The following is a 115,343-nucleotide window of genomic DNA, read 5'->3' as shown; positions in this document are numbered from 1 at the left end:
GGTGGTGATTTCCTGCCAGTCTGCCATGGCGCTCGGCACCTTGTTCGGCGGCTGGCGCATTGTGCATACGATGGGTTCGAAGATCACGCGGCTCAACCCGATGCAGGGTTTCTGCGCTGAAACCGGCGGCGCATTGACGCTGTTCGGCGCCACTTGGCTCGGCATCCCGGTCTCCACCACGCACACCATCACCGGCGCCATCGTCGGCGTCGGGGCCGCACGCCGCGTCTCCGCGGTGCGTTGGGGACTGGCCGGCAACATCGTCATCGCCTGGATCGTGACCATGCCGGCAGCGGCACTGATTTCCGCTTCCGTTTACTGGCTGACATCGCTGTTGGGCTGACACTCCCCTGCCCCATCGGCCCCTCCCGGAACAAAAACCACACCGTGGCTGTTTGATCCGGGAGATCAACAGGCAAGCGGATCGCGAAAAATGGCACGTCAGGTTTTCTGGAAGGGTTATCTGAAGCTGTCGCTGGTGACGGCGTCCGTATCGCTGACACCTGCAACGACAGAAGGCAACAAGTACCGCTTCCACGTTCTCAATCGCAAGACCGGCAATCGCGTCGAAAGCCGTTATGTCGACAGCGTCACCCACCGCCCCGTTGCGGCGAAAAACCAGGTGAAGGGTTTTCCCCGTGGCGAGGACGATTATGTGCTGCTCGAGGATGACGAGATCGATGCGGTGGCGCTCGAAAGTACGCGCACGATCGATATCAAGACCTTTGTGCCAAAAGGCTCCATAGACTGGATCTGGTACGACCGACCGCACTTTCTTCGCCCGGAAGACAAGATCGGCGCCGAAGCCTTCAGCGTCATTCGCGAGGCCATGACGGCAAACGGCGTTTTCGGCATTGCCCGGCTTGTGCTCTACCGGCGGGAACGGGCCGTGCTGCTGGAACCTTCCGGCAAGGGTATCATCCTGTGGACATTGCACTACGGCGAGGAGGTGCGCGAAAGCATTGACGCTCTCGATCCGAAGATGAAACTTGAAAAGCCGCTGCTGCAGGCCATGGAAAAACGCATTTCCAGCCAGATGACGGAGTGGAAACCAACGTTGGTTCAGGACCCGATCCAGAAAAAGATCAGGTCGCTGCTCAAGAGCAAAGGCAATGAGGCGCCCGCCTCGAACAAGAAGGCCGGCACCAAGGCCCGAATCGGCGGCAACGTCATCAACATCATGGACGCCTTGAAGAAAAGCATCGCGGCCGAAAAGAAGCGCTGAGACGCGGTCTTAGCGTGCCTTTTTCGGCAAAGCCTCCGCGGCGGCAAAAAAGCCCTCCCAGGGATCTTTCTTCAATGCGGAAAGACGTGCCCCGATATTGTTGACCGTGAAGTGGGCAGGACCGATATCGGCCGTGAGTTCGGACCATTCGAGGGGGGCGGAGACCGCCGCACCCGGCCGCGCCCGGGTCGAATAAGGCGCCACCGCGGTATTGCCGCGACCGTTGCGCAGATAGTCGATGAAAATGCGGCCTTTGCGTTTTGCCTTGGTTGCTACCGAGAGATACCTGTCCGGCTCGGCCTTCGACATGTCTGCGGCCATGGCTTTGGCAAATGCCTTGACTGCCGTCCAGCCCGCCTGCGGCTTCAGCGGGGCAACCACATGAAGCCCCTTGCCGCCTGATGTCTTGACGAAAGCTGCCAGACCCGCCGCTTCAAAACGTTGCTTCAGTTCGAGCGCCGCCTCTATCACATCCTCCCAGGAGACATCCTCGGCGGGATCGATATCCATGGTGATCATATCCGGCTTTTCCCAGCTCGCAGTGGTCGCTCCCCATGGGTGGATTTCAAGCGCCGCAGACTGCACGAGCGCCATCATGCCGTCAAAATCGGTGATGCGGATCAGTGGTTCGCCGGCCTTGTCCTTGGGATCCCTGATCTGTTCGATGGCCTTGTTGATGCCGCGCCAGGCGTGTTTCTGGAAAAACCGCTGCCCTTCTATACCCTCCGGGCAGCGCAGCAGCGCCAGCGGCCTGTTTACCACGAAGGGCGCCATCTGCTTCCAGACCTGGGCATAATAATCGGCAAGACCTTCCTTCGTCACGCCGTCATCCGGCCAGTAAAGGCGGTCCGGGTGAGTGAATTGGATGGCAGACTGCGGCGGTCTGGTGTCGTTCACGGCCTTCTCCTCGCGTTCGATTTCTTGAGCAGGCTTATCCTCGCGCAGTCCTCGGAATGATGCGTGCCGCAGATTGCCGTCGCCCGACCACGCCCGGAATTCTACCTCCGCCACGAGGTCCGGTTTGACGTAGTGGAGGTCGCGACGTGCAAGCGCGGTCAGCTTTTCTCCGAAGGGGCTTTCCTTTTGCACGAGCGACTTCAGGCGTCCGAGCAGCATCTCAGCCACCTCGCCGGTGTAACCCGTACCGACGCGGCCCACATGGCGCAGCTTGCCCTTTTCATACACGCCGAGGGCTAGTGAACCGATGGCATGATCCGAAGTGGAAGAAACCGTATAACCACCGATGACGAATTCCTGCCGCATCGAACATTTCGATTTCACCCATTCACCCTTGCGGCCGGAGGCATATTTGCTGTCCTTGACCTTGGAGATCACCCCTTCGAGGCTGAGACGACAGGCGTGGTCCAGGACCAGCGCGCCGCTCTCCTCGAAATGTTCGCTGTAACGCAGCTGGGGATTGCCCGCCGGAAGGAGTTTTTCGAGGAGAGACTTGCATTCGGTGAGCGCTGCGCCGCGCAGGTCGGACCCATCGAGATACAGGAGATCGAAGGCATAGAAGACGAAACGGTCGCTGCGCCCTTCGCTTAAATCCAGTTGCAGGGCTGAAAAGTCGGATGCGCCGCTGTCCCGTTCCACGACGATTTCACCGTCGATCAGGGCTGTTTCGGCGGGCAAGGCCTTTAACGCGCGGGCCACCGCATCCCCAAATTTCTCTGTCCAGTTCAGGCCACTACGGGTCAGAAGCTGGAGTTTGCCGTGGTCGAGCCGGACCTGCAGTCGGTATCCGTCGAACTTGATTTCGTGCAGCCAGCGATCGCCGCCAGGCGGTTTCGGCTTCAGCGTGGCAAGCGCCGGCGGCACGAAGGACGGAAGCGCCTGTTTACGCGCACCCCTGGGCAAGTCATGCGCCTGCTTCCGGCCTGAAGAGGATGCCGTGGCCTTTTTCGACACGGGTTTGGAATTCCACGTGTCCTTGGGTTTTGAAGCGACATCTTCGACGCTGCGACCGGTTTTCACCGATTCCGGCCGCTCTTCCAGAATATCGGCACCGCCGTCGTGCCGCGCCTCGTCATCATCGCCCTTGATCAGCAGCCAGTTTTCCCGCTTTTCGCCGGGCTGTCCGTGCATACGCACGAGATGCCAGCGGCCTCTCAGCTTCTCGCCTTCCAGCTCGAATTCGAGATGGCCTTTTCGATAGCCCTTTCTGGCGTCGCCGATCGGCCGCCAGACGCCGCGATCCCAAACGATGACGGTTCCGCCACCATATTGTCCCTTTGGGATGACACCCTCGAAATCGCCATAGCTGAGCGGATGGTCTTCCACGTGCACGGCAAGGCGCTTTTCTTCCGGATCAAGGCTTGGGCCTCGCGTGACCGCCCAGCTCTTCAGCACCCCATCCATTTCTAGACGAAAATCGTAATGCAGCCTGCGGGCATCATGTTTCTGGATGACGAAGCTCGAGCCTTCGACGTCGGCCTTCGTCCCTTTGGGCTCAGGGGTCTTGTCGAAGCTGCGTTTGGCGTTATAGGTCTGCAATCCCATGGATCAGCTCGCTTTCCGCGACGTCTTGCGGCCTGACGGCTTCGCTTTTTTTCCGGTGTCTTCCCTTGCGCTGCGACGAAGCGCCTCCTTGAGATCAATCACATTGTCCTGTTTCTGCGGTGCCCGCTTGCGGATTTCCCGGCCCTCAATCTTGGCTTTCACCAGCTCCGCAAGGGCATCGTTGTAACGGTCGCTATAATCGGAGGGATCGAAGGTGCCGGCCCGCGTTTCGATGATATGACCGGCAAGTTCCAGCATTTCGTCATCGAACTCGATGTCCGGGATGGATTTGAAGACGGTGTTCTCTGCCCGAACCTCGTAACCGAAGTTGAGCGTGGTTGCGACGAGCGCCCTGCCGCTCGGGCGGATGAGGACCACGCGGTTGCGCCGGAACAGCACGGCCTCTCCGAGGGCAGCAACATTTTCGTCTTCCATCGCTCTGGCGAGAAGCGTCAGCGCCTCCTCGCCACCTTCCTGTGTGGGCGCTAGATAATAGGACCTGTCGAAATAAAGCTTGTCTATGTCGTCGCACTGGAGGAAATGCCGGATACGGATGACCTTGTCATTTTCCGGCATCAGCTTTGAGATTTCGTCACCCTCGATGACGATGTAATCGCCATTGTCGCGTTCGTAGCCCTTGACCTGCTCGTCCCGTTCGACCGCCTCGCCGGTATCGCTATCCACATATTGCCGTTCCACGCGGTGACCCGTCTTGCGGTTGACGATGTTGAACGAGATTTTCTCCGACGAGGTCAAAGCGGAATAAAGACCGATTTCACAGTTCAGATCACCAAAGACCAGATGGCCTTTCCAGCTCGCCCTCCTGTTCATGACGCCCGCCCGTGATTGTCGTTACGCGACGAGCGGCCGCCATTCCGGTCTGCGGCAAGAATGCGCTCGATGGCGGGAACGTCCGCTTCCGCAAGAACCGGCACAGGGTCGGAGGCCATGGCCTCCAGCACTTCAGGGGAAAGGCCGCCATTGCGAATGACCCATTCCATGGCCTCCCTCGTCTGCCTTTCCGCCTTCAGCTGCGCGTAGAGGGCCAGTATCAGCCGGTCGCGCACATCGAAGGGTTTTGCATCCGTTTGTGAACGTCGTTCGTGCCTTTTCATGTCCGCTCCTCGAACAGCCAGCTGGCGCCTGAGTCATTGTCTCAGGCAATACCCTTGCCGCCGGTCACGCCGTAAACCTCGCCATTGATAAAACTGCCGTCCTGCGATGCGAGCAGGACATAGACCGGTGCAAGCTCCACCGGCTGGCCGGGGCGGCCAAAATCGCTATCCTTGCCAAAATTGCGCACCTTTTCGGTGGGCTGGCCGCCGCTCGGTTGCAGCGCCGTCCAGAACGGGCCCGGTGCGACAGCGTTGGCGCGCACCCCCTTGTCTATCAGCTGCTTCGCGAGCGCTTTGGTGTAGGCCACGATGCCCGCTTTTGTGGTCGCATAATCCAAGAGGATTGCAGAAGGCTCGTAGGCCTGTATCGAGGCCGTGGTGATAACGGAAGCGCCTGGCTTGAGATGGGGAACGGCGGCCTGCGCAATCCAGTGAAGAGCATAGAGATTGGTCTTCATCGTGCGGTCGAAATCTTCGGTCGACAGTTCCTCGATGCCCTCGCGATATTGCTGTCTTGCGGCATTGATTACCAGAATATCCAGGCCGTTTAGATCGCCAGCCGCTTTTTCGACCAGCTCGCGACACCAGCCTTCATCAGTAATGTCGCCGGGTAACGCCACCGCCAGACGGCCTTCCGCCTCGATGAGCGCGACCACCTCCTCGGCGTCGGATTCCTCTTCAGGAAGGTAGGAGATCGCGACATCGGCTCCTTCTCGTGCGAAAGCGATCGCCACCGCACGGCCGATGCCGGAATCGCCGCCCGTAATCAGCGCCTTGCGACCGGCAAGCTTGCCCGAGCCCCTGTAGGTCTTCTCTCCATGATCCGGAAGGGGCGTCATGTTTGTCACGAGACCAGGCATCTCCTGCTCCGGCGTCGAAAAAGGCGGGCGCGGATACTGGCTGCGCGGATCCTGGGGCTCGAGGCGGTCTGTCATTGCGGGCTCTCCCAATAAAAGGTGTCCATTCGTTGCGCGCGGCCTGGGAAAAGCTGATCCGACAGCTTTGTCCAAGCGGTTGTCCGGCGCCGGCACCGACACGGACAACAGGGCGCGCCACACGCAATCCTAACGATCTGCGCAGGCTCTCGTTCCATGAAATCAGGCTGGGAGGATGAATGGCCGAGCGTGGATGGCCGACCTAGAGATGGACGGCAGCGCGCCCACGCGCTGCCGCGCCTTCCTCAAACGGTATATTTCTTCCGGGTGGTTGTGCCCGCGGCCTGTGCCGGCGCCACATCCGGCTTGCCAAAGAGATAGCCCTGGGCCTGAGCGCATCCTTCGTCGACGACCATGCGATATTGCGCATCGGTTTCGATTCCTTCCGCCGTTACCGGCAGATCGAGGCTGCGGCCAAGGCCGATAACCGCGCGCACGATGGCGCGGGCATTGTCGTCATCGCTCATGGCGGCAATGAAGCTGCGGTCGATCTTGATCTTGTCGAAAGGGAAGCTCTGCAGGTTGCTGAGCGAAGAATAACCCGTACCGAAATCATCCATGACAATGGCAACGCCAAGCGCCTTGAGCTGGGTCAGAATTGTCAGCGTCGCCTTGCGGTCTTTCAGCAGAGCAGCTTCGGTGATCTCCAGTTCCAGCCGGTTCGGCGAAAGGCCGGTTTGCATCAGGATCGTACAGACGACATGGCCCAGATTGGCAAGGGAAAATTGCAGCGGCGAGACATTGACCGCGATTTTCAGATGCGGCGCCCAGGTGTTCGCCTGACGGCAGGCCTCGCGCAGCACCCATTCGCCGAGCGAGATGATGATCCCACTTTCCTCGGCGATCGGGATGAACACGTCTGGAGGCACCACGCCTCTAGTGGGATGCTGCCAGCGTACCAGCGCCTCATAACCGACGACCTCACCGCATTCGACGGAAAGGACCGGCTGGTAATTCAGCACGAGCTCATCACGATTGATTGCCAGCCTCAAATCCGTCTCGAGCTGGCGACGCTCGCGCGCCTCCTGATCCATCAGTGGGTCATAAAAGGCCAATATGCCACGGCCGCCCATCTTGGCGCGATAAAGCGCGAGATCTGCGGCATGCAGGATACTCTCGTCATCCTTTCCGTCGCGCGGAAAGACGGCAATACCGATGCTGACACCGACGGCGGTCGGATCGTTGGCGGCATTCATTTTGAGGGCGAACATGGCGAGGATCGTCTCGGCAAGCAGGCGCGCTTCTTCCGCCTTGGTATGCCGCGCGGTCAGAATGACGAATTCATCACCCCCGAGCCGGGCGACCACATCGCCAGATCTCGCACATTCATCGAGAATCGCCGCGACTTTCTTGAGTACCCTGTCGCCTTCGGCGTGGCCGAATATATCGTTGACCGCCTTGAAGCGGTCGAGATCGAGCGCGAGCAGCGCAAATTCGTCGCCCTCGCCGCAATGTTCGATCTGCTGGCGCAGCCGCGTCTGGAACATGGTGCGATTGGAAAGGCCGGTCAGCACATCGTGGCGGGCAAGATATTCGATCTCCCGCTGCGCCTCACGCTTCTCCGTCAGGTCGCGAATGGCCATGACCTCGCAGGGACGACCTCGATATTCGATGGTGCGCACGGCGAGTTCGAACACCTGCGCGCGGTCGGCGCGCTCACGTATGGCCTCTACGGGCGCATTACGGGGTACATAGACGGGTTGTCCATCCGTGGCCCGGAAAAGTTCATCGGGATTCTTTCCGACCAGCGACGTTTCATCGCGCCCCAGCAGGCCTGCGAAACGCGTATTCAGCTCGACGATGCGGCCATCGCGCACGACCGCAAGGCCGTCCAGTGTCGCGTCGACGAGACCCTTGAGGTCGACGAGATACCGGTCCACGAGCGCCGCAGTCGCCGTTGCGGAAAGGATCAGGAATGTCACGCCGGAAACCGCGCCGATCATGATCAGCCGGCCAAGATTGTCGGAGTCTGGTCCGGAGATGGACGGGTCGGGCGAAAGAACGGTGGCCGACACGGCAGTGAAATGCAGCGCGCAGATTGCAAGGATCGACGCGGCGGCGGGAAAAACGATGCGCTTCCAGGAGCCGAGGCGGTGAAACAGCCAGAAGGAGAGAAGAAAAAACGCCCAGGCGACGGCAAAACCGCCAAGAACAGCCCCCCAATCGTAGCTGACCGTGGCGGCGACATCTATTCCCGCCATTCCGACGAAATGCATGACGGCAACCGAGAGCGTCAGCAGGGTGGCAGAAATCACCGGGCGGTAGATTGCCTGCGTGCGGGCATTGAGCGCCAGCCAGAAGCCGAGTACGGCAAGAACGGCCGAGAGAGCGGTGAAGGAAAAATCGAAACCGATGGGAACAGTGCCTTTATAGGCGAGCATGGCCACGAAATGAGTGGCCCAGACGCTTAGCCCCGCCGCAAAGGCGGCAACCAGGACCCAATAGGGCTTTCTCCCGGAGGGACTTTCCTCAGCGCGCAACAAGAGGTGAAAAAAGGCGAGCATTCCCAGCAGACAGATCAATGCCGCAAGAAGCACGATCTCCCGATCGTGTTGGACGGCAACGCATTCCAGCACCGTGAACATGATGCACTCTCCCAGCCTCTGAAGAACCGCTCACGATGGCACTATGAAAGTGGTTTATTTATAAATCTCTAATGCAACTATTGATATCTGCCTCTACTCAACAAGAATCCTGAGTAGAGTCCGGGCCGGTGTGCCAGGCTGTAACGCTTTTGGCAAACCGACCCGACTGCACAAAGGAAAACCCTTTATTTCCAGCTTTGATAATCCGCGGCGGCGCAGCCAAACGGAGCCCGGCCGTCAGAGAAGCGTTCTTGCAGGCGGGCGCAGCCCCACTCGTTGAGTGCCGCCGGCAGCATGTTGTTGATGTCCATGCCGGGGGAATTGAATTGCGACGGAGCGCTTGTGACATACCACAGCCAGTAGCCCATCACCGCCACGATGATGACGGCGAGGATGGCGACGAAAGTCCCGAGCCTGCGCAGGAGACCGGGCCCCTTGTTCATCGACGCGGCCTGGGCGGCGGCAGCCTCCTGTGTCTCATGCGCGACCATCGGGGCGAGCGATGCGAGAGCTTCCGCTCGCTCCTGTTCCGTCAGGTCGATCCGCTCCAGCTGATCGTCAAGCAGAACAGGCAAGGCGCCGTTACCATGCAGGACTGCAAGCGCCACATCCTGTTTGCCGGTATTGCCGATGACAACGGGAATGCGGCCCCGTTCCAGATGCGTGAAGGATTGCCGCTTGGTTTTATCGTCTCTGACCGTATCGGCATAGGTCACGAAAAGACGGCTGCGTTTTTCGGCAACGGCCGTCAGCGCCACCGGAATAACGGTCAAGGGCGCCGGCTTGCGTAGCTGCAGGCGGACCCGCAGCATGCGAAGAAGTGTGAACAGCATGGCGAGACTGCCGAAACCAAGCAGAAAGACGAACACGCCGAGTGTGATGATGCGGTTCCAGAGCATGTCCAGACCCAGCGAAATCGTTGCGAGTTCCGGGTTCTTCGCGGAGATGACCAGCCCGGTTTCGTAATCGCCGGAATGGAGATCGACGAACATGACCTCGACATCCTTCTTGTAGCTCACGCCCGCATGGTCGTAGGAAAGATCGGCCTTGCAGGTCGTGAAGATCGCCTTGCGTGTCTTGCAGCTGCCGCTGATATCGCCGTTTTCAATCTCCAGCGGATCCTGGCTGATCTTGTAGTCACGCACGACACCCGGGCCTTCGGCTACCAGCATGACAATCGTGATTACGAGAAGCACGGGAACGGAGAAATAATAGGCTGCCGGCACCGAAATGACGCCACGTTTGAGGCTGAGTGGCCGAGACGGAAGTTTTATCTGTGCAAGGTTCATAGTCGTCAACGCATTCTTCGGGAGGTAGGTGAGCGGAGTTCGCGACTCTCGCCCGACGGAAGGAAAAGTTGCCGCACGGTCTAAACCGATGAAGTCGTTGAGAAAACCCCCTGAAATTACGGGATGGTGCGCGACTATTTCCCGTATAGGCGCTGTATTCCTGGTCAATGTGCGGGAGAAGACTCTGGCGCATGGGCCCAGTCACGCATAAAAACGGGCGGTAAAACCGCCCGTCACCTGTTTCGCAAATTATGCTTTGCCGTCAGTCCTTCGTGACCTTTTCAAGCCGGGTCGTCTGGCTGGGGTGGCCCACATAATCCTTGACGCGTGCATTCAGCACGATCGGCTCGAATCTCTCGAACATCGGCAGCACCGCCGGCTTCTGCGCGACGAACATTTCCTGCATCTGGGTGTAGATTTCCCCGCGCTTCTTGGCATCAGGCTCGAGCGACGCCTTTGCCGTGAGCGCGGTCAGTTCCGGAATATCCCAGGCCGAGCGCCAGACGAAATTGCCGGCGTTGTTGGCGGCAAGCGAGTTGTCCGGGTTGCTGGAGAACTGTTCCATCGAGCCCAGAACATTCGGCATGTAGGCTCCGGTCTGCGGAATGAGCAGATCAAAATCCCGCGCGCGGTGCGCGGCAATCACGTCCGAGCCGTTACCCTGCTGGATATTGACCTTGATACCAATCTGGCTGAGCGTGGCCTGAATGGCAGTGGCGAGGTCGATGCGCGGCGTCTGCGCGATCGTCTTCAGATTGAGCGTGAAACCGTTCTCGTAGCCGGCCTCCTTGAGGAGCGCTTTTCCCTTCTCCACGTCGAGCTTCCAATCCGGGCTCGGAATGGCATATTCGAAGTTTTCCGGCACGGGCACCGTGCGCGCCCGGCCGTAGGGACCCATGATGGTTTTTTCCATGCCCTTGTAGTCGATGCCGTAGGCGATCGCTTCGCGGACCTTGGGGTTGGACAGGGGCTCCTTGCCGGCATTCATGGACAGGACGTAAAAACCGCCCGTCGGCACACGCTGAATCTGGAAACCGTCCTTGTTGTTGAAGGTCGCGAGATCCGCAGCCGTCAGCGCGCTGGCGATGTCGATATCGCCGCGCTCCAGCATCAGACGCTCAACCTGGCTTTCCGGCACATGCCGCACGATGACGCGGCGCATTTTGGGGCTGCCGGCCACATAGTCCTTATTCGCCTCCAGAATGATGATCTCATTCGGCGACCAGCGGTTGAGGGTGAACGGGCCGGAGCCGGCCGAATTTGTTCTCAGCCATGCATTCCCCCAGTCATCATTGACCTCGTGGGACTTCAGCTCCTTGCTGTCGACCACGCTGGCAATGACCATGGCGAGGCGATAGAGCAGCAATTCCGAAGTCGTTTCACCCGAAAGATCGACGCGAACCGTTTTTTCATCCGGAGCACTTACCAGCTTGTCGATGTTGTCGGCATTGTAGCCCACGCGCTTGAGGTTCGCTGCGGCCGCCTGGTTCATCTTCAGAAGGCGGCTGAGCGAATAAACCACATCGGCCGAGGTCACCGGGTTACCGGAGGCGAAATTCGCCTCGCGAAGATGAAAGGTGATGCCTTTCTCATCCGTTTCCCAGCGCTCGGCGAGCTGCGGCGAAACCTTGCCGGAACCATCCACCGAGATCAGGCGATCATAAAGATTGGCCATGATTTCGTTGGCTTTTGCCTCGGTGGCCTGATGGGGGTCGAGTGACAGCACCTGGGCCAGCGACGTGCCGATAACCAGCTGGTCGTTGGGGGTTTTGGCCGCGACGGGCGATCCCTGCACGAGCATAGCGCCAAGAACGGTGGTGAATGCGAGACGGATCAATGTTTTTTTCATACCTGCTCCTCCTACAGATCGGTAATTGATGTTCGGGAAAAACCGCGACGCAGCGGGGCGTCGCGGGCCAAACCGGTCAAAGATGTTTGTTATCAAGTGCTTCGATCAAGGCTGCGATGTAGCCGTAGCAGAAGGCGAAAGCGACGCCGACGGGATCGCGTCCGGCAATCGTCGGCACATGGTCCGGCATGATCATGTAGCGATAACCGAGTTCGTGATAGAGTTTCAGCGAGCGCACCATGTCCATGTCCCCCTCATCGGGAAAAGTCTCCATGAAGGACAATTTCCCGCCGCTGATGTTGCGGAAGTGGACGTTGAAAATCTTGTCGCGGCTGCCGAACCAGCGGATGATGTCGTCGATCTCCTCGCGCGGATCATCAAGCATCTCGCCGATTGACCCCTGGCAGAAATTCAGGCCGTGATAGGGGCTCTCGCGCATCTGCACGAACTTCTTCAGCCCATCGACTGTTCCGAGCACACGGGTGACGCCCCTGTAGCCTGGCGGTGTATAGGGATCATGGGGGTGGCAGGCGAGACGCACCCTGTTGCTTTCAGCAACCGGCACGACGCGTTCGAGGAAGTAGTCGATGCGTTCCCAGTTCTCGTCTTCGGACAGAACGCCGGCGAGGCCAGGTGCGGCATCGTGGTCCGCCTTGTCCCAGCGCCATGCCTCGTTGAGCGAACCGCCACGGCCGCGCTCCATCTCCGTGCGCGGAATACCAATGAGGTTGAGATTGTATTTCGCGGCAGGAATTCCAGCCCTCGCGATGTTTTCGATCATCGTGCAGACGGCATCGATCTGCCGGTCGCGATCCGGGCCGGCAAGCAGGATATCGGGATATGACGCCTGCTCGATGGGCCGGGACGGCAACGGCAGTTGCACCATATCAAGGACAAGCCCAAAGCTTTCGACCTTGTCACGGTGGCGCTCGAAATCCTCGAAAGTCCAGCTCGCGGGTGCTCCGGGCGGATCCGCGCTGATGTTTTTGACGCCGAGCTGCGCCCAGACCTTGTAATCCTCGTCATCGCGCGCAGCAACCTGGGTGCCGACATACATCGATTCTCTCCTCTCTCCATGCAAGTCATCATATGACATCGCATGAAATAAGATGAGTGTCGAGATGCTATTGCGCCTCCGAGAGCAGCCTGTATCGCCGCTGGCTTGCCAGCATGTGTTCACGCATGGCTTTTCGGGCCGCATCGGGATCCTGCTCGACGATGGCGCGCAGGATTGCCTCGTGTTCGGCCTGCACTTTGCGAAGATAATTCGCGTCGCCGGTTTCAGGCAGCGTTGGGAACTGCCCACGCGGTATCGAACGTGAACCGAACTGGCGCAATGCCTCCAGATAGAAGCGGTTATTGGTTGCGGTCGCGATGGCCGAATGGAATTCGTAATCCGCATCGACAGTCGATTCGCCCGCGTCGATGGCACGGGCCATTTTCCGGTGCGCCGCCGAGATTGCCGCTTCCTGCTGGGCCGTCCGGCGATAGGCTGCGATCGCCGCCGCCTCCCCTTCCGTTGCCAGGCGGAACTCCAGCATTTCCAGCGTCTCGGCAATGGTGCCAACTTCAGACTGCGTCAGTTTCACGCCGGCCCATTCACTGTCGCTACTGACAAAAACCCCCTTGCCCTGGATAGGGACGACGTAACCGGCAGAACGCAAATCGGCAATCGCTTCGCGGACCACCGTCCGGCTCACGCCATAAGCGCGTTCCAATTGCGGCTCCGTGGGAAGCTGGTCGCCATTTTTCAGTTTTCCACTGCGAATTTCTGCGCTGAGATTATCGATGATCTGTTGCGCCCGCCTCTCCCGCGGCCTCGCTTTGTCGCCAATCATGCCAGTCTTCCCTCTTGCAGAATACGAATCCCTTCGTTACTCATATGATGACGTGGCGGCACGTCATATGTTTTCATGTTAACTCAGGGAGGGGTTGGGATGAAGTACCATCAAGAGTTTTTACAAAAGAGAATTGCGCGTCTGCGGCGAGCAGCGGGCAAAGGGCCGGCCGCCCACGGATTTCTCTCAAGGAAGTGCGGCCAGCAATGACGGAGATTTCACTGCGCGGGCTTGGACATCGTTTTCTGCAACTGATCGTCAGCCTCTTCATCCTGCTCTGCATCACCTTCATCATAGGCCGTGTGATGCCGACCGATCCGGTCGGAGCAATCGTCGGCGAGCTTGCCGATCCAAAAGCCTACGAGGCCATGAGGGCGCGGCTTGGCCTTGATCTGCCACTTTATCAGCAGTTCTTCATTTACTTGCGTGGTCTGCTGCATGGGGATTTCGGTATCGCGATCCTGACGGGCAATCCCGTGACGCGCGATCTGGCGCAGGCCTTCCCCGCAACCTTCGAACTCGCGACCCTGGCGATCATCATCTCGACGATCATCGGCGTTCCCCTCGGTCTTGCCGCAGCCCTGTTTCGCGATACGTTCATCGACAAGTTCGCGCGTGTCTTTGCGCTGGTTGGACATTCGATACCTGTCTTCTGGTTCGGCATTGTCGGACTCGTCATTTTTTATGCCAGTCTCAATCTGGTCGGAGGGCCTGGCCGGGTGGACGTGTTCTACGAGGGTCTTGTGGAACCCAGAACCGGCCTGATGCTGGTCGACAGCCTGCTTGCGGGCGAGACGGAAATCTTCTGGAACGCGCTCGGACACATCATCCTGCCGGCCGTAATCCTTGCCTATATGGCCATGGCCTATATCACCCGTATGACGAGGGCCTTCACCCTCGAACAGCTGAGCCAGGACTACGTCATCGCGGCGCGGGCCAAAGGTGTCAGTCCCGCACGCACCATAACCCGCCATGTACTGCCCAACATCGCCGTGCAGCTCATAACTGTACTGGCAATTTCCTACGGCAATCTGCTGGAAGGCGCCGTGGTGACCGAGATCGTCTTTTCCTGGCCGGGCATCGGCCAATATATGACCAATGCGCTGCTCATCGGCGACATGAATGCGATCCTCGCCGCCACGATCGTCATCGGCTTCATATTCATGTTGCTCAACTTCCTCGCCGATCTGGCCTACACCACGCTTGATCCCCGTACACGGGAGGCCGCACGATGACCGATATCGCGCAAAACAATACCGTCGATCGCCCCGGCGTCCTGTCGCGCCTGTCGACCACAACTGTGCGGACACTTAGGAAACTCGCAGACGAGCCACTTGGGATGTTCGGCTTCGCCATTCTGGCGGTCCTGGTTCTGGTCGCCATTTTCGCTCCGCTCATTGCGCCTTACGATCCTGCCCGCCAAGCGCTCGAAAACGCGCTTCAGCCGCCAAGCTGGGCGCATCTGGCCGGAACCGACGAATTTGGCCGCGATATTTTCAGCCGGCTCGTCTACGGCACTCGCATCACCATCCAGACCGTCCTGTCGGTCTCGGTCATCGTTGGTCCGATCGGCCTTGCGATTGGCGTCATGGCGGGTTTCTTCGGCGGGCGCACCGATGCCATTTTAATGCGTGCGACCGATATCGTCCTCTCCTTCCCCTCGCTCGTGCTCGCACTTGCCTTTGCGGCAGCGATGGGAGCCGGTCTCGGAACAGCGATCATCGCGATCTCGCTGACGGCGTGGCCACCGATTGCGCGTCTCGCCCGCGCGGAAGCACTGGTGGTGCGAAACACCGATTATGTGGCCGCCGCCCGCCTCTACGGTGCCTCGCCGCTGCGCATCCTGTTTCTCTATATCGCGCCGATGTGCATCCCTTCGGTCATCGTTCGCCTCACGCTGAACATGGCGGGCATCATCCTGACGGCTGCTTCGCTCGGCTTTCTCGGCCTTGGGGCGCAGCCGCCGCTGCCTGAATGGGGTGCGATGATCTCCAGCGGCCGCAAATTCATGCTCGATTACTGGTGGGTCGCCGTCATGCCCGGCATCGCCATCCTGCTGACGAGCCTTGCCTTCAACATCGCCGGCGATACGCTGCGCGACCTTCTGGATCCGCGTCATGCCCGTTCCTGACAGCACTCCCATACTCTCGGTACGCGACCTCAATGTCCGTTTTGGGCGCAATGCCATTTCCGCCGTTTCCAACGTCAATTTCGACGTCGGCCGCGAAAGGGTCGGTATTGTCGGTGAGTCCGGTTCCGGCAAATCCACCACCGGCCGGGCCGCCATGCGCCTTTTGCCAAAGAGCGCGACAGTGACGGCGGAGAAAATGGATTTTCTCGGCGAAGCGCTGCTCACAAAAACCGAACGGCAGATGGGCGCGATCCGCGGAAGCGAGATGGCGCTGATCATGCAGGACCCGCGTTATTCGCTGAACCCGGTGCTGCCCATCGGCAAACAGGTGGCGGAAGCCGCCGAACTGCATCTGGCGCTTACCGGCCAGGCGGCAAGGGCTGCTGCGCGCGACATGCTGCTGCGCGTACGTATCAACGATCCCGACCGCGTCATGGCGCTTTATCCACACCAGATATCGGGTGGCATGGGGCAACGGGTGATGATCGCCATGATGCTGCTCGCCAAGCCGAAGCTTGTCATCGCCGACGAACCGACCTCGGCCCTCGATGTCAGCGTGCGCAAGGATGTACTTCTGCTTCTGGACGAGATGGTGCGCGAGAACAATTCCGGCCTGATCCTCATCAGCCACGACATCCGCATGGTGTCGGCCTTCTGCGAACGCGTACTGGTCATGTATGGCGGGCGCGTGGTGGAAACGCTGACGAAGCTTGAAGATGCGCAGCATCCCTATACGCGCGGCCTGATCGCGGCCATGCCCGATCCCCGCAATCCGGTCAGGCGTCTCAAGGTGTTGGATCGCCAGGCAATCGATGCGGAGGGGATGCGATGATCACGGTAGACAAGCTCGACGTCGTCTACGGCGCCAAGGAAAAACGTAACCACGTCGTACGCGGCGTCAGCCTTACGGTCAACAAAGGCGAAACCCTCGGAATTGTCGGCGAAAGCGGCTGCGGCAAATCGACCTTGCTGCGCTCGCTGGCAGGTCTGGAGGGTGGCTGGACCGGCTCGATAAGCTTTAATGGAAAACCGGTCGGCAAGACCCGCAGCCGCGACGAACTGAAACTGGCCCAGATGGTGTTTCAGGATCCCTACGGTTCGCTGCATCCTCGCCACCGCATCGGTCGGGCTCTGGCCGAGCCCATCCGCGCCATGGGGCTTGGCGGCGGCTGGTCGAAGGTTCCTGCCGCCCTGCAACAGGTTGGCCTGCCTGCGCATTTTGCCGAGCGGTTCCCGCATGAACTTTCCGGCGGTCAGCGCCAGCGCGTGGCAATCGCCCGCGCGCTGATCCTCGAACCACCGATCCTGCTGCTCGATGAACCGACATCCGCGCTCGACGTTTCCATCCAGGCTGAAATCCTCAACCTTCTTGCCGACCAGCGCGAAGAACGCGATCTGACCTTTGTTCTCGTCAGCCATGATCTGGCTGTCATCGCCCATATGTGCGATCGCGTGCTGGTGATGCAGAGCGGCGTTTTTGTGGATGAGCTGACCAAGGCCGACCTTGAAGCAGGCGTTACCCATGCCGCCTATTCAGGCGAGCTGTTCGAAAGCAGCTTTCTTTGAGATGATCGGTCGCGGAGATGGCTGAAGCGCGGCCGGACCTTTCTGGACGCGCGCCGGGGCTCAGTTCAGCCGATTGCCGTTCTCGTCCGAAAACAGATGAATGCCGTCCAAAGACGGGGATATCCTTATCTCCTCGCCGACTGCCTGGACTATGCGTTCGCGAAAAACGCCGAGCACCCGCGAACCACCCAGTGTCATGGTGACCTGCGTTTCCGATCCCAGCGGTTCGACGAGCAGGATCTCGGCCGGTACGCCCGAGGGATCAACGGCGAGGTGCTCGGGCCGGATGCCATAAGTCGCCCCTTTTCGCGCAAGAGCGGCGGCAGCGGCCGGCAATGGCAAGACCACACCGCCGGTTTCAAAACCGGCTTTCGATATCACGCCGGGCAGAAAATTCATGGAAGGTGAGCCTATGAAGCCGGCAACGAACTGGTTTGCCGGACGGTCGTAAAGTTCGAGCGGCGTGCCGACCTGCTCGACACGGCCGCCGTTCAGCACGACGACCCTGTCAGCCATCGTCATCGCCTCCACCTGGTCATGCGTCACATAGATGGTGGTGGTCCTGAGTTTCTGATGCAAAGCCTTGATCTCGCCACGCATCACGACGCGCAGTTTGGCATCAAGGTTTGAGAGGGGTTCGTCGAACAGGAACACCTGCGGATTGCGAACGATTGCGCGACCCATTGCAACGCGCTGGCGCTGACCGCCGGAGAGCTGGCGAGGATAACGGTCGAGCAATGCGGTAAGACCAAGGATCTCCGCCGCCCAGTTCACCTTCTCGGCGATTTCCTGTTTGCTTGAGCCGCGATGCTCCAGCGAAAAGCCCATATTGGTTGCGACCGTCATATGCGGATAAAGAGCGTATGACTGGAACACCATGGCGATGTCGCGGTCCTTGGGATCGAGATCGTTGACGATCCGCTCGCCGATCTTGAGTTCACCACCCGTGATCGTTTCGAGACCGGCGACCATCCGCAGCAGGGTCGACTTGCCGCAGCCGGAGGGTCCGACGAGGACGACAAATTCGCCATCCCTGATATCGAGATCGACGCCGTGAATGGTTTTTACCGCGCCATAGCTTTTGCGGATGTCGGACAGGGTTACGTTAGCCATCGATTAAATCCGGTTCTTCAGCCCTTGAGGCCGGTATGGGCGAGGCCTTCGACGAACTGCTTCTGGGCAATCACGAAGACGATGAGCACGGGCAGCGCCGTCAGCGTCGCTGCGGCAAGCTGGATATTCCACATCGGTCCGCCATAGGCGTCGGTATATTGGGTCAGCGCCTGCGGCAGCGTGAACATCTCTGCGCTGGAGAGAAAGACGATGGGCTCAAGGAACAGGTTCCAGGAGTGCAGGAAGGTGAAGATCGCAACCGAGGCCAGCGCTGGTTTTGCCAGCGGCAGCGCGATCTTGCGGAATATCTTGAAGCGCCCGAGACCATCGACACGCGCCGCCTCTTCGAGCTCGGCGGGCAGCGTCACGAAGAACTGCCGCATGACGAAAGTGGCAAAAACACTGGGCGCACCGAAGATCGGCACAAGAATGAGCGGCCAGTGTGTGTTGACCATGCCCGCCTTCAGAAACATCTGAAACAGCGGCACGATCGTGACTTCCGACGGAATGAGCAGGCCAAGCAGCACGACCATGAAAATGAGATTTGCGCCCGGAAACCGGATCCGCGCAAAAGCATAGCCTGCCATGGACGATATGATCATCGTTCCTGCCGTCACCACAGCGGCAATATAGGCGGAATTCCAGTATTGCCGCACGAACGGCTGCAACTCGAAGACCTTGGAATAGCTCGTCCAGTCCTGGTTTTGCGGGAAGAATTGCGGCGGGAATGCGAAGATATCACTGATCGGCTTGATCGATGACGTCACCATCCACCAGGTCGGAAAGACGAACGGGATCAGGAGCACGCACAACAACCCGTAAAGAGCGACCTGCATGCGTGGGGAAAGGTCAGCTTTCATAAAAGACGATCCTCTTGCGCATCTGCCACTGGGCGAAGGTCAGTACGGCGACGATCACAAACAGCAGGATGGACAGCGTCGAGCCGTAGCCGAAGAAATGAAACTGGAAGGCCTGCTGATAGAGGTAATAGACCAGCACCGTGGTCGAGAGACCCGGCCCCCCCTGGGTCAGAACTGCGATCTGCGCAAAAACCTGCAGCGAGCCAACAATCGTAATGATCGAGGTTAACAGGATCGTCGGGCTGATCAGCGGCAGGGTAATGCGACGAAACTGCTTGAAGGCGGGCGCACCGTCGATGCGGGCCGCCTCGTAGAGTTCTTTCGGCACACCCTGAAGTGCTGCCAGAAACAGGATCATGTTAAGCCCGACATTCTTGAAGACCTGCACGACGACGACTGAAATCATCGCGGTCGTTTCCTCGCGCAGCCAGTTGGGGCCTTCGATGCCGGCCATCAGCAACATGCCGTTGATGCCGCCATTTTTCTGCAACAGGAACCCCCAGACGATCGTCCAGGCAACCAGCGAGACGACGACCGGCGAGAAGAACAGCGTCCTGAATATCGCGATGCCAGCCAGTTTCTGGTTGAGCAACACGGCCAGAAGCAACGCCAGTGACAGGTTGAACACGACGAGCCCGGCCGAAAAAATCGCCGTCGCGCCAAGGACGTCGCGAAGATTGCTGTCCTCGACCAACATCCGGTAGTTCTGCGCACCCGTATAGGTGAAGGTGTTGGCGAGCACATTCCATTCATGCAGCGAATACCAGAACACCAGCCCGAGCGGGATCAGAACGAAGATGACGATGCCGATCAGCTGCGGGGCGATGAACAGGAATCCCGCAAGGCTGTCGCGCCGCGCGATGGTCCAGAACGCCGGGGCCGGACGATCCTGAGTACGGGCAATATCCTGCGCGACAGCCATGGTTTTCTCCTCAGCGCTTCAAGAGCGGCCCGATCTGGCCGCAGATTTTTTGAAGCGCGCCGGCCACATCGGCCTGCGGCCGCCAGACGGCGTCGAGGTTCGAACGCACGATCTGCTGGATCTGGGCAAAACCGGTATGGCCGGGCATGACCTTGCCGGTCGAGATGCCGGAGATGACAACCTTTTCGATCTGCTCCTCGCTGAGCAGCGGGTTCGTCTTTTTCAGCACCTGCGCATTCAGCAAAGACTTGCGCGCTGAAGGGAAGAACTGGCTGAGTTTGGCGGAATTTTCCGGATTGGTCATGTAAGCCACGAATTGCGCCGCGGTCTCGGCATTCTTGCCTGATTGCATGACGCCTATACCCGCCTGGCCGATCAGCGCATAATCGCCCGCAGGGCCCTTCGGAAGAGGCACGAGGTCCCAGCCAAATGGCTTTTCCTTTGGCAGAAGCGAGGCACGGCTGATCTGCGTAATCGTCATCGCCGCATTGCCAGCAAAGAAATCGACCGTCTCGCCGGGGCCGGGGATGGCCTTCTTGTCGAAGATGGCGTCGTGGATGAACGAAATGGCATCCGCCATCGGCTTTTCCGCCATGGTGCAGGTGGCGCCGTCAGCGCTCCAGGGTGAGGCCCCCCAGCCATTCCAGACGGAGGTGAGGTATTGCCAGCTCTGGTAATTGAAATCGCGGACGACAAGCCCGCCCTTTCCGATCTTGGCGACAGCCGACGCCGTGGCGATGGCGTTGTCCCACGTCCATTCGCCGGCAGCGATCATGTCGGCAGGGGTCTTGGCACCGGCAGCCTTGATAAGATCGTTATTGACGAAGACGGCGAAGGGCGAAGTCGAAAACGGATAGGCGTAAAGCGTACCGTCCTGCGACCAGCGTTCCGTGGCGCCGGCACCGACCTCGTCAAGATTGTATCCCGGCGCAGCCTTCAGTGTGTCCGTCAGCGGGTAGAGCGCCCCGGACTTGACGAAATCATAAGCCGACGTCTCGAAAATCCAGGCCATGTCAGGTGCGTTGCCGCCCGCGATCTGTGTGGTGAGTGCAGTCGTGTAGGTATCGAAAGGCAGGGACTCATAAGTCACGCTGACATTTGGATGATCCTTCTTGAAACCGGCTGCGATCTCGTTGAAGAGCTTGAGATGCGCCTCGTTGGCGCTCCAGATCGTCATGCGCAGATTAACCGCATCCTGCGCAATCGCTCCGCCCGCAAACGCAAGCGAGCCAATCAGGGCAAGCGCACAGGCCGTGGATTTCAGTTTAAAATGATTGTTCATTCCCGGTCCTCCTCCAAAGATGGGTTCGATGAGACGGCAAACCGCCGTCCTAATAGGCCGCGATATCAGGCCAGCGTATTTCGATGCCCTGACGGGTCAGCTGCGTCTGGAAGGCTTCCAGGCGGTCATCGTCTTCCTGCACCTGATGCGGCGTGAGGGCATTTTCCAGGCAGTGCGCCGCAAGCATCCCGGCCACTTCGCCGATGTTCCATTCGACCGGATGCAGGCGGTAGCAACCATTGGTAATATGCGTCGTGCCGATGTTCTTGCCGGCCGGGATGAGATTTTTCACCCGCTGCGGGATCAGCGCACCGAGCGGTATTTCAAACGGACAGGATGGCACGTCGATGTAGTTGTCGCCGCCGGTGGATGGATGCAGGTCGATGCGGTACATGCCGATACCGATGCTGTCGCGATAGCGGACCGCGCCCCTTTCGCCGCGAACCGTGTAGGAAAGATCCTGCTCAACGATGCGCGTCACCGGCTTGATACGGCGGCTCTCGCGAATGTAGGGCGCCATGGCGAGCCCATGGTCGGTGCCGGTGATATCGCCACGCAGCCGAAGCCCGCGGAACCCCTGCCCGCCATCAAGACGCGGCGCTTCCGTCTGCAGCCAGTAAAAGACCGAATAAGAAAGATCTGCCGCCGCCTTGAGGTGGCGCGCCTTTTCTTCCTCGGTCACATCGATGATCGTGCCATCCATGTAATCGATCATCGGCCAATTCACGAGGCAGATATCCGATTGGTAGAAGCCGGGCGCAAAGTTTTTCCGTGCCGCGATGCGCCGGAAAATCCAGAGATTCTCATCACCGCCGCCCTTGCGCTGGTCGGCATCGACCAGCAGGGGATTATCATCGGGATTTGGCGTGAAGGAGCGGGTGGTATGCTCCAGCGTGCGCGGATGGGGCGCGGTGAAGCCGAGGAGCGGACCACCCCAGAAATGCGGCTGGTAAGAGCGCCAATAGTCATAGTTCTCAGGCTTGTCGATCGTCTGGTCGCCATCGACATGGTCAATGGCAAAGCAGATTGAGACAGCCTGCACATTGTCCGGTTGAGCGTGCTCTGGCGCGCTCGGTTCTTCCGTGTCCGACTGCGCCTCAAAACCCTTGGCATATTCCGTGCCGGTCATCGGCAGCAGATCGCCAAGTTCGGTGGCGTCGAGTACGTAATCGGCCGATATGACGACTTCAGCGCCGCTGTCGCGATGGCGGACGGTCACGGAGCGAACCCGGTCGCCGTCCACATCGGCCGCGACGGGACGCCAGGGCTTGAGTATCGTCAGGCGACCCGCGCCAATATAGGGCATCAGCATGCTTTCCATGACCGCGAGGCTGACACGCGGCTCGGCGCAGATGCGGCTCACCCATCCGCCGCCCGGATTAAGGTCGCCCCACGCGCGCGCGCCTTCCGTCAGCGGATAATGGTCTCGATAATATTGCCGCACACCGTTGCGCAGCGCCCGGTAGGACCGGGTGATGCCGAACTGTTCAACCCATGTATGCTCGTCCGAGGGAACGGCCTGACTGGTCAATTGGCCGCCGATCCAGTCGTATTCTTCGGTCATGATCACGCGTTTGCCCGCTCGTGCGGCCGCCAGTGCCGCCGCTACGCCGCCGAGGCCGCCACCGACCACGAGAATATCTGCTTTCATGTCTTTCACGACGTCACATCCGTTTTGTTGACTGAGGACTTGTTTGCCGAGCCGGTCGGGGCCGGCCCCAACGTCTCTCCCTTGACGGGCTCACATTTGAGAAGGATCTGCCCACCGGCGCTGCCGGTCTCGATGCGGTTGACCAGCATGGCGGTTGCCTGCCGCCCCATCTCCTCGCGCGGAATTTCATAGGAGGTGAAACGCACGGGACTGCGTGCGGCCCTGATATGGCTGCCAAGCACGATCATCGAAAATGCGTCCGGCACGACAAGCCCCCTCGCCCGCGCCAGCGCCTCGACGCGCACGGCATCGGCCAATTCTATGAAGAAGGCGGCTGTGGCCCCGCTCTCAATGATGGCATCGAGTATTTTGTCGGCCGGGCGGTTGACCGCCTTGATATGCAGGGCAATCGTGGCCGCATCTGCGAGCGCCGCGCTGAAACCTTGCCAGCGATCGGCAATCGATTCTGCCGGACCATGCGGGCCGATATAGGCAAGCTTGGTGTGTCCCAGCGCGATGGCGTCTTCGACGAGCTGACGCGTGCCCGCAGCGTAGTCGCCGCCGACATAGGGAACCGGACCACCGGCATCTTCACGCCGGCCGATCGCGACGAAGGGATAGTCTTCCGAAACCAGCCGGGCGAGTTCCTTGCGATCGAACTCGCGGCCGAGAACCAGACAGCCGTCCGCAATCCGAAGCCTGTTGCCTTCCGAGAAAATCTTGCGGTTATCGCCGACACCGGCGCTCGTCAGCAGCAGAAGATCATAAGCCTGCTGCTGCGCCTCTTCTTCGATGCCCAGCAGGAAGGGCGTGAAGAAGTCAGCCTGGGCGCTCGGGAATGCTGGCTCATAGGTGAAAACGCCGAGGATCCGGTTCAGCCCCTTGGCCATGCGCCGCGCAATCGGATCGGCAACATAACCGGTCTGGCGAATGACGGCCTGCACCCTTTCCCGGGTTTCGTCCGGGATGCGCGCGACCGCTGCCGGCGCGCCGTTCAGAACAAGCGACACCGTTGCCTGGCTGACGCCGGCAAGCTTGGCGATATCGTTCTGCGTGAGACGTCTGTGACTGGACACGCCATGCCCTCCTCCGGCATTCGTTCCGTGCTAATACGTATTAGCAGCTAATGCGTATTAGCACCATCTCCGCGTAGGGAGTCAAGCGATAAAGTGCATTCGCTGAAAGGGTCGCAGATTATCGCAAGCCTGCGCTGCAATGGCAAAACGCGGCAGAAACGGCAATGTCAGCTGTAAAAAGCAGCGGTCTGCCCGTATTTACGGACCCGAGGGTGCTTTTTTGCCCGCAAGCTTCTGCTCAAGCAACCAAGTCCACATCGCCTCGTCGTTCAGCACTTTTCCCTCGACCGCCTGATGGTCCGTGTCCTCAAGCACGGTGAGCCGAACATTGCGCTTCAGCTCCTTAAGACGTTGCACGAGAACCACTGTATCGGATAGCGGGATGACCTCGTCATTTGCACCATGAAAGGCCCAGAAAGCCGCCTTCTCGTTCGTTCGATTGAGGTAGTGCCGAATGCCGCCGCCGGCAATCGGAACCACCGCGGCGAAAGTTTGAGGAAACTGCTCTGCCATGGACCATGCGCCGAACCCTCCCCGGCTATAGCCGATCAGATAGATGCGTTCCCGATCCACCCGGTGGTTGGCCACCACCGCCTCAAGAACGCTTGCAACACGCTCGATCGGGTAAAGTAGTTCCTCGCTCGGATTTTGCGGTGAAAACACCAGGAAGGGAAACTCACGTCCCTCCTCAATCATTTTCGGTAAGCCGCTCGACCGTAGCTTTTCGACGTCGCTGCCGCCCTGATCGCCGCCATGCAGCCAGACGACAAGAGGATAGGTCTTGTTTGAGCCGGCGTAATCCTTGGGCGTATAAAGCAGGTAGTTGAGGTCAGAAGCGATGGTGACATCGGATTTCATCGCTTTCTGTTCGGCCTGTGCAAATGTCGAGGCAGCGATTGCGGCCAGAGCGATCAGGCAGAATTTAAGTCGTCTCATGATTTTTTCCTCCCAGTGAATAAGCATCTTCCGGGGTAATGACCGTTAAACCCGATAGCGTTCAACGCTCCCGGAAAAAGCAGGAAAAGCGCCTCGGAAAACATGAAATATCTCTTTATTTCAAACCAATGAGACAACTGCCTCATCTGATTTCCGGCGATGCGCCGACAGCATATCCGCTTCCGCTCCTGAGGCAACATTCGAGGAAGAGACTTCAGAAATCGAGCTGTCAGGTGATGGCTCCAACCGGACTTGTGCAGCAAGGCCTTTACGTTCAGCATTTGTTCTGGCTTGCTGTTTGAGTCTTTGCTAATCATTGCGGCACGAAGGCCACATGGCGGCGCAGGCTCAGTCGCCCGCCGTTTTCGGGCAGGCAACTTCGCCTGGGGCAAATATCGAGGATTGGTGCAGGATGGCGGTTGCCTATCTGGAAAAACTGAACGAGCAGCAACGCAAGGCCGTGGAACATGGTGTTGGACTGGTGGATGGACATGTCGCCGGTCCGCTTCTGATCATCGCCGGCGCCGGCTCGGGAAAGACCAACACGCTGGCTCACCGTGTTGCGCATCTGATCGTGAATGGCGCCGATCCCCGCCGCATCCTGCTGATGACGTTCTCACGGCGCGCAGCTTCCGAGATGGCGCGCCGTGTCGAACGGATATGCAAGCAGGTCCTCGGGGCAAATTCGGCAATCATGACAGATGCATTGGCCTGGTCCGGCACGTTTCACGGCATTGGTGCACGGCTGTTGCGCATCTACGCCGAGCAGATCGGCCTCAACATCGATTTCACCATCCACGACAGAGAAGACAGCGCCGACCTGATGAACCTTGCCCGGCACGAATTGGGTTTTTCCAAAACCGAAAGCCGCTTTCCGACGAAGGGCACCTGTCTTGCGATCTATTCGCGCGTCGTGAATTCCCAGACACCACTCAAGGACATCCTGCGCCAGCACTATCCCTGGGTTGCCAACTGGGAAAGCGAACTCAGGGAACTGTTCGCGGCCTATGTCGAGGCCAAGCAGGTCCAGAACGTGCTCGATTACGACGATCTTCTGCTCTACTGGGCCCAGATGGTCAGCGACCCCGTTCTGGCTGACGATATAGGCAACCGCTTCGACCATGTGATGGTCGATGAATATCAGGATACCAACCGGCTGCAGGCTTCGGTGCTGATGGCGCTGAAGCCCGGTGGCCGCGGCTTGACCGTGGTGGGTGACGATGCGCAGTCGATCTATTCCTTCCGGGCGGCGACAGTGCGCAACATCCTCGATTTCCCGGCTTCCTTCAGCCCGGCGGCCGATATCATCACGCTGGATCGCAACTATCGCTCGACGCAGCCGATCCTTGCAGCCGCCAACGGGGTCATCGATCTCGCGCGCGAGCGCTTCACCAAGAACCTCTGGACCGAACGGGTATCGCTCGAGCGCCCAAGGCTCGTAACGGTCAAGGATGAAACCGAGCAGGCGAACTTCATCATCGACCAGATCCTCGCCAATCGCGAGAGCGGCATGACGCTGAAACAGCAGGCCGTGCTGTTCCGCACCTCCAGCCATAGCGGCCCGCTCGAGGTGGAACTGACCCGCCGCAACATCCCCTTCGTCAAATTCGGCGGCCTGAAATTCCTGGACAGCGCCCATGTGAAAGACATGCTGGCCGTGCTGCGCTTCGCACAGAACCCGCGCGACCGCGTCGCCGGTTTCCGGCTGCTGCAGATGCTGCCAGGCATCGGACCAAAAAAGGCTGGCAATATTCTCGAGACAATCGCGAGGGATCCCGAACCCTTGCTTGCCCTCGCCGAAATTCCGACGCCGCCGAAAACTGGCGATGACTGGACAGCCTTCACGCAAATGCTGGTGGGCCTGCGACACGCGCCGAATGACTGGCCGGGCCAGATCGGGCAGGCGCGGCTGTGGTACGAACCGCATCTGGAACGCCTGCATGAGGATGCGGACACCCGCAAGGCCGATCTGCTGCAGCTAGAGCAGATCGCCGGCGGCTACCCATCGCGCGAGCGCTTTCTGACCGAGCTGACGCTCGATCCGCCGGACGCCACCAGCGATCAGGCCGGCGTGCCGCTGCTTGACGAGGATTATCTCAGCCTCTCGACCATCCATTCCGCCAAAGGCCAAGAGTGGCGCGCCGTCTTCATCCTCAATGTGGTCGACGGCTGCATCCCCTCCGACCTCGGCGTCGGCACCACCCAGGAACTGGAGGAGGAACGCCGGCTGCTCTACGTCGCCATGACGCGCGCCAAGGACAGCCTGTCGCTGATCACGCCCCAACGCTTCTTCACAGGCGGGCAGAGTCAGCAGGGTGACCGGCATGTTTACGCCGCCAGAACCCGCTTCATCCCGGCGACGCTATTGCAATTTTTCGAAACGATGAGCTGGCCACTGGTATCGGCTGCCGCTTCGGAGCGTAGCGCACAGCAAATCCGGATCGATGTCGGTGCGCGGATGAGGGCCATGTGGAAATAGGAGTGGGTTTTTCCGGCAATATTTACCTCCACGCAGCACCGATAGACGAGACGGCTATTGAGCAAGTATCCGCTTCCTCTCGGCCGTCGGCCTTGATAGCACCCTTGGGACGCTGAAACAGCTGACGAAGCCGAGGAGCGTTCATGCCGCATCCGCGGATCTAGCTTCGGCGAACTTCTGCTGACAGCAGATCACTCGCTATACGTGAAACACACGCCACGACCCAACAGGCTGTCTTCGTGTTGTTTGTCGGAGATTCCGTCGCTCTTGTGGGGGCGATCAATAAAGCGTTATTGACTGTCCCTGCCGATAAAGCCATATCACCTTGAGAGGCTGACCAGACAGGATCCGCATAGTGCAACTAGAAGCATTCACGATACCAGGCTTGAAAAAGATAACCCCGGCTCGTTTCGGCGACAACAGGGGTTACTTCAGCGAGGTTTTCAAGAGGGATTGGTTTCGCGACAATGTGGCTGATGTGAAGTTTGTGCAGGATAATGAATCCCTGTCCGCACAGGCCGGGACCGTACGAGGACTTCATTTTCAGACAGAGCCTTTTGCACAGGGCAAGCTCGTTCGCTGTATTCGTGGGCGGCTGCTGGATGTTGCGGTGGATATCAGGACAGGATCCCCCACCTTTGGGCAATGGGCTGCTGTCGAGCTCTCACCCGAAAATGGCGAGCAGCTGTGGATTCCGGCGGGATTTGCCCACGGTTTTATGACGCTCGTTGACGACACGGTCATCTCATACAAGGTGACTGCGCCCTATAGTGCCGCCAATGACCGCGGCGTCAAATGGGATGACCCGGCCATCGGCATCAATTGGCCGAAGCTCGAGGGCTACGTCCTCTCCGAGAAGGACGGCAAGCAACCGCTTCTGTCGGAATTGCCTGAATATTTTACTTACCAAAACACTGGAAACTGATGATGCGCGTTCTAGTTACCGGCGGCGCCGGATTTATCGGCTCGGCCCTCGTACGTTATCTCGTGAGCGAGATCAGCGCGGATGTCCTCACCGTCGACAAACTGACATATGCAGGAAATCTGGCGTCCCTCGAGCCGATCGAAAATGCACCCAATCACCGCTTCCTTCAGGCCGACATATGTGACCGGGTTGCGATGAATGACGCCTTCGCGACATTCCAGCCGGATTACGTGATGCATCTCGCAGCCGAGAGCCACGTCGATCGCTCCATCACAGGCGCCGCTGATTTCATTCAGACCAACATCAACGGCACTTTCACGATGCTGGAGGCGGCGCGGCAATATTGGAGTGGTCTTGAGGGCGACGCCAAGGCGGAATTCCGCATGCTTCATGTGTCAACCGATGAGGTTTATGGCTCGCTCGGGGACCAGGGTCTTTTCGAGGAAACAACCCCTTACGACCCGTCCTCGCCATACTCCGCCTCGAAAGCCGCAAGCGATCATCTCGCCACAGCCTGGCAGCGCACCTATGGCCTTCCGGTCGTCATTTCCAACTGCTCCAATAATTACGGCCCGTTCCACTTCCCGGAAAAGCTCATTCCGCTGATCATTCTCAACGCGTTGGATGGCAAACCGCTGCCGGTTTATGGCAACGGTACAAACATTCGAGACTGGCTTTATGTGGAAGACCATGCCCGCGCCCTGTGGCTCATCGTTCAAAAGGGTCTTGTCGGCGAGAAGTACAATGTCGGCGGCAGAAACGAGCAGAAGAATATCGATGTGGTGAACTGCATCTGCTCTATTCTCGACGAACTGCGCCCTCAATCCAAACCCTATGCCGAGCTTATCAAATACGTTACCGATCGCCCTGGTCACGATGCGCGCTACGCCATTGATGCAACGAAGCTCGAAACCGAGCTCGGCTGGAAAGCACAGGAAAATTTTGCAACTGGCATCCGCAAGACCGTGCAATGGTATCTCGACAATGAATGGTGGTGGCAACCGCTTCGCGAGGGTGTTTATGCCGGAGAACGCCTTGGCGTTCTGACGAAGGGCTGAACGAATGCGGCTGGCAGTTACGGGCAAAAATGGTCAGGTCGTCACCGCCCTTCAGGCACTGGCGAGCGCCGAGCTGGAGATCGTGGCTATTGGTCGGCCGGAACTCGACCTAGCCCAGCCTGAAACTGTTTTGAAGGCGCTACGAGAGGTAAAGCCCGATGCTGTGGTATCGGCTGCTGCCTACACCGCTGTCGACAAGGCAGAAAGCGAGCCGGAAATCGCTTTTGCCGTTAATCGGGACGGAGCAAGGGCCGTCGCGCAGGCGGCAAATGACCTCGGTATTCCCGTCATTCATCTCTCTACGGATTATGTTTTCGACGGCACCAAGGACACCGCTTATGTCGAAAGTGATCCGACAGGCCCCACTTCCGTCTACGGCCGCTCGAAGCTCGAAGGCGAACGCGCCGTTTCGGAGGCCACCGACAATTATGTGGTTCTGCGGACCGCATGGGTCTATTCGGAATATGGCAACAACTTCGTGAAGACAATGCTCCGGCTCGGCGAGAACCGCGACCAAATCAATGTCGTTGCGGACCAGTTCGGATGCCCTACTTCGGCCAACGATATCGCTGCCGCTATAGTAGCAATCGCAAGAAAACTCCTGGATGATTCCTCGATCAGTCTCCGTGGAGTTTTTCATCTTTCCGGAACCGGGGAAACGAACTGGGCGAATTTCGCGAAACAGATATTCGCATTTTCTGAAGAAAACGGCGGAAAGTCGATGATCGTCAACGACATCACGACTGCACAGTACCCTACACCAGCTCGGCGTCCGGCAAACTCGCGGCTTGATTGTAGCAAGCTGGAAGCGGTTTACGGCGTAACACAGCCGGACTGGCAAACGTCAACGCGCGCGGTCGTTACCGCTCTTGCGCAGAGCAAAAAGGAAACGCCATGAAAGGCATTATTCTGGCCGGAGGCAGCGGTACGCGCCTTCACCCCATGACATTGGCTGTCTCCAAGCAGATCCTGCCGGTGTACGATAAGCCGATGATCTATTATCCGCTGACGACGCTGATGCTTGCCGGCATTCGTGAGATTCTCGTCATCTCGACCCCCCATGACATGCCGCTGTTCCAATCACTTCTGGGCGACGGTTCGAAATGGGGGCTTTCAATCGAGTATGCGGTTCAACCCAGTCCGGACGGGCTCGCGCAGGCCTATATGATCGGTGCGGACTTCGTGGCCGGTTCGCCATCTTGCCTCATTTTGGGTGACAACATCTATTATGGTCATGGATTGCCGGAGCTTCTACAGGCTGGCACGAGTGTCAACGATGGAGCGACGGTTTTCGCTTATCAAGTAAACGATCCCGAGCGTTATGGCGTCGTCGATTTCGATGACAATATGCGAGCACTTTCAATCGAGGAAAAACCGCTACAGCCGAAGTCGAATTGGGCTGTTACCGGGCTATATTTCTATGACGCCGATGTGGTGGACATCGTCGCCGATCTCATGCCCTCGGCACGCGGCGAATATGAGATCACCGATGTCAATCGGATCTATCTTGAGCGAGGCAAATTGAAGGTGTCAATCATGGGCCGCGGCTACGCTTGGCTTGACACGGGCACACCGGAAAGCCTCCTCGAAGCTGGCGAATTTGTGCGCACCCTGGAGAAACGGCAAGGCTTCAAAATCGCATGTCCGGAAGAGATTGCCTTGACAAAGGGCTTCATCACGAAATTCGAATTCTCAGTACTCGCAGACAAAGCTGGTAAAAGCGATTATGGTGTTTACTTGAGAAGGCTCGCAGCATACTCCTAAACGCGTCCGCTATTCGTAATTCTTTGCGAAATCCGATCGGTTCGTTTAAGCTCAATTCGTTCGACGGCGGCGTCGCGAAAATAAAGGCAGATACGAGCCATCTTCCCAAGTAATGAATGTGAAATGGCAAAATTCCCGCTCTCAGCCGTGACGATTGTTTCCGTTTGCTACAAAAGCGATGCGCTACTACCCGATCTGATCGCTTCGATACCTGACGAAACACCGATTGTGCTGGTAGACAGTGGAAGAACTAACAGTTTCGCGAATCTTCCCATCGGAAGACGAATAGACGTCGTCTCGCTTGATGAGAATTTGGGGTTTGGCCGTGGTTGCAACGCAGGGGCCGAAGCCGTTCGGACGCCATGGATCATGTTTTTAAACCCAGATGCGAGGTTAGAACCTGGCGCGCTGGAAGCACTGCTTGAGGCGGTCGAGAAATATCCTTCTGCTTTCGCTTTCAATCCGCGGATCGCGAACTCGGACGGGAGCGAGTATTTCAAACGGCGCTCATGGCTCTTACCGCGCACCCGCTACATGAAAAGAGGATGGCCTAAGACCGACACCACCGTACCAGTCCTGAGCGGCGCCGCGTTTTTCGTCTCAAAGCAAATTTTTGAAGAGGTTGGTGGTTTTGATCCCAATATTTTCCTTTACCATGAAGACGACGACCTTTCTCTCCGCCTAGAGCGGCTGGGCCCGCTCATGTTCGTGCACAATGCACTCATCGTTCACGCAGCAGGACATTCCTCCGGACGATCGCCCGAGATCGCGCGGCTAAAAGCGTTTCATATGGCTCAGTCGAGGATTTACACCGGCCTCAAGTACAAAAGGCCCTTCCCACGAATCTCGACATTCATTCAGGCCCTCGTCCTGTTGACGTCGCCTTGCGTTATTTTCTCAGCGCGGCGTCGGGCGAAAGCTCTCGGTTTTTTAAAAGGAGCAGTCAGTAGAAACGCTATCGGCCAATGATCTGATTCAACACGCGCAAATTTTGCGAAACGAATTAGGGCTTTGCCTGTCTTTCCTTTAGCCACGACCAAACGCCAGCGATGCCTTCCTTGAGGCCAATCTTCGCACGCCAGGCGAAATCCATCTTAGCTCGCTGGACGTCGAGAACCGATACGGGAACGTCAATGCTGCGATGGGGTTTGTAAACAATCGGCAAGGTGTTGCCCGTAATTTCCTGAACCACTTCTGCTATCTGTAGTACTGACGTGCCGGTGCCACTTCCGCCGTTGTAAATACCGATCTTGCCGCTTTGCAACGCGGCGACGCAGAGGCCAGTGAGATCCTTGACGTGGATATAATCCCTAATGGTTGATCCATCGCCCCAAATTTCGATGGGTTGATGTTTCAGAGCAAGGTTAAGGTATGTGCCGATAATGCCCTGCACGCCAAGGTTCCCCTGATACGGGCCGTAGGGGTTAGACGCACGGACGACAATCGGTTGCAACCCAGCTTTTCTCTCGTACAGTTTCAAATATGACTCAATTGCGACCTTCACTACACCGTACGAACAAATCGGATCGAGAATGTGTCCCTCTGCAATCGGAACTTCCTGCGGTTTTCCGTAAACCGTGCCGCCGGAAGACAGAAAAAGTATCCTCTTTATTCCCAATGCAGCCATATCCTCTAACAGACTTAGGGTTCCTAGCAGGTTGACTTCCACGTCTCTGCCTGGATCCTTGTCGCCAGTCGAAGGGACCGTACCACTCACAAGATGAGCAACGGCATCTACATTCCTCAGAACCTTACGCATCAGCGAGCTATCAGCGATATCTCCTGAGACGTACTGGACCTCAGCGTGAAGAGGACGGGAGGATACAAGACTTCTTCCCATAACCGTAACTACATGCCCAGCAGCCACCAGATCTTCCACAAGATGGCATCCTATGAATCCACCTCCTCCAAGAACCAATATATTCATGAAAGGCCAATCACCTCATTTCGGCTACAGAACGGCGGCGACTTATGATCGAGTTGTACTCATCTAAATATTCACTCGCCAACACATCTATATCATACGACTTTCCTAATACGCCGGCATTTTCCCGAAGTGCAGCGCGGACCGAGTCGTCCAAAATATTCTCCATTGCAGCCGTCAGCTGCGCTATGAACCGACCATCATCACTATCATTTGCGATAATGATCCCAGCTTGTTTGCTGCCGACCCGGGACATGGCTTTGATCTCGCCGATATCGGTAGCGACGCATGGCACACCAACCTGTAGCGCCTGTATTAAACAAAGAGGATAAGACTCTCCTGGAAAGCGCGTTGGAATTAGGGCAACATCGCTCATGCGGTACAGTCCGTGAACCTCCTTCACAAAGCCAAGAAAATGAATCGTTGGATCCGAAAGCGCCAATTGCTTTGCTACCTCCGTTTCGGGGCCTTCTCCAACCATAAGCAAGGCCATAGGTATATCAGGCCGTCTTTGCCGTAAAAGCAAATAGGCTTTCACCGCTTCAGACCAGCCCTTCCCTTCACGCCCTCTTGCAACCAGAGAAAAGACAACTGCATCTTCGCCTACACCCAACTGCGCGCGCGTAGTTGGAAACGCCGCCATATCGACAGGCATAGCATTCTTTATCTTCAGAAATTTGTGTTTGGGGATCTGTATATTGCTAAAGGGCTCCAGATTCCGATCCGCCGTATACGCGAATCTGTCGATTTTTCTGCTCCACCGCGCGATCCTCTTTGTTCCAATATCCATCGCTTCGTACGAGCCGTGCAAAGTCGTGATATATGGGACGGAAATGTGATCGCGCTTCAACAAAAATCCCTCAACATTCGCAACATGTGAATGCACGATGGAAATCCCTGCATTTTCGATGAAGTTATCAATTCCCACATCACGCACCGCGTTTACCGTATACACTGGAATGCCGGCATTCAGCATACCCCTAACGTCCGGATGATCGTCTACATCATGTATCTGGAGTATCGAAACCATAGCGCCTTTCCGGCGCAGCGCATTTGCGAGGTGAATAGGAAATATTTCCCCCCCACCGAAAGAAAAACCTAAAATTCCAATAAGGACATGAATGTTTTTTCGCTGTACGGCGCGTAGAGCAGGTTCGTTTAGTGCCGAATCAAAGTGCGCGCCAACAATTCCCGCGCCCCTCGCAACCGTACGGCAAACTTCGATAAAGCGATCGAGTGTGTCGTCCGGAATATCCCAACGTTCCTTCAAGCTCGTCATCAGCCGGCCATATTCTCTATAATATTCCGGTTTGGATTGGGCGGTCTTACCTGAAGTATTGTTCCGATGAATACGGAAATAGCTAACTGCGCTCGGCTCGTAAGCAATTTGACCACCAGCGGCTATAACGGAATAAAGATACCAATCTCCCATGATTGTAAAACTTCGAGCTTTTTCCCAAACTTCGCACGGAATATCGCAACGGCGCCATAAACTGCCGCCAACGTTTGCAATTACATTCTTCACACCGAAACCGCCACGAAACCATTGCGCTGCCGGACGGACTATACGACCATCCCAAATGCCAGGCTCGCTTTCTTCTCGATATTGGTCCAAGCCCGTAAAGTAGTCGCCCTCCTCATTTACGAACTGAGTTCGACCAAACGCCAACATCACGCTGGGATCTCTAAATGTATTTATCGTCCGCTCAATAAATGTCGGCTCGCAAAAATCGTCGCTTTCGCAGATCCAAACGAGATCACCCTTTGCCTGAGAATGCCCTTTTTGCCATTGGTGAAAAACATTGCCAGAGTTTATGGTATTATAGATGGCCTTAATTCGCCCCGGGAACCGGTTGACGTAGGATTCAATGATCAGCCTGCTATCGTCGCTGGAACAGTCGTCGAGCACAAGAATATCGATCAGCGGATATGTCTGAGCCAAGATACTATCAAGACGCTGCGGGAGATATCGTGCATGATTGAAATTCGGCACAATCGCAGTTACTGTTACTCCACTGCGCTCTTGAATATTCGATCGGCTCTCAGCGATAATTTTATTCGTCGTTATCTTCCGATAATAGTCGAGGCAAAATTGATCTACCTTGCGTGATAACAACATGGGATCACGTTTCTCGGCCGACTTCAAAAATCTTTTTCGGCGACGCGTACCGAAAGCTTTAACATTTGATAACGCGTAAAGCAGTCTAGCATAAATCAGTCGCTTCAACAGTTTACCCAACGAAGCCTTGCTCATCCAATTGCTTCGCTGAAGCGCATCCACCTGTCCCGAAATATGATCGATGTCCCTCATCAGAGCATCAGACCACTGGGCCTTTTCCAACTCTAAGTGCCTTAAAATGGCTTCAGCCGATTTGACGCCATGTGAGACGACCTTGCTCCTGCTTGTGTTCTCATCTGGAAGATCCCAAGTTGCGACAGGCAAATCCACAGGAGCGATCACCCTATTGTTAGGTACGGCGGTCCGGGCTATGTATTCAAAGGAAGATGCAACGTGGTCTTCCGACGCCACGATTGAGTCAAAACTGATTTTTTGACTGTAAATTAACATGTGGTTGGAGTCACCCTCCAACGCTTCGCGGAAATGTTGATTGAAAAGATCATCCGTGAGGAGAGAACTAACCGGTCCCACCGTTGCGTCCCCGATCTCCTCCGGCTTGAAGACAATCAATACTCCGTCAGAACGCAAAACACGCTTTACCTCCTGTATAAAACGCTCATGATTCTTGACATTTTCTAACGTTCCCAAGCAGAGAACAACATCCAAAGACGTGGGAGACGCGGGAATATCTACCCACGACCCGACTCTGAAGGAAATATTCTCGGCGTTATACTTTGCTCGAGCACAAAGCACTGCTTCGTCTGAAGCCTCCACGCCAACCGCGGACCGGCAAATTTCCGCTAAAAGCGCGGTTCCAGCTCCATCACCACTTCCCAAATCCAAGATATCTTTATCTCTGACAGCATCTTTTGCCAGATGATATCGATGTAGACGCTCGATGCCGAAATCTCCATCGATGGCTTGTATATAACGTTCGCCGTCATAGTCAGGGTCGTTAGTCATTGTTTTCCTCGGCGGATACGCTGCCCCTAGTATGGAGGCGGATACCCTATTCCCCGAGTTAAGTCGAGAGACTGATCCGATATTCAAATATCGACTATTTCTAGGCAACACTCAAATAAGCGATATGCCAAGCAGAACCCACTCTCAAATCGCAGAAAACCTACCTCTGTAATATCGTCGGCACCAAAACGCTAATAGGGCCGCGCTGCCAAGCCGACCAATTTCCCTTCTGTTGCGGCGGGCGATAAGCGTATTACGGATTGGCAAGTCAAAGCCGGTTCACAACTACAAATTAACCGGTCAGGAAGAATAGCACTAAGAGGTTCGCGCGCTGAATCTGGCAGCGCAAAACACGCGCCATACTGCCACATCGCATATGCAACTTTTCCTGCCTCGATCAGGGAGGAGTCCAACGCCTTCGCGAACATCCGCAGCGCCTCAGGCAAATCGTTTGTCAGTTGAAGTGACGCAAATCTTTGCCGAACCAAACGGGATGCCGTCAGCTGTGCGGACTCGTGCTGTGATGACACTGAACTTCCACTCATCCGATACTGGTAAAGAGGTTTCTCAACCATCGCAGGCTTGAAAAAACGTAGCCATGTACCCCAGAGAGCGTAATCTTCACAATGCTGTACATCTGCCGCGTGAGAATATCCTCCCAGAAACTGATAAATCTCTCGGCGCGCTACGACGCTGCCGTGGGGGAACGGGCAGCCCCCTTCGACAAAAAAACTCAATATGCCCTTCCAATCGCCAGGACGAATGTGATTGTCGATGAAGGCGCCCTTGGCATCAACGCGACTCATACCTGTAGCGACTATCGACAGATCGCTATCATCGGCAAACAGCTTCATTTGCTCTCGCAGCTTGCCGGGTAACCAGCAGTCATCTGCGTCCATTCGACCAATGAACTCATATCGAGCATGTTTTATCCCTTGATTGAGAGCGAAAACGATACCACGATTGTGTGGCAATCGGATCCAACGCACCAAGTCCGCGGCAGAACCAATTTCATCCTTAAAATTTTCGACGGCTACAGGACTACCATCATCAATTAGCAGTATTTCCAGCGGACCGGCATACTCCTGATCAGCAATTGATTGAATTGCGACCTTCAGCAAACCGATATTTTCTATTGATACATCCCTCATAAAGACTGGCAGCAGGACGCTTATGCCGGGAAAGCGATAGTTCATTTTATCTCCAAGGGCTGGAAGAGATTCCGTGTTGCGTCAAGATGTGCAATCTCGTGAACATTCAGCGCTTTGCGTCTATCTGAGGGGAAATCTAAGACTTCCGCCCAAAACTGCGAGGCTCCCACTTTTTTTGCTTGGGACTTTCCACGTGAAACCACTTTGGTCGTACAATCTTCAAAATGAGCGGGATCGTTCCTATGGCTCGTGTTGCCGTCTCCCAACAGCCTGTACTCCGAAACGACTTCAAACAGAGGGACACCTTTCGCTCCAGCCCCAACAGCCTGCACCAAGAAGTCCCAGTCCTCAAGGTAATCAAGGCTTTCGTCAAAACTGAGGTTCGATCCCAACACCATTTCAGTCCGCAGGAGATAGCTGTGTATCGGTATAAAATTGCCAACAAAAAGCGCAGTTGCTGGCAGGAGATTGTGCTGGATAAATGGCGCACCGTGCTGCGGTAATGCGTTTGTCATACCATAGGCAAAATCAGCGTTGTTCATTCTCACCGCGTCCACCAGCTGTTCACCAAACCGCGGAAGTAAATGATCGTCGTCGTCGAGAAAACAAAGGAAATCATATTTGTCTGCATGGTCTTTAAGATATTGCAGACCAATATTACAGGGATAGCCGCGGCGCCTGCCGAGGTCGGGCGCAGAAAGAACCACGGTTGAGCTGTTGTCCGCATCCTGGAAAAACTCAGCCGGCAGATTCCTCGCTACAAAATCGCGGGTAGCAACGTCGCCGTGAACAACGATGCAAGGCGTCATTGCGATATTTTGGTCTCGAACCGACTCTACGGCTGAAGTCAAAAGTTCCATGCGCTTTCCCTGTGTGCGAATAATGCACAGCGCGGTCGGCTTTTCTCTCAGCTCTGTTTTTGAGACCGCGCAGGGGCGCTCGATCTTAAATTCATTGCGGAAGAATTCCACGCGCACTTTATCTGTCAGACGTGCCTGGCGGTGCCGACGGCTAACGGAAACAGACCCCCCATGCCATCGATATCTATAAAGGTGATCAGAAATGCGCCCCAGTCTTTCTTTAGCTGAAACCCTTAAAGCAAGATCGTAATCCTGAACTCCGGAGAAACTCTCACTGAATCCGCCATAGTCTTCAAACATATCGACTGAGAAAGCGACAAGGTGACCCATCACCATTCCCGCACTGAAAATTTCCGTTGGCGCGTTATCCTGCTTTCTACGACGCAGCTCTGTCCCAGCCTCGTCGATGTCGATCATAGCCGAGCTGAAATATCGAACTCCGGGATTTGCCTTTATGGCACGAGTTACAACATCGACCGCGTTCGCTTCAATCATATCGTCGCAATCGAGCAACATCACCCAGGCGTTTCGCGCAGAACGAATGCCTTTATTCAGAGCGGCTGCAATACCTATATTTTCGCCATACGAAATTATCTGCACATGTCCGCGCAGCTCGTCAGGTATAAAGCTTAATAGATCTTCTTTCGAGAAACCGGGATCATCATTTACAACCACCCACTCAGGGAGGTCAGAAACGTTTCTTGCAGCCTCAAACCGAAAGAGCGCGGCGACGCTTTCTGCGCATTTGCGAAAGAAAACATCGTGCTTGAAAAAGGGCGTGACAATGCTGAAGCTTGGCGCAACACCCGTCGGAGTACTTGGCCGTACGGGTGCGCGTTCGAGAACATTGCGGACGACGGCTTCGCTGCCAGCAAGTATATGAAGTGGCTTTATGGCATCATCTGGCTCCGAAGATCCAAATCGCTGACATATGTCCTGCGTGGCGAGTTCATAAGCTGACGCGCCGCTATACCCATTAAGACTGGAACCGGAAATCGATGAGTTTCGAATAGATCTAAGTATACGCCTGTATTTTTTCTTAACGCGGAAATAAATCGAGAATGGAAATCTACCAGCCCGGCGAGCCAGTATTTGGCTCAAACGGTGCAATTCACGCAGAATATGGTTGTCCGCTCTCAACGAAGCAATTTCGACGGTTAGACTATTGATTTCTGCAGTCTGATCGTCAAATTTCGTTTTAAGATCTTGAAATTTTCGACTATGCTCAGCTTCGGTATATTCGAGCAACCGAAACTGGATAGCAAAATCTTTGTTACCTAATTGGCCGGAGTGGATATTCATCCTTTCGGCGGCGATCACTAGAAGATCTTTATATTTATCAGTAAGACTGTTTTCTCTTGAATTTGTCATAAATCCCTCTCCACCTCCACCGCGAAGAACTAAGTCATCAAAGAAGTGGAGAATATATTTTCGCCGCGGATCACAAAATCCCTGTTGGAAAATGCAATCGCTCGAAGAAAAGGAGCAAATGAAAGCTCCCCTGGCAACATCCAATCGTGCGGCTCGACGATTATAAGCGGCACCTTGTCAATCCAGCCGGTGTCACAGCTAAAGACATCTTTCTCCGCCCCCTCAATATCAAGCTTGACAATGAAGGGCGTAAAAGCGCCCGAAAACTCGTCCAAGATATCCCCCACTGTTATCGAAGGGATTGCATCGGCGCCGGCTTGGTCTTTATCCAATGTTTGCGTGCGATAGCCCCATTCACCTTCAAATGGATTCATAACCTCCACCAAGCCAAAACGGCCGCCCAGCGCGAAAGGAAGAGGCAAAATCGGCAAACCTTCCGTGTTCGCAACCAAGATCCGAAAATTGCCCAGTTCTGGCTCAATCGCAACCACCAGTGAATCGGGTACCTGTGCGACAAAGCTGATTGCGGAAAGCCCAATATTTGCACCTGCATCTATTATGAGCGGCCTCTTCCCCGACCTTCGTATGTCGCCTAACTTCGACAGTAATTTATCTTCGCAGGGCAAGCCGGAAAGACTGAATGCGTTATCCACAAAAATCTGGCCAACGATCTGAGAATCCGTTGTCTCGCGGCGTATAAACAAGCTGCGCTGCACTTGATTAACTTCAACGACAAGTCGGTCTATGTGTAAGCCTTCACCAAATTCCGTATCGTTCATTTCCAAATTTCAGCCCTCAGAAAACCTATTATTGCACACGTACGATTTCAGCCCTACGCACTTCCGATCGGGAGTTTGTGCATCTACTGAAAAATACGTGGCACTTACAAAGCTGTCCGAACCAGAAGTATATTCAGTCCAACTGAAGTTTACCCACGCCTACACTCGTAACGACTTTGCATCACCTCCGTAGACAAGCTTGCCGCCGTTTCAGAAAGCGAGATGGCTCTCAGCCATTTGGTGCTTTGGCTATATCTTCATTTTTGAATGTAAAAAGCCAGAGTACCGCGCCTGGAAGACTTGCGATGAGATATGCTACGCCTAGCAAAATCGAAGCAAGAGCCGCGTGCCCGCCATCGACACCATAAGCTGAAAAAAGTCCAACTGACGCCACCTCACGTAGGCCCCATCCACCGATCGAGACTGGTATCATCTGAACAAATGTAAGAGCAAGTGCCACGGTGACTATAGCAAAGGTCGATTGATCTATAACAAGAGCGCGCGCTACGATGACGAACGCCAAAGCCGAAAGGAGATGAACACCTACAGCATTAGCAAGCACGATAAGGCTATTAGTACGACTGTTGAGTATAGTAAGCATGAAACGCAGGCCAGTTGCGATTTTCACCGCGAGCGGCCACTTGTTCAATTTCCGCGGAAGCGGCTGCGCAAGCCGCCGAGCAAGAACGTAGACGATGACAAGACCCGACGAAAGCGCCAAGCCAAACAAGATAGTTAGATGTCTGTCAACTAGGCCATCTATATAGAAGACGGAACCAACCGAGAGCATGGCGAGTGCAACGAGCGCGACCAAACGATCAACAACAACGCTGGCAATCGAGACATTGATGGGTACACCGCTACGCTGTGCATAAAACACTCGAATGGCATCGCCCCCCACACCGGCCGGCAAAAACTGGTTCGCAAATACGGATACCCAAGTGATATTAATCAGTCCACCAATAGGCGGGCACATGTTGTATGCAATCAGCACCTGTCGCCAGCGGATGCCGATCAATACCGGCTGAAGAAGCAAGACCGCCGCGGCGCAAATGATCGCGGCGATATCTACGGATGTGATCGCTGGCAGCTGTGAACTGAACTTGAAATAGAGGACCACCAAAATCGAGACGGACACCAGGGTTTTGAGCGCGGCCGGCAATGACAGTAAAACGCGCGAGCGATTTTCTCCTATGATCCCACTCCTCAAACCAGTCATGACACAGTCGCTTTTATAAACAATTCTCGCCAGAACGCCTTGATAAAGCGGAGCCCAGTGGGAATACTATGCGCCTGTGTGCCGCCAGCCACTCGCTGATGCTCAATGGTCGGAAACTCAGCGATCTTGAGACGGCTTTTGAATGACCTCATTGTCATCTGATACTCGATCGTGTAGTCGGATGCATCTAAGGCTAAGCGACTCGCAGCAGAAGCAGTAATTGCTCGATATCCGTTGATGGAATCAGTTACGAACTTCCCTTGCCTGCGGAATGCAATATTGGCCAGAATGTTAAATAGATTGTTAGCCCACTTTCTGGGCTTGAGGAAATTGACGTCCTCCTCATTTACCGCGCCCTTCATCATTCGTGACGCAATTACTAGATCGGCACCACTTTCAAGCAGCGGCCGAAATCTAGCCAAGTCATCGACATCTTCGTTACCATCCGGAGAAAAGAACAAATATGCATCAGTATCTAGCCGGTCGAACGCAATAAGGAAAGCTTCCCCCCGTCCGCGCTTGCTTTGACCAAGGACTGTTACGCCACGCTCCATAAAATATTCGACTGTGCCATCCGTAGATCCGCCATCGATAACGACAACCTCATCGAATCCCGAATCGGCACCTGGCGCTGGCAGCCGTGGATAGATGATCTCCACACATTCTCGTTCATTTCGGGTGAGAATGCACAAGGTTATTTTCATGTCAGATACCATTCTATCGTTTTACGGATGCCGTCTTCAAAGCCGACACGCGATCTGTAGCCTATCAATTCCTCGGCTAGACGAGTGTCGCTGGCTCGGCGTGGCTGACCAGTTAATCCCTGAGGATCGAAAACGGGCACAATTTCCGTCTGCTTAACTTCCCCTACGACCTTGGCTATTAGGGTAGCCGCTTCGAATATCGTCGTTTCCTGAGAGGACCCGATATTTATTGCAATGCCATCTGGCGCACGCGCTGTCACTTCAAGCAGACCCCTAGCGAAGTCGTCAACATAAAGGAAACTGCGAGAATGCGAACCGTCTCCCCAAACCTTAAACCTTCCATCAGGGCTCTCGATTGCCTTGCGAATGAGCGCAGGCAGAACGTGCGACGTGCTTAGATCAAAATCGTCTCGAGGCCCATATGCATTGTAAGGACGAGCAATAGCAACGGAAAGACCGTATTCGAGTATTGCCGATTGCCCAACGAATTCCTCCATTCGCTTGGCCCACCCATAGCCCGCATTAGTTGGCTCCGGTTGATCTAGAAAACCTTCACTCTCCGGCGTCGGCACTGAGCAGTGCCGCGGATAAACACACGCTGAACTCGTCGCAAGGAAGCGTTCCACACCTGCCTCTGCAGACGCGCGTACCGCATTGAAGAAGAGTTCCATATTGGCCATGAACATGGATGCGGGATGCGACGCGTTCCATTCGATGCCCGCTACCGCCGCGGCAAGGTTCAGAACTACCGACGCCTTTTTTGCGACGGAAACGGTAGTCGAATAATTGCTGATATCGCCTCGAATGATCTCCACGTCCTCGCCGGCGGCTTGAAGAAAGGCCGGCTGGTCCTGTCGACTTAATACAATTGGCGACGCACCCAGTGCAATCAAGTGTTCGACAACGTGGCTACCGATGAAACCGGAACCGCCGAACAACGCGACACGTCGCCCCTTGAAAAAAGATCGTGTCTCCGGGTGAAAGTCGTCGGCAGTAAGCGGGCTACGATACATCAGGCGACCATCCGATGCGCTTGATTTTCCAACTCGAGGTCAGCGACTACCATCATGCGGACAAGTTCGTCAAAGGAAGTCCTTGGTTCCCATCCAAGCTTCTCTTTAGCTTTGGAGGCGTCACCGATAAGGAGATCAACTTCTGACGGACGAAGATAGCGAGAGTCGAACTCCACGAAATCGCGCCAATCAAGGCCGACGAGTTTGAAAGCACGGTCGAGAAAATCTTTCACAGTCCAAGTCTGGCCAGTAGCTACTACGTAATCGTCAGCGTTATCCTGCTGCAACATCAGCCACATTGCCTCAACATAGTCGCCAGCAAAGCCCCAATCACGCTTTGCATCGAGATTGCCCATGTAGAGTTTTTTGTCCTTGCCAGACAGGATCCTTGCTAAGCCGCGAGTGATTTTGCGGGTCACAAATGTTTCTCCACGGCGCGGGCTTTCGTGATTGAATAGAATTCCGTTCGAAGCATGTAGGTCATAAGCCTCGCGGTAATTCACAACCTGCCAATGAGCGTAGACTTTCGCGCAGGCATACGGCGACCGTGGATGGAATGGCGTCGTTTCACTCTGCGGAACCGCCTGAACGAGTCCGTACATCTCCGATGATGAAGCCTGATAAAAACGCACAGTTTGAACCGCACCAACATTGCGAATGGCTTCCAGCATCCTAAGGGTACCAAGTCCAACCGCATCCGAGGTGTAAACTGGCTCATCGAACGATACGCGAACGTGGCTCTGAGCGCCGAGATTGTAAACCTCGTGCGGCTCAATGATCTCGATGAGCTTTTCTAGCCGACTGCTATCCGTTAGATCTCCATAATGGAGCTTAAGACGAGCGTCACTTTCATGGATGTCTTTAAAAAGATGGATGATCCGACCGCTATTGAAGGATGACGAGCGTCGAATGATGCCATGCACTTCGTAGCCTTTACTCAAGAGCAACTCAGCCAGATAAGAGCCATCTTGCCCTGTTATTCCGCTAATCAACGCACGCTTCATTTGAAATAATCCATCACAGCTTTGGTTATGTATGTTACGTCGTCGGCGCTCATTAGCGGGTGTGTACCCCAATAGAGTCCCGTATCCATCACCCTATTTGCACCGTCCAGCGGGGCGGGCACTACATGCTCTACGACATTCATGGCAGGTTGGCGGGCGAGATTGCCACAAATGACCGGTCTTGTTTCAATACCCCGTTCTTCGAGGTGTGCCTGTAGCGCATTGCGTATTTCCGTGCTCTCGCAGAGAACAGGGTAGCCAAAAGGCGCGGCATCACAACGCTCGCTAAAACTCATCGTTATAAGCTTGCCCGATTCACACAACGGCTTCAGGGCAATATCAAGAGCCGCCCCAATCTCGCGCCGACGGTCGTTAAAGCGGTCGAGCTTGCCCAGTTGAACAAGACCAATCGCGCCATTGATTTCGGTAGGGCGTACGTTGAAACCGGTCGTAACAAAATGAAAACGGGGATCAATATGGGGATTGGCATCAAGATACCTATTTGGATTGCGCATATGTCGCGTCCAGCCATGCGACCGGACCGCGGTCAAAAGATCGGCAAGCTCATCGTCATCGGTGACCACCATACCACCTTCAATGGTTGTGATGTGGTGAGCAAAATAGAAGCTATAGGTTCCTATATCGCCAAATGAGCCGACCTGCTTGCCGTCCCACCGCACACCTAACGACTCACAGGTATCTTCAAGGAGCCAAATATTGTGGCGATCCGCGATCTCGCGCACCGCACTTGCATTAACCGCACCGCCAAGCACGTGAACAATTGCGATTGCCCGTGTCTTATCCGTAATCGCAGCCTCAATGGCTGCGGGTTGCACCTGAAGCGTCAACGGATCGCAGTCAACGAAGACAGGAACGGCCCCCGCCTGGACAAATGGCCAGACCGTAGTGGACCATGTCAGCGCGGGGACAATAACCTCGCTGCCCGGCTCAATGCGACGACGCCCCTGTGGATCATTAAGCAATTTGTTTGCAAGAGCAAACGTCGCGATCAAATTTGCCGACGATCCGGAATTGACCATAAGCGCATGTTTGGAGCCGACATAACGCGCGAATTCAGCTTCGAATTCAGCGCATTTCTTTCCCATCGTAAAAAAGCCGGAATCCAAAACGGCTTTGGCCGCGAGTATCTCCTCCTTGTCCATCACATTCACATTCAGTGGTATTACCGGATCACGCGCGCCAGTCTTCATTGTAAATCAAATCCGCAGGTTATCTGTTTCTCAAAGTCCGCCACCCTCTACCGAAAAAGCTCCTCCCCTGCAATAAGAAGCTACGGCTGAAACGAATCGGGCCGTCGAGGACCCTAGAGTTATGCAAGCGAGCTTCCCAGGCAGAAATTAGCGAAGTGGCCTGTCACTCCCCTTCGAACGTCTAAACGCGAAACTGCGGGGCAGCTTAAGGTGCTTGCTTGGCAAAAATGTGGATCGAGGAATCAGCCGAGAGTTCTTTAGTCACTTTGTCAGAAACTCTCAAACTCTGCTCGAAAACGGAAGCATATCTGTTGGCCCAGTCTGGCGCATCACCTGGGACCGGGAACTGCCCTAGAACATAATCGGCAGTTGCCAACTTCTCGAGGGACTTCTGCGGCGATTTTTCGGAAACGACGTCATAGACAACTGTTCTAATTTGCAACTGCGAATAGTCCTTCCATTCTAACTGCTGGGCTAGCAACAACGTCTCGATGTTGAAGTGGGCACTATCAGTCGCAAGATATACCGTGGCCGTTGCATTCGCAGGCAACGATGCAAGTGCAGCCACACTGGTTCGGAGTTTTTCAAGATCGAGACGCCCCACCGCAGGGACAGCAATGAGCAAAGCGCATAAAAATTGTGTCGTCGGCGAGGCGCCCATGGATGACGAACTGCTCCGCTGAGGAGCAATCGAACAAGCAGCACAAAATGGCAAGGTTAGCCAAACAAGCCAAAAAAAACGGGGATCCTTGTTTGGACTTGTCGATGAGATGACAAAGTAGACTAAAATCACTAATGCAACTAGAAGACCTGCTATTGCTCGTTCTCGCTCTAGCCCGCGCGCTACGGCAAATATCAAGAGAAGAAAAATCCCGACCCATAAACTCCAATTTTGGGCAGAGCTGTCTAGTATAAATCTTAATGGGGATAGACCATCGTTGTAAAAGGACGAAAGCGGCCCGAAAGACGAATTTCTAGCATGAGCAAGATAAATATCGCCGTAACGAATAAGAGCGATCGCTAATGGAATTAAAAACACCACAAGGGAAAATAATTTTATTACCGTCATATTAAGGCCGCTGCGTAAAATCGATATCCATATCGCTATCGGTGCTACGAGTATTGCAATAACGGCATAGGTTGTTTTGGAGAGAATTCCTATCGTAATCAGAAGAGCCCAAATTAGGCCGCGCTTCACCGATTCAGCGGGCGATAATGTCGCATTTTCATACTCAACGAACACGAACGCAATAGTACAGGCTACAATGATCGCTAGGAGCCCATCAACCATAAATGGGGCTCCGCTTGACCACATAGACGAAGTGGTAATCGCGAAACAAGCAGCCACGAGAATGGCTATGTGAGGGACCTTTGCAAGGCGCAGGAAATAATGCAGAATCAATATCAAAGTGGCTATTGCCAGCGATAAAATGAACGGCGCAACGCTCAAACTTTCTATCCGAACTGCACTTGGTCCGGCGGGTATCAACAGCATCGCCATGATAGGAGATTTAGCAATCTGCCCCATGCAGCCGTCGATCCCTTGAAGGTTGGCATTCCAAAAAGATCTCGCCAGACATACCCCGTTATGGAGAAAAAACGTGTCGTCCCAACTGGGATTAATGCGTTGCCAAGAATTTGCCAACGGGGACAAAATAATAAGGAAAATTATGGCCTCAACGCGCCGCACTCCACATGACAGCATCTTTGTTATTTCCCGCTCCACAGCATTTCCTTTTGTGTGTTATTAACAGACCGCAGCGTCAATAAGTGTGGCTTCTAGTCTTGCGACCCGGCCGTAGCAATGGCGAACTAGTTCCGTACCAGCGTCTTTTCCGCCTCCGGCATGCGATTTCGAGACTATTCTTCGTCCGAAAAATTTTGCGGATGACCCAGAGCGATGAGGTTGTTTAATCGCGGCAGGCGCGTCAACAGGAAATTTTTTAACCATCCGTCTGCCGTGTGCATGGTTGTCTGCACGGTCGACATGAGGCGCGGCATGATCGAGCCCCCCAGCACGTCCTTCAATGTGGACGACGCATTCAACCGAGAAGCCGAAGCATGTCATCAACGAAATGGCTCGCTCCCGTCGCAGCAGGGCGCCTAAAAGCGCTCAGTTTTTAAACACTATTCTCTACTACGCTGTTACGTGCGCAGGCGGATTAAGCCGAGGAGTAGTCTAACGCCTTCCAGTGGCTCGCCATAAGTGCCCGACACCAAACGACCTGCTTTCCAGCGCAGCCTGCTTGTCGATCGTCATCGTCCGCCCAAGGAGGTACCAGCGGGCTTTCTACGAAGCCGGGTTCGGTGATATGTCGTACATGATTTACCTTATCCACATTCCCGTGTTGTTCGCCCTACAGTTTTCAGGGCTTCCCTATCCCTCGCTGGTCGTTGCCATCACAATCATAGCGTCAGTGCCTCTATGCTACGTGAGCAATGCAGTTGACCGTAAGATCAGGCAGGCATACCCGAGCAAGAAGCTTAGCGTTGGCTTAGCGACCTAAGGGTCTGGCCAGAATTCATGGTACAGATCAATGAGAGTACCATCATATTCGGCCTCATTGCTGACGCCCGATTTGGACTGATCTGCAACCAGATAATTAAGCTTCACCTTTCCGTTCCACTCGAGGAAATCGACATCGGATGTACTTATCCCTCATCTTGGTCGTCCGGCGCTAGGCGTTGAATGCCGTCAGATGTGGGTTGCCGCCGAATAATTGGATATGGACGAAGCCATTTGTACGCGCCATCGCAGTGATAAATGGGCTGTCCTCGATCCGGGCAAGGACACGCCTACCGTTGAGCTTTGCAGTGATGATCAATGTTGCCATAATGTCGGTACGGTCAGCGCCGCGATCCGATCGTAAGCACACGGTGAAGGGACGAAACCGGGGAAGACTAGCTTCGCCCGTCCACTACCTTCGAGTCGAGCCCTGACATATTGACAGACAGAATGAGGGAGACTATCTGCAGGCGACCAATATACGTCATCGAGTTGGAGCTATTAATCCTAGCAGATGCAGGTTTCCCGTATTTCTGTTCCGCGCTCACGATCTCTACATCGCCGCGCGGCCTGGATTGATGGCCTAACGAGGTGAATTCGAGTGACACGCTGACTATGTGGCAAAATGATTAACTTTGCCATAGGACGGTGAGCAAATCTTGCTATGCAACTCTATTTATCTTGAACTCGCAAGGATATTGCAGTGATCGGATCGTTTTTGTCGCCAGACGACAAAAAGCTGCTAACGCGGCTGTTTAAGGAAAATTTCAAAAAACACGTTGGCTGGTATTCTGCGGCGATTGCTGCGATGCTCGTTGTCGCTGGCATGACCTCTCTCAGCGCATGGATAATGCGAGATATCGTAAACAGCGTTTACCTAAAGCAGGGTTTCAATGTAGTTCTTGAGATTGCTTTTGCAGTGGCGGCCATTTTCATAGTGAAGGGCTTGGCCACCTTCGTGCAGAGCTATTATCTAAGCAAGGCTGGCAACAGCATCGTTGCCGAGCAGCAACGTAAGATTTATGACCGGCTGTTAAAACAAGGGGTGTCCTTTTTTCAGAACCTGCCTTCTTCCGAACTGCTAGTGCGTGTAACGTACAATGCTCAGGCCGCTCGCAGTGTAATCGATACAATCGTCACTTCCTTTGTCCGCGACCTCTTCTCACTCCTCGGCTTGATCATAGTGATGTTCGCCCAGAATTTCCTTCTCAGCGCGATCTCCATGATTATCGGTCCGTTGGCGATTCTTAGCGTTCGTTTAGTCCTGCGTCGCGTTCGTAAGATTATGGAAGCGGAACTCGCGTCGCTCGGCGAAATTGTCAACGTTGTCCAAGAAACCAGCATCGGCGTGAGAGTGATCAAAGCTTTTTCTTTGGAAAAACTGATGCGTCAACGAATGAATAAAGCGGTTTCTGACGTGGAGCTTCGGGCCAATGGTATTGCCAAGCTCGAGGCAGCTACGAGCCCGATCATGGAAACTTTGTCTGGTCTTGCTATCGCGGTCGTAATTGCCGTTTCTGGATATACGGTGCTTGAAAAAGGCGGCTCCCCCGGCGATCTGATGGCATTCATTACCGCTCTTCTCCTAGCCTACGAACCGGCTAAGCGGCTTGCGCGAATGCGCGTACAGATCGAAGGCGGGATGATCGGCGTGCGTATGATGTTCGAGGTTCTGGATGCGCCGCTGACACTGATGGAAAAGAAAGACGCAGTAGCGCTCCCGAAGGCAAGCGGCGATGTCGAACTCAAGAACGTCAACTTCGAATATGTTTCTGGCCAGCCCGTTCTCAGGGACGTCAGCGTCCTTTTCGAAGGCGGCAAGATGACTGCGCTGGTCGGCCCCTCTGGCAGTGGCAAGTCGACTATCATCAACCTCATGATGCGTCTTTACGACCCGCAGAACGGCTCCGTTGAAATCAACGGCACGGATCTGCGCGATGTTTCCTTCGCCAGCCTGCGCGAGCATGTTTCTTATGTCGGCCAGGAGACCTTCCTGTTCTCCGGAACGATCAAGCACAACATCTCCGTCGGTCGCGACAATGCAACGGAGGAAGAGATCATCGCTGCAGCCAAGGCCGCAAATGCGCATGATTTCATCATGAAGATGCAGGACGGATACGACACCAGGCTCGGTGAGAACGGCTCCGGCCTGTCGGGCGGTCAGCGCCAGCGCGTGGCCATTGCTCGGGCAATGCTTAGAGACGCGGATATTCTGATCCTCGATGAAGCGACGAGTGCACTGGATTCCGAATCCGAATCCCTCGTGCGCGATGCGCTGGAGCGTCTGACGCTCAACAAGACATCCATCGTCATCGCCCACCGCCTTTCCACCATCAACCGCGCCGACAAGATTGTCGTCATGGACAATGGTGAAGTGGTCGAACAGGGCAGCCGGCGTGAATTGTTGGCGAATGATGGTCTTTACAAGCGGCTCCACAGCATCCAGTTCGACGCCGACGTCGCTTGACACCAAAATGAAATCGGGCGGCTCTGCCGCCCGCGTTGCTTTTCGGCTATCTCAAGCTTGGCCTAAGAGAGCCGGAGATTGCTACCAGGCGATTTCCATGTCACTCGCAGCCCTTGCCAGAAGCGGCAATATCTCCGCCACACGCTCATCCGTAAGACGAGTTAGCGGCGCCGCCACGCTCATGGTTCCCACGACCTCTTTCCCCTTACGAATGGCGACAGCGATTGCCCCCACTCCCTCTTCGGCTTCGCCAACTGCCCGGCCGTAACCGAGACCGGCAACGGCATCGAGTTCCTGGTTTAGCGCTTCGATGGTATTGATGGCGTTTGCAGCCTGCTGGCCAGGTTGGCCGAGCCCGGCTTCAAGGGCGATTCTCAGCGCCCTCTCCCGCTCCAGGCTCGCCAGCCATATTTTACCGTTCGCCGTCGCATAGGGTACAATGCCGGCGCTCATATCGGGTTCAAACACCAGGCCTGAGCGGCGACCGCGAGCGGAGCCGACCCAGACAAGCGTATTATTCTGCACAGCCGTCAAACGAACGAGTTCGCGGGTGCGTTCGGCGAGCGCATTCAGGATCGGTTGGCGCAAATCCGAGACCTGCAGTCTCGTCAGTTGTTTCTGGCCCACCAGCGCCATGCGCATGGTTAGAGCGTAGCAATCGCTCTCGGGGCTCTGCCAAGCCCAGCCATTCTCGATCAGGGAGGTGAGGATGCGATGACATGCGCTTTTCGGAATGTCGAGTTGATGAGCGACATCGGATAGTTTGAGCGGTTCCTCGGCCAAGGCGAGGAGCTCCAGCATGGCTATCGTTCGCTCGACACCGCCGCTTGGTACATTGATCGTCCTGTCCATTTCATTCTCCGGTCGCATATGCGTCGCGATTTTCAATCAAAAGACAACGCTTCATCAAGAAGATGCAGGGCCTTTCGCGTCTTCCTCTTTGGATAGGCGAAAGGTCCGATCGTTTCAGGCATGGCGTTGCAAAATGCCGCGCGAAAGGAAAATCTCGGTAATCTCTTCGGATTTCTCGATGAATTCCGGCTGCCGCCGCGCCGCCAGCCCACGCGGCCGAGGCATGTCAATATCCAATATCCTCTCGATTCTCCCAGGTCTCGGGGTCATGACGATGACGCGATCCGCGAGAAGAACTGCTTCGTCGATGGAATGGGTAATGAAGACGACTGTCATTCGATTCTTCAGCCAGAGTGCTTCCAAATCGATACGCATCTGTTCGCGCGTCAGCGCATCCAACGCCCCAAAGGGCTCATCCATCAACAGCAGCCGTGGTTGCAGAAGCAGAGCGCGGGCGATCGATGCGCGCTGCTTCATGCCACCGGAAAGTTCATGCGGATACCTGTCGGCGAAATCCTTCAAACCGACAGATTCGAGAAGCGCAAGCGCATGCGGCCGCAATTCCTCGCGGTTCCGCCCGGTCATTTCGGCTGGGAACAGCACATTGTCGATGATCGTTCGCCAGGCGAGAAGCACGTGATTCTGGAAAACGATGCTCATACCGGGCGGCGGTTCCTTGGAAACGTCGCCGAAAACGGAAATCTCCCCCGTGCTGGCGTGAGAAAGCCGGGAGATCAGCCGCATCATCGTCGATTTGCCGCAGCCGGATGGGCCGACAATCGCGACAAACTCCCCGTCACCAATCGTCAGGTCAAGTTTTTCCAAGGCCACGACAGGCGCGTCCGCATGCCCGAAATATTTGCTGACGCCCTTTAGCAAGACGCCGGGCTCATAACCGGTCCCGTCGTTATTCTTCTGCAACATGCGTTCCTCCCGCTGCATTTCATTCTCCTGCTGCCTCCGAAATAGCACTTGACGAAACATCAGTCCATATGGAACGTTGTTCCATGAATACAAAATTGTCCGGCAACGAGCGGGCAATTCGGGAGGAAGCATGTTTTCGAAAGTCATTGGTCCCGTCAAAGGACAGGCACACACGGTAGGCAGCCTCGTGGGTGCAGGCATTGTCTGGGAGATCGCGGTGCGTCTCCTCAATGTTCCGGAATATATCCTGCCGGCACCGAGCAAGGTCTTTGCGGACCTTTATAACAATGTGCCTATTGTCTTCACCGCATCGCTCTACACGCTGCAGCCCATGGTGCTCGGCTTCCTCGTGGCCGTTGTCATGGGAACGTTGCTTGCCCTGCTGGTCGTCTATTCACGCGCATTCGAGGCGATCTTCTATCCGCTGCTGGTGATCCTGCAGATCATCCCCAAGATCGCCATCGCACCGCTTTTCATCATCTGGGTCGGCTTCGGCCTGCCGTCGAAAATCCTGCTGGTCTTCCTGCTTTCCTTTTTTCCGATCGTGGTCAATTCCATCGTCGCGTTTAAATCCATCGAACCTGACGTCTACGATCTCGCCAAGAGCTATCGCGCCGGACGACTGATGATTTTCTGGAAGGTGGAACTGCCGGGCGCCCTGCCCTCGCTTTTTGCCGGCTTCAAGGTGGCTGCAGCACTGTCTGCAACGGCGGCCGTGGTGGCGGAATTCGTTGCCTCCGACAACGGGCTTGGATACCTGCTGCTGAACTACAACGGCAACATGAATACCAGCATGACCTTCGCCGTCATCATTGTGCTCAGCCTTCTCGGCCTTCTTCTCTACGGCATCGTGGAAATGATCGAACGCTTCGCGATCCCCTGGCACGTTTCGCAGCGTCGTGACGACTTCACTGTCGGGAAAACGGCGACCTGAATTCGGACTTCAATTAAAAACGGGAGGATAAAATGTTCAATATTATGAAAAAAACGCTTGCGGGCGTTGCGATCGCGCTCGCCGTTGGTCTGGCAGGAATTCAGTCCGCTGCGGCTGAAGACAGGGTCACACTCCGTCTCAATTTCCTTTTGAGCGGTGTCCACACCATCTTTTATTACGGTGCAGAAAAGGGTTTCTACAAGGAGGCGGGCATCGATCTTCAGATTGGCGAAGGCCAGGGCTCGGCGCGCACGGTCCAGTCGGTCGCAACTGGTGGCGATATGTTCGGCATCGCCGATGGCGGCAGCGTCATTGCCGGCGCTTCGAAAGGCGCACCGGTCAAATCCGTGCTCGGTCTGCTTAACACCTCACCCTACGCCATGACGTTTCGCGCGGATTCCGGCGTAAAATCCATCAAGGATGTGGAGGGCAAGACGGTCGCGGCCAGCGCCGGCGAGGCTTCACTCGCCCTCCTGCCCGCTATCTGGAAAAAGAACGGCGTTGATGCGTCGAAGGTCAATATTCTGAATGTGGATGGACCCGGCAAGATCATCGCCATCATGCAGGATCGCGCCGCGGGCATTCTCGGCGGGCTTGAAAACCAGGTCGTGGTGCTCAATTCAAAGGGTCTGGAGCAGAAGGTATTTTCTTTTGCGGAGCTGGGCGTGAACACGCAGGGCCTGACGATTGTTACCAACACAAAGTTGATGGACAGCAATCAGGATCTGGTCAAGCGCTTCGTGGCAGCGTCGCTGAAATCCATAGAGGCAGCCAAGGCGGATCCTGACGCAGCAGTTGCTGCAGCCGTGAAGGAAAAGCCGACCGGCGATCCCAAGCTTCTGAAGGAGCAGCTGGAAGTCTCGCTCAAACTTCTGCCGTCGCCATCTGGCCCATCTGCGCCGCTCGGCGAAATGGCTGCGGCAGACTGGCAGCAGACACTCGATCTGATGAAGGAATATCAGGACATCAAGACCGATATGCCGGCAGACGCCTTCTTCACCAACAGCCTGATAGCAAAATAACTGCAGACGCCCAGAGCCCGGCAGATCTGCCGGGCTCGATGCGGAACAATGGTTTCAAACATGTCCACACACTATGATCTTGAAGGCCGGGTGGCTGTCGTCACGGGTGCTGCCGGCGGCTTCGGTGCCGCGATCAGCCGGAGGTTACAGGACTGCGGCGCCACAGTGGTTCACTGGGATCTGCCGACAGCTGTGAAAAGCGGTTACGTTGCCAACCTGCCCCATGCCGGCGTCGATATCACAGATGCACAAAGCATCGAAACCGCCACCAATGATCTGCAACAACGGTTCGGCAAGCTTGACATTCTCGTCAACAATGCCGGCATTGTCGGCAATGTCGCGCCCTTGTGGGAAATTCCGGTCGAGGAGTTTCGCAGGATCATCGACGTCAATCTGTTCGGGTCGTTTCTTGTCTGCCGCGCGTTGGTGCCGCTGATGATCGAAACGGCGAAAGAAAGCCATTTGGGCCGCATCGTCAACGTCGCCTCCATCCAGGCCAAGGAAGGCATGCATCAGGCAGCCGCCTACAGCGCCGCCAAGGCGGGGCTGGTGGCGATGACCAAAAGCCTCGGCAAGGAACTGGCAACAGCGGGTATTCTCGTTAACGCCATTACGCCTGCGGCCTCCATGACGGCAATGAGTGTTGATGCCCCGAGGGAACGACTGGACGATATTCTCTCCCGCATTCCCATGCGGCGTTTTCTCGACCCCGCCGAAGTCGCCAATATGGTGGCCTGGCTCTCTTCTTCCGAATGCAGCTTCTCGACCGGCGCGGTTTTCGACCTGTCCGGCGGTCGCGCAACATATTGAGGTAACCAATGTCTCTCTTGGGAAAGGCCGTCGTCGCCATATGGAACGACATCTTGCCGGAAGGCCGTGATAATTTCATCGAATGGCACAATCGCGAACACATTCCCGAACGGGTATCGATACCAGGTTTCCTGCGCGGACGCCGTTATATCGCCGAGCAGGGAGTACCTGAGTATTTCACGCTCTATGAGGCGGCGGATGCGCAGGTGCTGGTCGGCCAGCCCTATCTTGATCGGCTGAACAATCCCACCCCCTGGACAAAGCGTTCCACCGCAGACTTTCGCAACACGACACGCGGTGTCTGCAACACCGACTATTCCCATGGGTGCGGCGACGGCGGCTTCATCGCCACTTTTCGTTTTGACGTCGCCGACAACGACAGGGCGACAATCCGATCCATGCTGACTGACGCTCTCTGCAAAACAGGCAAGCTGAACGGCATCAGCGGCGCCCATCTGTGCATTGCAGACAGTGGCGCAAGCAGCCTCGAAACCGCCGAACGCAAGGGCCGTCAGGTTGGCGTGCCCAACTGGATCATCATGATCGAAGGCGGCTCGGCCTCCTCCGTGTCCGATGCCGCAGACGACCTGGCACGAAAACTCTCAAGCGCCGACCTTGTCGGATCCGTGGAGGTCGGACTTTATCGCCTTGAATTTGCGCTTGGCGAAAATGCTCTTCAGCAATCAGCCGCATAGGAAAACAGAATGAAACTTCTTCGTTACGGTCCCATCGGCCTAGAAAAGCCGGCAGCGCTCGACGCCGAGGGCATTATCCGCGATCTTTCTTCGATCGTCACCGACATAGCCGGGACAACCCTCTCGCGCAATTCCCTTGCAAAACTGACAAAAATCGATCTTTCTTCGCTCCCGGCTGTACCATCTGATGTGCGGATCGGTCCCTGCGTCGGTTCTGTCGGCAATTTTGTGGCGGTTGGCCTCAATTACATCGACCATGCGCTGGAAACGAATACGCCGATCCCTGAAGAGCCTGTGCTTTTCAACAAACACACGTCATGCATTTCCGGCCCGAATGATCCGATCTGTCTTCTGAAGGATTCGGAAAAAACCGATTGGGAAGTCGAGATCGCCTTCGTTATCGGTGAGCCGGCCTATCATGTGCGGGAAGAGGATGCACTCTCCGTCATTGCGGGTTTCTGCGTCTGCCATGATGTCTCCGAACGCGCCTTCCAGATCGAACGCGGCGGCCAATGGACGAAAGGCAAAAGCGGACCGACATTCGGTCCTCTCGGACCATGGCTGGTGACGCCGGATGAAATCGGCGACGTGCAAAATCTCGACCTATGGCTGGACGTTAACGGCCAGCGCATGCAGACAGGCACGACGTCCAAGATGATTTTCCCGATCGCAACGCTGGTTTCCTATATCAGCCGCTTCATGCGTCTGATGCCAGGCGATGTGATCACCACCGGCACGCCGCCCGGTGTGGGCCTCGGAATGAAACCGCCCGTCTTCCTTAAAGCCGGCGACGTGGTCGAACTCGGCATTGATGGCCTTGGCAGACAGCGCCAAATCGTGACAGCGTTCGGCGCGCGAGATCATCAGGAGACATGAGCGGAATGACGGCGATCGAAAAACTGGCGGAGCGTTTTGCAAAGGCAAGCCGGGAGGGTGATAGAATTGTTTTAGCTGAGCTGGAGGCGGAGGGCCTCGTTCCGGGCACGCTTGCAGAGGCGATGGCGGTTCAGCGAGACTTTGCAGGATATTTGGGAAAACCGATCGGCGGCTGGAAGCTGGCGATCCGCCCGGATGGCGAGGCGGTGGCGGCACCCATGTTCGATTGCTGCCGGGTGAACGATGCCAATCTCGCTTCCTTCCCGTTAGATGGAACGGAGGGAATTGAAGTCGAGATATGCTTTACGCTCGCTGCCGATATTCCCGCTGCCGCTGAAAGGCAGCTCACCAAGGCGGATATTATGCAGTATATCGACAAGGTGCATCTTGGTGTCGAGCTTCTCCGATACAGGCTGGAAGAGAAAAATCAGGTTCCGTTTCCGCTCTTTCTGGCAGATCGCCTCGCCAACCACGGTTTCGCCCTCGGGCCGGAAGTGGACAAGGGTATCGTGGATGTTTTTGCGGCTAATAGCGATGACCTGCCGCTGCTCATCGTCACCGAAGATCCAGTGCAGCTCTTCAATGCCAAGGTGAAACACCCGAATATTGATCCGTTGGCGCCGCTTCTCGCCTTCGCCAACGCCGCACTCAACACGGGACATATGCTGAGAGCAGGCCATGTGGTGACGACGGGCAGCCTCTGCGGTGCGCTGCCGGGCGCACTCTCTGACGAGACGCGCATTATACTGGAATCGGTTGGTGCTTTCACGCTGTCCGGTCCGAAAGAATAAGCCGGCAGCCCAACGAATAAACAATCACGTTCTCCCGATCAGCGATGATGAGACGCAAACCGGCGCCTTTTTGAGTCACTTCACTTAACCCGCCCGTATTCACCCAGAAAATCGAGCAACGCCCGAATACGGGATGGGAGGAGCCCGCGCTGGCCGGCATAAACGGCGTGAAATATCTCCGTTTCACCCGTATCAAGATGATCGAGGACCGATATGAGCCGGCCAGCGGCGATATCCTCCCTCACGGTGAAGGCAGCAGCGCGAACCAACCCGACACCGGCAAGGGCGAGATGGCGAAGGCCCTCGCCATCGCTGACCTGCACGCGTCCCGTCGCGGGAATGACGACGGTCTTTCCCGCATCCCGCAAAGGCCACCCGTCGATTGACCGGGCATAACCGAACCCGAGCCGATTGTGATTTTCCAGATCGGTTATGGTTTGCGGCACGCCGCAGCGCTGCAGATAATCCGGGGCGGCAGCAATGATCATCCCTGTCTCACCGAGTTTCCGGGCAACGAGAGTTGAGCTTTTGAGCGGCCCGGCGCGCACCGCCACATCCATGCGTTCCGCAAGAAGGTCAACCACCATATCCGTCTGAACGATATCGAGCGTGATGCCCGGATGAAGCGCCAGAAACCGTGGCAGGATGGGCGCAAGAATATGCGTTGCATAAGAAGCGCTGGTGTTGATCCGCACGCGGCCGACAGGCTGTTCGCCCTCACCGGCAGCGCGTTCGGCCTCTTCGAGATCGGCGAGGATACGGGTGGCCCTTTCATAGAAGGCGCAGCCCTCCGGCGTGATCTGAAGCTGCCGGGTCGAACGGTTGAGCAGGCGCGCGCCCAGGCGGCCTTCCAGCCGTGCGATCAGCTTGCTCACTGCAGAAGGCGTCATGTTCGCCGCCGCGGCCGCGCGGGAAAAACCGCCGAGTTCGACGACCCGCACGAAGATCTCCATCTCCCCTGCCCGGTTGATCTCCAGTCGCGCCATGATGACTTCATCTCACAAGTGATAATATTTTTGGCATTCTATTTCATTGAAGAGCGAGCGTCTATCTTCAGACGGCGATTGAAACGCATCGCAATCTTCATCTGCCAGATCATGACGGGATGGACAAAGCGCGGTGATGCCAGAGCCCCGCCCGCGACCATTTCGAAGCAACAAAGGAACGCCCCATGGATTATCGTCATCTCGGCCAATCCGGCCTGAAAGTGCCGGTCTTGAGTTTCGGCACCGGAACTTTCGGCGGCTCCGGCCCGCTCTTCAGCAACTGGGGCAATTCAGACGCCACGGAAGCCCGACGCCTGATCGATATTTGCCTGGAAGCCGGCGTCAACCTGTTCGACACCGCCGATGTCTATTCCAATGGCGCATCGGAGGAAGTGCTTGGCGAAGCCGTCAAGGGAAGGCGCGACAGCGCTCTGATCTCGACCAAGACCAGCCTGCCGATGGGGGACGGGCCGAACGAGGCCGGGTCGTCCCGCTTCCGGCTTCTGCGCGCGGTGGATGACGCCCTGCGCCGCCTAAAGACCGACTATATCGACATCCTGCAACTCCATGCCTTCGATGCCTTCACACCGGTTGAGGAAGTGCTGTCGACGCTCGATACACTCGTCCGCTCCGGCAAGGTGCGATATACCGGCGTCTCGAATTTTTCCGGCTGGCAGATCATGAAATCGCTTGCCATCGCGGATCGATATGGCTGGCCGCGTTATGTGGTCAATCAGGTCTATTATTCCCTGATAGGCCGGGATTACGAGTGGGATCTGATGCCGCTCGGCGCGGATCAGGGTCTTGGCGCAATGGTCTGGAGCCCGCTTGGCTGGGGGCGGTTGACGGGAAAAATCCGTCGCGGCGCGCCGCTGCCCGAAGGTAGCCGCCTGCATGAGACCGCCAGTTTCGGCCCGCCGGTGGACGATGAACATCTCTACCGCGTGATCGATGCGCTCGACGCTGTTGCGGAAGAAACCGGCAGGACGGTGCCGCAGGTCGCCCTCAACTGGCTGCTCCGACGCCCGACTGTTTCCACGGTCATCATCGGCGCACGCAATGAGGAGCAGCTTCGCCAGAACCTCGATGCCGTGGGATGGGAACTGACGTCCGCACAGGTAGCGAAGTTGGACGAGGCAAGCGCGACGACTGCTCCCTATCCGCATTTCCCGTATCAGCGCCAGGAGGGCTTTGCCCAGCTTAATCCACCGGCCGTAACACGTCGGACTATGCCGTTCTAACGCAGGGTCAGGCCGCCCCCAATTCAGGCGGCCTAACGATGGCGGAGCTTCAGGCGGCTTTGTTGGCGGAGCCTGCGTCCACCCGGCCCGAAAACCAGTTCGCCAGGATTGCACCGGAAATATTGTGCCAGACGCTGAAAATGGCGCTCGGAACCGCGGCGAGAGGCGAGAAATAGGCCGTCGCAAGCGCCGCACCAAGCCCGGAATTCTGCATTCCGACCTCAATCGCAATGGCCTTGCGCTTGGCAAGCGACAGGCCTGTTGCCTTTGCCGCGAGGTAACCGAGCAGATAGCCAAGGCCATTGTGCAGAACCACGACGGCAAAAATCATCAATCCAGACTGGGCGATGGACGCCTTTGATCCTCCCACCACCGCCGAAACGATGAGGACGATGCCAATGACGCTGACGAGCGGCAACGCCGGTACGGCGGCCTTGACGAGGCCGGGCAGCAGCTTTTGCAGAGCGGCGCCGAGAGCCAGCGGAACCAGAACGACTTTGACAATGCTGAGGAACATCGCCCAACCGTCGACGGGCAGGAACTGGCTTGCGAACAGCCAGACGAGGAATGGCGTCACCAGCGGCGCCGCGAGCGTGGTGACCGAAGTGCAGGCAACGGACAGTGCGACATCGCCCTTGGAGAGATAAGTCATAACATTGGAAGACGTGCCGCCCGGGCAGCAACCGACCAGAATGACGCCCGCCGCGACTTCCGGCGGCATGGGAATGATGCGGGTGAGCAGCACCGCCAGAAGCGGCATGATGAGAAACTGACCGAGCACGCCGATCGTCACATCGAACGGCCTTTTCACGACCTCCCTGAAGTCGTCGACCGAAAGTGTGAGACCCATGCCGAACATGATGATTGACAGAAGCGTTACGATCCAGGGCGCGATCTGCTTGAACGTATCCGGAAAGAAAAAGCCGAGGACGGCAAACAGGATGACCCAGATGGCAAAAGTCTTGCCCACAAAAGCCGAAATGGCTGCCAGCGTCTTCATTTTCATACTCCCAACATGATCATGAAAACCCCTCTAGACTCCTGTGGTGCCCTGTCAAGGTCATTACCGCGTTGCTAGACCTCGCGGTCGAAAACGATCCCTCCGCCGCGATACCACCGTCGCCACAGGACTGCAATTTGGACGAAGGCTCATCTATCCGCTTCCCGTTGCGCCGAAGAGAACCCAAGGGCCGCGTACACAAGGTCTCAAATGCTGGACTGCCTTTTCGTCGTGCATCCGTTAGACTGCGTCAAACATCTCCCTGAACTCCGGATCGGCAAAATAGACAAGCTTCTCAGCGAAAATTGGTCGTTGCCCGGCCAGGAACAGCAATTGTCCGTGCCCCGGCAGATTGCGAACCTCATCAGGGGTGAGTAGCGGCCGGCCGGTACGCTGTTGGCTATAGGAAATCCCGGTCTTATCGGAATCGAGCGCTCTCGCCATCGTCTGGAACACGACCGTTTCCTGTCCGAGCAAATCAGAGATGAGACGGGCGCTGTGATGATCATTGACGCCAAAAACCTGCAGCACGCCGGCGTTCGACAGGAAGGTTCCGGCGCGGTGACCATATGCGGCCCGCAGCTGATGGATGTCCTGGAGGACAGGCCAAAGCTGGACACCATAACCCGCCATCAGACCCATCGCGCGTTCAACCGGTGCCAGATGCCCAAGGGATGCAAACTCATCGAGCAGATAAAGAACCGGTGTCACCGGCTTTGCCGGATCGCGGGCCATTTCGAGCAGGCTTTGCGAGACAAGCAGGCGCAGCCAGCGCGAATAGGTCGAGAGGCGGTCGGGCGGAAGAACGAGGAACACCGTCATGTTATTGCGCTTGAGATCAGCGAACCGGAAATCAGAGCGGCTGAGCACGGCCGTCATGCGCGGTGAATCAAGAAAATGCGTATGGCGTTGAGCCGCGGACAGAACGCCTGCGGCTTCGCGATCGGATTTTCCGAGGTGGCGGTTTGCGGCACGAGCGACAAGACCGCCTGCCGCATCGCTCTCCTGCATACGCTTGAGCAACGCCGCGAACCGTTCCGGAGCAAGGGTGAGATAGTCGCGAAGTGTCGCAAGATGCCGGCGTCGCAAAGGTTCTGCCGCAACAATCTCAAGCAGCAATCCGGCAATCAGCGCTTTTGCCTCCTCGTTCCAATGCGCCTCGCCCGCCATTCCCGGTTCGTCGAACACAAGAGCGTCGGCAAGCGCACTGGCGTCTTCCGCGACATCGAAGCTGTCGGGATGGAGCATGGCGAGGGGATTGAAGGCTGCCGAGGGTCTGCCGGTGACACCGAAAGGATCGAGCACATGAACGGGGCCAAACTTCTGGCGGGCACGGCCGGTGATCCTTGCATTCTCGCCTTTTGGATCGATGCAGATCACCGAACGATCCGCGGTCAGCAGGTTCGGGATGATCGTGCCTACACCCTTGCCGGTACGTGTCGGCGCCATGGTAAGGAGATGGGCCGGGCCATCATAGCGCAGAGGCTTGGCCGTTTTCGTATGACGACCAATCAGGAGGCCTGAACCGGATGAGGTAAGAGCAGCTATCTCCTTGTCTGTCGCAAAGCGGGCGGAGCCATGCGTCTCATCGTCACTGTCCCCAAAATGCAAAATCAGTGGAGCGGTGATGAACCAAAAGGTGATGGCGGCGAGCGCCACCGGGGTTAAGACACCTGGGATGATGTGGACAAGCGAGCCCCGCTCGAAACCCATTTGTTCGAGGAAATGACCGCCCCCCATGCCGATCACGAACGTGACGATGATGAGGATGAACATAAATCCGAGAAGCGGTTTCCAGATCCGAAAGGGCATGGCAAGCAAAGCCAGAAATGCCCAAATCGGATCCTGCGCGGCAGCGCGCATCATGTTCTTGAATGCGGCCCAAGCAAGTCGTATTCGGGTCATAGAGCACCCTGCCCACTGTCGCCACCCTCTCCCTTGTCCGTCAGATCTTGTCCGATCAGATCGGCAAACAGCGCCTTGTCACTGTCGCGTGTCAGAAAGCCCGGCAGTTCGCGACGCAGCCACTCACCGAGTTGTTTGCTGAACTCCTGATCATCCGAGGCTTCGAGGTGATGCAGAATGAGCGAGCCGATCAGGACCTTGCGGCGCATATCGTTGTTGCGCTCGGTTTTCGAAAGACGGGCCTTGAGCGCGGAGCGTTGGGCATCCAGTTCAGCCAGGCGCTGTTCGATGGTTTTCCTTGCCACGATTGTTCCTTTCGATTGCGGTCGCACCGGAACTGCCGTTGTTGACCACGGCTTTGCTCCTGGAAGACAGACCAGTTTCTACGGGGAGATCGGCATTGCGATTGTGAGAGTCTGTTGGACGCTGTGGTTCATGACGCCGCGGTGGCTGCTGCCTGAGCTCAGGATTATTCTGTCACCGGTAAGGCTCAGTCGGCGGCTTGTCCCGCGGCCTGTTTGAGCTTTTCGATGTGCTCACGGCAGAGCGTCTCAACCAGCTTGTGAAGTTCCGCCGTCCGCTCCTGAAGCCATGTCAGCGCCTCTTCGGAAACCTCGAAACGCTTCGAATAGCGTGCCTTGACGTAGGCCTCATTCAGAATGTTGTACCATGTGGTAAATCGCTGACGGTCGCGCGGCCAGATGTCGATCAAACGGTGGTCACGACCTTCGGAAAGTCCACGCAGGAATTTGAGGTTGTGCGACGCGGGCGAGTAATTTGTCAGTGTCAGGAGGTAGCAGTTATAGGCGCTCTCCACTGCCTGATGGAGTGTGAAGGCTGCTAGGTGCAGGTTACCCTTCGCAACGAGATATTTTGCTACATCAGCGAAATCTCGCGCATCAGGAAAATGCCTGCTGAAATGCTCCTCGGCCACTCTGAGTGCATCAGCCGGGCTGAGCGGTTTCGCTTCAGCCAGCGGCCGGTCGTCGAATTCATAAAGGACAAGACCTTCGCGGGCGAGATCAACAAAGAAGTATTGGCCGTCATTTAGAAAATTGCTAATCTCGCGAGCGCCATGGACAATGAGCCCCACCGGCGTCTCAATCTCCTTATCCCACATCAGCCGGTCGGTTGCCTTGTCCCAGTATTTTGGATCGGCAAGTTCCTTGTTGCTGACGATGACAAGAATGTCGAAATCCGAGCGGTAGCCTTTCGACGTGTGCGGTTCATCCACCCAGGTGCCGCGTGCGTAAGAACCGAACAGGATGATTTTGAAAATCCGTCCATCCTTCTTGGCGTCAGACTTGGAGCGCTCCACCAGATCAGCAAACTCTTCCTGGATAATTCCGACGACGCGCGCAAGCTCGCGTTGCTTTCGTTCCGGCAAATGTTCAAGGCTGGTCTTCATGTCTGCTCCGTTTCTGGACGGTATCCTGTATGGTCCATTGTAAACTTCTTTGAAACTCCGATTTTTGGCAGCCGCCAATCGAATGCCTGCGCCCTCTCCTGTTTTGCCGAGCCGCGCCTGCAATGTCTTCCTCCACTCCTCCCTTCTCCTCGATCAGTCGAGCGATCGGTTCGCCAATATCGCCCTCCCCCGCATCGATGCGTTCGCTTCCCTATTCAAACACGAGTAATTGCCACTTGGCGACTACTACTTTTAGTAGTCGAAATGCCTGTTTGATGTTGCTAACCTCGCCACCGGTAAACAGACAAGGGCGCACTTACGACTTGCCACGCAGTTGAGCGCTGAATTTCCCCGTTTGAGGATCGGAGATTTCGGTTGGCGATTTATCATCTCAGCACCAAACCTGTCTCGCGCTCATCCGGCCGAAGCGCCGTCGCATCTGCCGCCTATCGTTGTGCGGTTCTTCTCGTCAATCATCGCGATGGCCTCGTGCATGACTTCACCCGCAAAGAGGGCGTCGAGCATATCGAGATCGTGCTGCCGGACGGTCTTTCTGTCGATTGGGCTTTCGATCGTTCGGCTTTGTGGAATGCTGCCGAGTTCGCAGAAAAGCGAAAAGACGCCCGCGTCGCCCGCGAATTCGAAATCGCGCTTCCGCATGAGCTGTCGCCAGAAGGGCGACTGAAGGCTGCACGCGCCTTTGCGCAGGATCTGGCAAACCGCTATGGCGCAGCCGTGGATTTTGCAATCCATTCGCCAAGTGAGCATGGTGATATCAGGAACCACCATGCGCATGTGCTGATGACGACGCGGCAGCTTGGCAGAACCCGTCTTGGGGAGAAAACGTATCTCGAGCACAAGAACGCACGGCTGCTGGCAAATGGTATGGCGACAACCGACGTGCAGCTTCGCGATATCCGGCAGGCCTGGGAAGGCATCGCCAACCGTCAGCTTCAGCGCGAAGGCCTTGATGTTCGCATCGATCATCGCTCACATGTGGAGCGCGGTCTCGAGTTGTCGCCGACCGAGCACATGGGCGTGCATGCCTCGCAGATGCAACAGCAGGGAATGGCAGTTGAGCGCGGCCGCTTGGATGATGAGGCAGCACGCCAAAATGCCGAACTGATCCGGCAAAAACCGGAACAGGTTCTGACGCTGATCAGCCATGAGAAGAGCGTGTTCGATCGGCACGATATCGCCAAAACCTTGCATCGCTATATCAACGATGACGCCCAAACGTTCCGGAACGCCATTGCCGCTGTCATGGCGTCGTCAGCGCTTGTCGAACTTCAGGCTGAGCACATCGATCCTGAGACGGGCGACGTCTCCAATGCGCGCTATTCGACGCGGGACATGATAAATCTGGAACTCGCAATGGCGCGATCGGCGGAGCGGCTGCATCAGGCGCAGTCCCACGGTGTCGATCCGCGCCATGTCGAGCGCGCGATGGAAAGGCAGGATCACGCTCTTCGGACAAGCTCTGGCGGACCGTCGGCTGCGAGCGATCCGTCTGCGGGATTGTCGGCCGAACAGCGTCAGGCGATCGAGCATATTACCGGGCGAGAACGCATTGCGGCCGTGGTCGGGTTTGCCGGCGCCGGAAAGTCCACCATGTTGGCAGCCGCTCGCGAGGCGTGGGAGGCTCAAGGCTATCAGGTCCATGGTGCGGCATTAGCCGGAAAGGCAGCCGAGGGGCTTGAGGAAAGTTCCGGCATAGAGAGCCGCACGCTTGCGTCATGGTCATACAGCTGGGACCATGGCCGGGATCTGATCGGCCGACGTGACGTGTTCGTCATCGATGAGGCCGGCATGGTCGGCAGCCGTCAGCTTGCCCGGTTCATCGGAGAAGCGGAGGAGCGCGGCGCAAAGATCGTGCTTGTCGGTGACCATGAGCAACTGCAGGCAATCGGCGCCGGTGCTCCCTTCAGGGCGATTGCCGAACAGATCGGCCATGTCGAGCTTTCCGGCATTCGCCGCCAGCGTCATGATTGGCAGAGGCAAGCATCGGTTGCCTTTGCGACCCACAAGACGGCAGAGGGCCTCGCCGCCTACCGCGAGCACGGCGACATCCACTTTGCAGAAAGCCGCGACAAAGCGATGGCGCAGATCGTGCGTGATTATGTCGCCGACAGTGCTGAGCATCCGGATGGCACCCGGGTTGCCATGGCGCACCGCCGTGCCGATGTGCGCGCGCTCAATGTTGCTATCCGAGCCGAGCTTCAGAACCGGCAAAGCCTGGAGCGCAGCCACGGGCAGAACGCCGGTGCGGACCGCGGGGGTGTCGGGGATCTTGGAGAACTCAACTTCCAGACCAGTAACGGCAAACGCGCCTTCGCCGCCGGCGACAGGATCATCTTCCTCGAAAACAACCGCGACCTCGCTGTGAAAAACGGCATGCTTGGCACCGTCGAGCGTGTCGAGAAGGGTCGGATCGTTGCTCGGCTCGATGGCCGAGACGGCGACAGCGTCAGCATTCTGACCGACAGCTATCAGGCGATCGACCACGGTTATGCGACGACGATCCATAAAAACCAGGGTGCGACGGTCGATCGCGCCTTCGTGCTGGCGTCCGGCACCATGGACCGGCATCTGACCTATGTCGCCATGACAAGGCATCGCGACAGCGTGCAGCTCTATGCCGACATCAAGGAGTTCACAAATGCGGGCCGGCTCGTTGATCACGGCGTTGCGCCCTACGAGCATAATCGCCAGGCGCGAGAAAGCTATTTTGTGACGCTGAAGAATGACAAGGGCGATCAGCGCACGGTGTGGGGCGTCGATCTCAAGCGGGCCATGCGAGAGGCCTCGCCAAAAATCGGAGACAGGATTTTCCTCCAGCATGAAGGCGCCACGCCTGTCTCGCTTCCGGACGGCACAAAGGCCGAGCGCAATGCATGGCGCGTCGTCAAGGGTGATGAACTGGCCTATCAGAAGCTGACAAGCCGCCTGTCGCGTTCCGGCGCGAAGGAAACCACGCTGGACTATGTCAGGGACTTTGCCGAGCGGCGGGGCATCGCGGAGCAGCTCGGGCTCAGAAGCGAGATTGAACTTGCTTCCGACCGGAATGAGCGTCAAGAGGTCCTGTCCCGCGCGGCCCATCTGCAACGGGAACAGCAGGGCCGGCCATCGGAACGTCAGCGGGTTTACGAGGAACCTGCCGGCGATCTGGCCGGCACTGTTCGTCGCGAAGATCCGCACGGGACAGAGGACAATAAAGGATATCGCCGGATCCGGTGGTCCGACCTCATGACGCGAGACGGCGCCGTCCCTGCCCCCACAGAAGCTGTCGGCCAGCAATCGTCGCTGGAACCCGGTAAGCCAGCTCCGCTTGTGCCAGCCATCACCCGATACCAACGCAGCATCGAAGAGGTGGCGCAGATGAGGGCTATGTCCGTTATCGATCAGCAATTCGATGTAGTCGACTCTCTCGTGCGGCACGTGTTCCGTGATCCGGCCGAGGTCGCAGCAAGATTGCGCGCCGCGATGATCGAGAAAGAGGGCAATGGCAAGATCATGGCGAAGGCCATGGTCGGGCAGCCAGAGCGCTTCGGGGAGCTGCGCGGCAAATCGGGTCTGTTCGGCAACAGCAAGGAACGGAAGGAGGCGTTGCAATATGCAAGGTCACTCTCTGCCCATATCGGCTATGTCTCCGAGGCATGGGAGCGACGGCTCGGCGAAGAACGTCAGAGCGAACAATGGCAGCGTGAACAGCGTGACGTGATCGAAGTGCCCGGCCTCACCTCGCGCAGCGCCGAAATCATTAGCCAGGTGGAGAAAATGCCGATCGATAGGCGAAGCAAGTTCATCAAAGAGCTGCGATCGCTACCTGAGGGCCTGACCGCGCTTGATGAGGCCAAGCTGGTGGCCGAAGCGCTCACGCGGCGGTTCGGAAGCTCCGATCCTCGCAGGTTCGCCGAAGAGCTCGAGACACGCCCGGAGCTCGCAAAGCAGGCCGAGCAGATCAAGGCAATCGCCGGCCTGGTGCATCGTGCACGCCATGCAGAACTCAGCCATGACCACGCGCTGAAACAGCAACTGGCCCGGTCTCAGGGGCTTGGGCTGAGCCGATAGTGTGCGCTGGCAACAACACTGGCGTCAGCTTTGATAATCCCCAAATTACCAGAACATGAAGCGAGCCAGCTTTTCGCCGATTCCGCGCCATGTTTCACCGGTTGTGGCTGTGGTCTTCCTCGGCAATCGGTCCTGATCCGGTGCGGGTGTAGTGGACGAGTTGGAGTTGATAAACTATTTATTCAGATAGATAAGCAAGCATTTCCCGTCCTTTTTTCCTACAAGACTGATCGGTCGGACATCATCACCTCCATCGATGGATATCTCTACCGGCAAGCCTTGGTTTTCAAAGGACTGAAGTTCCTTTATCAACTCTTCAATGGTTTTCCCTCTATTAGCCCAATCCTTATGATCTGTGTCTTTAACGTTCATTATCAATCCCCTATACGATTCAGATTTGAGTCATAAGTTCCGAGGCGCGTCCCCTTACCTCCGAGGTCCTTAACGGAAGCGGCCATCTTCCAAGCGCCTCCATTATGACCATCCAAATCCCTTGTTATGAATAGGTTCTGTTGACAAAGTAGCTTGAGGTGCTCGTTAAGAACTACTTTTCTGCGTCGCCCAAAAAAGCTTCGATGCTGACTTCGTGGAGGCTTTTATGCGCTGCTACAGAAATCAGCCTGACGTCGGGATTTTCCTCCACCGCTCTTCCATACCAATATTTTGCGGCATGCAGGTCACCAATCTTCTCATAACACTCTCCCAACCGCTCCCCGAGATATCCGGCATCCAACGACTGGTCGCCATCTGCCATGAAAAGATAAATCTTGATCGCGTCCGCTGCCTTCCCAGTTGCGATCAGGTCTTTCGCTATTCGGTCTAAATGATTGAAGTCATAAAAGAATTTTCTCCTTTTTTGCAACGTGTTACCGTCTTAACTAAGGTGCACAACTCATGAACCAGAGCAAGTGTGGCAACCATATTTTTGCGGCGGCCAACACGAGAAAGGCGGCGAAGGATTTTTGGGTTTTATCGTATCGGGTGGCGACACGACGAAATTGCTTCAGCCGGTTGAACAGCCGCTCGATACGATTTCGGTCCATGTAGACTGTGAAGTCACAGGCGGTTGGTCTTTGCCGTTGGCCCTCGGAGGAATAACGGGCCTGACCCCGTGGATCAGCAACTCTTCGCGCAGAGCGTCGCTGTCATAGCCCTTGTTAGCGAGAAACAGCCTCGGCTTGGCAACCGGCATGGCTAACAGATCGGGAACGGTATTGTAATCCGAAGCTTCACCGCCTTGTCAGGATGAAGCCGAGAGGGCGTCCCTGACAGTCCGCACGGGCGTGGATTTTTGTCGAAAAGCCGCCGCGTGATCGACCAAAAGCCTCCTTATAAGTCCCTCTTTTGCGCCCGCAGCCTGAGAATGGCCGCGAACCGTGGTGCTGTCAATCATATGCTGCCAGTCATCGGTCAAGCCCAGTTCGACAAGCGTCTCCAGCAGGACATCCCATACGCCTTGTTCTGCCCAACGGCGGAAGCGCACGTAGACGGAATTCCACTTGCCATACCGCTCATGCATGTCGCGCCAAGGGCACCCGACACGCGAACATGCAACATTCCGTTGAGATACTGCCGATTATCGTGAGAAGGGCGAGATTTCCTCCCGCGCTCAGTGGGCAGTAGTCCTCCAACAATCCGCCATTCCAAATCCGTCAGGTCGCCGCGAGGCAAAATCGCTTCCTAAAAGGCAGTCTTGAATCATGCTCTATGGATAGAGCCGCCTCCCTGCGACTTCAAGGTACATAAAGACCACAACCGCATCGAACAAATGTTCAACAGGCTCAGACAGTTCCGACGGATTGCCCCCCGTTACGACAAGACCCGAACTTCCTTCGAAGCGTTCCTTTCGCTGGCCGCCGCAAAAATCTGGCTGCCGCACTTCACACAACGCCTTTAGCCCAGCAATGGCTCAAATCGCTTGTAAGTCCACCATCGCCTATCAACCGGAACCTGCGGTCCATCCGATGGTGGAGACGTGAAGACAGTCATTATTGTTTCATAACCAAAATCCGAGATGACCTCCGATGCGACCACCTCCATGCGTTGTCGGTCATCATCGCTGAAATCGTGATCGATCAAGAATTCCAGCACAATCTTGTTGCCGCTCCAGCCGCACGTAACGGCGGCGAGTGTCGATGATACGGCCCCGAGTAAGGCGCGTTGCACACTAAGTCGAAGTCGTATTTCTCGATCAGGTCCGGACATCGAATCCTCCGTTAGGAGCGATCTTATCGCATTATCACTGATAAGTTTGTCAACAAGACCTAGTTCGTCTTCTCATCATACGGCGCGGCCTCGAGTTCATTTGCAGCATTGAGGATCCATACGTCATCTTGATTGTGGTAAAGTAACCACTGTTCAGCAGGGTCATCAGTATTGAGCCACGTCTCTAAGACCCCACCTAAATCAAACTCGAACCGGCATCGCATAGTATCTGGTATGTAAGAGACCGAACGTAAAATTTGGCCGTCGAGAAAATGCGCGGCTCTCGACATCTGAGACTGGTCTGAATTGCTACTCGCCAATAGAGCAGCATTATCTAAAACGTGCCAGCGACAACAATAAATCCACAGATGCCATTCCCCGTGAACTGATATACTTCGCCGCTTTTTCCTCGTGGTGGGCTCTATACGCCGTATACCTGCCCTTCCAAACTCGAAAGTTAGGAAGCTTCCGTGCCCCAATCGCACCAGCCAAGCTGGCTCACCTATTATGGGTTGGAAGATATTTTTGAGAAGTTCGCCATTCAAAGTCGCAATACCTCTAATTCAAGTCAAACATGTCGACTGCAATTTGCTTTATCTCGTGAAACGAATAGCCTTGTCCCGTAATCTCGTCGTGCAGCCTTCTGCGCTGGTTTGGGCTTAGTCCTAGCATTCGCACTATATCGTCTACCTGCTTGTTTTGGGCCTGATTGTTTCCAGGTGTCCCCCCTTTGCCAACGAAATGTAACTCAGCTTTGGCTATAGCCTTATATGTTTCAAGAGAAATCGAAGCACCAGATGTCGAAAAGAAATACGTGCCTGCGCCACCTATTTCAATCTGACATGTTCCCCCGTGTATTCCACATTGTTCCAACTGAGCCAGAACCTGAGGATCATCCCGATAAGAGGCGATTGCAGTCGCCGATTGGGCATCTGTGGATGACAAATTGCCGTCGGAAGCCATCTTTGCAAAGACACTGCCGATAACTTCGGTGACCGTCTTGCCTGCCTCAATTGCTGCATTCAAGCTGTTGGTGGAGATATAGACCTCGAGATCGACGTGCTTGTCTTTGGTGACTTCATAAGCCTTGTTTGGATCGCGGTTGAGTTCGTCGAGCGGGATGGTAGAAGCACCGTCCTTTTCCAGCACCGCTTGCTGCTCCTGGTCACGAATGACAATATCGCCTGGCCCGACAGTGGCGCGTACCGTCTGGCGAGTGTCGTCGAGCCGGTAGGAACCTTCCAGCGTATGGTTGGTGGTGGCGTTACCGGCTGCGTCCTTTCCACTGGAAAGATCGATACCAAGATCAACACTGAAACCTTCGTAACCCTTCTGGCCTTCAAAGTTGTCGTGGGTCAATGTGCCCGTATCGAGTATGAGGTCACCGGTTGCAGAGATGATCTTTCCGGCACCCAGATGGGTATTGCCGCCGACGGTGACGTGCATCGCTCCATTGGAAACGAGGCCGGACTGCTCAGTGATCCAGTTCGTTTCTCCAGAACCGCTGCCACCGCCAACTTGCACGCCGGACAGAAGCTGGCCTCCGCCGAGGCTGAAGCCGGCCGAGGCGGAGTGGTTGGAGTTTGTACCGGTATCTGGCACGGACAGGATCGTGAGATCACCACCGACATCGGCAGTGACCGTGTCCCCGGAGACCACCGCACCCGCGAGACGCGTATCGTTTCCTGACTTTAGAGTTATGTCACCGGTTCCGCTGACATGACTATTGACCTGATTTGTCCCATCGGCGTTGGAGTTGCCGACGGACGCATTGGCCCCGCCCGTCAATCCGGCGCTGACACCGTTGATGCCGACGCCAGCGGAAACACCGAAGTTTGCACCGCCTGACATGCTGCTCGTCGATGAGCTGTTGGTCGCCTGGGCGCTTTCGAGAATGATATCCTTGCCGGCCTTGAGCGTAATATCACCGGCTTTTTCATTGTTGGAGACCACGATCTGTCCTTCTGAACCGTAACCTGCAGCGATTTGTGCGCCATGGCTCGTCAAATCCCCGGAGACGGCCTCAATCGTTACCGACTGCGCTGCGCGTATCTCGGTCGGAACCGGGACAGAGGATTGCGCGGTTTCCCTTTCTTTCTGGTAGCTGAATCCCACGGTCAGCGACGCCGAGACAAGGTTGCCGCCCTTGGCAATCTTATCAAGCGCATCATAGGCTTTCAGCGAGGCAAAGGCAGCATTGGCGGCAGAATAGCCATCATTGATGGTCGTAAGCTTCTGTGCTGCGCCGCTTACGCTGGTAGCCGCGTTCACCACCGAGGTCGCCACCGACAGACTTACGCCCGCGAAAAACTCCTCATGCAGGCTTTCGTAGTTGGACTTGTCCTGCGCGGAAAGCAGATTGACGTTGCGCTCCGCAAGGATGGCGACATCGCGGTCTGCCGATAGCTGAGCGGCCTGCAGGTTGGCGTCTCGGCCAGCGGATATGATTAGGTCACGACCGGCAAACAGGATGGATCTGGCGTTAGTCTCTGATGACTGACTGGTCCGATCGACCGACTTGCCGTAGCCGATACCGATCGATGCGCTGCCGTTGCCAGATTTCACCTGAATGCCGAAGCCCGAGCGTTTTTCCTTCTCCTGCGATGAGGCACTTTCAGCCCCGGGAGTGATATTGACGTCGCGGGCTGCCTCCAGCGCGATGTCACGGCCGGCCATGATAGAAGAACCGATAACATTGACGTCGTTTTCGCGCGCCGTGAGAGTAACATCGGTCCCGGCAGTCAGCGCGGAGCCGACATTAAGGGTAGACGATTGGCTCTTTTCTTTCTGTTCCTTGCCCCAGAGCGAGAGGAAGCCGCCGCCGGAACCGGCGAACAGGCCGGATTTCTTGCTGCTGCTTTCCAGCGCATGCTGCTCCTCGGCTCCGATGATGGCGACGCTGTCACCCGCGACGCTGATCGCATCGCCTGCCGTTATGTTCGAGCCGGCGATGACAGCGTTGCCGCCAGCATTTAGCTTGATGTTGCCGGATGCGGAAAGCTCGGAGCTGACTGTGGCTTCGTCGTAGTTGTACTGCGTCGAGCTCTTTTTCGAGAGAAAGCCCCTGGATGAGGAGCTCTGCTCGAACTCCGCCGTATTCCTGCCCGACGCGATCAGCAGATCGCCGCCCGCGCTGACATTGATATCGGCTTTGTCGGTCTCGTCGCCGGCAGTCACCTTCGAGGCGGAGACGACGGTATCTCCACCTGAGATGATGGACACGCCCTTCCCACTGCTAACCGATGATCCGACGACGGTCTGCGTTTCCGTGTGGCTCGTCGTCTGTTTGCTTCCGCCGAACAGACCGCCCTTTTTCCTATAGGTGTGATCTATCGTGGTGGTGTCGATGGCCTCAGCGATTGTCACATCGCCGGTCGCTTTCAGACCGACCGTTCCATCGGCAGCAATGTTGCTGCCGATGACGTTGAGGTTGCCACCTGCATTGGCTGAGACCGACCCGCCCGCGGTGATCTCGGAACCCTGGCTGGCGGTTCTCACAACCGTCGTAAAACTCCGCTTGTCGCGCAAAGTGCTGGTCGTCGACCGTTCGGTGACGGAGATATTGATGTCTCCATTCGACGTCAGGCCGAGATTGCCGCCGGCCGTCACCTTCGCATTGGCGAGCAGAATGTTCTCGTTACCCTTCAGCGAGGCATTGCCACCCGCCGTGAAGGTGCCGCCGATTGCCGCGATCGACGAACCAGAAACGCTAAGATCGCCGGTCGATGCCACCATCCCTGATGTTGCAAGCAGGCCGGTATCGATCGTCACCTGATTGCCCGCGATCAGCGCGCCCGCAGAATTCAATCTTTCCCTGTCATTGGCGGCGAGATGTAGTACCGGCGCAAGAACGGTCGTACCGTTCACCGTCTGCCACTCATATACGACGACGGATTCGGTGAGGCTGGCGATCTCCTCGGCCGTAAGCGGTTCGCCGAGCGGGCGCTGCTGCGCTCCCAGATAGGCGGCTCCGTTGTCGAGCAATTGCTTTATCTGAGCGATCGAATCCTGCCCGGTGAAGCCGGAACCCGTCGCCAGTTTGAGCTGCTGCTCAATATATTGGTTCTCGAAATAGGCGTCTCCAAGGAACTGGATCTGCCGGTCCGGCTGGTAGCCGATGCGGCCAAGGAAATAGCTCGATCCGTAGAATTTCGAGACATCGAGGAAGGCGGCACGCGTTTCATAGAGGAACGTCTGACCGGGAATGGTGCCGCCAAAGCCGCCGGACTGCGGGCCTGCAACGGAGCCAATAGTGAACAGCGCACCGCTTGCGGTCATGCCAGCGAGCAATCCGGTCGGATCGCTCGACGGCGCAGGCGCTACTACGCTGACATGATCTGCGATCGTACCTGCTGCGGCGGTATTGTTAACGGTACCAAAACCGGTAATACCCAGCGCTCCGCCAGAGCGGATCGCCGCGGGAACACCGCCGATCGCCTCGACGCTTTCTACACTCCGTCCTGGCCCGATATCCTTTGACGCATCGCGCGTGCCAAAGGGACTGGGACCAGGCATGGCGACCTGCCATGAACCTTCCCAACCACCTGTATCGCCGCTTGTTTTCGATTCCTGCCACTCATAGATGACGTCAGGATAATATTGGCAGCCACCTTGTTGGTTGCAATTGAGCGAAGTGGTACGCTGCAATTGCAAACCGAGATTGTTAAGAGTGCCGGAGCCAACAAGTGTCATGCCGGAGCCGGCTTCAATGTTGCTATAGGCATTGGTAAGATCGACGGTATCGACAAAAAGCGTATTGCCCGCCCTGATTGTCGCTGCGGGGCTACCAGCCGATGTGAGACGGTCTTCAATCACATCACGATAGACATGGCGAATGGGCGCACCAATGACGAACTGCTTGCCAGCAAAAGAGACGGGAGATGAACAATCTCCACATTCGCGTGCATAATAGGTGTCATAAGCCGACACGAGTGCGTTTGAGATTTGCTGGCTCGTATAGGTCGGAGCCACGCTTTTCTCGTTACGCAGATTTGCCGTCAGGATCGAGATATTGCGACTAGCGGAAATTAGACCTGAACTGTTGACCGTAGCAGAATTGCGCGCGCCAGAAGCACTTCCAGCAATTGTGAGGTCACGACCTGCGACAATCGCCCCCTGATCATTAGCCAGCACGCCGCCCACGAAAAGTGCCGCGTCGTTACCGGCATAGATGAGCCCCGTGGCGGTGTTGGTCAGGTTGCCGGCGATATTGAGGGTAAGATCATTGCGAGCAGCCAGCTGACCGGAGTTGGCAAGTTGCGAAAGCGACAGCGTCAGATCATGGGCCGCAAGAATATTGGTGGCGTCATTCGCAGTGAGGCTACCCGCTTGGATCGCGATGTCACCTGACCCCTGAACGGAACGAGCTGTGCTGCTCGCGGTGACAGCATTGAGCCGCGCACCGGTCAGATCTGTCGTTCCAGATGAGGTGAGATCAATGCCACCTGACGTCAGCGTGCTGTTGGTGAGATTGATATTATTGGCATTGATGTAGAGCGTGCCGGATGTGGCAAGTCTGCTCCTATTATTTGAAAGATCGGCATTTTGCTGCCTGATCCTGATGTCGCCCCCTGCTGCCGTGCGTTTATCGAAGCTGATGACACCACCTGTCGAAGACAGCAAAACGTCTCCGTTTGCCTCCAGACTGTCATAGCGGATGTCACTGCCAGCCGAAGCCTGCAAATTCCCTTCTGCAAGCACGAGCCCGGAAATCCCCAGATCAAGGCCGGAGAGCAGAGCCAAATCGCCTTTCGAAAGCAGCGAGCCCGCTGTGATTGCTCCTGAGGCCGCCGTAAGTGAAATCGCCGCGCCAGACTGGGCCGTGCCGCTGATGGCAATGGAGCCAGCCCCCGACCATAGCGAAACAGGTCCGGCAGCCGACGCGTCGGCCAAGGCAATACGCCCGTCTGCCAGAAGGTTGAGTGCGCCACTCGCCCCGAGAGTACCGGCGACATCGATGAAGCCTGCTCCGCCATTGATCAGGATATCCTCTTCTGCACCGATAGAAGCGACCCTGGCGTCCTTCCCCGCCTTGACCGACACTGATTTTTTCGAGGTCAGACGACCGGCCGAAACACTCCCCTTCGAAGAGATGCTGACGCCGTTATTGCCAGAGGTATTGCCGATCGAAATTTTACCGTCTGCCGACAGCGAAAGCTCCCCGGCATTGGCCGCCATGTCGCCGCGCATGCGAACGCCGGCACCTTTTTCCGTGACAACCATCTTGATGCGGCCGGCCTGCATGGCCCCGAGTGCTGAACCATCGATTGCGTATTCAGGTGTTCCGGAGGTGGCATCGAGCGCTGTTGCCTCCCCGGTGGCATAATCGAACTTGCTCTTGCCGGCAGTCAGGCGCAAATCCTCACCGTAGATCGTTCCGTCGATCTGGATGGTACGGGACACGACATCGAACAGACTGACTGCACCATCACCAAGCGCAAAATTCCCACCCCCAGGGCCGAAAGTGACATCCCCTGCGTTGACCGTGAATCCATTGAGACGTCCATCGCTGCCGATGTCAGGCACACCTGTCGTCAGCGTGGCTCGTGGCGTGTTGATGAAACCGCAGCCGTCGCAGGTGATCCCGTTCGGATTGGCAATGATGACATCGGCCCTGCCACCGAACACTTCGGTCGGACCGAGAAGCGAACTGCGGTTTTGCGACGTGACCTCGTTGAGGATGACGGACGCAGGGCCTTTACCTTGCAGATTTGGATTGCCGGGTGTCACGCCACCCAGTTTCGAGGTGCCCACCTCACCATTGAAGTTGTTGAGAATGACCCCCGGTGTGCCGACGTTGAAATTGTTGTATTTGTTGTGCGACAGACCTTGGCTGTTGGGTCCGACGATATCAATGAGCGGCACTCCGTTCGGAGCAGCCCCTATCCCGGGGCGATTTGCAAAAGATCCTCCAACTTCCGGCGATATGTCCTGTGCGTGAAGAAGCGCTGGCTGAAGCAGGAGCGTAAAACTGACAACGGTGGCAATGATTTTTTGAGCCAGCGTCCCGGCACCAGCGAACAACGCGAGGTCGATTGTCTTGCGTGGAAGACGCTTAAACTGTGATGTCATTGTTGCTCGCCTCTCGTGGCAGACGGAATTTGGGGCTTAGCGGTCTTTTCTGCTCGTGTCGGCCGTAGATGGCTTGCTGTCGAGTTTCTTGTAGACATCTGCCAGCTTCGATTGCGGAGCTGGGCATTTTTTGCTTTTGGCGATCTCGGCAAGGACCTGATTGCGGTTACGTAAGGCGTCGATCTCCAGTTTTTCCGGCGATTTCGGGTCCATGAAGAAAAGGGCGGGCCAAAACAGAAGAACACCGGTCGCGCCAAGGACCACGTTCTTACCCTGCGCATCGGATCGTTCTTTCACCGTCGAGAGCACCTGGCGCTCATTGGCCTCGAATTCGCGCTTTATGCCGGCGCAATCGAAAGCGCTGTCGGCCGGGTTGGTCGAGGAGACCGGATTCGCCGCCCGACCACCGCAACCGGAAACGACAATGGCCGTTGCCACCAGCGCGGATACGAAAGGTAATTTGGAGGTGTTAAACGAAGATCTGATCATAATATTCTCTTTTGAAGCCTACCAGCGTGCCGTTACGCTGGCGAAAATGAGATTTCCGCGTCCGCCACTCACGCTGCTGGAAAATGCCTGGGAGTAGCCGAAATCGGCACTGATGTTTCCGCCCACGAGTTTCGCACCAACGGTCCAACTCGCGAGATAGCCGTCGGGAATATCGAAGCGATGCTGCGAGAACACGCGGCCATAATCGAGGCCCAGGTAGGGGCGTAATTCGCCCAGAACGGGCGCCAGACTTGTGCCCTCCCATGGCATTGTCCGCCAAACCAGTTCGTTGCGGCTGAAAAATCCGTTGTTACCGAATATGACGCTTTCCCTCAGGCCGCGTACGTTGCTGTAGCCACCAAGTCCGATCTGTTCTGCGCCAAACATGTTATCGGGCGAATATTGGGCATTGAGGAGCGTAGTTAACTCGAACCGCTGGCCAGCGGCCTCGAACGGCCGCGTTGCGGTGAGAGTTGTGGTAAATTTCAGAAACCGAGGATCGGCCGTGCCGGCTCCGGGCTCGCCGGCCTCCACGGCGTCGAAGAGATCGAGGCCCTTATCAAGGGCAAAATCGAGGGCGATGACGCCACCCAGAATTCTCTGTGAACGCGACAAGCCCAGACTGCCAATCGTGTATCGACGGCTTCCCACCTCAATTCGATTGCCGAGAAGAAAGTTGTCCGTCTGCTTGTAGGTGAGACCGCCTCTGAGGGTCGTGATGGAATCCTTGTCGCGCAGAATGACGCGGTCTATGCCAAATCCAACCTGACCGGAATTGCCCGATGTTTCGATCGGTCCAAAATTGCCGGGGATGGTGCTCTCATATTCGTACCAGGAGCCATTCGTTGAAAAAGTCCAGTAGCCATAAGGTACACTTGTATTGACCGAATAGCTGTTGCTGTGCCCGCGGCCATCGTCGTCCCAAGGGTAGTCCGGGCCGCTACGCCCATAGGAGAACCCCAACTGATCATTGATGCCCAACAGGTCGTCTAAGCCGACGGAAACATTGGTCTGGGAGTAACCGGTACTCTCTTGACCGAGATTGTTGTTGGAAATGCTCGCATACCAGCGCTTGCGCGGCTTGTTCTCGACATTGAGGATAGACGTTCCATCTTCCTTGCCCGGCAACATCGAGGTTTTCGCGTCGTTCGATGACAGGCGATTGATCTGGTCCAGCCCCTGTTCAATATCGCGAATATTGGCCACCTCACCCTTCACGCCGGGAAAAGCCGTCGCGAATGAACCGTTTCTCGCAACAGGGTGGCCGTTAAGGTAGATATTCAAGATCGTGCCTTCGACGACCACCAATCGCAGCAGTTCTGTTCCGGCAATATCCTGTGGAGGAACATAGGCGCGAGACGTCACGAATCCCTTGTCGAGATAGAGGTCGGTGATGGCCTTGAGCAGAGTGGTGATATCCGCAACACCGATGCAGCGATTGTCGTAACGCTGCGTAATTTTTCTGAATTCAGCGGCGGACAGCCGTGTCGCACCTTCGATCTCCACGCGCGAGATATTGAAGCATGGGCCATTGGACTTCGCCTCGCCTCCTGGTGCCCTGTCCGCACGGCTAGTGACGCCACCAGGCGTGACCTGCTTCAGGTTTTCCAGCCGCTGCAACTGTTCTTGTTGTTCTTGCCGCCGGGAAAAATCATCGGCGGGCGACTGTGCACTTGCCTGCCCTGATGCGATCAGGCTCGCAAAAAGCGAAATGGCAAAGGTCCGCTTGAAAGCGTCCGTCGACTTAACGGAGGCATTCCGCTCTGCCCGCACGGCGACCGGGGATGTTGCGAAGATTCGAGTGGCCGGCGCAACTGCGAGATAAAAATCAGGAGGGAGTAGCCATCGGAAACCCGGAATGAAAGCAGCAAGTAGCATATTTGGGAGGCCTGCATTTGAAATGAAGTTTGTCGCGGCAATGCCGCCCATGCTTCACTCTGCAGCTATCCTTGCTGTCGATCCCCTACCGGGTGCATAGACCAGTTCATCTGATCCAAGAAGCGTTAAAGTAGTAACTTTCTTTGCGAAACGATAGTCGCAAGTCATTTGCCCAAGGAACCGCGCACGCTGAAAATTCACGTAATAATCAATCTTGCCAACACCATGGCATGGTTATTATTTTTCATCCGTGAATTTTAAGCGCGATCCGCCAATCTCCATTCGTGCGTTTTCGCGAGTCAAACAACAACCAGAAGTTATTGCAACAAGCGTTGGTGTGCAAGATCGGATGGAAACCAAAGTTAAGGGGAAACTAAAATTGTTTCTCAGATGGGATATGAACGGTGGCGAGACAACGCAATTCAATGGCTAGAACCGATAGGTCAGACCGACCACCGGCCCGCTCAGCCTCGAATCAAAAACGTAACCGTCGTCTGAGTAATCCACGTCGAGCACCTTGTAACCTGCCGATACGGACAATGTGTCCGTGAAGATGTAGTTCACCGTCGCGAGCGCAGACCAGGTGAGATCCGATCCCGCTCCAAAGCCGCCGATATCGACCTGTCCCTGCAAGGAGAGTTTATCCGTGAGGTTGAAAAAGGCGCGCGCGCCGATCACGGGATCAACCCACCCGAAGCTTTCCTTATACGTGGCGGATACGCTGCCGATCAGGGGATGGCTGGCAGTGACCGCCACCGCGTTGGAGATATGCCAGAAGCGGGCTCCCGCCAAGGCGTCGAGGGACAATCCATCTGCATCTACGATCCGGTAACCGGCCTGTAATGTCGCCATGAATTCCTGCGTATCGACGTTCGCATCGATTGCGGCGCCAGCCGGAAGGGTGGGCAAACCCGGGATTTGCAGCGCCGGCAGCGGCCCGGCCGCCTTGCTGTCCGTGGTGTCGACATACATTAGATCGCCGGACAGGACGAAGCGGTCATAACGGCCCCAGATGTTCAAGAACCCGCCGAAGTTGAGATCCTCCATAACATCAGAGAAGGATTTTTCGACATGAAGCGTCGGCGCCCGCCGGAACGGCGAGATATTGCCGTTCAAACCCGTCGCCCACAGATAACCCGTTGCCTGAAACGCCCAATCGGCGCCGTCAACCCTCGCGGGCAGGGAGCCGGGTTGATCCGCGGCTGAGGCCGCGCTTGCAGAAAAAGCCATAAGGGCCGCAAAAACTGATAATTTTAGCAATGCCTTCTCCCCAACTAATCGCCCGTAGCTAAACCTATTTGACTCCCGCCAACAAGTCCGATCTTCTATCATACGCTGTATCTTGTACCGAAAGCACCGGAGACGTTTAAATGCGCCCGAAGACCCTGCCGCTTTTCTCTGCCTTCACCGCCGCCATGGTGTCCATCGCCACGCTCACCACGTCAGTTGCGGAAGCCTGCACGCGTTTCGTTTATTTGGGCGAGAATAATCAGGTAATGACGGCCCGTTCGATGGACTGGAAAACCGATGTGGGGACAAATATCTGGGTTTTCCCCCGCGGCATGGACCGTTCCGGTGAGGCCGGTCCGAACTCCATAAAATGGACCTCGAAATATGGCAGCGTCATTGCATCGGGTTACGACATTTCCACGACGGACGGCGTGAACGAGGCAGGCCTGGCGGCCAACGTTCTCTGGCTCGTTGAGTCGAGTTATCCCGTCTATGACGGTAAATCTCCGGGCTTGTCCATCGCAGCATGGGCGCAATATGTGCTCGACAATTTCGCGACCGTGGAGGAAGCGGTGCGTGCGCTCGAGAAAAACCCGTTCACGATCGTGACTGATAATGTCCCCGGCGAAGAGCGTCTGGCGACACTGCATCTATCGCTCTCCGATGGGAGTGGCGACAGTGCGATCGTTGAATATATCGATGGCAAGCAGGTCATCCATCACGGCCGCCAGTATCAGGTGATGACCAATTCGCCGACTTTCGACCATCAGTTGGCATTGAACGAATACTGGAAGCAGATTGGCGGCACCGTCATGCTGCCGGGCACGAACCGCGCGTCCGACCGTTTCGCCCGCGCATCCTTTTACGCAAACGCAATACCCAAAAGCGAAAACCCGGTCGAAGCCATCGCAAGCGTGTTCAGTGTCATCCGCAACGTCTCCGTTCCTTACGGCATCACGACCCCGGACCAGCCCAACATATCCTCCACCCGCTGGCGCACGGTGATCGATCACAAGCGCAAGCTGTATTTCTTCGAATCTGCGCTGACACCGAATATTTTCTGGATCGACCTGACGAAGCTCGATCTTTCCAAAGAGACGGGTACAGTGAAGAAACTCGACCTCGGCCCCAATCAGATCCATATCTATTCCGGCATGGCGAATGACAGCCTGAAGGAGACTCAACCTTTCAAATTTCTGGGGCTTTGAGTCTCATCCTGGCCGCTGCGGCTCCATGGTCGCCGGAGCGTCATGAAAAGCGGTAATGCAATCTCACACAGCCCTTGTCGATTGCTGTTGCACTTATCAGCGTCGGGCTTGCCCGATAACCGGTCAGAGGAAAGAGCGGCTGCCCGGAGCCGAGCATTTCCGGGATCACATATATTTCGATCTCATCCAGCGCGCCGCGCTCCATGAAGGCCATCTGCAGCCGGCCCCCGCCGAGCATCCAGACATCGCCGTCATCGAGAGCACGCAGTTCCTCGATCAGCGAATCCAGGTCGGCGCGCACTTCCAGCGCGCCTTTCGGCTGCTCGATCGGCCGCGACGTGACGACGATGACACGGTGGCCGTCATAGGCCCAGGGGCTCTGCTCCCCGGCAATGAAATCGTAGGTCGCCCGCCCCATGACCACGGTCCTTATCCCCGTCAGGAACAGGCGATAATCATGCTCGCCGAGGTCCATGTCGTCATACTTGTAGAGCCAGTCGAGAGACCCGTCTCCCGCTACGATCAAGCCGTCCAGACTGGCAGCTATATATCCACGAATGATTGCCACTCCACCCTCCTTGATTTATAAATCAATATTCGTTTATAAATATCCTCATGCCAAGACACAAGCTTGTTTCCGATGAAGAGGTACTTGACGCCCTGCTGCCGCTGATGTTGCAGACAGGGCCTGACGGCCTGACCTTTGCTGCCGCAGCCAAAGCCAGTGGCCTCTCTGCCGCTACGCTGGTACAGCGCTACGGCAACCGCGAAGACCTTGTGGAGTCCGTGCTGATGCGCGCATGGGACAACCTGCTGGCGCAGACGCGGACAGCGGACGAGGAGGAGCCGTTGACCCCACTGGGCGCGATATCCCTGCTGATGCGACTTATGCCGGGCGACGCTGCAGAACAGAACGCCTGTGACGGGCTCCTGCTGCTTAGAGAAGATATCCGCAATCCGAAACTCAGGGCGAAAGGTGCCCTCTGGGGCAAGTTTCTCGCACAATCGCTGGGGCGCCGGGTCTCGAAAGATGAACAATCCGCAGCCAGTCTCGGCTGGCAAATGGCTGCCGTCTGGCAGGGCGCGCACACGTGGTGGGCGTTCACCCGCAGTGAAGATGCGGATTCGGCAATTCGAAGAGCGCTTAAGGACTGGGTGGACATGGTGGAACAGGCTGGGCGGTGAACAGAAATCCTCATCGTTGCACCGACCTTTCGTCATCAGATGGGGCAAAAACGACACGCTATCCGCAAATAACGAGAAGCACCTGTGATTTATTCAAGCAGAGGTTGACTCTCGCCTCCAATCATCTCTAGCAAAGTCTCGCATATTCGCACATTCTAATGCTGGGGGGCATATGGGCAGCGGGCGTAGTTGGTGGAGTGACGTTGCCCGTGGTGCGGCGTCGAGTTTTCACGGGATACTGACGGCGGCTTGGCTTGCTCTGGCGCTCGTTCCCGTTTCGGTAACGGCCAGCCTCGCTCAATCTGTTTCGATGACGGCCACTCCCGACACGTTCACTCGGGTCGGCGACACCGTCCGCTTTGACTTCGTCATTGACACCGGCTCATACAGTTTAACAACGCTAGATCCCGCTAAGACGTCCATCAAGGAAAGGGACATCTCCTGTAACCCATTCAACAGCCCAACAGGAACCGGAGCGCAGCTTTTCTGCACGGCTACTTATCAAGTGGATGCTATGGATGTCATGTCCGGCCAGTTCACGGAACTAGCCTCATTCACCGGTCTCAGACTTGGCGGCATCCCTGTGTCGTTCCAAAGTAATCCGACTGTCGTTCGAGCCGTTGATGGCGGACCAGTCATTATTTCGGTAACATCTTCACCGAATCCTTCAATACCCGGACAAGAAGTTGCCGTGACCGCGACGGTTTCCTCGATGGGCTGCAACGCCGGCCAATCCCCTTCAGGCAGCGTCAATATTTCCATCGGTTCGCAATCTGCAAATCTCGGCCTGTCGCCGACAGGGCCAGTCAGCCCGGCGTCGTCCGCCACATTTCGCACCGCTAGCCTTGCGTCCGGCACCTATCAGGTAAACGCATCCTATTCAGGCGGCGGCGGTTGCAGCACGGGTACAGGCTCCGGCTCAAGCCACACGGTGGACACGAATCCAACGGTGACGATCAATCAGGCCGCCACTCAGGCAGATCCGACCTCTCGCTCTCCAATCCTGTTTGATGTTGTTTTTGACAAGCCGATCGTCGGTTTTTCCGCAGCCGACATTCAGCTTTCCGGCACCGCAGGAGCGACCAATGTCGCGATCACGGGCTCGGGCCCAAGTTACCGGGTTGCGGTAACCGGAATGAGCCGCGCCGGAACCGTCACTGCAGCCATTCCGGCCGGAAGCGTGATGACGCCGGCGGGGCTTCCAAACGAAGCGTCCACAAGTTCAGACAACAGTGTGACCTATGACCCGGTAAGAATTACGCCGGTCACGATTTCAAACCCTGTTTATCAGCAGTCCTATGGGCCGATTACCCTCTCCGCGGGTGGTGGCACCGCGCCACACACTTTTGCGTTATCGGCTGGTTCGCTTCCGCCCGGTCTCTCGCTGACAACCAACGGGGAACTCAGCGGCACCCCTACCCGAAGCGGCAATTTCCCATTTACGGTGACCGCAACGGATTCCACGGGCGGTACAGGCTCGCAATCCTATACGCTGGCGATCGCCGCTCCCGTCATCGAAATCAATCCGACCAGTCTTCCCGCGGCAACCTACGATACCGCCTACAGCCAGACACTGACGGCCTCGGGTGGCGCTCTCCCCCTAGTCCTTTCAGTAACCACGGGGACTCTCCCGTATGGCTTGACACTGTCGTCCGCTGGCGTGCTCTCCGGTACGCCGTTAGCAGCAGAGAATACGGCCTTCACCATTACCGCAACGGATGCAAATGGCGAAACAGGTAGCCGGGCCTATTCCATCAACGTCGCCCCCACCGTTCCCGATGCCCCGACAGGCATCTCTGCGACCGCTGGCGATACGCAGGCATCGGTATCGTTCCAGCCTCCGCAGAAAACCGGCGGCACCTCTATTTCGTCCTACATAGTCACCGCAAGCCCGGCGGACGTCATGCCCGTAACGGGACAGAGCAGTCCAATCATTGTTAACGGCCTGACAAACGGCCAAAGCTACACGTTTACGGTGACAGCCGAAAACAGTGTGGGGGCCGGCTCTCCCTCGGCGTCATCAAACAGCGTTACGCCGCGTGCAGCCCAGACAATAACGTTCACCAATCCCGGCACGCAGACATTCGGTACAACGCCCACTCTGACAGCGACAAGCGATTCCGGCCTGACGCCTGTCTTCACATCCAGCACCACAGCCGTCTGCACGGTTACAACGACCGGCATCTTGGCATTTGTATCGACCGGCACGTGCACGATCAACGCGGATCAGCCAGGTAACGACGATTACCTCGCCGCAACGCAGGTCACGCGTAGTTTCACGGTCAACCCAGCGGCGCCCATTGCAAACGATGTTTCGGTCACGATCCTGCCGGATTCGTCCAACAACGTTCTTCCCCTTGACATAACGGGCGGCGCAGCGACCACGGTTAATGTTGCGACTGCACCGGCGCATGGAACGGCGACCGCAACTGGAACCACGATCAGCTACACGCCGGCGCCGGGCTATACCGGCCACGACAGCTTTACCTACACTGCGACCAATGTCAGCGGTCCGTCGGCACCGGCGACGGTCAACATCAATGTGACTGCAACGACGCTGGTTTTCTCGCCCGCTCCCGGACGACTGGCCGATGCTTTTACTGCAGTACCTTACGCGGCCATCATCTCGGTTTCAGGTGGACGTGCACCCTATCAGTACGCAGTCGGCGGCACGCTTCCGAGCGGCTTGAGCTTGAATGCAGCAACGGGCGAAATCGCTGGCGTGCCGACGGCGGAGGGCGTCGCAAGCTTCAGTGTCACGGTGCGAGACGCAGATGATGTAGTAGCGTCGGCGATTTACAACATCGCCGTGCTGGCGCAGGCCCCGGTCGCAACCGACAGCGCAGTGACCGTGGCTGCTGACAGTACCGGTAACTCTGTCCCGCTAAACCTTTCCGGAGGCCGGGTCGACACGCTGGTCCTCGTCGCTGGCCCGTCACACGGCACGGCAACGGTGGCCGGAACCAGTGTCACCTACAGTCCCGCAAGCGGCTACTCCGGTACCGACAGCATCACCTATACCGTCAGCAATTCGTCGGGCAGTTCCACCGCCACCATTACCTTGACGGTAACGCCACCTCCCGGCGCGCTTTCACTCTCGCCCGCCGGCGGTGCACTGAAAGATGCGATGGCGGGTGAAGCCTACAGCCAGACCATAACTGGCTCTGGCGGCACCGCGCCGCTCATCTACGGTCTCACAGGCGGAACGTTGCCACGTGGAATGGTGCTCAACGTGTCGACAGGCGAACTGACCGGGCCGCTCGAAACCGAGACAGAAGGGGATTACACCTTTACCATCCAGGTGCGGGATGCGCGCGGAAGCACGCTTTCTGTTGGCTATACGCTGAAGGTGACCCCACGTGAAGTGAGTGTCGAAGATCAGCTGATCGAGGTGAAAGACGGGGCACCGAAAAATGTCAATCTCACCGCAAAAGCCACGGGAGGCCCATTCACGGGCGCCGATCTGACGTACGTGACTCCACAAGGTGCCGGGCAGGCGTCTATCGTATATGGCGAGTTCGCGCAGGCTGGCCCGGTCCAGTCGACGGGGTTATACCTGAAATTCGTACCGAACCCTGCGTTTAAGGGCGCCGCGAGGGTCGGCTTCCGTTTGAAAACCGCAACAGGAGTGTCAAACGAGGCGACAATCACGTACGATATCAAGACATATAACGAGGATGCGGTCGAACGAGAGATAGACCGCCTCGTGCACGGTTTCGTCAGCACAAGACAGAATCTTCTTGCTTCAACCATCAAGGTTCCGGGCCTTCTGGAACGCCGGCAGATGGCCAGTGCAACGGAGGCCGTGACCTCCCGCGCAACACCGTCCGGTGAAGGGATGGTCCTCGTCTTTTCCACCAGCCTCGCCCAGATTGAAGCTGCCCGCGAAAGGTCCGATGGAGTGACGGAGAGCGAACTGCCAGCCTTCAACATCTGGCTGGACGGTACGTTTCTCGTTCACAATCGTGATGAATCGGGTAGCAAATGGGGCAGTTTCGCCATGGTCTCGGCCGGCGTGGACTATCTGCTTTCCGACAAAGCTCTGCTGGGCTTCTCGTTTCACTTCGACCGGATGACCGACCCCACCGACGGTGACAATGAACTGACCGGCAACGGCTGGCTCCTAGGCCCGAACGCATCGCTCGAAATCGCTAAGGGAATTTTCTGGAGCAGTAGCCTTCTTTATGGAGGGTCCGCAAATGACATCGATACGCCCTTCTGGGACGGGTCGTTCGATACCACACGCTGGCTGTTCGACACGTCGATTTCCGGTCGATGGGATATTGATGACGTTACGACTTTCACGCCGAAACTTCGTGGCGTCTATTTTTCCGAGACAGTTGACGATTACGCCGTGGGGAATGATGCCGGCGACAGGATAGACTTGGAAGGTTTCCGCGAAGAACAGCTCCGCGTTAGCCTCGGCGCGGAGGTGGCCCGTCAGATTGCGCTTGAGAACGGCTCGATCGTCACACCGAGATTCGGGGGTACTGTCGGCGTCTCAAGTCTTGACGGATCTGGCGCATTTGGCTCCCTCGCGACGGGTGTTTCCATGGAGACGGCGGAAAACTGGTCGCTTGATGCAGCACTCCTTTTCAACATCGAGGGCGATGGGGAAACCTCGGCAGGCGCGAAACTCGGCGTCAGCAAGAAATTCTAGGCGCAAAGGCAAGTAAACCGAAGCGCCGTCCCGTTGGCTGGCCTGCCTCACCACCGCGGCGGCACGCCGTTGGCATGACATCAAAAAACCACTTGACCTCAACCGCGATAGAGGTCCTAGAAGTACTGTCACCTTGATTTCGCAAGGCTCTTTCACGCTCTTGAGCGAACAGTTGACAAAGGAATACCCCATGGCTTTCCAGCTTCCCGACCTGCCCTATGCCCATGATGCGCTCGCCCCCTCGGGGATGTCCGAGGAGACGCTGAAGTTCCATCATGATCTTCATCACAAAGCCTATGTCGACAATCTCAACAAGGCGATATCAGGGACCGAGTGGGAAAACAGGAACCTCGAAGAGATCGTCCGAGGCACCTATGAGAAGGGTGCGGTGGCACAATCCGGCATATTCAACAACGCCTCCCAGCACTGGAACCACACTCTCTTCTGGGAAATCATGGGGCCTGAGCATCATGCGATGCCCAAGGTGCTGGAAGAGGCGCTGACACAGTCCTTCGGCTCGGTAGCATTGTTCAAGCAGAATTTCGCCCTTGCCGGCGCTTCCCAGTTCGGCTCCGGCTGGGCGTGGCTGGTGGTTGATACCGATGGTTCTCTGCAAATTACCCGCACTGAAAACGGGGTCAATCCGCTGTGCTCCGGACAGAAGGCGCTTCTTGGCTGCGATGTGTGGGAACACAGCTATTACATCGATTTCCGCAACAAGCGCCCGGCCTATATCGAGAACTTCCTCGATAATCTGGTGAACTGGCAGGCGGTCGCCGGTCGTCTCTGACCTGATTGAACCAATCTGGCCGGCGCCGCTACCTCGTGCGGCCTGTCGGCTCAGGCGCAGCCGGACAGCCGCCGTCCGGCTGCCATTCCGTTCGAGCACCCAGATGCCCTATGTCGTCACCGAAAACTGCATCGCCTGCAAATATATGGACTGTGTGGACGTCTGCCCGGTCGAATGTTTTTATGAAGGCGAGAACATGCTCGTCATCCATCCCGATCAATGTATCGACTGTGGCATTTGCGAGCGAGAGTGCCCCGCCGCAGCGATCAGGCCAGATACGGAGCCGGGACTGCACGTCTGGCTCGACCTTAACCGCCACTATTCCGGCATCTGGCCGCGCGTGCATCAAAAGAGAGCGCCGCCAGACAATGCCGATATCATGAATGGCGCGGCGGCCAAGTTTTCCATTTTTTCGAAAAATCCGGGAGCGGGCGGTTAGCCCGGCGTCGCATGTCTCATAATCTCAAGCTTATCGATGGCGGTGCGGTCAATCACGCGCATGTTCCGCTTAGAGCCTTTGCTAGGCCGGCCGTCTCACCACGTGAGTTCAAGGACGCGATGAGCGCCCTCGCCTTCATCGTCGCGGTGGCCTCATCCGCCCATGGGGATGAGCGGATCGGACGCACGATCACCTCCTTCATGCCGCTCAGCGCGGAGCCACCGCTTCTGATGATCTCCATCGACGCCAGCAGCCGTATGGTCGACCTCATAGCCGCAAGCCGGCGGTTTTCTGTCGCCGCGCTGTCCAGGGGCCAGGAAGAGATCGCCGACGTTTTCGCGGGGAAGGGAAACCTGCCGGATCGGTTTTCGATTGGCCAGTGGGATTCCTGGCCTTCAGGAAGCCCTCGGCTTGCCGGGGCGCTGCTCTCCCTTGATTGCGAGCTCGTCGGCTCCGTTGATGCCGCCGACCACATCCTGTTCGTTGGCGCCATCACCGAATCGATCCCGGATCCCTCACGCAAAGCCCTGCTTTGGAGCGATCGCTCCTATACCGGCAGAGAGACGAGGGGCTAGCGATCCAGGGTTCCCCCCGACGACCTCAGATACACAGCGTCTTCAGTCGGCTTTAACACTCCCACAAAGTGGCGAGAGCCTGGCAGTCAATCATGGGATTTTGCAGCCTGGTAGAACACAGCCAGCGACCCCATACCTGCCGCAGCAGGTTTATTACCGAGCCTTTAGGCATATCACCGTCCTGTCGTCACTGAATTCGCCCGTTGTGGACCCCTTCACCGACGGGTAGTCGGTGAGCTTGTGAAAATCTGCTGCCTCGACGCGGGCAAATTCCGCTTCCCAGTCTGCGACGTCGATGCCGCTTGGCAATGACAGATAACCATCAGAGAAAATTTCGAGGCTTGTGACCTTGTCCTTGGCAAGGGATAGATCGACCAAGCCCTCCCCTATCACCCGCCCACCGTTGATCGACGCGTAACCGAGAACGTGGCCCTGCCTGTTTGCATAATGTGGCTGGACACGAATGCCGCCCATCAGAAACTCTTCGACCGCTTCCATATCGTTTTGAAGGCCGCTTGCGACAGCCGCGGCGGCGACGACTTTTTCGGCTTCCGGCATCGTCATAATGCCAGCTTTGACAGCAGCGTGAAGGCCGGAAAATATGGTGGCGCGGGTTTTTGCCTCAGCAGCATCGCCGTCCCCAAGTGCCGCCAGGAGCGCTTTGAAAACATGAATTCGCGCCGACGTGCTGACCTTGTCTATTAGCTTGGCGTGCTGCAGGAGGCGGGTACCGTTGATACGCACACCAGAATCCCCGGCCAGAAGCAGGCGAAAACTGTCACCCAGATCTGCGACAATCGCGAGCGTTGTGGATGGCGGATGGCTTGCATTGATGCGCTTCGCCTCGCATTTCAGGATGTCGCTGATACTTTGAAACAGAGCTGCCGCCTCACAGCTTTGCAAGGTGCCCTTTATGCTCATCTCGGCGACCGCTTTTGCTGCGGCAAGTGCGGCGATACGGCCGGAACTCAGCCCGTCGTAACTTGCTCCGGTCGGATCGGTCGCACCGTCGAAAACAGCCAGAACCCGGCCGGGAAGAAGAACTGCCACATCGTCCCCCGGCGTTGCGGCGTTCTTGTATTTCGATTGCGAAAAGCTCGCGATATTCATTTTGTTGATTTCCTTGCAGAGGGAAGCGGACGGCGACACGTCGGTCACCGCAGCTATTATCTTTACTGGGGTGTAAGAGGTCAGACGAAGGAAGCTTCCTTGTCTTCCGAAAGGCGAAAGACGACGAAGACACAGATCCCGGTGCTAACCAATAGTACGGTCGAAAGCGCGGCCGCAGTCCCGAATTCACCGTCGATTACCTGGATGTAGATCAGGACCGGCATGGTAATCGTGCGCGCCGTATAAAGGATCAGCGTCGAGGAAAGTTCGTTGATGGCGGTGATGAAGCTCATCAGCGAACCGATGATGAGGCCTGGCAACATCAATGGCACCGTCACCGACAGGAATGTCTTTGCGGGTGAAGCTCCAAGATTAACCGCCGCCTCCTCGATCGATGGCTTGATCTGCCTGAGGATCGATGTCGTGGATCGGACGCCATAGGGCAGCCGGCGTATGAACACCAGAAGAATGATGATGAGCGCCGTCCCGGTGATATCGAAAGGAGGATATCGGAACGTCGTGACGTAACCGATCGCCATAACGACGCCCGGAATGAGATACGGCACCATCAACAACAGATCGAGCGAGCCGGAAACGGCATTATCGCGCCTAACGACGATAAAGGACAGGAGTCCGGAGACGACCGCGATAAGCACCACTGCGGCCAGTGCGAAGGTAAAGCTGTTGGCGATGGCCTGAGGGGAATCCCTCAAGATGCGAGCATAGCTGTCCAACCCGAAGCCACCGGAAAAGACGGGGCCGTTCGTCGCCAGGAAAGATGTATAGATAACCGTTAGAGAAGGTAGCATGGCAATGAACACTACCAGATAGCAGAAACCGTGAACGATGAATGACCTCAGCGGGCGCATCGACTGCTTAACGGGTCGGTTGGTCAGGGAGCTGGCGTAACGGCGCTTGGCGAGAATGTGCCGTTGGAGAAGAAGCGCTGCCATGGAAATCCCGATCATTACCATTGAAATCGTGACGGCCATGGTCGGCGTGCCCGCCATTTCGGAGGTATATTGCGCATAAGCAATCGTCGACAGCGTCCTGATGCCCTTGCCGAGAATGGCGGGTGTTCCGAAGTCGGCGATGGAAAGCACGAAGCAGATGATCGCACCTGTGCTGACTGCTGGAAAAACAAGGGGCAAGGTGATTTTGCGGAAACGCTCAAACGCCGTGCAGCCGAGGTTTTCCGCCGCATCCTCATAAGATTTGTTGATGGTGTTCAGGGCATTTTCCGTCATCAGGAAGATATAGGGGAAGAACTTCAGGCTGAAGACCATGACGATGCCGGGTATTCCATAAATCGTTGGCAATGAGATGCCGGCAAAAGACAAAAGGTTGGTAACCGCACCGTTGGCACCGAACAGCATGATCCAGGCATAAGCACCGATGAAAGGCGGTGCGCAGAGAACAAGAACTGCAAAGGTCGCGATGAATGTGCGTCCCTTGATGCGATAACGCGACGTGCAAAATGCAAGCGGGATCCCAAGGAGACAGGCACCGAGCATGCCCAGGACGCCGATCAGCAATGTGTTCCAGAGGGCCACGGTGTAAAACCGGCGCGTGAACACCTCCGCGTAGTTGCTGAGCCCGAACGCACCGGTCTTCGCATCAAAAAAGCTGATGAAAAACACACTGAATATCGGAAGGATCAGGAAAACTGCCAGCAAGATCACGGCAAGCGCCGTGACACTTGTCCAGAAACCCGGCAGCCGCAGGCGAAAACCTCCAGGCGTTGAAGTGGCGGTCATATCCGTCATGACAAGCGCTCCCCCGTCACACCTTCACCGAAAAGCTGAGTATCGGCCGCCCGCCAGGAAAAGGTTGTCTTCTGGTTCGGCTCGAGGGCGATGATCTCTGGTGACGGCTTGGTGATTGCCTCGATCTCTTCACCCGAGGAGAGTACGGCTGCCACGTTCATTTCACGTCCGGTGAAACTGACCTGACGGATGGTCACGGGCAGGTCGATGCAGTCTTGAGCAGAGATCGCGGAAAGACCCACTGAAATCGCCTCGGGGCGGATCGCTGCGACGACCTTCCGTTCCGGTGAAATCGCATCCGCTTGCGGCAGTGCAACCTTGTGGCCTGACAGGAATGTCTGCCCGCCCGTGCGATCGAGCGCCAGGAAGTTATTGGCTCCAACGAAAGACGCGACGAAACGGTTAGAGGGATTTTTGTAGACTTCCCAGGGTGGCGCAGCCTGCTGAATTACTCCCCCATACATGACGCAAACCAGATCGGACATGGCGAGCGCCTCTTCCTGATCATGGGTAACATAGACCGTCGTGATGTTCATGGCCTGCTGGATTTCACGCAGTTCCCGCCGCAGGTCCACGCGCAGTTTGGCGTCGAGGTTGGATAGCGGCTCGTCCATCAAAAGCACTTTGGGATTAATGACCAGTGCGCGCGCAAGGCCCACACGCTGCTGCTGGCCGCCGGAAAGCTCGTGCGGCATGCGCTTGGCGTACGGAGCAAGCTGCACGATATCGAGGATCTTGGCGACTCGTTCGCGGATTTCAGCGGACGATGCCTTACGTTGCTTCAGACCGAAGGCAATATTATCGAACACGGAAATATGCGGAAAAACTGCGTAATCCTGAAATACCATACCGACATCACGCTTATGGGCGGGCACATGCTCAATCGCCTGTCTTTCGATGCTAATGCTGCCACTGTCCTGTTGGTGAAACCCGGCGATCGTGCGCAAAAGGGTGGTCTTTCCACAACCGCTCGGGCCAAGCAGCGTGAAAAATGATCCCGAAGGAATTGAGATGCTGATGTCGGAGAGTGCAACGACATCCCGATAGCTTTTCTTGATGCTGTTAATCTCAACGGCGGCCATGTGCTGCTCCAAGAATATCCTGCGCGGCGCGCGACCACGATGGACGGAATGAAAATGTGGATGTGAACGCGTAGAGGGGGGGACGGCGCGTGATGCGCCGCCCTATGCTCTTACTGGACGTCGAGAAGTATCTCGTTCCATTTTTCCATCAGGCGCGAGCGGTTGTCGGCAGCCCACTTGAAATCGTATTTCGCATCAGGAACATCCGAGAGCGGAACAAGTGCCGCGTTTGCCGGAACATCGGTTCGTACCGAGCGACGGCCGGCTTTCACCACGACTTCCTGCGCTTCCTTGGACACGATGAAATCGATGAAAGCCTTGCCGTTCTCGGCGTTCGGCGCACCCTTGACGAGCGCCATGCCATCGGGCGCTATTGCCGTGCCTTCTTGTGGGTAGACAATCTCGACCGGAGCGCTGCCTAGCTTGTAACGCAGAGCGGCATCTTCGAGCGTAATGCCTACGGCCTGCTCGCCATCATTGACAAAACGTGGAACGGCGCCGGAAGAGGTGGATAGGACAGAGTTACCAAGGATGCCGGTGTAGATCTCCCAGCCCTTCTCCTCACTGTCGAAGTCCTGCAAGACAGTTGCCATCTGGATATATGCTGAACCAGATTGATCAGCGCGGGCCGAGGAAATCAGGCCCTTATATTCAGGCTTGGCGAGATCGGCCCAGGATGTCGGAACCGGCGCGCCCTTCAAAGCCTCTTTGTTGACAATGAAGGCTGTCACGACAGCTGTGAAAGGCACCCAGTTCGCACTCGGCGAAAAAGCTGTGTTGATCGCGGCCGCTTCGACAGGCTTGTAAGGCTCGAAAAGATCAGCGGAGAAGTCGATGACGGTGCCGTCAACGCTCCAGATCACGTCGCCCGCCGCCTTGCCGCTTTCTGCCTTAATGCGGTTCATCAGCTCGCCGGATCCAGCTTTAACAAGCTCCACCTTGGTGCCGGTCTTCTTTTCAAACATTGGCAACAACTCGTCCATGAGCTGCTGCGGCGCTGCCGAATACACCACGACAGTGCCTTGTGCGTGGGCAAGTGCGGCGCTTGCTAGGAATGCTGCGCCAGCAAAAAGGCGCGCGAAAATAGTGCATGATTGACGCATGAGGATCTCCGTTTTTTGTTCCCTGACAGACGAGGACTTGCGACAGGTTCTTGCTATTTTTGGTGTCGTTGCTCGTTGTCTGATATTTATTTTCTTTACGTAAATTAATAAGTCAAGCGGCGATTGGTTCTAAAATTCCTAAGGGACCTAGTTCATTGATAAAAAGGAGAATTAAGGGAACTCAATTCGCCTCATACTGGCTCGATAGGCCGCTGACTCATCGAAATTTGCTGTACAACCGCTTGGTTTGCGCTATTCATCCGGCGTAACGTCTCGCAGGAGAATGGTTTGATCGACCTCGGCTACAATGAGCGGCGACTGCTTGAAATCTTGCGCGGAAAGGGAGGCATGTCGCGTATCGAGCTGGCACGCGAGATGGATGTTTCTGCACCGACCCTAACACGCCTGACCGCAAATCTTCTCGAATCCGGCCTGATCCTCGAGGCGGAGGAAGCTCGCAGTGGCGGCAAGCGCGGCAAACCCTCCACGGCAATTGAAATAAACCCGAATGGACTATTCACTCTGGGGGTCTATTTCAATCCAGACGATCTGCGTGTTTGTATCGCCGATCTGAACGGCACGATCAGGCAGGAAATTCGGTCCGAACTCGAAGGGCACAGTTTCGAACACATCATGGAAATGGCTGAAAGGGCTTCCCGCCAAGTGCTGGAAAAGGCTAAAATAAGAAAGAAGGATGTCCTGGGTTGCGGCATCAGCTTTCCGGGCCACTTCAAGCGCGATCGAGGCCATGTGTTTCGCATCAGGCAGTTCGAGAACTGGCGCGATATAGACGTCGAAAAGGACTTCCAACCCTATTTCGATTTCCCGGTCTTTCATGAAAACGACGGCAACACCGTCATTCTCTCAGAGCTTTATTACGGTGCGGGCCGCAGTATCCGTAACTTTGCGATGATCTGGTTGACATATGGTATCGGCGGCGCCGTCGTGGTGCAGCGTCATCTTTATCGCGGCACGAACGGAAATGCTGGCGAGTTTGGTGGCCTGTTTCCCAAATCACATCCTCGTCCCTCCGGACAGGATCTTTGCGACACGCTCGCAGCCCACGGGGTGGGTGTCCGGCGCTTAAGGGATATTGATGAAAGCTATCGCGACCATCCGGCGGTGGTTACCTGGCTTGAAAGGGCAACGGACCAGCTGCGGGTGTTGGCTCTGACCGTCGCCCGCACGATGGATCCCGGCGCCATCATTTTTGGCGGATCACTGCCCAATTGGATTCTCGACCATATCGTGGAGCGCATCGGGTCGCTGGAAATGCTTGGCGAGGATTTCTTCGTGGAGCCCCCCGAAATACGCAAATCGATGATGAGTGACTTGCCGCATCTCGGTGCAGCCAGCATACCGATCTACCGTGCCACGACGCCCAGCTATTATTCAGGTAGGGCGCTGAAGGGATGGGCTTAGCCGCTGTTAGCCGGTAGCCGTCTGCCCAATAAGAGCCGCCGAAGATCTGCGGAGCCTGCTGTGGAGCGAACCCGCCTATTCCGCCCCTCCCTCGCGGTAAGCCGGGACGGCCCTTATCGCATGACCGGCAACGGCTGGAAAAATCCTGCCTGCTGTCGGCGTCTGTCGGCATTTGCGCGGGCAAAGACGCCAGGAGCGACACCGCTTCTTCTGCGGAAAGCGGTGCTGAATGCACTGACGGATTCATAGCCGATCTCCTCCGCGATATCATCGAGGGACTTCACCCCGCGTATCAGCGCGTCCCTGGCCAGCGCCATCCGCCAGCGAGCCAGATACTCAATCGGCGCGCAGCCTAGCATTTCATTAAATCGTGCTGCGAAGGCCGAACGCGACATGCCGGCGATGCGAGCCAGTTCGGCCACGGTCCAATTCACACGTATATCGGCGTGCATGGCGGACAATGCGCGGGCAAGCCCCGGCAAGCGCATTCCCTTCACCAGTCCTGCAGGAATGGCCTCGTTACCGGCGTTCGGCCGACGTAGCACTTCAACCAGCAAAACCTCCAGCATGCGCCGTATGATCAAATCCTTGCCCACATCCTCGCGCGCGCACTCCTCCGCCAGCAACTCGATCAGACGCGCCAGCCGGGATGCTCCACCCTCTCCCGCAGGCACATGGATCAACTCGGGCATCAACGAAAGCAGCAGCGCCGCGTTGATCCGCTCGAACGTGAAACTTCCTCCCAGCGCAACAAAATCGGGTTCCCCATGCTGTTGCCCATGCCGCACCGCCTGATCTTGCGGCTCGACCGGAATGCAGTCGACGTCGGCGTTGCTGCAAAGCGAGAAGGCGGGCGTGGACGGCAAAAGCAGGAAATCGCCACGCGCCAGCCGCAGCGGTTCCCGGCCATCGATCATAAGCCATGCCGCACCGACCAGCACGACGGCAAAGCCCGGGGCGTCATAGGCGCGATAACGCACGCCCCATCGGCCTCGTCCGGAAATTGGCTTCGAAACGGCGGCGCCCGGCCGCAAAAGATCGATAATATCGCTGAGAGGATCCATTATCTGGACGATCAATAATAAATTGTGGTGTTACGAGCATATGTCATCCAGAGCACATCGTCTATCTCCGGCCATATCAAACAAAGGAGATTATGATGACCAAAACGATCCTCGTCACCGGCACTTCGTCGGGCTACGGCAAGGCAACCGCCGAGTTCTTCCTATCACGTGGCTGGAATGTCATTGCGACCATGCGGCGTCCGGATCCCGATCGCCTCGTTGGCAACACCGACCGGTTGCGCGTCCTCCCGCTGGATGTGACGGACGAACAAAGCATCGCAGCCCTGGTCGATGCGGCAGGTCCGGTCGATGTACTGGTGAACAATGCCGGCATCGGTATGGTCGGCGCTTTCGAAGCGACACCCATATCGGCAATCCGCACGATCTTCGAGACCAACAGTTTCGGTGTGATGGCGATGACGCAGGCCATAATCCCGCAGATGCGAAAGCGCAGATCCGGCACCATCATCAACGTAACATCCAGCGCCACGCTCGCCTCTTTCCCGCTCGCCGCCGCCTACACTGCCAGCAAGCAGGCAATCCAGGGCTTCTCCGGCTCGCTCGCGCATGAACTGGGTCATTTCAATATCAGGGTAAAGCTGGTGGAACCGGGCTATGCCCCGACCACCCGCTTCACGACAAACGCCATCCTTCCGCTGGAGCAACTGCTGCCGAAAGACTACATGGATTTTGCAGGACCAATCCTTGAAGGCTTCGCCAAACCGGCCATGACGACCAGCGAAGGCGATGTTGCCGAAGCGATATGGGGCGCCATCCATGACGTATCCGGCCAGCTTCGTTTTCCCGCTGGTCGTGATGCAGTTGCGCTGTCCCGAATGAACTGACGACCGATTGCGGCTTTACAGGACATTGCTCGGTTCCGGCCTTCCAACGGATAAAATGGAGATGGCAGATGTTTCAGAACATCTGTCATCATCTTTACCAGAATGATAGCGACGGCGCTCGAGGCGCATGCTCATGTTGGCCATGCGCTGCCGGTTGCGCCAGGGGCCGTCTTTAGCCAGCCGGTAAAAGCTTCGACCTCATCCGTCTGGATCGCTCCAACGCCGGCCCCGGCGAGAGCGCCCCACACGGCTTCAGGGTCCGCCAGCGCGCGCGTGTCGTTGAAATCAAGGCAATGGGCGACGTCGAGCGTGTTGATCCAGAGACGGATGTTCTGGCGCTCCATCTCGGCACGACCTTCAGCGAGGTCGGCTATATCGGTGAATTTCACCTCGATCATGGGTGCACACAACGCCTCGATACGGCGCAAATCCTCCGCAAACTTGCCCTTCCGCACCGGGAACATCGGCATATGCGGGATCTTGCCGAACCAGTGCGCATCCAGCATCTCGAAGCGGGCAGCTTCCGGGTCGACATCGGTCTTCACTAGCACCTGATCCTGAATGCCGAGCCGCAGCACGGTTTCCATGACCAGCGGCAGATCGCGGGCGAATTTGGTGTCGATATTGACGGCGATCCGGCCGCGCGCCTCTTCCAGCAATTCTTCCAGCGTCGGCACGCATTCATCGGTCACCTCGGCCGCATCGCCACCCGCACCGGCCTTCAGTCTTGCAGCGCGGACCACCTCGAAGGGCAGCGCATTCACGACGCCCTTCCCCGTCGTCGTGCGGTCGAGTGTCCCGTCGTGAATGACGACCAGCCGGCCATCGGCCGTCGCCTGCGTGTCGATCTCGATCATCTCTACCCCCGCTGCAACCGCGGCACGGACGGAAGCCAGCGAATTTTCGGCGGTGGCGGTCCAGAAACCGCGATGGGCAATGGTCAGAATGGCCGGATTGTCGCGCGAGCAAAGCGCAAGGACATTGCAGGGGCTGGAGGTATTTCGAGAGGCGGCAGGGGTTTGATGCATGATTTTCACTTTCAGACGTTGTGTTTACCGGCGCTGGTTGCCGGTGTCAGACTTTCCCAGTGCCGCGGCCGAGGCGGCTCCTGCGAACCGGTTGTTGACCGTCTGGATTTAATACACTCATAGTGTAATATTTATAACAGGATTCATGAAAAGTTATGTCAGCCACGGTGGTCCATTGCAGCCGCCCCGCACAGCCATTATCCAGAGCGATGACCATGGATCAGACCCAGCCCCAGAGTTTCGACCGCCAGCCGCTTGCCAGCGAAAACGAGCGTCTCATTCTGGATATCGTGCGCCGCCAGGGGCCGATTGCCCGCGCGTCGATCACCGGCCACACGAACCTGACCCAGCAATCCGTGCACCGCCTGATCGAGGGCCTGCTGGAGCGTGGGCTTCTGCGTACCGGCGCACCGATCAAGGGCACCCGCGGCCAGCCGAGCCCGACCATCGAACTCGTGCCGGAAGCGGCTTACTCTCTTGGCATTTCCATCAACACCGACTCCCTGGTGATCTGCATCGCCGATTTCCGTTGCGATGTGATTGTCGAGGAAAAGCTGAAGATGCTTCCGGAGGACCGGGAAGAGACGCTCACGGCCTTGTCGTTGGCGCTCGAACGGCTGCTGGAGGAACATGGCGTTCCGCGCGAGCGACTACTTGGTCTCGGTTTTTCCATGTCCGGCTTTTTCGTGTCGGAGGACCGCGCCTTCAACGCGCCTGAACCTCTTCGCGACTGGTCGCTGATGGACCTGAAGCCTATCCTTGAGAAACAGTTCCAACTGCCTGTCTGGCTGGAGAACAACGCCACCACGGGCGCGATCGGCGAAAGCCTTCGGGGTGTCGGTTCCTGGTGCCAGACCTTCGCCTACCTGTCCTTCAATTACGGCTTCGGCGGCGGCTTGATCCTCGGCGGGCAACCGTTCCAGGGCTTCCATGGCAATGCCGGCGAATTCAGCGGCATATACAGCCCGGATGAATCGCCCAAACGGCCGGCCCTGCAATATCTGATCGCCACCCTGCAGAAAAACGGTGTCGACATTCACTCGATCGAACCGCTGTATCAGCAGTTCGACCCCACATGGCCGGGTGTTGAGGAATGGCTGAACGAGACCATGCCGCAGGTGGACAGGCTGGTAGCGAGCCTGATCGCGGTTCTCGATCCGCAGGCCATCGTCTTCGGCGGACAATTGCCGCGCGCGCTGGGGCAGATGATGATCGAACGCGCGCACATGCCCTCCCGGCGCGAACATCGTTACGGTGTCGGCCCGAAGGAGGCGAAGCTGGTTCTCGGCGAGGCTAAGGGCGATCCCTCGGCTCTCGGTGCGGCGCTGCTGCCGCTCAGGGTGCGCTATTTCCTGTAACTCAGCCCAAGCGGCCTGATGTAATCCCGCAACAATCATAACGGAAACGTGAGCCTGATTTCGCCCCCGGTTTTTTACTGGTTGGCAGCTTGCATCCGAGGGCGATAAATATGATTGCAACTATCATGTTTATGACATGACGCAGCATATCCTGTTGCTTCATGCGTCAAGCCAGTACGCCACCGGGTCGATTGATGAGCAAAGCTCTGTTACAGGTTCTCGATGCCGACGAGGAAAGCCGCCTGATGCGGTTTTTCCGCCGGCGCCTGCAGAACCGGGAAGACGCTGCCGACGCCATGCAGGAAACCGTGCTGCGGGCGCTGGAGGTTTCTCATGCCACGCTGATCGACAATCCACAGGCCTATCTCTTCCAGATCGCCCGGTCCGTCGCCCGCCTGACAGCCATTCGCCAGTCGCGAGAGCGGCCATTATTCGCGCCCTACGAAGCGGGTTTTGCCGTTGCCTGCGAAGAGCCGGGGCAGGAGCGGATCGTCGCCGGGCGGCAGCACCTTATTTTAATGGCGCGGGCCATCGAGGCCCTGCCCAAGCGTTGCCAGCAGGTCTTCGTGCTCAGCCGCCTGCATGGCCACTCCAACGGCGAAATCGCCGCCCGTCTCGGCATTTCCCGCAATATGGTGGAAAAACACATCATCAAGGCGCTGCTGCACTGCCGTCAGGTCCGCGCGCAAATAAAAATGTAGACCGTCATCAGGTGTTCGCATCCTTTTTCACTCTATAAGGGAAAGGGGACACATCTCAGCACGCAACGAACGGCAGATCAGGACATGAACAAGCGCCCGGACGGTCTGAAGGATAAAGGCTTGACCGATGACGGTCTGGCCGAAGAGGCCGCGCTTTGGGTGGCGCGCATGCAATCGGCAGATGCGACGGAGGCGGAGCGCGAGGCGTTTCATGTCTGGCTGCGCGCCGATGCCGCCCATGCCAGCGCCTATGAGGACATGCAGAGCCTCTGGGGCGAGCTTGGCGATATAGAGCTTGCGCCGGTTGAACAGCGAAAACGGCGCGGACCTCGCCGGGCAATACTGGCGGGTGTTGCCGGTCTCTGCCTCATCGGGCTTGCAGCGCTGGTTGCGGAGAAAAGCGGATTGAAGGACCGCTGGCAGGCGGATTTTTACACCGAAATCGGCGAAACACGCCTGCTTTCGCTCGAAGACGGCAGCCGCATCAGCTTGAACACCGATACCGCGATTTCGGTTCATTATTCGCAAAAGGAACGGCGCATCACCCTTCTTCGCGGCGAAGCCTATTTCGATGTCGCCAAAAACCCGGAGCGGCCCTTCATTGTCAAGGATGGAGCGCTGACGGCAAAAGCGCTCGGCACCCATTATTCGGTGCGCACCGGCAATGGCGCGCTGCCGCAGCAGGTGCAGGTGGAGGAAGGCCGGGTGGAGGTGACCACAGGCGCCGAGATCGCCTTACTCACGCCCGGAGAGGCCGTGACACTTGGCGGCGACGGCCGGCTGATGCGCGCCCGCAAGGATGTCGCCAAAAGCATGGCCTGGCGCGAAGGCAAGCTCGTCTTTTCCGGCCAGCCGCTACGCGAGGTTCTCGATATTCTCTCGCAATATCGCCGGGGCCGCATCGTCATCCTCGATGAGGCGGCGGCGAGGCAGCACGTCTCCGGCATCTTCGATCTCAAGGACACAGATCAGGCCCTCACAATTCTCGAAGAGAGCCTTCCCGTTTCGGTATCGCAGCTTTCCGGAATGCTGGTTTTCGTCCGCTCGCGATAAAGTAACTTTTTTCGCAGATCCGACGTCAGGAGTCGGTCCGCCTTTTCACTCTAGGCAATCAGGACCCGTTTCAGCGGGGGGCATGAGATCACGAGTGAGAGGGAATGACATGAATTTGGGCAAGCAGGCACGCGGCTGGTTCTGGCTGACGACGACGGCGATTATCGGGGGCATCGTCTCGGCAGGTCCGGGCGCCACGACCGCCAGCGCGCAGACACCGCCCGCTGCAAGCGGCGCACCCGCCACCGTCACCGTCTCCATTCCCGCAGGGCCGCTGGAAAACGCCATTCTCAGCTTCGGCCGCCAGGCCAATCTGCGCATGGTCTACCCCTCCGCGATCACCAGGGGTCGCAGCACGATCGGCGTCAAGGGCACGCTCAGCGTATCGGCGGCAGTCAGCGGGCTTCTGGCCGGGTCGGGACTGAACTATGCATTGGCCGGCGGCAATACCGTCCGCATTTTCGATCCCGCCAGCCAGACAGGCGAAAGCGGCAGTTCGGCTGCCGCCGGCAGCACCCTGCTTGCGCCGATCACCCTGCAGGGCACCGGCCTTGAAGGCACCAGGGGCATCATCGAGAGCGATGGCTATGTCGGCAAATCCGGCCGCACCGCCACCAAAACCGATACGCCGGTTGCCGAAACCGCCCAGTCGATCACCACCGTCAGCCGCAAGCAGCTTGACGACCTGAAAGCGCAGAACCTCTCGGAAGCGCTGAACTACACGCCCGGCGCGCGCATCGGCCAATATGGCGCGGAGCCGCGTTTCGACGCCTTCAAGGTGCGCGGCACCGATCTCAGCACCACCGGCATCTTCCGCGACGGCCTGCGGCAGGTCAGCAGCCAGAACGGCAGTGCCCGGCTCGAGCCCTATGGCGTGGAAGCTGTTTCCATCCTGCGCGGTCCCGCCGCCTCCATCTATGGTGCAAGCAGCTCCGGCGGCATTGTCGATATCATCTCGAAACGCCCGACCGAAGAGACGCTGCGCGAGGTGGAACTGCAATATGGCTCCTTCGGCCGCGTGCAGGGCGCTTTCGATCTTTCCGGCGCCGTCGATGACGAGAAGACCATGCTTTACCGCCTGATCGGGGTGGCCCGCGACGGCCGCAACGAAATCAGCGCCATCAAGGACGACCGGCTGTTCGTCGCGCCGGCCTTCACCTTCCAGCCGGATGCCGGCACCAAGCTGACGCTGCTCGGCGAATATATGGACAGCACCACCGGCGGCACCTGGGGATACATCAACAATTACGGCAGCGACGGCAAGTCGATCGGCGCTACGCGGGTTTATGGCGGCGATTCCCGTTTTAATGATTTCGAGCAGAAACAATGGCGTATCGGCTATGAGTTCGAGCATGAAATCAACGACAACGTCACCTTCTACAGCAAGGCGCGTTATTCGGCCCTTTCGGCCGACCAGCAATGGGTCTTCGCCAACTATCCCGGCATCACCATCGAGGACAATGAAGGCGTCTCCGCCGACAATTACTTGAAGACAGAATTCGACACAGGCCCGGCGAAACATACGCTGCTGACCGGTATCGACTTCAGCCACATGTCCTACACCTCAAAACAGGGCAGCGGCGCCAGCCCCTTCACCGACACCTTCACCTATGTGCCTGATGTGTCGCTGATACTGAAGCAGAGGATGAACACGCTCGGCATCTATGCGCAGGATCAGGTCGAAATCGACCGCTGGCGCCTGACGGCCGGCATCCGTCACGACTGGCTGGACACCGAATATCAGGCCCAGGCCGTCGGAGACGCAGCGGCTCCCATCTATGATGGCGATGAAACCAAGACGACCGGCCGCGCCAGCCTCGGTTATGTCTTTGACAGCGGCGTGATGCCCTATATCAGCTACGGCACCTCCTTCGTCGCCAATCCGGGCGTCATCATCACCACGGGAACGGTAACGGGACAGGCGCAGCCGACGCTCGGCAAGCAATATGAGCTCGGCGTGAAATATGCCCTCCCGCAATATAACGCCCTGCTGAGCGCCGCCTTCTTCAATCTCGATCAGGACAATGCGACGGTCTATGAGACCTCGTCCGGCATCAACCTGCTGCGCCAGCTCGACCTGCGCTCGCGCGGCGTGGAACTCGAAGCCACGGCCTCGCTCGACAATGGCTGGAGCCTCATCGGCTCCTATTCCTATAACGACGTTGAAATTACCAAACTGACGTCGGAAACGCTGGGCAAGCAGCTCAACTCCTCGCCCTATCACACCTTCTCGCTGTGGGCCGATTACGAGTTCCAGAGCGGTGCGCTCGAAGGCCTCGGCATCGGCGCGGGCGTTCGTTACGTCGGATCGAGCTTCGGCGACAACCAGCACACCCCCATTCTTGACAATGAGGCCCGCACCTTCGTCGACGCCTCGCTGCGCTACGATCTCGGCAAGGCCCTGCCCTCGCTGGAAGGCGTGAAATTGCAGATCAACGCCACCAACCTTCTCGACGAGGTGAAACAGGTCTGCACCACAGGCTTCTGCTATTATGACGAAGGCCGCAAGGTCGTCGGCAGCATCCGGTATCGCTTCTGATGCTGCAGCAGAACCCTGCCACAACCAAGCCGTCGCCGGCCGCCGTCTTCGTGGCGGTCGGCGGGCTTTATGTCGGCCAGAGCGTGATTGGCGGGCTGACCTTTCTCGGCCTGCCGGCGGTGCTCAGAACCGCCGGACTGCCGCTGGACCAGATCGGCCTTCTTTATCTCGTCGTTCTGCCCTGGGCGCTGAAATTCCTCTGGTCGCCGCATGTGGAGCGTTACCGGCTGCCGCCCGTTGGCAGGAACCGGTCGCGGGTGATCGTCGGCACGGGCATCGCCGCCTGCGCCTGCGGCCTCGCTGTTCTTGCTTTCACCGGCCCGTCGCCGGTTTCCGTCGCAATCGCCATCCTGTCGGTAATCGCGCTGGTGACGGCGACAGTCGACATCGCCTGCGACGGCTATGCGGTCGAAACGCTGGCGGAAGAGCATCATGGATGGGGCAACGCCGCACAGGTAGGCGGCTCCTATCTCGGCTCCGCCATCGGCGCCGGCCTGTTTCTGGTGCTGGTGGACCGCGCCGGCTGGACGAGCGCCACGCTGGTCATGGCCGGGCTGGTCATCCTGCTCGCGCTCCCCTTCCTGCTCGGCCCGGCGGCAAGAACGGTCCCGCAAACACGGGACCACCTGCCATCGATCAAAAACGCGCTCAAGCGACGGGAAGTCCGCACCGGCCTTCTCGTAGCGGCCGTTTATGTCGCGGCGCAGAAATGGGGTCTGGCAATGCTCGGCCCGTTCCTGGTCGATTACGGTTTCGATCTCGCCACCATCGGCGCACTGAATGGCGTGGGCAGCATGATCGTCGGTTTCGCCGGCGCGCTGCTCGGCGGAACGCTGGTACGCCTCTACGGGGCGTCACGAATCCTGCTCATCGCCATCTTCGTGCAGACTGCGCTGTTGTGCCTTTTCGCCTATTTCAGCGTTCATCGCGATATTTCGCAATGGGTCGTCATGGCGGTTGCGGTGGCTAGCTCGTCGGGCATCATGTCCATCGGCTTCGTCGCGCTTTACGCCTGCTTCATGGGCTGGTCCGACCCCCGGCAGGCCGGAGTCGATTTCACCCTGTTCCAGTGCATGGATGGCGTTGTCGGCATGATCGGCGGGCTGGGAGCAGGCGCGATCGCCGAAAAATTCGGCTATCAGGCCTCCTTCATCATTGCCGCCGTCGTTTCGGTGCTCGCCGCACCGGTCATCTTCCTGCTGATGCGGCGGCAGGATTCTTGAACCAACCTCTGGACGCGGCGGCTTAAACCGCGCCCGGCAGGCCCCTTGCATCGGCCTATTCCACCACCACCGACAGTGCCGAACCGGTATAGACCGGCCGCACCCTCACATTGCCCGCATCTATCGTGGCGAATGTCCCGGTCAGGCCGTTGGCAGAGATCACGTCGAGGCGCGTGCCGGCGGCTGGCGCGCCGCCATCGAAAGCGAGCTTCAGCGTCGCGCCATCTAGCATCGCATTGCCCTTGATCCGAAGCGCAGTCTTCTGCGGGTCGACCGCCAGCGTGCCGCCCGACTGCGTATAATCACCGCCGATCACGACATCCCTGCCCGCCGCAAGCGAGAGCGTGCCGCCCGCGACCAGCACATTACCGGTTCCAAGCGCATCGGCGGAAGACGCAACCAATGTTCCGTCCCTGACAATCGTGCCGCCGCCATAGCTATTGTTGCCACTGAGCGTGAGCGCCCCACTGCCGGATTTGACGAGACGCCCTGCCCCGGCAATATCATTCGTCCAGCGGTCTTGCGCATTGAAGCCACCGGCCGCAGCGTCCATCGTCACTTCGACATCGCCGTCAAAGGCACCATAACCACCGGCAGCGGCCACCAGATTGATGCGGCCCCAGCCGTTGCTGTCATCGAGCAGCGGATAACCGGCATCGATGCCGGTGGAAAACAGCACGGCGCGACGTTGTGCGGCATTAAGATACGGCAGGCGTGTTTCGAGCAGAACCTCGGCCCCCTTCGGCACCAGCATGGGAGCATTGCCCCCAGACGTGTCGCGACTGAAGGAGTAGGTCATGCGCCGGCGATAATCGGCCTGGTTTTTCGCCGCATCGGCATAGGGATCGCTTTCCAAACCTGCGCCATGTGCGAACTGGATCAGAGACCGGTCCTGCGGCAGGCGTTTTGCGAAATAGGCCTGCAGGTCGTCATAAGCTGCCTTCTTGATCTCTGCGTTCTTCGGATCCTGTAAAACGGCAGCGGCGATCGCGGTAGCCGTTATGCGGCCGCCGATCACATCGACGGGGGAATGCATGCCGGCAACGATACGGCTTTCACCCAGTTGCGAAGCCGCCGTCAGCAACTCGGAAAAGCGTTCCGGCACGGCATAAGCATAGGCAATCGCTGCAAGATAGGCGGCGTTGGTGTGCCCGCTTGGGAAACCGCCATCCTTGCCACGGCCACGGTTTTCGCGCGCATATTTCAGCGCCGGTACAACAACGCCGGCACCGGATTCGTAGCCTTCGAAGGTACGATCGCCGATGGTCTCGGTCCCCTTGTCGACAACCTCACCCTTATCGTTCATCCGCCACGGGCGCGGCGAGGAGTAAAAGTATTTCGCGGGCGATGTCGTCGCTTCCGGCCCGCGGATGGCCTTCATCAAGGCCACGACGCTCTTCAACTCGGACTCGGCCGTTCCGGCTTCCGTACCCTTGTCCTCTTCCTTGCGGGTGATGACCTCGTTTGGATCGAAGTCTGCAAGTGTATGATTGATCGTCGTTGTCGCTCCAGAACCCTCGCGATACCAATCTGCAAGCGGTCCCATGCCGTTGATCATGCTGTAGCTCTGCGAGCGCCGATCATTCATGTAGGCATCGAATGCGGCGGCGGTTGTGCGGTTTTCCCCGGTCACAGACAGCACATAGCGCATGTTTTCCTGCCAGATGGCGGGATTAACGGCCTTCGCACGGCTAAAGTCCGTCGGACCATCGCCGTTGGCGCCACCAGCGGCCCATTTCTCATCGCCAAGCGTCCAGATCCGGTTGAAGCCTGAGAGGATTTTGATGACGGGATTGTCATGGTCGTCATAGGCACGGACATCCTCGCCCTTCTCATTCTTACCCGTCTGGTTGCGATAATTATCGGCAAGCGGCAGCGGGTAGGCCGCAGTCGGCTCCGTCACGGCGATAGCATAGCCCTGACCAGCCGGTGCCTTGCTATCGAATGCTTCGGCGCTCGAAACGAGCACCAGCAATGCAACGGAGGCAAGCAATGCCGAGCGTGCGGAGGGAATGGACGACATCTTCAATTTGGGCATGATGAATCCTGTGATTTGACGCGTGACGAAAGGGGAGCGCGCAAAGCCTCGGCGCGCCGTCAGCTTTAAGCCGGGCATATGGCAGTTTTTTTTCGGCATGCTGATTAAGATAGATCGCATTTGAAAGAGCGGCCGGCAGATGAAGGCGCGATTTGCCCGACGCGTCGCCCCGGGCAGATCGACTTTTTATCTCGAAGCGGCGCTCTTATTTCTTGACCGCGACAGCCTCGTTGATCTTGGCGATGTCATCTTCCAGAACCTTGTAGGTCTGATCGAGCGTCAACTCACCGACGATAAGCTGGCTCATGCGCTGCACGATCTGTTGATACATGGCGCTGCCACCCTTGGCGCGTTCGAAATCACGCGCGGCCTGCGGCACGTTCTTTTTGTTATCGAGGAAGACCTGCATCGCCGCCTTGGCGTTTTCGCTCTTCAGCTTGTATTGCGGATTGGCGATCTCCGCACCCGTCAGAATGACGTAGTTTTCAGCGATTTCCCGTTGCACTTTTTCGGAGCCGAGGAACTCGATGAAATGGGCCACATCTTCAGGGTATTTGGTGCGCTTGAAGCCAACGATCGCGGTGCCACCAGGCATCGCGTAGCATCCCGCATCGCCGCAGGGAGCATTGATCGCGGTCCATTCGAAGGTGTCGCCGATCTTGTTCTGGAATGGATTGACCATCCAGTTACCGGCAAGATACGTCACGACGTTACCGTTGACGAACTCGTCACCCATGTTCTTGTACTGCGAACCGCCAGCCGCACCCCACATTTCCTTGGGGAAGCTGCCGTTTTGCGTCCATGAAAAGAGATCGGCGATGTATTTTTTCGCCGCATCGTCAGGGAAGCTGAACTTGCCGTCCTTCACATAAGTCGAGCCGTAAGAGAAGGCGCCGCCGGAGAAACGGTGGCCGGACCGGTCCATGGTGAAGGGGATCTGCACGCCCGTCGCCTTGGCGACACGGGCGGATGCCTCGACGATCTCGCTCAACTTCGCCGTTGGGCCGGGTAAGGGCTCCCCGGCCTGCTCGAACAGCGTCTTGTTGACGAAGGGCAGGTTCAGCGTCTGCGACGCCATGTAGCCATTGATCGACTTCGGATCGTTGACATTGGGCAGGCGAAGCTGGTCGAGGCTTGCACCATGCAGTTTCGCAAAGGCGTCCGCATCCTTCATGTAAGGCCGCATGTCGAGATAATAGGGCGCGAGCTGCCAGTCGGTGATCTTGGCGATATCGGGACCCTCGCCCACCGCCAGCTGCACTGGCAGCTGCTTGGAAACGGCATCATAACCCGACGATACGAAATTGATCTTCACGCCGGGATTGGCCGTCTCGAACTCCTTGCTGAGCGCGGCCATGCGCTGCACATAACCCTGATCGTCATCGGTAAAAAGAAACGTGATCGTGCGGGTCTCGGCCTGCGCGGACGAAAGGCCGGCGACCGAGGCAAATACCAGGGCACTGACACCTGAAAACAATTTCATCATGCTCATCCTCCCAATGAAAACATTTTCATAAATCGAACGAAGGCTCCTCTGCTTGGTCCGATTTATGATGTTTTGCGGCTTGACAGAATAAACGTCAAGCTGTTTGTTCTGGCGAAATCTCATAAATCGACGCGGAAAAACAAATACAGGTTTGTGAAAATAATTTCATCATCGATCGACGGGAGGCGATCCAATATGACGGATGGACCATTTGCGGCGAAGGCGTCGCAGCCCACATATACCGTCGCGAGCGGCGGGACGGTGACCGCCTGGATCGTGTCGGAACTTGTCGAAATATCATTTCCGGGCACGCCGGCACCGGCGGAAGATCGGGTCAACTACCGTTTCATCAACGGTTTTGTCGATGTCGGCGACCTTCCCTGCCGCAAGGCCTTCCAGCAGACCATGGTTGGCCGCCACATAGCCCCCGATACCGACTGGCCAGTCTCCCACCTCAACCTGCCCGGCTCCAATCGCCGCGTCGAATTCACCGGCTTCTGGCATGTTCCGACCCATGTGCAGCGCTGGCTGAAGGGCACGTTTCGCAGCGAGACTGCACGGAAAGCGCAGTTCCGGCTGCGAACCTGTGGCGGCGTGCGCATCTGGGTAGGCGGCGTCGAGCAGGTCCGTTTCGAACCCTTTATCCGCAATGTCGAAAGCAGCCGTGACATCGCGCTCGATCTGGCGGCCGGTAACAACGAGGTCCTGCTTCTCTGCGAGGATCTGGCGGAGCGAGACATCATCTGGTTCTTCGAACTTGAGGTTATTGATCCCGCGCCGCTCACCGTCGTGTTGCCGGTGCCGCTCGAGCGGGAAGAGACGAAGCGCCTGGCCGCGCTGGTGCGTGACGTGCACCCTGCCCGCGACGTGTTTTCTGGCAGCGCCCTAGAACTCGTCTTTGGCGCAGCGCCGGCAAGCGATCTGCCGGTGCACATCGCCGTCAAAAGCCATGGCCATGAGCGCGCCGCGCTTGCGGAAGTGGATACGGTGCTGAAAGCCGGGCAATCCTCACTGGCGATCCCCGAAACAATAGGCATTGCCGACGGGTATCACGGCGTCAGGATCACCCTTGGATCGGGTTCCGGCACTGTCACCCGCGTCATCGACGCCGCCTTCATGCGTGATATCGCGCCGGAAGCATCCTCTAACGACATGAATGAACGGAAGAAGGCGGCGCTTTCCTTCAGCGCCCGTTTCGGCGCCTGGCGCATCGGCCGCGCGCTTGCCATGGTCGCCACCGGCAGCGATGACATCGAGACGATCGGCGGCATCATCGATGCAACGCTGCACTCCATCGACAGGCGCGAAGACTGCTCGGATTTCATCATGATCCCGCTGCTGTGGCTGGTGCGTGCTCATGGGGACCGGTTGCCTGCAGATATGCGGGCACGGATCGATGCTTCGATCCTTGGTTATCGTTACTGGGTGGACGAGCCGGGCAATGACGTCATGTGGTTCTGGAGTGAAAACCACGTCCTTTGCTTCCACACCAGCCAGTTGCTGGCCGGCGACTATCTGCCGGACGCCACCTTCACCGCGTCCGGCCGTAGCGGGCGCCAGCAGGCCGCGCTGGCAGCTGAGCGGCTGGCGCGCTGGTTCGACAGCGTCGAGGCGCATGGGTTGGCCGAGTGGAATTCGGCCGCCTATTACCCCGTCGATTTCATCGGTCTTCTCGCCATCGAACATTGGGCGGAGCCGGAACTTGCCGCCCGCGCGCGCCACCAGCTCGATCTCATTTTCGAGATGATCGCGCTGCATACACTAGGCGGTGTCCCCTCCGGTTCGCAAGGGCGGGCTTATGACAAGGAACTGCGGGCCGGGCCGCTGACGGAACTGGCGCCCTTTGCGCAGGTCGCCTTTGGCAAAGGCTGGCTCAACAACGGCGTCGCCTCGCTGCCGATGTTCTGCTGCGGAGATTACCTGCCGCCGGCGCATCTTGCCGCCCTCTCCCAGCTGGAAAACGGCCGCATGGTCGAGGCGCGCTACGCGCAGGGGCTGGAGCCCGGCAAACTCGTGCTGTTCAAGAACGAGGCCGCCCAGCTTTCCACCGTTGTCGATCACAAGACCGGCCGCAGGGGTCACCAGCAGCACGTCATGGATATCAAGCTTGCCGGCCACCCGATGGCGCGACTGTGGGTCAATCATCCCGGTGAAGACGATCCCTGGGGCAGCCAGCGCCCCTCTTATTGGGCGGGAAGCGGCATCCTGCCGCGCGTAGCGCAGCACCGCGATCTGGCGATGCTGATCTTCGATACCGAAGATCACCGCAACGACTGGACCCACGCCTATCTCGGCCGCGACGGGCTGGAGGAGGTGATGATGGAAGACAACTGGCTCATCACCCGTTCCGGCCGCGGCTTCGCGGCCCTTTACGCGACGAACGGACTTGAACCCGTCACCTCTGGTGCCACCGCCAACCGCGAGATTAGATCGCCCGGCCGCCGCGCTGGCTGGATCGGCGTTATTGGCTGCGGCGACGCGCAAGCCTTCGCCGGCTTCCGCGCGAAAATTCTCGCCACACGGGTCACCTTCGGTGCCGAAAGCCGACTGCTCGCAGTCACGCCACCCGGCGGGCCGGAACTCACTCTCAGCTGGGACGGCGCCTTCACTATCGGCGGACAGGCCATGGCCTTCGACCATGACCAGCCGCAACCGAAAATCACCTTCGACAGCGCCGACCCAGCTTCGGGCAGCGCTGCAAAACCCTTCTACTCCTAAGCGGAATTGACAGATGAACCAGCCAAGCATGGAAAAAGACACTCTCAGGACGACGATCGATAATGTCGCCGCCGCCTTCAGCCGCCTCAAAGGCATTCAGGAAGGTCTGGTCAGCGGCAGTTCCGATGGCAAGATCCAGTTCGATGAATGGGACTGGGAAGTGGGTGTCGGCCTTTATGGTTTCCTGCGCCGGGCGCTCGCGGCCAACGACCAGAAGGCATTGGATGACCTCGTGACATGGTACGGCTGGCAGATCGACCGTGGCCTGCCGCCGCGCCAGATCAACAGTTCCGCGCCGATGCTGCCGCTCGTCATCCTCACCGAACATGTCGACCGGCCGGATTTCCGCGCGTTGGTGGAAGACTGGGCCGACTGGCTGGTGCATGAATTGCCAAAAACCGAAGATGGCGGTTTTCAGCACGTCGTGAAGGAACGGCTGAATGAGGGGGAGCTCTGGGACGACACGCTGTTCATGGCCTGTCTGTTTCTCGCTCGCGCCGGCGTTGTCTGCAAACGGCAGGACTGGATCGACGAGGCCGTCTACCAGTTCATGATCCATGCGCGCTATCTCTCCGACCCCGTCACCGGGCTCTGGTATCACGGCTGGACCTTCAACGGTCGCCACAATTTCGCGGACGCGTTTTGGGCACGCGGCAATTCATGGATCACCGTCGCCATTCCCGAACTCTTTGAACTGGTGCCGACACTTGCTCAGAAGGACAAACGTTTCCTCGCCAATGTGCTTTCAAGCCAGGTGCGGTCGCTGAGAAAATATCAGCGTGAAGACGGCATGTTTCATACGCTGCTCGATGACCCGACCTCACCGGTCGAGACATCGGCGACGGCCGGCATCGCCTATGGCATTCTGCGCGGCATCGAGGCCGGCATTCTCGGCGAAGAGAACCGTCCGCATGCGGAACGTGCGCTGAAAGCGGTGCTAGGCAATATCGATGAGGAGGGCGTCGTTCACGGCGTCTCCGACGGCACGCCGATGGGCCACGATCTCGATTTTTACCGCCGCATACCCAACCTGCCCACGCCCTACGGGCAGGCACTGACGATGCTGCTTCTGATCGACGTTTTTCTGAAAAGGCCAAAGGCATCGTGAGCATCATGAGCATCAATCAGGACATCACAGTTGCGGCCAGTGGCCTCGATGCCACGGCGACCATCCAGCAGGCTATCGATGCCGTGTCATCAGCAGGCGGCGGGCGCGTTTCTCTCTCGGCCGGACGACATGTCAGCGCCGGTCTCCGGCTCAAAAGCGGCGTGGAACTGCACCTTGCCGCAGACGCGGTACTCGCCCCCGTTTCCGATTACGACGCTTATGCACTGACCCGGGTTTCGGTGATTGCCGAAGACTCCGATCGCGGCATGATTATCGCCAAGGGCGCGCACGACATCGCCGTCACGGGTCCGGGCCGTATCGAGGCCGGCGGTGAAAACTTCATCATTGGCGATGACACGGCCATGGGAACCTATATCCCGGCAAAAAAGCGCCCGCGCGTGATGGTGCTGGAAGCCTGCCGTAATGTCCGCCTCGAAAACCTGCACGTCAGTGGCTCCCCCATGTGGACGCTGCATATGGTCAATTGCGAGGACCTTCATTTCCGCAATCTGCGCATCGAAAACGACCGCCGCCTGCCAAATACGGACGGGATCGTGCTGGATGCCTGCCGCCGCGCGCTGATCGAGGATTGCTTCATCTCGACTGCGGATGACGGCATCTGCCTCAAGACCAGTGCCGGGCCGGATGGCAAGGCAGTGGGCGTGTGCGCCGATATCACGGTTCGCCGCTGCACCGTTTCCAGCATGAGCTGCGCGCTGAAGCTCGGCACCGAATCCTTCGGCGATTTCACCAATGTGGTGTTCGAAGACTGCAAGGTGGTGCAGTCAAATCGTGGCATGGGTCTTTTCTCCCGTGATGGCGGCGCCATGCGCAACATCCGCTTTTCACGCATCGAGGCCGAGTGCCATGAAACGCCGGGTGGTTTCTGGGGTTCTGGCGAAGCAGTGACAGTCACTGTCGTTGACCGCCGCCCCGAACGGCAGGCCGGCATGGTGGACAATCTTGTTATCGAAGATTTGAGCGGTTCGATGGAGGGAGCGATCAACCTCGTCTCCACCTCGGCAGCCGGCATTCACAATGTCAGGCTTGCGCGCATCACGCTGGCGCAGGCACCCGGCAAGCTCGGCACCGGCCTGCAGTATGACCTGCGTCCCACCAATGCCGATATTGCGCCAAGCGCCCATGCGGCCGGCCGCGCCAATGCCTGGACCCAGGACGCACATGGCCGGATCGTCGGTATGGAGGATTATCCGGGCGGCATGCCCGCGATCTACCTTAAGGGCGTTCACGGTTTTTCGGCTGATAATGTCGCCATCAAAAGAGCAATGCCCTTGCCCGAGGGTTGGAACAGCCAGGAGATCGTCGCGACGGCGAGCTCGGTTGAAGGGAGCAGGTAATGGGAAGTCTGAAACTCGAAAACCTCAACAAGGCGTTCGGCGCCGTTCACGTTCTGCATGATATCGATCTCCAGATCGAAAACGGCGAATTCGTCGTTTTCGTCGGCCCGTCGGGCTGCGGAAAATCGACGCTGCTGCGCATCATCGCCGGTCTTGAGGACGTCACATCAGGCAGCATCGCCATCGGAAATCGCGATGTCAGCGCACTGTCGCCGGCAGAACGCAAGATCGCCATGGTCTTCCAGTCCTACGCGCTTTATCCGCATATGAGCGTGCGCAAGAACCTCGCCTTCGGCCTGGAAAACCTGCGCTTCAAGCGGTCGGAAATCGAAAACCGCATCAACGAGGCGGCGCGGATGCTTGCCATCGAGCCCTATCTCGACCGCAAGCCGAAACAGCTTTCCGGCGGCCAGCGCCAGCGCGTCGCCATCGGCCGCGCCATCGTGCGCGAACCTGACATCTTCCTGTTCGACGAGCCGCTGTCGAACCTCGATGCGGCACTGCGCGTGCAGACGCGCGCAGAAATCACCCGGCTGCACCGCGATATCAAGACAACGATGATCTATGTCACCCACGATCAGGTGGAAGCCATGACCATGGCCGACAAGATCGTGGTGCTGCGCGCCGGGCGCATCGAACAGGTGGGCAGCCCGCTTGAGCTTTTCGATAATCCGCGCAACCTCTTCGTTGCCGGTTTCCTCGGT

Annotated in this window: 89 protein-coding genes and 3 pseudogenes (2 of these 92 only partly in view); 39 read left to right on the top strand and 53 right to left on the bottom strand. The window is 57.2% G+C overall.

The annotated features are described in order from the left end of the window. Positions 1-343 carry the 3' portion of an inorganic phosphate transporter gene (locus ACZ47E_RS17945; protein ID WP_044458959.1) on the top strand. It extends 662 nt beyond the left edge of the window, so the window shows 343 of its 1,005 coding nt (coding positions 663-1,005); the start codon falls outside the window, past its left edge; its stop codon occupies positions 341-343. Between the two features lie 90 nt (positions 344-433). After that, positions 434-1,225: a non-homologous end joining protein Ku gene (gene ku / locus ACZ47E_RS17940; RefSeq protein WP_112767019.1), complete on the top strand. Its 792-nt coding sequence runs from the start codon at positions 434-436 to the stop codon at positions 1,223-1,225. Between the two features lie 9 nt (positions 1,226-1,234). Here the strand turns inward: ku (ACZ47E_RS17940) and ligD are convergent, their stop codons facing one another. From ligD to ACZ47E_RS17895, 9 genes are all read right to left on the bottom strand, one after another. Beyond that, complete coding sequence (gene ligD, locus ACZ47E_RS17935) at positions 1,235-3,727, bottom strand: DNA ligase D (RefSeq protein ID WP_464017104.1); 2,493 nt, start codon at positions 3,725-3,727, stop codon at positions 1,235-1,237. A 3-nt stretch (positions 3,728-3,730) separates the two neighbouring features. Next, entirely contained in the window at positions 3,731-4,558 is an 828-nt protein-coding gene (ku, locus tag ACZ47E_RS17930) for a non-homologous end joining protein Ku (RefSeq protein WP_112767017.1), read from the bottom strand. Then, entirely contained in the window at positions 4,555-4,842 is a 288-nt protein-coding gene (locus tag ACZ47E_RS17925) for a hypothetical protein (protein ID WP_004444758.1), read from the bottom strand. Before ACZ47E_RS17925 ends, ku (ACZ47E_RS17930) begins: the two co-directional genes overlap by 4 nt. A gap of 41 nt (positions 4,843-4,883) precedes the next feature. Next, positions 4,884-5,777, bottom strand: a complete 894-nt coding sequence (locus ACZ47E_RS17920) for an SDR family oxidoreductase (RefSeq protein ID WP_111814135.1) — start codon at positions 5,775-5,777, stop codon at positions 4,884-4,886. A gap of 245 nt (positions 5,778-6,022) precedes the next feature. Further along, a complete protein-coding gene (locus ACZ47E_RS17915) occupies positions 6,023-8,362 on the bottom strand; it encodes a bifunctional diguanylate cyclase/phosphodiesterase (RefSeq protein WP_112767016.1) in 2,340 nt (779 codons plus the stop codon). 185 nt (positions 8,363-8,547) lie between these two features. After that, complete coding sequence (locus tag ACZ47E_RS17910; RefSeq protein WP_112767015.1) at positions 8,548-9,651, bottom strand: hypothetical protein; 1,104 nt, start codon at positions 9,649-9,651, stop codon at positions 8,548-8,550. A 262-nt stretch (positions 9,652-9,913) separates the two neighbouring features. Further along, the gene (locus ACZ47E_RS17905; RefSeq protein ID WP_223216048.1) at positions 9,914-11,452 is read right to left on the bottom strand and encodes an ABC transporter substrate-binding protein; all 1,539 of its coding nucleotides are present in this window, start codon (positions 11,450-11,452) and stop codon (positions 9,914-9,916) included. Between the two features lie 124 nt (positions 11,453-11,576). Next, positions 11,577-12,557, bottom strand: a complete 981-nt coding sequence (locus ACZ47E_RS17900) for a mannonate dehydratase (protein WP_022563796.1) — start codon at positions 12,555-12,557, stop codon at positions 11,577-11,579. A 67-nt stretch (positions 12,558-12,624) separates the two neighbouring features. Then, a complete protein-coding gene (locus ACZ47E_RS17895; RefSeq protein ID WP_004444769.1) occupies positions 12,625-13,338 on the bottom strand; it encodes a FadR/GntR family transcriptional regulator in 714 nt (237 codons plus the stop codon). A 206-nt stretch (positions 13,339-13,544) separates the two neighbouring features. Here ACZ47E_RS17895 and ACZ47E_RS17890 point away from each other — a divergent pair, with 206 nt between their 5' ends. From ACZ47E_RS17890 to ACZ47E_RS17875, 4 genes are read left to right on the top strand one after another with little or no spacing between them, the layout of a single operon-like run. Further along, a complete protein-coding gene (locus ACZ47E_RS17890; protein WP_022563795.1) occupies positions 13,545-14,573 on the top strand; it encodes an ABC transporter permease in 1,029 nt (342 codons plus the stop codon). Then, the gene (locus ACZ47E_RS17885) at positions 14,570-15,469 is read left to right on the top strand and encodes an ABC transporter permease (protein ID WP_034497999.1); all 900 of its coding nucleotides are present in this window, start codon (positions 14,570-14,572) and stop codon (positions 15,467-15,469) included. Before ACZ47E_RS17890 ends, ACZ47E_RS17885 begins: the two co-directional genes overlap by 4 nt. After that, entirely contained in the window at positions 15,456-16,301 is an 846-nt protein-coding gene (locus tag ACZ47E_RS17880; protein ID WP_112767014.1) for an ABC transporter ATP-binding protein, read from the top strand. The genes ACZ47E_RS17885 and ACZ47E_RS17880 overlap by 14 nt, the downstream gene beginning before the upstream one ends. Next, entirely contained in the window at positions 16,298-17,035 is a 738-nt protein-coding gene (locus ACZ47E_RS17875) for an ABC transporter ATP-binding protein (protein ID WP_112767013.1), read from the top strand. The genes ACZ47E_RS17880 and ACZ47E_RS17875 overlap by 4 nt, the downstream gene beginning before the upstream one ends. Positions 17,036-17,095: 60 nt before the next feature. Here the strand turns inward: ACZ47E_RS17875 and ACZ47E_RS17870 are convergent, their stop codons facing one another. The 7 genes from ACZ47E_RS17870 to ACZ47E_RS17840 form a co-directional block, all read right to left on the bottom strand. Continuing rightward, complete coding sequence (locus ACZ47E_RS17870) at positions 17,096-18,148, bottom strand: ABC transporter ATP-binding protein (RefSeq protein ID WP_112767012.1); 1,053 nt, start codon at positions 18,146-18,148, stop codon at positions 17,096-17,098. Between the two features lie 17 nt (positions 18,149-18,165). Continuing rightward, positions 18,166-19,008 carry a carbohydrate ABC transporter permease gene (locus ACZ47E_RS17865; protein ID WP_064264113.1) on the bottom strand — a complete coding sequence of 281 codons (843 nt, stop codon included), beginning with the start codon at positions 19,006-19,008 and terminating at the stop codon, positions 18,166-18,168. After that, the gene (locus ACZ47E_RS17860; RefSeq protein WP_064264112.1) at positions 18,998-19,930 is read right to left on the bottom strand and encodes a carbohydrate ABC transporter permease; all 933 of its coding nucleotides are present in this window, start codon (positions 19,928-19,930) and stop codon (positions 18,998-19,000) included. The genes ACZ47E_RS17865 and ACZ47E_RS17860 overlap by 11 nt, the downstream gene beginning before the upstream one ends. A gap of 10 nt (positions 19,931-19,940) precedes the next feature. Next, complete coding sequence (locus tag ACZ47E_RS17855) at positions 19,941-21,212, bottom strand: ABC transporter substrate-binding protein (RefSeq protein WP_112767011.1); 1,272 nt, start codon at positions 21,210-21,212, stop codon at positions 19,941-19,943. A 49-nt stretch (positions 21,213-21,261) separates the two neighbouring features. Continuing rightward, on the bottom strand, positions 21,262-22,863 hold the full coding sequence (locus tag ACZ47E_RS17850) for an FAD-dependent oxidoreductase (RefSeq protein WP_112767010.1): 1,602 nt from the start codon (positions 22,861-22,863) through the stop codon (positions 21,262-21,264). A gap of 5 nt (positions 22,864-22,868) precedes the next feature. Beyond that, entirely contained in the window at positions 22,869-23,939 is a 1,071-nt protein-coding gene (locus ACZ47E_RS17845) for a LacI family DNA-binding transcriptional regulator (protein WP_112767009.1), read from the bottom strand. A 198-nt stretch (positions 23,940-24,137) separates the two neighbouring features. After that, the gene (locus ACZ47E_RS17840) at positions 24,138-24,875 is read right to left on the bottom strand and encodes a carboxylesterase family protein (RefSeq protein ID WP_045533890.1); all 738 of its coding nucleotides are present in this window, start codon (positions 24,873-24,875) and stop codon (positions 24,138-24,140) included. Between the two features lie 412 nt (positions 24,876-25,287). Here ACZ47E_RS17840 and ACZ47E_RS17835 point away from each other — a divergent pair, with 412 nt between their 5' ends. The 6 genes from ACZ47E_RS17835 to ACZ47E_RS17810 all read left to right on the top strand — a co-directional run bounded on the left by ACZ47E_RS17835 (position 25,288) and on the right by ACZ47E_RS17810 (position 32,070). Continuing rightward, a complete protein-coding gene (locus tag ACZ47E_RS17835) occupies positions 25,288-27,354 on the top strand; it encodes an ATP-dependent helicase (RefSeq protein WP_464017190.1) in 2,067 nt (688 codons plus the stop codon). A 355-nt stretch (positions 27,355-27,709) separates the two neighbouring features. After that, complete coding sequence (rfbC, locus tag ACZ47E_RS17830; RefSeq protein ID WP_464017103.1) at positions 27,710-28,279, top strand: dTDP-4-dehydrorhamnose 3,5-epimerase; 570 nt, start codon at positions 27,710-27,712, stop codon at positions 28,277-28,279. A gap of 2 nt (positions 28,280-28,281) precedes the next feature. After that, positions 28,282-29,337, top strand: a complete 1,056-nt coding sequence (gene rfbB, locus ACZ47E_RS17825; RefSeq protein ID WP_464017102.1) for a dTDP-glucose 4,6-dehydratase — start codon at positions 28,282-28,284, stop codon at positions 29,335-29,337. Between the two features lie 4 nt (positions 29,338-29,341). After that, positions 29,342-30,235, top strand: coding sequence for a dTDP-4-dehydrorhamnose reductase (gene rfbD / locus ACZ47E_RS17820; RefSeq protein ID WP_464017101.1), 894 nt, complete (start codon positions 29,342-29,344; stop codon positions 30,233-30,235). Next, positions 30,232-31,101 carry a glucose-1-phosphate thymidylyltransferase RfbA gene (gene rfbA, locus ACZ47E_RS17815; RefSeq protein WP_464017100.1) on the top strand — a complete coding sequence of 290 codons (870 nt, stop codon included), beginning with the start codon at positions 30,232-30,234 and terminating at the stop codon, positions 31,099-31,101. Before rfbD ends, rfbA begins: the two co-directional genes overlap by 4 nt. A gap of 123 nt (positions 31,102-31,224) precedes the next feature. Further along, entirely contained in the window at positions 31,225-32,070 is an 846-nt protein-coding gene (locus tag ACZ47E_RS17810; protein WP_464017099.1) for a glycosyltransferase family 2 protein, read from the top strand. A gap of 34 nt (positions 32,071-32,104) precedes the next feature. On the opposite strand, the gene ACZ47E_RS17805 is transcribed toward ACZ47E_RS17810, so the two are convergent. The 12 genes and pseudogenes from ACZ47E_RS17805 to ACZ47E_RS17750 form a co-directional block, all read right to left on the bottom strand. Beyond that, positions 32,105-33,028: an NAD-dependent epimerase/dehydratase family protein gene (locus ACZ47E_RS17805; RefSeq protein ID WP_464017098.1), complete on the bottom strand. Its 924-nt coding sequence runs from the start codon at positions 33,026-33,028 to the stop codon at positions 32,105-32,107. 10 nt (positions 33,029-33,038) lie between these two features. Continuing rightward, positions 33,039-36,107 carry a glycosyltransferase gene (locus ACZ47E_RS17800; protein WP_464017097.1) on the bottom strand — a complete coding sequence of 1,023 codons (3,069 nt, stop codon included), beginning with the start codon at positions 36,105-36,107 and terminating at the stop codon, positions 33,039-33,041. 191 nt (positions 36,108-36,298) lie between these two features. Next, positions 36,299-37,303, bottom strand: a complete 1,005-nt coding sequence (locus ACZ47E_RS17795; RefSeq protein WP_464017096.1) for a glycosyltransferase — start codon at positions 37,301-37,303, stop codon at positions 36,299-36,301. After that, entirely contained in the window at positions 37,300-39,489 is a 2,190-nt protein-coding gene (locus ACZ47E_RS17790; RefSeq protein WP_464017095.1) for a glycosyltransferase, read from the bottom strand. Before ACZ47E_RS17790 ends, ACZ47E_RS17795 begins: the two co-directional genes overlap by 4 nt. A gap of 29 nt (positions 39,490-39,518) precedes the next feature. Continuing rightward, the gene (locus tag ACZ47E_RS17785) at positions 39,519-40,268 is read right to left on the bottom strand and encodes an FkbM family methyltransferase (protein WP_464017094.1); all 750 of its coding nucleotides are present in this window, start codon (positions 40,266-40,268) and stop codon (positions 39,519-39,521) included. Between the two features lie 229 nt (positions 40,269-40,497). After that, positions 40,498-41,487 (bottom strand): lysylphosphatidylglycerol synthase transmembrane domain-containing protein, encoded by a 990-nt coding sequence (locus ACZ47E_RS17780; RefSeq protein WP_464017093.1) that lies wholly within the window; start codon positions 41,485-41,487, stop codon positions 40,498-40,500. After that, positions 41,484-42,191, bottom strand: a complete 708-nt coding sequence (locus tag ACZ47E_RS17775; protein ID WP_464017092.1) for a glycosyltransferase family 2 protein — start codon at positions 42,189-42,191, stop codon at positions 41,484-41,486. The genes ACZ47E_RS17780 and ACZ47E_RS17775 overlap by 4 nt, the downstream gene beginning before the upstream one ends. Then, positions 42,188-43,204, bottom strand: coding sequence for an NAD-dependent epimerase/dehydratase family protein (locus tag ACZ47E_RS17770; protein ID WP_464017091.1), 1,017 nt, complete (start codon positions 43,202-43,204; stop codon positions 42,188-42,190). The genes ACZ47E_RS17775 and ACZ47E_RS17770 overlap by 4 nt, the downstream gene beginning before the upstream one ends. Further along, a complete protein-coding gene (gene gmd / locus ACZ47E_RS17765) occupies positions 43,204-44,208 on the bottom strand; it encodes a GDP-mannose 4,6-dehydratase (RefSeq protein ID WP_464017090.1) in 1,005 nt (334 codons plus the stop codon). Before gmd ends, ACZ47E_RS17770 begins: the two co-directional genes overlap by 1 nt. Then, positions 44,205-45,419: a DegT/DnrJ/EryC1/StrS family aminotransferase gene (locus tag ACZ47E_RS17760; protein WP_464017089.1), complete on the bottom strand. Its 1,215-nt coding sequence runs from the start codon at positions 45,417-45,419 to the stop codon at positions 44,205-44,207. The genes gmd and ACZ47E_RS17760 overlap by 4 nt, the downstream gene beginning before the upstream one ends. 205 nt (positions 45,420-45,624) lie before the next feature. Next, entirely contained in the window at positions 45,625-47,145 is a 1,521-nt protein-coding gene (locus tag ACZ47E_RS17755) for a hypothetical protein (protein ID WP_464017088.1), read from the bottom strand. Positions 47,146-48,097: 952 nt separating this feature from the next. Next, positions 48,098-48,283: pseudogene (locus tag ACZ47E_RS17750) on the bottom strand (hypothetical protein); the annotation flags it as partial. A 345-nt stretch (positions 48,284-48,628) separates the two neighbouring features. On the opposite strand from ACZ47E_RS17750, the gene ACZ47E_RS17745 reads away from it, so the two are divergent. Then, complete coding sequence (locus tag ACZ47E_RS17745; protein WP_464017087.1) at positions 48,629-50,392, top strand: ABC transporter ATP-binding protein; 1,764 nt, start codon at positions 48,629-48,631, stop codon at positions 50,390-50,392. 81 nt (positions 50,393-50,473) lie between these two features. On the opposite strand, the gene ACZ47E_RS17740 is transcribed toward ACZ47E_RS17745, so the two are convergent. Next, a complete protein-coding gene (locus tag ACZ47E_RS17740) occupies positions 50,474-51,244 on the bottom strand; it encodes an IclR family transcriptional regulator (protein ID WP_464017086.1) in 771 nt (256 codons plus the stop codon). Between the two features lie 114 nt (positions 51,245-51,358). Beyond that, positions 51,359-52,186 carry an ABC transporter ATP-binding protein gene (locus ACZ47E_RS17735; protein ID WP_464017085.1) on the bottom strand — a complete coding sequence of 276 codons (828 nt, stop codon included), beginning with the start codon at positions 52,184-52,186 and terminating at the stop codon, positions 51,359-51,361. A gap of 112 nt (positions 52,187-52,298) precedes the next feature. Between ACZ47E_RS17735 and ACZ47E_RS17730 the strand changes: the two genes are divergently transcribed. From ACZ47E_RS17730 to ACZ47E_RS17705, 6 genes are read left to right on the top strand one after another with little or no spacing between them, the layout of a single operon-like run. Next, a complete protein-coding gene (locus ACZ47E_RS17730) occupies positions 52,299-53,102 on the top strand; it encodes an ABC transporter permease (RefSeq protein ID WP_278067909.1) in 804 nt (267 codons plus the stop codon). Between the two features lie 32 nt (positions 53,103-53,134). Continuing rightward, positions 53,135-54,124, top strand: coding sequence for an ABC transporter substrate-binding protein (locus tag ACZ47E_RS17725; protein ID WP_278067908.1), 990 nt, complete (start codon positions 53,135-53,137; stop codon positions 54,122-54,124). A 60-nt stretch (positions 54,125-54,184) separates the two neighbouring features. Beyond that, the gene (locus tag ACZ47E_RS17720; protein ID WP_278067907.1) at positions 54,185-54,934 is read left to right on the top strand and encodes an SDR family NAD(P)-dependent oxidoreductase; all 750 of its coding nucleotides are present in this window, start codon (positions 54,185-54,187) and stop codon (positions 54,932-54,934) included. Positions 54,935-54,942: 8 nt separating this feature from the next. Continuing rightward, positions 54,943-55,629 (top strand): DUF4286 family protein, encoded by a 687-nt coding sequence (locus tag ACZ47E_RS17715; RefSeq protein ID WP_278067906.1) that lies wholly within the window; start codon positions 54,943-54,945, stop codon positions 55,627-55,629. Positions 55,630-55,638: 9 nt separating this feature from the next. Next, on the top strand, positions 55,639-56,505 hold the full coding sequence (locus ACZ47E_RS17710; RefSeq protein WP_278067905.1) for a fumarylacetoacetate hydrolase family protein: 867 nt from the start codon (positions 55,639-55,641) through the stop codon (positions 56,503-56,505). 5 nt (positions 56,506-56,510) lie between these two features. Further along, complete coding sequence (locus tag ACZ47E_RS17705; RefSeq protein ID WP_278068052.1) at positions 56,511-57,296, top strand: 2-keto-4-pentenoate hydratase; 786 nt, start codon at positions 56,511-56,513, stop codon at positions 57,294-57,296. Positions 57,297-57,376: 80 nt separating this feature from the next. Here ACZ47E_RS17705 and ACZ47E_RS17700 read toward each other — a convergent pair whose 3' ends face one another. Next, entirely contained in the window at positions 57,377-58,282 is a 906-nt protein-coding gene (locus ACZ47E_RS17700) for a LysR family transcriptional regulator (protein WP_112636017.1), read from the bottom strand. Between the two features lie 185 nt (positions 58,283-58,467). Here ACZ47E_RS17700 and ACZ47E_RS17695 point away from each other — a divergent pair, with 185 nt between their 5' ends. Then, a complete protein-coding gene (locus tag ACZ47E_RS17695) occupies positions 58,468-59,523 on the top strand; it encodes an aldo/keto reductase (RefSeq protein ID WP_464017084.1) in 1,056 nt (351 codons plus the stop codon). Positions 59,524-59,572: 49 nt separating this feature from the next. On the opposite strand, the gene ACZ47E_RS17690 is transcribed toward ACZ47E_RS17695, so the two are convergent. The 4 genes from ACZ47E_RS17690 to ACZ47E_RS17675 form a co-directional block, all read right to left on the bottom strand. Next, entirely contained in the window at positions 59,573-60,523 is a 951-nt protein-coding gene (locus ACZ47E_RS17690; RefSeq protein ID WP_464017083.1) for a bile acid:sodium symporter family protein, read from the bottom strand. A 240-nt stretch (positions 60,524-60,763) separates the two neighbouring features. Further along, the gene (locus ACZ47E_RS17685; RefSeq protein WP_464017082.1) at positions 60,764-62,428 is read right to left on the bottom strand and encodes a type IV secretory system conjugative DNA transfer family protein; all 1,665 of its coding nucleotides are present in this window, start codon (positions 62,426-62,428) and stop codon (positions 60,764-60,766) included. After that, positions 62,425-62,733 carry a mobilization protein gene (locus tag ACZ47E_RS17680; protein ID WP_464017081.1) on the bottom strand — a complete coding sequence of 103 codons (309 nt, stop codon included), beginning with the start codon at positions 62,731-62,733 and terminating at the stop codon, positions 62,425-62,427. Before ACZ47E_RS17680 ends, ACZ47E_RS17685 begins: the two co-directional genes overlap by 4 nt. Positions 62,734-62,918: 185 nt before the next feature. After that, complete coding sequence (locus ACZ47E_RS17675; protein ID WP_464017189.1) at positions 62,919-63,836, bottom strand: nucleotidyltransferase and HEPN domain-containing protein; 918 nt, start codon at positions 63,834-63,836, stop codon at positions 62,919-62,921. Between the two features lie 375 nt (positions 63,837-64,211). Between ACZ47E_RS17675 and traA the strand changes: the two genes are divergently transcribed. Then, positions 64,212-67,907: a Ti-type conjugative transfer relaxase TraA gene (gene traA / locus ACZ47E_RS17670; protein ID WP_464017080.1), complete on the top strand. Its 3,696-nt coding sequence runs from the start codon at positions 64,212-64,214 to the stop codon at positions 67,905-67,907. 174 nt (positions 67,908-68,081) lie between these two features. Here traA and ACZ47E_RS17665 read toward each other — a convergent pair whose 3' ends face one another. From ACZ47E_RS17665 to ACZ47E_RS17650, 4 genes and pseudogenes are all read right to left on the bottom strand, one after another. Beyond that, complete coding sequence (locus ACZ47E_RS17665) at positions 68,082-68,279, bottom strand: hypothetical protein (RefSeq protein ID WP_044459931.1); 198 nt, start codon at positions 68,277-68,279, stop codon at positions 68,082-68,084. A 2-nt stretch (positions 68,280-68,281) separates the two neighbouring features. Next, positions 68,282-68,407, bottom strand: a complete 126-nt coding sequence (locus ACZ47E_RS17660) for a toxin C-terminal domain-containing protein (RefSeq protein ID WP_174151631.1) — start codon at positions 68,405-68,407, stop codon at positions 68,282-68,284. Between the two features lie 44 nt (positions 68,408-68,451). Beyond that, entirely contained in the window at positions 68,452-68,769 is a 318-nt protein-coding gene (locus tag ACZ47E_RS17655; RefSeq protein ID WP_174151535.1) for a hypothetical protein, read from the bottom strand. A gap of 16 nt (positions 68,770-68,785) precedes the next feature. Further along, positions 68,786-69,578 (bottom strand): annotated as a pseudogene (locus ACZ47E_RS17650) (IS5 family transposase). Positions 69,579-69,636: 58 nt separating this feature from the next. On the opposite strand from ACZ47E_RS17650, the pseudogene ACZ47E_RS17645 reads away from it, so the two are divergent. Beyond that, positions 69,637-69,804: pseudogene (locus tag ACZ47E_RS17645) on the top strand (IS5 family transposase); the annotation flags it as partial. Here ACZ47E_RS17645 and ACZ47E_RS17640 read toward each other — a convergent pair. The 5 genes from ACZ47E_RS17640 to ACZ47E_RS17620 all read right to left on the bottom strand — a co-directional run bounded on the left by ACZ47E_RS17640 (position 69,801) and on the right by ACZ47E_RS17620 (position 80,780). Beyond that, positions 69,801-70,112, bottom strand: a complete 312-nt coding sequence (locus ACZ47E_RS17640; RefSeq protein WP_464017079.1) for a hypothetical protein — start codon at positions 70,110-70,112, stop codon at positions 69,801-69,803. The pseudogene ACZ47E_RS17645 and the gene ACZ47E_RS17640 sit on opposite strands and share 4 nt — an antisense overlap. Before the next feature lie 558 nt (positions 70,113-70,670). Next, a complete protein-coding gene (locus ACZ47E_RS17635) occupies positions 70,671-77,183 on the bottom strand; it encodes a hemagglutinin repeat-containing protein (protein ID WP_464017078.1) in 6,513 nt (2,170 codons plus the stop codon). Positions 77,184-77,219: 36 nt separating this feature from the next. After that, entirely contained in the window at positions 77,220-77,672 is a 453-nt protein-coding gene (locus ACZ47E_RS17630) for a hypothetical protein (RefSeq protein ID WP_337322387.1), read from the bottom strand. Between the two features lie 18 nt (positions 77,673-77,690). Beyond that, positions 77,691-79,601 (bottom strand): ShlB/FhaC/HecB family hemolysin secretion/activation protein, encoded by a 1,911-nt coding sequence (locus ACZ47E_RS17625; protein WP_464017077.1) that lies wholly within the window; start codon positions 79,599-79,601, stop codon positions 77,691-77,693. A 378-nt stretch (positions 79,602-79,979) separates the two neighbouring features. Then, entirely contained in the window at positions 79,980-80,780 is an 801-nt protein-coding gene (locus ACZ47E_RS17620; protein ID WP_464017188.1) for a hypothetical protein, read from the bottom strand. Between the two features lie 140 nt (positions 80,781-80,920). On the opposite strand from ACZ47E_RS17620, the gene ACZ47E_RS17615 reads away from it, so the two are divergent. After that, on the top strand, positions 80,921-81,988 hold the full coding sequence (locus ACZ47E_RS17615; RefSeq protein WP_337322389.1) for a linear amide C-N hydrolase: 1,068 nt from the start codon (positions 80,921-80,923) through the stop codon (positions 81,986-81,988). Between the two features lie 40 nt (positions 81,989-82,028). On the opposite strand, the gene ACZ47E_RS17610 is transcribed toward ACZ47E_RS17615, so the two are convergent. Next, positions 82,029-82,556 carry a dihydrofolate reductase family protein gene (locus ACZ47E_RS17610; protein WP_044459928.1) on the bottom strand — a complete coding sequence of 176 codons (528 nt, stop codon included), beginning with the start codon at positions 82,554-82,556 and terminating at the stop codon, positions 82,029-82,031. Between the two features lie 47 nt (positions 82,557-82,603). Between ACZ47E_RS17610 and ACZ47E_RS17605 the strand changes: the two genes are divergently transcribed. From ACZ47E_RS17605 to ACZ47E_RS17585, 5 genes are all read left to right on the top strand, one after another. Further along, positions 82,604-83,173 carry a TetR/AcrR family transcriptional regulator gene (locus ACZ47E_RS17605; RefSeq protein ID WP_337322390.1) on the top strand — a complete coding sequence of 190 codons (570 nt, stop codon included), beginning with the start codon at positions 82,604-82,606 and terminating at the stop codon, positions 83,171-83,173. Positions 83,174-83,345: 172 nt separating this feature from the next. Continuing rightward, complete coding sequence (locus ACZ47E_RS17600) at positions 83,346-87,833, top strand: putative Ig domain-containing protein (RefSeq protein ID WP_464017076.1); 4,488 nt, start codon at positions 83,346-83,348, stop codon at positions 87,831-87,833. 190 nt (positions 87,834-88,023) lie between these two features. After that, complete coding sequence (locus ACZ47E_RS17595) at positions 88,024-88,623, top strand: superoxide dismutase (RefSeq protein ID WP_004438975.1); 600 nt, start codon at positions 88,024-88,026, stop codon at positions 88,621-88,623. 103 nt (positions 88,624-88,726) lie between these two features. Next, positions 88,727-89,062, top strand: a complete 336-nt coding sequence (fdxA, locus tag ACZ47E_RS17590) for a ferredoxin FdxA (protein WP_004438973.1) — start codon at positions 88,727-88,729, stop codon at positions 89,060-89,062. 11 nt (positions 89,063-89,073) lie between these two features. Further along, a complete protein-coding gene (locus ACZ47E_RS17585; RefSeq protein WP_464017075.1) occupies positions 89,074-89,637 on the top strand; it encodes a flavin reductase family protein in 564 nt (187 codons plus the stop codon). Positions 89,638-89,790: 153 nt separating this feature from the next. Here ACZ47E_RS17585 and ACZ47E_RS17580 read toward each other — a convergent pair whose 3' ends face one another. The 4 genes from ACZ47E_RS17580 to ACZ47E_RS17565 form a co-directional block, all read right to left on the bottom strand. After that, a complete protein-coding gene (locus ACZ47E_RS17580; protein WP_443429536.1) occupies positions 89,791-90,747 on the bottom strand; it encodes a hypothetical protein in 957 nt (318 codons plus the stop codon). Between the two features lie 80 nt (positions 90,748-90,827). Continuing rightward, positions 90,828-92,513, bottom strand: a complete 1,686-nt coding sequence (locus ACZ47E_RS17575) for an ABC transporter permease (RefSeq protein ID WP_464017074.1) — start codon at positions 92,511-92,513, stop codon at positions 90,828-90,830. Further along, a complete protein-coding gene (locus ACZ47E_RS17570; RefSeq protein ID WP_220330944.1) occupies positions 92,510-93,595 on the bottom strand; it encodes an ABC transporter ATP-binding protein in 1,086 nt (361 codons plus the stop codon). Before ACZ47E_RS17570 ends, ACZ47E_RS17575 begins: the two co-directional genes overlap by 4 nt. 110 nt (positions 93,596-93,705) lie before the next feature. Next, positions 93,706-94,698: an ABC transporter substrate-binding protein gene (locus tag ACZ47E_RS17565; RefSeq protein WP_022563748.1), complete on the bottom strand. Its 993-nt coding sequence runs from the start codon at positions 94,696-94,698 to the stop codon at positions 93,706-93,708. A gap of 288 nt (positions 94,699-94,986) precedes the next feature. Here ACZ47E_RS17565 and ACZ47E_RS17560 point away from each other — a divergent pair, with 288 nt between their 5' ends. Next, positions 94,987-96,120, top strand: a complete 1,134-nt coding sequence (locus ACZ47E_RS17560) for an ROK family transcriptional regulator (RefSeq protein ID WP_044459921.1) — start codon at positions 94,987-94,989, stop codon at positions 96,118-96,120. Positions 96,121-96,233: 113 nt separating this feature from the next. Here the strand turns inward: ACZ47E_RS17560 and ACZ47E_RS17555 are convergent, their stop codons facing one another. Next, positions 96,234-97,184 carry an AraC family transcriptional regulator gene (locus ACZ47E_RS17555; RefSeq protein WP_464017073.1) on the bottom strand — a complete coding sequence of 317 codons (951 nt, stop codon included), beginning with the start codon at positions 97,182-97,184 and terminating at the stop codon, positions 96,234-96,236. 95 nt (positions 97,185-97,279) lie between these two features. On the opposite strand from ACZ47E_RS17555, the gene ACZ47E_RS17550 reads away from it, so the two are divergent. Beyond that, positions 97,280-98,029, top strand: a complete 750-nt coding sequence (locus ACZ47E_RS17550) for an SDR family oxidoreductase (protein WP_464017072.1) — start codon at positions 97,280-97,282, stop codon at positions 98,027-98,029. 131 nt (positions 98,030-98,160) lie between these two features. Here the strand turns inward: ACZ47E_RS17550 and ACZ47E_RS17545 are convergent, their stop codons facing one another. Continuing rightward, positions 98,161-99,057, bottom strand: coding sequence for a glycerophosphodiester phosphodiesterase family protein (locus tag ACZ47E_RS17545; protein WP_464017071.1), 897 nt, complete (start codon positions 99,055-99,057; stop codon positions 98,161-98,163). Positions 99,058-99,266: 209 nt separating this feature from the next. On the opposite strand from ACZ47E_RS17545, the gene ACZ47E_RS17540 reads away from it, so the two are divergent. The 5 genes from ACZ47E_RS17540 to ACZ47E_RS17520 all read left to right on the top strand — a co-directional run bounded on the left by ACZ47E_RS17540 (position 99,267) and on the right by ACZ47E_RS17520 (position 105,931). Then, on the top strand, positions 99,267-100,415 hold the full coding sequence (locus ACZ47E_RS17540; RefSeq protein ID WP_464017070.1) for an ROK family protein: 1,149 nt from the start codon (positions 99,267-99,269) through the stop codon (positions 100,413-100,415). 194 nt (positions 100,416-100,609) lie between these two features. Then, a complete protein-coding gene (locus tag ACZ47E_RS17535; protein WP_006697272.1) occupies positions 100,610-101,116 on the top strand; it encodes a sigma-70 family RNA polymerase sigma factor in 507 nt (168 codons plus the stop codon). Positions 101,117-101,200: 84 nt separating this feature from the next. Next, entirely contained in the window at positions 101,201-102,169 is a 969-nt protein-coding gene (locus tag ACZ47E_RS17530; protein ID WP_464017069.1) for a FecR family protein, read from the top strand. Between the two features lie 109 nt (positions 102,170-102,278). Then, positions 102,279-104,708 (top strand): TonB-dependent siderophore receptor, encoded by a 2,430-nt coding sequence (locus ACZ47E_RS17525; RefSeq protein ID WP_464017068.1) that lies wholly within the window; start codon positions 102,279-102,281, stop codon positions 104,706-104,708. Then, entirely contained in the window at positions 104,708-105,931 is a 1,224-nt protein-coding gene (locus tag ACZ47E_RS17520; protein WP_112636079.1) for an MFS transporter, read from the top strand. The genes ACZ47E_RS17525 and ACZ47E_RS17520 overlap by 1 nt, the downstream gene beginning before the upstream one ends. A gap of 55 nt (positions 105,932-105,986) precedes the next feature. Here the strand turns inward: ACZ47E_RS17520 and ACZ47E_RS17515 are convergent, their stop codons facing one another. Both ACZ47E_RS17515 and ACZ47E_RS17510 read right to left on the bottom strand, forming a co-directional pair. Then, positions 105,987-107,969 carry a phosphatase PAP2 family protein gene (locus ACZ47E_RS17515; protein WP_464017067.1) on the bottom strand — a complete coding sequence of 661 codons (1,983 nt, stop codon included), beginning with the start codon at positions 107,967-107,969 and terminating at the stop codon, positions 105,987-105,989. 205 nt (positions 107,970-108,174) lie between these two features. Further along, on the bottom strand, positions 108,175-109,455 hold the full coding sequence (locus ACZ47E_RS17510; RefSeq protein WP_100911435.1) for an ABC transporter substrate-binding protein: 1,281 nt from the start codon (positions 109,453-109,455) through the stop codon (positions 108,175-108,177). Positions 109,456-109,650: 195 nt separating this feature from the next. On the opposite strand from ACZ47E_RS17510, the gene ACZ47E_RS17505 reads away from it, so the two are divergent. The 4 genes in view from ACZ47E_RS17505 to ACZ47E_RS17490 are tightly spaced (at most 13 nt apart) and all read left to right on the top strand, a layout consistent with a single transcriptional unit that may run on beyond the window. Next, entirely contained in the window at positions 109,651-112,173 is a 2,523-nt protein-coding gene (locus ACZ47E_RS17505; protein WP_333898649.1) for a hypothetical protein, read from the top strand. Positions 112,174-112,186: 13 nt separating this feature from the next. Next, entirely contained in the window at positions 112,187-113,281 is a 1,095-nt protein-coding gene (gene bglB, locus ACZ47E_RS17500) for a beta-galactosidase BglB (protein WP_045534451.1), read from the top strand. Between the two features lie 5 nt (positions 113,282-113,286). Continuing rightward, the gene (gene pglB, locus ACZ47E_RS17495) at positions 113,287-114,639 is read left to right on the top strand and encodes a polygalacturonase PglB (protein ID WP_162699252.1); all 1,353 of its coding nucleotides are present in this window, start codon (positions 113,287-113,289) and stop codon (positions 114,637-114,639) included. Continuing rightward, positions 114,639-115,343: the 5' portion of an ABC transporter ATP-binding protein gene (locus ACZ47E_RS17490; protein WP_022563733.1), read on the top strand. It continues 399 nt past the right edge of the window; 705 of the gene's 1,104 nt are visible here — the first part of the coding sequence; its start codon is at positions 114,639-114,641; its stop codon lies beyond the right edge, outside the window. The genes pglB and ACZ47E_RS17490 overlap by 1 nt, the downstream gene beginning before the upstream one ends.

Source organism: Agrobacterium sp. 5Ca39 (assembly GCF_055382365.1).
Note: the sequence above shows the minus strand (reverse complement) of the source record. Positions and strands in the feature narration are given on the sequence as shown.

What these genes read in the sequence shown, in the direction of transcription:
- ACZ47E_RS17545 (WP_464017071.1), bottom strand. Translation starts at nt 99,057, where the DNA reads ATGCATCAAACCCCTGCCGCCTCTCGAAATACCTCCAGCCCCTGCAAT.
- ligD (WP_464017104.1), bottom strand. Translation starts at nt 3,727, where the DNA reads ATGGGATTGCAGACCTATAACGCCAAACGCAGCTTCGACAAGACCCCT.
- ACZ47E_RS17605 (WP_337322390.1), top strand. Translation starts at nt 82,604, where the DNA reads ATGCCAAGACACAAGCTTGTTTCCGATGAAGAGGTACTTGACGCCCTG.
- ACZ47E_RS17575 (WP_464017074.1), bottom strand. Translation starts at nt 92,513, where the DNA reads ATGACGGATATGACCGCCACTTCAACGCCTGGAGGTTTTCGCCTGCGG.
- ACZ47E_RS17920 (WP_111814135.1), bottom strand. Translation starts at nt 5,777, where the DNA reads ATGACAGACCGCCTCGAGCCCCAGGATCCGCGCAGCCAGTATCCGCGC.
- ACZ47E_RS17725 (WP_278067908.1), top strand. Translation starts at nt 53,135, where the DNA reads ATGTTCAATATTATGAAAAAAACGCTTGCGGGCGTTGCGATCGCGCTC.
- ACZ47E_RS17740 (WP_464017086.1), bottom strand. Translation starts at nt 51,244, where the DNA reads ATGGACAGGACGATCAATGTACCAAGCGGCGGTGTCGAGCGAACGATA.
- ACZ47E_RS17535 (WP_006697272.1), top strand. Translation starts at nt 100,610, where the DNA reads ATGAGCAAAGCTCTGTTACAGGTTCTCGATGCCGACGAGGAAAGCCGC.
- ACZ47E_RS17520 (WP_112636079.1), top strand. Translation starts at nt 104,708, where the DNA reads ATGCTGCAGCAGAACCCTGCCACAACCAAGCCGTCGCCGGCCGCCGTC.
- ACZ47E_RS17875 (WP_112767013.1), top strand. Translation starts at nt 16,298, where the DNA reads ATGATCACGGTAGACAAGCTCGACGTCGTCTACGGCGCCAAGGAAAAA.
- fdxA (WP_004438973.1), top strand. Translation starts at nt 88,727, where the DNA reads ATGCCCTATGTCGTCACCGAAAACTGCATCGCCTGCAAATATATGGAC.
- ACZ47E_RS17800 (WP_464017097.1), bottom strand. Translation starts at nt 36,107, where the DNA reads ATGACTAACGACCCTGACTATGACGGCGAACGTTATATACAAGCCATC.
- ACZ47E_RS17860 (WP_064264112.1), bottom strand. Translation starts at nt 19,930, where the DNA reads ATGGCTGTCGCGCAGGATATTGCCCGTACTCAGGATCGTCCGGCCCCG.
- ACZ47E_RS17595 (WP_004438975.1), top strand. Translation starts at nt 88,024, where the DNA reads ATGGCTTTCCAGCTTCCCGACCTGCCCTATGCCCATGATGCGCTCGCC.
- ACZ47E_RS17880 (WP_112767014.1), top strand. Translation starts at nt 15,456, where the DNA reads ATGCCCGTTCCTGACAGCACTCCCATACTCTCGGTACGCGACCTCAAT.
- ACZ47E_RS17870 (WP_112767012.1), bottom strand. Translation starts at nt 18,148, where the DNA reads ATGGCTAACGTAACCCTGTCCGACATCCGCAAAAGCTATGGCGCGGTA.
- rfbD (WP_464017101.1), top strand. Translation starts at nt 29,342, where the DNA reads ATGCGGCTGGCAGTTACGGGCAAAAATGGTCAGGTCGTCACCGCCCTT.
- rfbB (WP_464017102.1), top strand. Translation starts at nt 28,282, where the DNA reads ATGCGCGTTCTAGTTACCGGCGGCGCCGGATTTATCGGCTCGGCCCTC.
- ACZ47E_RS17530 (WP_464017069.1), top strand. Translation starts at nt 101,201, where the DNA reads ATGAACAAGCGCCCGGACGGTCTGAAGGATAAAGGCTTGACCGATGAC.
- ACZ47E_RS17720 (WP_278067907.1), top strand. Translation starts at nt 54,185, where the DNA reads ATGTCCACACACTATGATCTTGAAGGCCGGGTGGCTGTCGTCACGGGT.
- ACZ47E_RS17555 (WP_464017073.1), bottom strand. Translation starts at nt 97,184, where the DNA reads ATGGATCCTCTCAGCGATATTATCGATCTTTTGCGGCCGGGCGCCGCC.
- ACZ47E_RS17780 (WP_464017093.1), bottom strand. Translation starts at nt 41,487, where the DNA reads ATGACTGGTTTGAGGAGTGGGATCATAGGAGAAAATCGCTCGCGCGTT.
- ACZ47E_RS17540 (WP_464017070.1), top strand. Translation starts at nt 99,267, where the DNA reads ATGACCATGGATCAGACCCAGCCCCAGAGTTTCGACCGCCAGCCGCTT.
- ACZ47E_RS17685 (WP_464017082.1), bottom strand. Translation starts at nt 62,428, where the DNA reads ATGACCCGAATACGACTTGCTTGGGCCGCATTCAAGAACATGATGCGC.
- ACZ47E_RS17795 (WP_464017096.1), bottom strand. Translation starts at nt 37,303, where the DNA reads ATGAACTATCGCTTTCCCGGCATAAGCGTCCTGCTGCCAGTCTTTATG.
- ACZ47E_RS17790 (WP_464017095.1), bottom strand. Translation starts at nt 39,489, where the DNA reads ATGACAAATTCAAGAGAAAACAGTCTTACTGATAAATATAAAGATCTT.
- ACZ47E_RS17905 (WP_223216048.1), bottom strand. Translation starts at nt 11,452, where the DNA reads ATGCTCGTGCAGGGATCGCCCGTCGCGGCCAAAACCCCCAACGACCAG.
- ACZ47E_RS17835 (WP_464017190.1), top strand. Translation starts at nt 25,288, where the DNA reads ATGGCGGTTGCCTATCTGGAAAAACTGAACGAGCAGCAACGCAAGGCC.
- gmd (WP_464017090.1), bottom strand. Translation starts at nt 44,208, where the DNA reads ATGAAGCGTGCGTTGATTAGCGGAATAACAGGGCAAGATGGCTCTTAT.
- ACZ47E_RS17850 (WP_112767010.1), bottom strand. Translation starts at nt 22,863, where the DNA reads ATGAAAGCAGATATTCTCGTGGTCGGTGGCGGCCTCGGCGGCGTAGCG.
- ku (WP_112767017.1), bottom strand. Translation starts at nt 4,558, where the DNA reads ATGAACAGGAGGGCGAGCTGGAAAGGCCATCTGGTCTTTGGTGATCTG.
- rfbA (WP_464017100.1), top strand. Translation starts at nt 30,232, where the DNA reads ATGAAAGGCATTATTCTGGCCGGAGGCAGCGGTACGCGCCTTCACCCC.
- ACZ47E_RS17760 (WP_464017089.1), bottom strand. Translation starts at nt 45,419, where the DNA reads ATGAAGACTGGCGCGCGTGATCCGGTAATACCACTGAATGTGAATGTG.
- ACZ47E_RS17695 (WP_464017084.1), top strand. Translation starts at nt 58,468, where the DNA reads ATGGATTATCGTCATCTCGGCCAATCCGGCCTGAAAGTGCCGGTCTTG.
- ACZ47E_RS17570 (WP_220330944.1), bottom strand. Translation starts at nt 93,595, where the DNA reads ATGGCCGCCGTTGAGATTAACAGCATCAAGAAAAGCTATCGGGATGTC.
- ACZ47E_RS17690 (WP_464017083.1), bottom strand. Translation starts at nt 60,523, where the DNA reads ATGAAGACGCTGGCAGCCATTTCGGCTTTTGTGGGCAAGACTTTTGCC.
- bglB (WP_045534451.1), top strand. Translation starts at nt 112,187, where the DNA reads ATGAACCAGCCAAGCATGGAAAAAGACACTCTCAGGACGACGATCGAT.
- ACZ47E_RS17915 (WP_112767016.1), bottom strand. Translation starts at nt 8,362, where the DNA reads ATGTTCACGGTGCTGGAATGCGTTGCCGTCCAACACGATCGGGAGATC.
- ACZ47E_RS17710 (WP_278067905.1), top strand. Translation starts at nt 55,639, where the DNA reads ATGAAACTTCTTCGTTACGGTCCCATCGGCCTAGAAAAGCCGGCAGCG.
- ACZ47E_RS17730 (WP_278067909.1), top strand. Translation starts at nt 52,299, where the DNA reads ATGTTTTCGAAAGTCATTGGTCCCGTCAAAGGACAGGCACACACGGTA.
- ACZ47E_RS17565 (WP_022563748.1), bottom strand. Translation starts at nt 94,698, where the DNA reads ATGCGTCAATCATGCACTATTTTCGCGCGCCTTTTTGCTGGCGCAGCA.
- ACZ47E_RS17925 (WP_004444758.1), bottom strand. Translation starts at nt 4,842, where the DNA reads ATGAAAAGGCACGAACGACGTTCACAAACGGATGCAAAACCCTTCGAT.
- ACZ47E_RS17715 (WP_278067906.1), top strand. Translation starts at nt 54,943, where the DNA reads ATGTCTCTCTTGGGAAAGGCCGTCGTCGCCATATGGAACGACATCTTG.
- ku (WP_112767019.1), top strand. Translation starts at nt 434, where the DNA reads ATGGCACGTCAGGTTTTCTGGAAGGGTTATCTGAAGCTGTCGCTGGTG.
- ACZ47E_RS17840 (WP_045533890.1), bottom strand. Translation starts at nt 24,875, where the DNA reads ATGAGACGACTTAAATTCTGCCTGATCGCTCTGGCCGCAATCGCTGCC.
- ACZ47E_RS17615 (WP_337322389.1), top strand. Translation starts at nt 80,921, where the DNA reads ATGCGCCCGAAGACCCTGCCGCTTTTCTCTGCCTTCACCGCCGCCATG.
- ACZ47E_RS17620 (WP_464017188.1), bottom strand. Translation starts at nt 80,780, where the DNA reads ATGGCTTTTTCTGCAAGCGCGGCCTCAGCCGCGGATCAACCCGGCTCC.
- ACZ47E_RS17675 (WP_464017189.1), bottom strand. Translation starts at nt 63,836, where the DNA reads ATGAAGACCAGCCTTGAACATTTGCCGGAACGAAAGCAACGCGAGCTT.
- ACZ47E_RS17505 (WP_333898649.1), top strand. Translation starts at nt 109,651, where the DNA reads ATGACGGATGGACCATTTGCGGCGAAGGCGTCGCAGCCCACATATACC.
- ACZ47E_RS17600 (WP_464017076.1), top strand. Translation starts at nt 83,346, where the DNA reads ATGGGCAGCGGGCGTAGTTGGTGGAGTGACGTTGCCCGTGGTGCGGCG.
- ACZ47E_RS17810 (WP_464017099.1), top strand. Translation starts at nt 31,225, where the DNA reads ATGGCAAAATTCCCGCTCTCAGCCGTGACGATTGTTTCCGTTTGCTAC.
- ACZ47E_RS17515 (WP_464017067.1), bottom strand. Translation starts at nt 107,969, where the DNA reads ATGCCCAAATTGAAGATGTCGTCCATTCCCTCCGCACGCTCGGCATTG.
- ACZ47E_RS17855 (WP_112767011.1), bottom strand. Translation starts at nt 21,212, where the DNA reads ATGAACAATCATTTTAAACTGAAATCCACGGCCTGTGCGCTTGCCCTG.
- ACZ47E_RS17865 (WP_064264113.1), bottom strand. Translation starts at nt 19,008, where the DNA reads ATGAAAGCTGACCTTTCCCCACGCATGCAGGTCGCTCTTTACGGGTTG.
- ACZ47E_RS17770 (WP_464017091.1), bottom strand. Translation starts at nt 43,204, where the DNA reads ATGTATCGTAGCCCGCTTACTGCCGACGACTTTCACCCGGAGACACGA.
- ACZ47E_RS17700 (WP_112636017.1), bottom strand. Translation starts at nt 58,282, where the DNA reads ATGGCGCGACTGGAGATCAACCGGGCAGGGGAGATGGAGATCTTCGTG.
- ACZ47E_RS17805 (WP_464017098.1), bottom strand. Translation starts at nt 33,028, where the DNA reads ATGAATATATTGGTTCTTGGAGGAGGTGGATTCATAGGATGCCATCTT.
- ACZ47E_RS17625 (WP_464017077.1), bottom strand. Translation starts at nt 79,601, where the DNA reads ATGGGCGGCATTGCCGCGACAAACTTCATTTCAAATGCAGGCCTCCCA.
- ACZ47E_RS17885 (WP_034497999.1), top strand. Translation starts at nt 14,570, where the DNA reads ATGACCGATATCGCGCAAAACAATACCGTCGATCGCCCCGGCGTCCTG.
- ACZ47E_RS17630 (WP_337322387.1), bottom strand. Translation starts at nt 77,672, where the DNA reads ATGATCAGATCTTCGTTTAACACCTCCAAATTACCTTTCGTATCCGCG.
- ACZ47E_RS17635 (WP_464017078.1), bottom strand. Translation starts at nt 77,183, where the DNA reads ATGACATCACAGTTTAAGCGTCTTCCACGCAAGACAATCGACCTCGCG.
- ACZ47E_RS17510 (WP_100911435.1), bottom strand. Translation starts at nt 109,455, where the DNA reads ATGATGAAATTGTTTTCAGGTGTCAGTGCCCTGGTATTTGCCTCGGTC.
- ACZ47E_RS17785 (WP_464017094.1), bottom strand. Translation starts at nt 40,268, where the DNA reads ATGAACGATACGGAATTTGGTGAAGGCTTACACATAGACCGACTTGTC.
- ACZ47E_RS17550 (WP_464017072.1), top strand. Translation starts at nt 97,280, where the DNA reads ATGACCAAAACGATCCTCGTCACCGGCACTTCGTCGGGCTACGGCAAG.
- ACZ47E_RS17895 (WP_004444769.1), bottom strand. Translation starts at nt 13,338, where the DNA reads ATGATTGGCGACAAAGCGAGGCCGCGGGAGAGGCGGGCGCAACAGATC.
- ACZ47E_RS17705 (WP_278068052.1), top strand. Translation starts at nt 56,511, where the DNA reads ATGACGGCGATCGAAAAACTGGCGGAGCGTTTTGCAAAGGCAAGCCGG.
- pglB (WP_162699252.1), top strand. Translation starts at nt 113,287, where the DNA reads ATGAGCATCAATCAGGACATCACAGTTGCGGCCAGTGGCCTCGATGCC.
- ACZ47E_RS17525 (WP_464017068.1), top strand. Translation starts at nt 102,279, where the DNA reads ATGAATTTGGGCAAGCAGGCACGCGGCTGGTTCTGGCTGACGACGACG.
- ACZ47E_RS17900 (WP_022563796.1), bottom strand. Translation starts at nt 12,557, where the DNA reads ATGTATGTCGGCACCCAGGTTGCTGCGCGCGATGACGAGGATTACAAG.
- ACZ47E_RS17580 (WP_443429536.1), bottom strand. Translation starts at nt 90,747, where the DNA reads ATGAATATCGCGAGCTTTTCGCAATCGAAATACAAGAACGCCGCAACG.
- ACZ47E_RS17910 (WP_112767015.1), bottom strand. Translation starts at nt 9,651, where the DNA reads ATGAACCTTGCACAGATAAAACTTCCGTCTCGGCCACTCAGCCTCAAA.
- ACZ47E_RS17665 (WP_044459931.1), bottom strand. Translation starts at nt 68,279, where the DNA reads ATGAACGTTAAAGACACAGATCATAAGGATTGGGCTAATAGAGGGAAA.
- ACZ47E_RS17890 (WP_022563795.1), top strand. Translation starts at nt 13,545, where the DNA reads ATGACGGAGATTTCACTGCGCGGGCTTGGACATCGTTTTCTGCAACTG.
- ACZ47E_RS17735 (WP_464017085.1), bottom strand. Translation starts at nt 52,186, where the DNA reads ATGCAGCGGGAGGAACGCATGTTGCAGAAGAATAACGACGGGACCGGT.
- ACZ47E_RS17775 (WP_464017092.1), bottom strand. Translation starts at nt 42,191, where the DNA reads ATGAAAATAACCTTGTGCATTCTCACCCGAAATGAACGAGAATGTGTG.
- ACZ47E_RS17640 (WP_464017079.1), bottom strand. Translation starts at nt 70,112, where the DNA reads ATGTCCGGACCTGATCGAGAAATACGACTTCGACTTAGTGTGCAACGC.
- ACZ47E_RS17585 (WP_464017075.1), top strand. Translation starts at nt 89,074, where the DNA reads ATGTCTCATAATCTCAAGCTTATCGATGGCGGTGCGGTCAATCACGCG.